Below are 111125 nucleotides of genomic sequence, written 5' to 3'. Positions count from 1 at the left end.
CGCCTGGTCGATCGGGCCGGTGTTCGAATTCGAGATCGACCCGCTGAACAGTGTCTGGTGCGCCGACCAGCTGTTCACGTTGGTGGGGTCGGTCGAGGTGCGGTACGAGAACGCCGGCCCACCCCACTGGTAGGCCAGCACCCACACGTCACGCGGGGCGAAGTAGAACAACGACGGCGCGACCGCCGAGAACGGCATCTGGTTCTGGCTGGCCGAACCCATCTGGTTCCAGTTCGAGAACAAGCCGAAGTTCATCGAACCCCACGACGTGCCCGTGTCGTGCGTGGTCGCGTACACCAGGTGCTGACCGTTGTACGGCGCATGCGTGAAGTCCTTCAACGACACCCACCCCGACCGCGGCTGCGCCAGCGCACCCGTCGACGACCACCGGTACGACGACGGCAGGTCACACGTACCCGACGGCGGCGGCGTGGTCGGCGGCGTAGTGGTCGGTGGCGTGGTCGGCGGCGTCGTGGGTGGAGTGGTCGGTGGGGTGGTGGGGGCGACGCCTCCGGTGCAGGTCACGCCGTTGAGGGCGAAGTTGGTGGGTGCGGGGTTGCTGCTGTTCGAGGAACCGTTGAAGCCGAACGAGGCGGTGCCGTTGGTGGAGATGCTGCCGTTGTAGCTGACGTTCCTGGCGGTGACGGCGGCGCCGTTCTGGGTCAGGGTGGTGTTCCATGACTGGGTGACGGTCTGCCCGGCACCGAACGACCACGTCAACGTCCAACTGGTCAGCGGGTCACCGAGGTTGGTGATGGTGACGTTGGCGCCGAAGCCGCCTGGCCACTGCGAGGACACCGCGTAGTTCACCGAACAGCCCGCCGCCGCCGCACTTGCCGGCATCGCCACGACGAGCGCCGTCGACGCCAGCAACGCCGCACCGAGTGACGCCATAGCTGCATTGACCGATCTAGATCTTGACATAAGCCACCCTCCGGGACGGGTCGACAGACACACATTGGCGTCTGTCCGTGTTAGGTGAACGTTAACAGCTGCGTCGCGTATATTACGGGAGCGCTCCCATACCCTCAAGCATCGATCGTTGGTCATCGATTATCTGATCGTCTCTGAGCTGCCAAGAACCGGCCACCCGACCACCAGACGCGTACGCAGGCAGGCAGCCCAAGCCGACCGATCAGGCAGGTGAACGTTCTCAGCCAATGACGGCGGACGACGTCACGACGACCTCGCCCAGACCATCAATGCTGAAAAGCACGTCAGCGACGAGACGTGGAGGGAGAAGACTCAGGGGCAGAGCCGCGCTGGTTCTCGGCCGGCGCAGTTCTCCTGGCGTCGGCCGCAGATCAGGTCAGCTCCGAAGCAGCCCACGATCGGCCAGGTAGGCACGCAGTGTCTCCGCGTCCTCGGCGGACATCAGGTGACGCGGGATCACGGTCGCCGGCATCCGCCCCACGTACACGATCCAGAACTCCGGGGTGGCCCGCACCTTTGTCACCCCGTCCCAAGCGATGCCGCCGGACTCCGAGCCGCTGCGCATCATGATGTTGTCCTCGGTGATGTCGTAGCCGCCCTCGACGGCATAGCCGCTGGAGCGACGCCGGGCCCGCCACCGCAGCCACGGCCAGTACAGCATCGCCAGCAGACCACCCAGGACCAGCGTCATCCACACCGACAGAGTCTGCTCGCCCCAGCCGAGCCCCCGTGAGACGACGAAACCGATCACACCGACCGCTGCCAGCACCGCCCCGATGAGACCGTACCTCCGTACCTGAGCACCGCTGAGGGCAGCTGCCACCCGGCCCGGGTAGGCGGGATCGGCGGGAACGTCGAAACGGATCTGCACGCCAGCACGATAGTGCCTCCGCGGGCGCGGCACCGCTTCACTGGTAGTTGAGGGTCTCCCGAACGGTGAGCCGGGCCGCTCGGTGTGCCGCGACCAGCGATGCGGCTGCCGCTGCGACCAGCGAGAGCAGCAGCCAGCCGACGAGTCCGCCCGGTGAGAGTCGCAGCGGCAACGGCAACCCGAAGGAGATCCGGCCGAGCAGTTCGCCCACCAGGACGGACAGCGGAACTCCGAGGATGATCGCCACGAGCGAGCCGAGCAGACCAGTGATGGTGCCTTCGAGGAGGACCATACGGCGGATGACGGCGGGACGGGCACCAATGGCCTGCATGACGCCGTATTCCCGGGTGCGTTGGGTGACGGTGATGCTCATCGTGGCGGCCAACCCGAGGATGCCGACGGCCGCCATCAGCGCGGCGAGTGCGAGCAGGGTGCCGATAAAGATGGCCACGTGCTCGTCGATCGCCGTGCGCAGGTCCTCGGTGAGCATCGACTCGCCGACCGTCAGCCCCGCGCTGACGAGCGCCCCTTCCACCGCGCCGCTGACCGCCGCGGTATCTCCGGCGGTGACGATGTGCAGCATGTTGGCGGTCCCCGGTTCGACGAACCGGGTGACGCTCTGCGGGCTCGTGTACGCGGTGGCGGGTCCGCCGGCCTCCGCGACGGTGCCGACGAGCCGCCACCGCCCGACCACTCCGTCGACGGCCAGGTGCACCTCGTCGCCGACACGCGGATCGCCGAGCCGCGATACGGCGCTCTGGTTCAGCACGACGCCGTCGGTGTCTGCTGCCTGTAGCCAGCGGCCGGCGGTGACCTCGAAGTCGACCATGCGGGTGGGCACGGGCAACGCGGCGAGCAGGAACCGGCCGTGTCCGTCGTCGGGGTAGGTGCGCTCCACCTCGATCTGCCCGTCCGCGCTAGCCGGCGTGGCCGGCAGTGACACGAACGGTTCGACCGCGATCACGCCGTCGACGGCGCTCGCGGCGCTGGTGATGGTGTCGACCGGCGCCGGCGTGGCGAGCCGCAGTTGCGCGTCGTAGGCACGGCGGGCCATGCCGTCGTCGACCCAGCTCCGCCAGGCGGCAGAGCTGTTGAGCCCGCTGGTGAACATCGCCCCGCCGGCGGCCAGCAGTCCCAGGGTCAACGCCAGCCGGCCCCGGTGGCGCAGCAGATTGCGCAGGGCGAGGGCGCTGAGCCGGCCACCGCGCAGCCGGATCAGCCACCGGTCGCTGCGCCGTGCGCCCACCCTCGTCCCGGCACCATACTCGTCGAGTGCGGACCGGACGGTGATCCGGGCCGCCCGGACCAGCGGTACGAGCGCGACCGCCAGCGGGATCGCGAGCCCGGCGGCGAGATAAGCCGCCGGCACCCACCACGGCGTCGCCAGGTTGGCGAGCTCGACGTTGAGCATCTCGGCGACCAGCCCGGTCAGCCCGTACCCGGCCAGCAGTGCCGGGCCGACGGCCAGCACGGTGGCGGTCGCGGCGATCGCGGCAACCGCCCCCAGGTAGCCCCGCAGCAGCTGGCCGGTGGTGGCGCCGACGGTTTTCATGATGCCGATCTGACGGGTCTGTGCCGCCAGCATCGCGCCCAGTGTCGCCGCCACCAGGACTCCGGCGAGAACCAGGGCCGCGACGGCGAAGGCCAGGAACATGCCGGTGATCGTCTCGGACTGGCTGTGGTGCGGATGCTGGTACGGAGGTGCCTGGATCAGATGCACCTCGCGGCCCTGGGCAGTCAACCATGCCGCGACAGCGGTCGCGGTCGCCGCCACAGTGGCCTCGTCCCGTTCGGTCGTGACGATGCGCAGCTCGTCGGCCGACGCGGTGAAGCCGAGGCGAGCCAGCCCGGCCGGGGTCAGGTAGCCGTAGCCGGTGCTCTCCTGCCCGGCCGGGGCCAATGCGGCGTCGTAGACGGTGCCGGAGATCCGCACCTGCGTCGTCGCGCCGGAGGGGCCGGCGACCGCCAGGCTGTCGCCGGTTGCCGCGTCCAGGACAGGTTTCGCGGTACGTTCGATGAGCAGTTCACCGTCGGCGGGTGGCCAGGCACCGGACTCCATCCGCAGTTTCGCCACCCGCATCGGATCGTCCGGCGCGACGACGAACAGCAACATGCGACGCCACTGATCACCGACCCGGACCCGAGTGAGGACGGTCTGACGAGCCGCGGCGTCCGTGACACCGGATCGGGTGCGAACCTCGGCGAGCAGGGCGGCATCGACGCCGCCTTCGACCTCCAGGGTCGCGCTCGCCGGGTTGGTGCCGGCATAGACCGCCTCGGCCTCCCGGACGATCACGGTACGGGCGATGAGCAGCGCACCGACACCGGACATCGCCACCGCGATCGCGAGGATCATGACCGCTACCCGGCCCCGGGCGGCCGAGAGGTCCCGCCACATCTTGACCGTCCGTGGCCGCATCACGCTGAGACCGCCACGTCCTCCGCCACCCGCCCGTCAACCAGCGTGACCAGGCGGTCGGCGTAGCCGGAGAGGTCGCGCTCGTGGGTGACCATCACGACGGCCTTGCCGGCCCGGGCCAGATCCCGGAACAGTCCGAGCACGGCCGCGGCGGTGGCGCTGTCGAGATTGCCGGTCGGTTCGTCGGCCAGGATGACAGGCGGGTCGTTGGCCAGCGCCCGCGCGATCGCGGCCCGCTGCTGCTGCCCGCCGGACAACCCGGCCGGCACCTTGTCGGCGTGGTCGGCGATGCCGACGCGGCCCAGCAACTCCAGCGCGAGCGGCCGGCGGCGGCGCGCCGGAACCGTGCCGCAGAAGTCCATCGGCAGCATCACGTTCTCCGCGACGGTCAGCGTCGGCAGCAACTGAAAGAACTGGAACACCAACCCGACCGCGCGCCCCCGCCAAGCCGCCAACCGGGCCTCGGGTACCTCGTGCACCGCGATCCCGGCGACCCTGATCTCCCCGGCGGTCGGCCGGTCGATCCCGGCGAGCAGGTTCAGCAGTGTCGTCTTGCCGCTGCCCGATCGACCTACCACCGCGGTGAACTCGCCGGCGTTCACCGAGATGTCCACCCCGCTCAGCGCGGGAAACTCGCCACCGGGCACCGGATACGTCTTCACCACGTCGCGCACGTGGATCACTCGTTCGTCCACCGGCCGATCGCTGGTCGAGCCGTTCGTCCCGTGACGGGTCAAGATCACGCCCACCCTTGTCAGGCCGAAAGTCAGCGTCCGCCACTCTGCCGGACGCTCCGGTGCGGTACCGGTTCGTGACAGAAATGTGAAAGATTTCCCCGGCCCCGAATGGCCTGCAGCCCGATGCAGCCCGACGGGCCCGCCGCTAGGCTGCTCGGTCGTGCTGAGAACGCGGCTCGACACCGCCCGGATCCGGGCTGCTCGCCGGATCATCGACCCGGTCTTCCTCGACACTCCGCTGTACCGATGTGAGCCGCTGGAGCCCGACCTCGGATGTGCCGTGAGCGTCAAGCTCGAAACCGCGAACCCGGTCCGCAGCTTCAAGGCCCGTGGCACCGAACTGGTCACGAGCCGGCTCGCCGACGAGGAACAACACGCGGTGGTGTGCGCCAGCGCGGGAAACCTCGGCCAGGCCCTCGCCTGGTCCGGTCGCAGGCAAGGGCTCGACGTCACCGTCGTGGCCACCCGCCATGCGACCGTCGCCAAACTCGATCGCATCCGGGCCCTGGGCGCCACGCTGGAGTTGGTCGACGGCGACCACGAGCTGGCCCGCGAGCGGGCGGCAGCCATCGCCCAGCAGCGCGGCATCCGGCTCCTCGAAGACAGCCTGGACATCGAGACCTGCGAAGGCGCGGGCACCATCGGCCTGGAACTGGTGGACACCGCGCCGCCCTTCGACGCGGTGCTGCTCGCCCTCGGCGGCGGCGCGCTGGCCACGGGTGTCGGACACGTCCTGAAGGAACAGGCACCCCAGGTCGAGGTGCTCTGCGTCCAGCCGCTGGGCGCACCGGCGATGACCCGCTCCTGGCGCCAGCGGGAGGTCGTCACCACCGAATCGACCAACACCATCGCCGACGGCGTCGCCGGCCGGTGCCCCATCCCGGCTGTCCTGGACGACCTGCTCCTGGTCGCCGACGACGCCATCCTCGTCCAGGAAACCTCGATCATCACCGCCATGCGGCTGCTCCTCGACCAGGCCGGCCTCGTCGCCGAACCGTCAGCCGCGCTCGGCGTCGCCGCCATCCTCGAAGATCCTGACCGCTTCGCCGGCCGACACGTCGCCACCATCGTCTGCGGCAGCAACGTCGACGTCGACGCCTATCACCGCTGGGTCCGCCCAACCCGTCGCGGGGGAAATGAAGCCGACGTGGGCCGCCGCCGGCAGATCCGCTGAGCGCCCTGCGAGGGCCCAGGCCGCACCAATCCAGGTGGTGTCGCGCATTCCGAGAATCCGACGACGCCGGCTGCCTATGGTGAAGACGCGACGGAAAAACACCTGTCAGCCGCCGAGAACGACGGACAGCAAGCACCATGACGCGGTTCCTGGAAGGGTCGCCTCCGTCACCCAGGACATCACCGTCCATCCCATGCCCCCGGGAGCTGTCCAGTCCGCCGCCCCCGGCCCCGGCCGCCCCTGAGCTTGCCGCCCCCCGCACCACCCTCAGCCGACCACCAGGACTTCTCCCACCACCGAGGTCTGTGTTCTGATGTCGCCACCCTCAACGGAAGGAGACGCGACATGGCCGTCGACCCGACCGGTCGGGATTTGAAGGAGTTCCTCGCCACCGACCCCGAGGCGCCTGTGGTGATGCTCAACCTGCTGCGCTTCGCCGACGGTGGACGGGAGTCGTACGAGCGGTACGCCGCCGCGCTGCGCGAGACCCTCCTGCCCCGCCACGGCGGAGAGGTGCTCTATGCCGGTGACGGTGGACCGGCCCTGGTCGCGGAGGAGGGCCAGGCGTGGGACGCGGTGCTGCTGGTGCGGTACCCGAGCCGGACGGCTTTCAGCCAGATGGTCGCCGACCCGGAGTACCAGCAGGTCACACGGTGGCGAACCGTCGCCCTGCAACAGGCGGTCCTGCAACCGACCACGCCGTGGCGCAGCAGCTGACCAGCGGGCAGGCCGGCGGTCGACACCCGCCGATCGGCCGCCGCCCTACCTCGTGAGCGATGACCGACAGTCGGACCGCCGCCGCCCGCCACCCCGACGGCGGCACCCGCTCCGCTGCTCAGGTGCGAGCGGACGCGCGGCCGAAGGCGCGCATCGCCAGCGCACCGACGAACGGGCCCGGGACGAGCAGCAGGAACGCCCAACGCCAGCCGACCGCGTCGGCCAGCACGGGAACGAGTTGGATGGTGACGACGGTCAGGGCGAACCCGATGGCCGTCTGCGCGGTGAGCGCGGTGCCGACGTACCGCTTGTCGGCGACCTCGCTCAGGGCGGTCGAGAAGACGCCGGAGTCCGCGATCACCGCGGCACCCCACACCACGGCCAGCAGCACGACGGCACCGGGCGGCGCGGTGAAGAACAGTGGCGAGGCCAGGCAGCAGGCGCCGCTGACCACCAGTGCGGTGAAGGCAGCCCGGGGTCGCCCGAATCGGTCCGCGGCCCACCCGCCGGCCAGGCATCCGGCGACTCCGGCGAGGCCGATGGACAGGAACGCGAGCAGGCTGACGTTCCCGTCGTCGTCACCGGTCCGGGCGGCCGTGCCAGCGATCAGGAAGCTGGGCAGCCAGGTCCACAGCGCGTACAGCTCCCACATGTGTCCGAAGTAGCCCAGGTTCACCAGCCGGGGGCCACGCTGCGCGAACATCGCCAGGGCGTACCGAGGGTACGGACGCGGTGGCGTGCCCAGGGCGAACTGCGGACCCTCCCGCACCAGGATCACGGCCACCACCGCGCCGAGCAGCGCGCAGCCGGCCGCGGTGCCCATCACACCACGCCACGGCAGGTTGCCCAGCCCCCCGATCAGGTGCGGCAGCGCCGAGCCGAGGGTCAGCGCGCCGATCAGGACGCCGAAGGCGAGCCCCCGGCGGGCCGGCGGTGCCCAGGACCCGGTCAGCTTCATGCCGGCCGGGTACACCCCGGCCAGGAAGACACCAGTGAGGAAACGCAACGGGACGGCCCCGGCCAGCCCGTCGACGGTGAGGGCGAAGACGCCGGTGCAGGCGGCGGCCAGCGCGGCGCAGCCGGCCATCAGCAGGTGCGGCCTGATCCGGTCGGCCAGGTTCAGCACGGTGGACGTGACGGCACCGGCGACGAAGCCGAGTTGGACGGACGCGGTCAGCCACACGGATGCGGCGGCGCTGATCTGCCACGACTCGCGTAGCGCCGGTACCACGGCGGAGGCCGAGAACCACACCGCCAGGCTGAGGACCTGGACGACAGCGATCAACGCCCGCTGCACCCCGGGTCGTGACATCATCCGCTCCTCGATTGCCACCGTAGATCATCTTGGTGCGCAGCGGGTCGAGCGATGCGTCACTGCTCGTTCGCAGCCGTCGCGGATGCCGGTTGCCCCTGCCCCTGCCCCTGCCCCTGCCCAACTTTGCGTAGCTGTCCGGGTCTGCGCTACCTGCCGTGATGCCACCCACAACCGCTCAGACATCCTAGGATCCTGGTGTCGTCGCCGTCGCCTAGCCGGCTGGTCCTCGACCGGTCGTCCCTGGGGCCGCACCTCGTCTCTGGAGCTGCACCGCCGACCGGCGTGACAGTCGACCTGCCCGTGGCCGCGATCAGTCGGCGGCGCGGCCGACCGAGGCGAACGGCACTATTCGATGAAGCGCTATGTCACCGAGACATAAATATGTCTGAGTGACATACCGCTCAGGGTGATGACTCCGCGTCGGTCGAGTGACTCAGACGCTCCGGCGGTGAGATATGCCGCGTACGGCTGACGGCGCCGGTCGGTCGGCGAGCCGGGATTGCGCAACCGCAGACCACCGGGGGCATCGCTGCCCAGGGATATGGGAGTGGCCGAAAACGAGCAGGTCGCAGTCGGGGAGCGAGCCGCGCGCTGCGCCGCTCCAGGTCGTCGAGCAAGGCGGCGCTGAGCCAATCGCCGGCATGGACGACAAGGTACGCAGCGTCGACGGCGGCCCACAGTCCGGGCGGGAGGTTCCGGGCACGTTTCGGCAGGTGGGTGCCGGCCATGATGGCTAACCGCACCCGGTCAGCGTAGCTGCGCCCCGAGCCCGCGATCCGGGTCAGCCACCGCCGGGTTGCACTCCGCCCCGGACCGAGACTGTCTACCGGGGTACGCCACGCCAAGTCTTGCGGACCGAGCCCACCCGGGGTGTCGCCGAGAACCAACTCCTCCGCGCCGCCCCAGATGGACTTACGCGGGAAGAGCTTCCATGCGACCAGGGTAGGCAACAGGGCTTCCGGATGGCATCGCGGAGAACTTCGGGCACCGCGACAGGCGACCATGCGGCAGCGAAGCCTTGCTCCTCACGCGGCGTGATGCCCGATAGTCGGTGCCATGGCGGAGCACCTGACCGTGGGACGGGTGGCGGAGCTGGCCGGCGTCAGCGTCCGCACCCTGCACCACTACGACGAGATCGGCCTGCTCGAACCGTCCACCCGAACCGCGGCCGGACACCGGGCCTACTCCCCCGACGATGTGGAGCGGCTCCGGGAGGTGCTCGCCTACCGGCGGCTCGGCTTCGGGCTGCGCGAGATCGCGGATCTGGTCGACGATCCGACCACGGACGCGGTCGCGCATCTGTGCCGGCTGCGGGGCCTGCTGATGGATCAGCGTGATCGCGCTGACGCCATGGTGACGGCCATCGACCGGGAGCTGGAGGCACGGGCGAGGGGAATCAGGACGACACCGGAGGAGCAGTTGAGAGTGTTCGGGGCGCAGTTGTACGACGCCATCGGAGCCGACTATCCCGCGACCCGACGCACCGAGCCACGGGTCGCCGAGCGCATCTGGGATGCGTTGGGTGACGCCCGGACGGTGCTGAACGTCGGAGCCGGCACCGGCTCGTACGAGCCACCCGACCGCGACGTCACGGCGGTGGAGCCGTCGGCGGTCATGCGGGCGCTGCGGCCCTCGGGCGCGGCGCCGTGCGTGGCCGCCGCTGCGCAGAGTCTGCCGTTCGAGGACCAGTCGTTCGATGCGGCGATGGCGGTCAGCACGGTGCACCACTGGCCGGATCCGGTCGCCGGCCTGCGCGAGATGCGACGGGTGGCCCGCCGCGTGGCGGTGTTCACGTACGACGCCGACGACACCGGCTGGCGTCAACGATTCTGGCTCACCCGCGATTATCTGCCGGAGTTCGCGGACCTCCTCGTCGGATGGCCGTCGCTGGCCGATCTGGCCGGCGCGATCGGCGGACGCGCCGAGCCGGTGCTCGTGCCGTGGGACTGCGTCGACGGGTTCTTCGAGGCGTACTGGCGTCGACCTGAGGCGTACCTGGACGAACACGTACGCCGCGCGGTCTCGGTGTGGGCCCGGGTCGGACCGCAGGCCGAGCAGCGGGCCGTCAGCAGACTCCGCGAGGACCTGGCCTCGGGCCGGTGGGCCGAGCGCAACCGCGACCTCGTCGCCCTCGACGCGGCGGAGCTGGGTCTCCGCCTGCTCGTGGCATGAGCCGCCCGGTTCAGATAGTGCTGGGTCGCCGCACCGAAGGCCAGCGGGAAACTGAAGTCGTATGGTGCGGGGTCGTCGATGCGCTGCCGAAGGATGCCGGCCAGTTGCTCGCGTCGGGGCAGGTAGTCGACCTCGGCGCGGGTCGCGGTCTGCTGGATCACGGTGTTGTACGTGCTGAGCTTCCGGTTGAGTTCGGAGTCCAGGTCCTCGCCGAGCGGTGGCAGGGACAGCAACGCGATCCGGGCGGTGGTACCGGACTCGACCCGGTCGATGATCGCAGTGGGGTTGTCCCGGTCCTGATCCAGCGGTACGCCGTCGCGCACGTCGTTGCCGCCGATCATGATCATGATCACGGCCGGATACCACGCGATGATGTCGGTGTCGACCCGCTGGCGTGGGTCGGCGCTGGTGTCGCCGTTGACAGCGGCGTTGACGAACTCGTATCCACGGTGTTCGGGCCGTTCACGAAGCGCACCCAAGGGCTGCCGCCGTCTTCGCCAACTACCTCCAGGCCGAGCAGGCCAACGACCGCATCCGCTCCGACGCGAACCCGAACGCTGTCGCGTCCGTCCTGGTCGGCGCAGGCTTCCACGCGTCGTTCCTGCGCTACCACTCCGAAGGATCAACCGCCACCGCCGCCCCGCGCACCACCGCCGAGGCCTTGACCCGGGCCGTTGTCCGTCCACTCCTGCCGTTGTCCGCGTCCCGAGGGGAGTGACCACCCGCCACGGAGGGTCGGTGGAGAAGCTCGCGCGGTGCCGGTCGCGTCACGGTGTGAGGCGGAGCCGGAACTGTCAGAATTGGACTCAAGGAGCCGGAGGCACTGGTCGAGGGGAAGACATGAGCGACTGGAACGACAAGGTGATCGCCGAGTTTCGCGCCAACGGCGGGCAGGTGGGCGGTCATATCGCTGGCGAGCCGCTGCTGCTGTTGCACACGGTCGGCGCCAAGAGCGGCCAGCCCCGCGTACACCCGATGATGTATCAGAAGGTGGACGGCGGCTATGCGGTGTTCGCGTCCAAAGCCGGCGCGCCCACCAGCCCCGACTGGTACCACAACCTGCTCGCCCATCCGCGCACTCAAGCGGAGATCGGGACGGACACGGTCGAGTTGGTCGCCCGAGTCGCCACCGGGGACGAGCGGGAACGGATCTGGAGCGCGCAGAAGGCCGCGTACCCAATCTTCGCCGACTACGAGCGGAGGACCACCCGCCAGATCCCCGTCGTCGTACTCGAACCCGCGCCGTAGCGAGCAACGATCGGAGAGGTCGACACGTCCCGGTCACGATGCCGAGGTCAGAGGCCGGCCAGCTTCTCGAAGAGTTCGTTCGTCGTGTCGTAGTACCTCGTCGTCCGGCCGAGGCGCGTCATGCCGAGCCGCCGGCAGACGGACTGGGAGGCATGGTTGTCCGGCTTCGTGACCGCGACGACCCTCGTCAAACCTCGTTCGAACGCGTCGTCCAGGACCGCCGCCGCTGCTTCGGTGGCGTAGCCGTGCCCCCAGACGTCCGGATGCAGGTGCCAGCCGAATCCCTCGGGTGCACCGGGCATCGCCGTATCGTCCCCGCCGGCCGCACCGCACACGACCGAATTACGCTGCCGGTCCGGGTCGGGCCGGGCAGGTCCGGGTCGGGCAGGTCGGTCGCAGCAGGCGAACGGCGGCGTACGGTCATGGCGACCGGTGCGTCGGCTCCCAGAGCAGGAGCTGGCGGTGATGGCTGAAGCCGTTGCGCAGGTAGAAGTCGACCGCGCGGCGGCCGGAGTGGACGGTCACGTGCAGCAGCCGCCGGGCGCGGGCCTCGGCCAGGATCGCGGCCATCAGTGCGCCGCCGACGCCGCGGTTGCGGTACTCCGCACGGACCTCGACCGACTGGATGTCGCCGTACCAGCGCTCAAGCGATCCGTTAGCCGGCACCCGTTGCGCGACATGGAGCCAGGCGGCACCCACCACCAGTCCGTCGATCTCGGCGACGAACGGCAGGTGCGTCTGCGCGTGGGCGGCTACCCAGTCGGCGTACGCCCGGAGCGTGTTCCCGTCGATGCCACGTAGTTCCGCGAGCGCCGCCACGTCCGCCACGTCTGCCCTGCGCACGATCACCCGACGAGTCTAAGGGCGATGCTGCCTCTGCTGAGTGACGGTCTGGGTGCTACGTCCATGCCTTCCTACCCACCCACCTTCGCCAACCAGGTCGTCGCACAGCCGGCCAAGGCCCAGCAGGCGCACCGCGAGGCCTGCGCGGCGTCACGCCAGGCGACGTCGTCCCTGGATCTGAAGGCCGGCTGAGCCGGACGGACACGGTTTCCGCCGCTCGGCCGGGGGTCAGGGCAGCTCGATCGGGAGGGTGATGCCGACCAGGCTGTGCGGACAGGGACAGTCCCGCTCGACCGGGAGCGCGGCGACCGCGTCGAGCAGCAGCCCCCGCAACCGCTCGGTGTTCTCCCCGAAGACCCGGAACACCTCCTGCTGGGTCACCCCGTGACCGCTCTCCACACCGGCGTCCAGATCGGTCACCAGGGCGATGGAGCTGTAGCAGATAGCCAACTCCCGAGCGAGAATCGCCTCCGGGTGGCCGGTCATGTTGATGACCGCGCCGCCGACCGTCGCGTACCACCGGGATTCGGCCCGGGTGGAGAAGCGCGGCCCCTCCACCACCACCATGGTCCCGCCGTCGTGGGCGGGCACCGAGCGGCCGTTGGCAGCCGCGAGCAGGGTACGCCGACCGACCGGGCAGTACGGGTCGGCGAAGGAGACGTGCACCGCGCCCTGCTCGTAGTACGTCTGCACCCGGCCGCTGGTCCGGTCCACGAGTTGATCGGGCACCACGAACGTACCCGGCCCGAGTTCCGACCGCAGGCCACCGACGGCGCACGGCGCGAGTATCTGGCGTACCCCGAGCGACCGCAGCGCCCACAGGTTGGCCCGGTAGGGGATCCGGTGCGCAGGGTGCCGGTGGTCGCGGCCGTGCCGGGGAAGGAACGCCACCGTACGGCCGCCGACGTCGGCGATCGTCACCGCGTCGGACGGGGCACCGTACGGCGTCTCGACGACGTGTTCGGTGGCGCCGTCGAGCAGCGCGTAGAGACCCGAGCCGCCGATGACGGCGAGTTCCGCGGATGGGGACACGTTCACCTCCAATGTCTACCGGCCGGGTCGCGGCCTACCAGGTGGTCAGGAGCAGATGGTTGATCGCGAGAGCCACCGCTGCCTGGGCGCCGAGCCAGGTACGGCGACCGGTGGCGGGAATCAGGGCGGCACCGGCCATGAGCCACCCGGTGAAGGGCAGCCAGATGCGTTCGACCTCGGCCTTGCTGTAGCCGGACAGGTCCGCGGCGACGATCGCCGCCGCCGCGGCAACGGGCAGCAGCCAGGCGGCGTACCGGGGGTTGTCATGGTGCGGCCGGAGCAGGTCGATCGGCCACCGTGACGAGACCGCCCCCCATCCGGCGACCGCCGCGCGGCGGAGGATGACGGCAGCCGCCGGGCCGGCGGCGACGGTGAGGATCGCCAGGTTGGCCCAGACCCAGTAGCCGTACGCGCGCCGGCTGGCGATGCCCTGGTAGTAGCGCTCGATGACCAGGTGGTAGCCGGTCAACCAGTCGAAGCCGGCAGCCGTGAACGAGCCCACCACGAGTGCCGCACCGCCGAGCGCCCACCAGGCGGTGGACCGGTGCCGGTGACCCAGGATCACCACGGCCACCGCGATCGGGGCCATCAGCACCAGCCCGTAGGAGAGGTAGCAGCCGAAACCGAGCAGCGTGCCGCCGCCGAGCGCGCCGAGCGCGCTGCCCCGGGTGACGCCGTACGCCAGCAGGACGGTGCCCGTGGCGGTGACCCCGGCGAACAGGCCGTCGGCGGAGACGCCGGACCAGACCGCTCCCGGGAACAACGCCGCGAACGGCAGCACCGCCCGCGCCGCGTCGTCGGTGCCGAGCAGCCGCACGGTGTGCGGCACGGCGACGGCGGTGAGCGCCGCCGTGCCGATGCAGACCGCCCCCGCCCATCCGCCACCGGCCAACCCGATCCGGTCCAGCCAGACGAACACCAGCAGCGCTCCGGGCGGGTGACCGGAGACGTGGGTGGTCCAGGAGTCCGGTTGGAAGTCGAGGATCCGGGAGGTGAAGGCGCCCAGCATGGCGGGGATGTCGGTGACGCCGGGCACCTCGTGCAGATACTCGTGGTGGGTGGTCAGCCGGTCGGCGACGCCGCGTTGCCAGCCGTCGATCAGCGCCAGTGACAGCGTCCAGGCCACCGCGGTGGCGTAGGACAGGACGAGCAGCCGCCGCCACGGCAGCCGGGCCGCCAGGGCGGCTCCGCGCCAGCAGACCAGGACCGCCAACCCCACCGCCAGCGGGGTGCCGGGGCCGACGTGCGGCCGCCACTGCGCGAACAGCGGCGCCGCGCTGGCGTGCACCGGACGTCCCAGCAGGTGGAGCAGACCGCCGACACCGGCGGCGGCGGCGAACAACCCGACGGCGACCCCGACGGCGATCAGGTCGGCGCGTGCGGTGGTGCGCCGCAGTCGGGCCAGGAGCGTCGTGCTCATCCGCGCAGTGGTGCGTGGGCGAACTGCCGGACTCCGTCGGCCAGGCGGACCGCCGCGCGGAATCCGAGTTCGGCCTGGGCACGGGCCGGTGAGGCGACCACGTGGCGCACGTCGCCGAGCCGGAACTCGCCGGTGACCACCGGCGTGGGACCGCCGGCGGCCCGGGCGAGTTCGGCGGCCATCTCCCCGATGCTGGCGGGGTGGCCGGAGGCGACGTTGTAGGCCCGCCAGCCGGTGCGGCTCCCGGTTGCCGTCACCGCGGCGAGGTTGGCCGCCGCCACGTCGTCCACGTGGACGAAGTCGCGTCGCTGGCGACCGTCCTCGAACACGCGCGGGGCCCGTCCCGCCGCCAACGCGGACCGGAAGATCGCCGCGACGCCGCTGTACGGCGTGTCGCGCGGCATGCCGGGCCCGTAGACGTTGTGGTACCGCAACGCCACCACGGTGCCACCGGTCTGCCGGCACCAGGCCGCCGTGAGGTGTTCCTGGGCGACCTTGGTGGCGGCGTACACGCTGCGCGGGTCCAGTGGCGCGTCCTCGTCGACGAGTCCCGGCTCCAGAGCGGTGCCGCAGTCGGAGCAGGCGGGCTCGAATCGCCGGGCGGCCAGGTCGGTGGCAGCGCGTGGAGCGGGGCGTACCGCACCGTGCCGGACGCAGGTGTAGGCGCCCTCGCCGTAGACGACCATCGAGCTGGCCAGCACGAGCCGGTGGATACCCGCGCGGGCCATCTCGGCCAGGAGCACGGCGGTGCCGAGATCGTTGCAGCCGACGTACTCGGGCAGGTCGTCGAGGTCCACGCCGAGCCCGACCATGGCCGCCTGGTGCACGACCACGTCGACGCCGGTCAGGGCGGCGGCGACGGCGGCCCGGTCACGCAGGTCGACCCGACGCAGCGGGGCGCCGGCCACGGTCTCCGGCAGTGGCGCCCGGTGCGCGCCCGGATGGCCGGCGTCCACGACGGACACCTGATGACCGGCCCGGTGCAGCGCGGTGACGACATGGGTCCCGATGAAGCCGGCTCCGCCGGTGACGAGTACGTGGGTCACGCGCCGACGCTAGAACCAGCCGGGCGCCGGCGGCGGCCGTGACGGGCAGCCGTCAGCGTCTCGTAAGACTTCATCATCGGCTGGTAATACCTGCCCCGCTCGATGCTGATTAGCGTCCGCGACATGACCGATGTGGTACTTCCCTGCCGGAACGAGGCACCGGCACTGCCCGGCCTGCTGGCCCGGATGCCGGCCGGCTACCGGCCGATCGTGGTGGACAACGGCTCGACCGACGGCTCGGCCCAGGTGGCTCGCGCCCACGGCGCGGAGGTGATCAGCGTCGCCGAGCCCGGCTACGGTGCCGCCGTACACGCCGGTGTCGAGGCGGCCGACCCCGCCGACGGGGTGGTGTGCGTGATGGACGCTGACGGCTCCTTCGACCCGACGCAACTGCCCCGGCTGGCCGCCCGCGTACGCACCGGTCAGGCGCAGCTGGCGACCGGCCGGCGCCGCCCGGTCGGCCGGGGCGTGTGGCCGCTGCACGCCCGCGCCGCCAACGCCGTCCTCGCCCATCGGCTGCGTCGCACCACCGGCCTGGACGTGCACGACATCGGCCCGATGCGGGCGGTACGCCGCGACGACCTGCTGGCGCTGGGGCTGCGCGACCGGCGGTTCGGCTACCCGTTGGAGTTGCTGATCTCGGCGGACCGGGCCGGTTGGCGGGTGGTCGAAATCGACGTCGACTACCACCGGAGGGCGGCCGGCACCCGCTCGAAGGTGACCGGCACCGTGCTCGGCACCGCCCGTGCCATCCGCGACATGAGCGCGGTGTTGGCCCGGTGAGCGCCACCCAGATCCTGGTGCTGGCCAAGGCACCGACACCCGGACGCGTCAAGACGCGGCTCTGCCCACCCTGCACCCCCGAGCAGGCGGCCCGGGTCGCCGCCGCAGCGCTGGCCGACACCCTCGACACCGTCACCACGGCGGCGGCCGGTTCCCGCGTTCTCGTCCTCGACGGCGCCCACCCCGCGCCGCCGGGTTGGGCGACGCTCCCCCAGCGCGGCGACTCACTCGGCGACCGCCTCGCCAACGCGTTCGCGGACGCCCGCGTACCCGGCACACCCGCCGTGCTGATCGGCATGGACACCCCACAACTCATCGTCGATCACCTCGATGCGGCCGGAGAGCTGCTGGCCGCAGCGGGCGGCCCGGACGCGGTGCTCGGCCCGGCCACCGACGGCGGCTGGTGGACACTGGGACTGCGCGATCCCGGCCACGCCACCGTGCTGCGTACCATCGCGACCTCCACGGCGACCACCGGCCGATCCACCTTGGCCGCGTTGCGTCGGCGTGGCCTGCGGGTACGCCTGCTGCCCTGGCTGTCCGACGTGGACACGGCGGCCGACGCCCGGGCCGTGGCCAGCTTGTGCCCGCCCGGCAGCCGGTTCGCCCGCGCCGTCGCCACCGAGGTGCCGCAGCCGGCACCGGTCGCCCGGTGAACGCCGTCGCGGTCTTCGACACCGCGATCGACCGGGCCGCCGCCGGCATCCCGGCCGCCTTCACCGCCCGACACGCCAGCGGCGGTGTCCACCGATTCGACCCGGCCGCCTGGTGCCGGGACGCGATCGCCGGAGATGATGCGCTGATCGGGTGCTGCACCGGCCACACCCTCGACGTCGGCTGCGGCCCCGGCCGGCTCACCAGCGCCCTCGTGCACGCCGGCCGGCCGGCCCTCGGCATCGATGTCAGCGCCAGCGCGGTTCGGCTGGCCCGCCGTCGTGGCGCGCCCGCCCTGCACCGCGACGTCTTCGGTCCGGTGCCCGGCGCCGGCCGCTGGCGGCACCTGCTGCTGGCCGACGGCAACATCGGCATCGGCGGTGACCCGTACCGGCTGCTTCGCCGTTGCCGTCAACTGCTGGCTGCCGACGGGCGCCTCCACGTGGAGCTGGCACCGCCCGGCACGCCGGCCTGGTCCGGGACCGCGACCGTGCAGACCCCGGACGGTGCCGACCGCGTGCTGCCCTGGGCCTGCGTACCCGTCGACGAGCTTCCCGAGCTTGCCGACGCCACCGCGATGCGGGTGCTGCACACCTGGACGGAGGCGGGTCGGTGGTTCGCCACCCTGGCCCCCCGGTGACCGGCCGCGCGGCTGTGCTGCGGCGCCTCGCCCGGTGGTGCCTGGCGCCGTTGCCGGCACCACCGGTGGCGCTGCGGCGCGGACCGCTGCGCCCCGGGGTGTTCCGGTCCCGGCTGCGGTCGACCCGGCTGACCAGTCAGCTCGGCGTCGCCCTCGGCGTGGCGTTCGGCATCTGCTTCGCCACCGGTCTGCTCAGCCACCTGATCCAGCACCCGCCGGGTTGGTTCTGGTGGCCGGCCCGCCCGGTCGGGCTCTACCGCTTCACGCAGGGTCTGCACGTGGCGACCGGGCTCGCCTCGATTCCGCTGCTCGGCGTCAAGCTGTGGTCGGTGTACCCGCGCCTGTTCAGCTGGCCGCCGGCCCGCTCGATCGCCCACGCGGCCGAACGCGTGGGCACCGGCCTGCTTGTCGCATCGGCACTGTTCCTGCTGGTCAGTGGGGTGCTCAACATCTCCCGCTGGTACGCCCCGATGCCGTTCTTCTTCACCGCCGGGCACTACTGGGTGGCCTGGCTGGCGGTCGGCGGGCTCCTGGTGCACATCGGCGTACACCTGCCCGCGGTTCGCGCCGCGCTCGCCCGCCCGCCGGTCGGCGAGCCACGGCAGGACGGGCTGAACCGGCGTGCCCTGCTCGGCGGCGTCGCCGCCGTGTCCGGGCTGATCACCCTGACCACCGTCGGGCAGACGCTCCGGCCGTTGACCGGTCTCGCGGTGCTCGCCCCACGCCACCCCGACGTGGGACCGCAGGGCCTTCCGGTGAACCGGACCGCGGCCGGCGCCGGAGTGCGGGGCGCCGCCCTCGACCCGGGGTACCGGCTGTGGGTTATCGGACCGGTACGCAGCGTCAGCCTGGACCTCGCCGCCCTTCACCGACTTCCGCAGTACACCGCGGAGCTGCCGATCGCCTGCGTGGAGGGCTGGAGTGCCACCGGAACGTGGACCGGCGTGCGGTTGGGCGACCTGGTCGCGCTCGTCGGTGCCGATCCTCGACGCTCGTCGGCCTGGGTCGAGTCGTTGCAGGTCGGCGGACGATACCGGGCCTGCACCGTGCCACCGGAACACGTCGGAGATCCACTGACCCTGGTCGCGCTGCGGCTGGGCGGCGAGCCCCTGCACCTCGACCACGGCTACCCGGCGCGGCTGATCGCACCGAACCGACCCGGCGTGCTGCAGACCAAGTGGCTCAGCCGGATCACCGTGGTGGGGCCACGATGAGGATCCGGACCGTGCTGGTGGTCGGTGGTTGCCTGCTCATGGCGTACGCCGTCGTCGGCGCCCTCACCGACAGCGACGTGGCGCCGGGCGGGGTGCTGCTCTTCCTGGCCGCGGTGCTGGTGGGCCACGACGTCGCCTGGATGGCGGCGGTGCTGGCCGTCGGTGTCGCGCTGACCCGCGTCCCGTCGCGGTACCGGCCGACGATCCGGACGGCCGTGCTCACCGCCGCCGCGGTCACCGTGGTGGGACTCCCCCTCGCCCTGGGGTTCGGACGCGCGGCCGACAACGCCTCGGTGCTGCCGCTGCCCTACGGCCGCAACCTGGCCGCCGTCCTGCTCGTCGTCGCCGCCACGACGCTGCTGGTGTGCGTGGTCCGGCGGCGGCAGGCCGTAAGGAATCCGAAAGGCCCTCCGAGCGGCGTACGGTGACCCCCGGTCGCTAGCGTGATGGGGATGGGACACCGGGTGTTAGTGGTCGACGACGACCCGACGGTCAGTGATGTTGTCCGCCGTTACCTGGAACAGGCCGGCTGCGAGGTGCAACTGGCCGCCGACGGCGCCGACGGCCTCGCCGCGATCGCCGCCCAACGACCCGACCTCGTCGTCCTCGACCTGATGATGCCCGGCATCGACGGCCTGGAGGTCTGCCGCCGGATCCGGCGGCAGCTACCCGACCTGCCGGTGGTCATGCTCACCGCGCTCGGCGAGGAGGCCGACCGGGTGCTCGGGCTCGAGGTCGGCGCCGACGACTACGTCACCAAGCCCTTCTCCCCCCGTGAACTGGTGCTGCGGATTCGCTCCGTGCTGCGCCGCACCGCCGCGCACCCCACTGCGCCCACCGTCTCGGCGAAGCTGACCGACGCGACGCTGACCGTGGACGCCGCCCGCCGCGTCGCCACCCTGGACGGTGCACCGCTGTCGTTGACCGCCCGGGAAATCGATCTGTTGATCTTCTTCATGCGCCATCCCGGGCGGGCGTGGTCGCGCACCGACCTGCTGGACAAGGTCTGGGGGTGGCAGTTCGGCGACCAGTCGACGGTCACCGTCCACGTCCGTCGGCTGCGCGAGAAGATCGAGCACGACCCGGCCGAGCCGCAGCGGATCCGCACCGTCTGGGGTGTCGGATACCGTTACGACCCACTCGATGAGGAAACCGGCAAGTGAGCGACACGCTGCTCATCGGGCTCTACGCCCTCGCCGCCGGCAGCGTCGTCGGCCTGGCCGGCGCCGCAGCGCTCCGACTGCTGCGCGGCCGATCGATTCTCGTGCACATCCTGGTGCTGCTCACGGTCACCGTCCTCGCCGTGGTCGCCGGAGTCGCCACGGTCGCGCAGGCGATGTTCCTGTCCGCGCACGACCTGTGGGTCGTACTCGTCACGGTCAGTGCCTCCGCGGTGATCAGTCTCGCCGTCGGCGCCGTCTTCGGCAGCCGGCTGGCCGCCGCGGCGGTCTGGGCCCGCGCTGCCCGGGAACGCGAACGGCGGCTGGAGGCCGGCCGCCGTGAACTCGTCGCCTGGGTGTCGCATGACCTGCGTACCCCGCTGGCCGGGCTGCGGGCCATGGCCGAAGCCCTTGAGGACGGCATCATCCACGACCCGGCCGTCGTCGACGACTACCACCGGCGGATCCGGGTGGAGACCGACCGGATGGCACAGCTCGTCGACGACCTGTTCGAGCTGTCCCGGATCAACGCCGGCGCGCTGCGGCTCATGCCCACCACCGTGCCGTTGCGTGACGTGGTGTCCGACGCGATCGCGGGCGTCGCGCCGCTGGCCGCCCGCCGCCGGATCCACCTGGTGGCCGCGGACAGCGGTTGGCCCAACGTCCGGGCCGGCGAACGCGAACTCGCCCGCATCGTCAGCAACCTGCTGATCAACTCCGTCCGTTACACGCCGGAGGACGGCAGCGTGCACATCGCCGCCGGCCACGAGACCGACAACGTGTGGCTGGCCGTCTCCGACACCTGCGGCGGCATCCCCGGCGAGGACCTGGACCGGGTCTTCGACGTCGCGTTCCGGGGTGAACGCGCCCGCACACCGGCCGCCGCCGACTCCGGCGGTGGCGGCGGACTCGGCCTGGCCATCGTGCGCGGCCTCGTGGAGGCGCACGGCGGCCGGGTGAACGTCCGCAACACCGACCGCGGTTGCCGGTTCGAGGTGCGCCTGCCCGCCACCTGAGGCGAGCCCGCGCCACGGTCCGACCGCCCGCCGATCGACGGACCCACCTACCACCGGGCCGGCTGCGGGATCCCGAACAGCGGCACCAGCCGGTCGACGTCGAGGTACGTGACGATATCGGTGATCAGGCCGTCGGCCACATCGAGCAGCACGAGCGCGAACGGCCGGTGGTCCCCGGCCGGGTCCGGGCGCGTCTGCCAGAACGCCGGTGATTCGTTCGCCTGCACCGGCCACAGCCGGGCGCCCGCGCAGGACGCCTGCGGGTCCAGCAACGCCAGATGGATATCGTCTCGGCCGCGCAGCCACCACGCGAAGGGCGGCATCGACATCGTGGCGTCCTTGTGCAGCAGCGACACCAGCGTGGCGACGTCATGGCGTTCGAACGCGGTGCAGTAGCGGTCGAGCAGATCCCGGTGGGCCGGGTCGGCGGGTCGCCACGGATCGCCGGGTTTGGGTCCGTTCTCCCGCAGCGTCGCCCGGGCCCGTTGCAGCGAGCTGTTCACCGCGGCCATGGTGGTCTCCAGCAGCTGTGCCACCTCCCCTACCGGCCAGCACAACACGTCGCGCAGGATCAGTACGGCGCGTTGCCGGGGCGGCAGGTGTTGGAGCACCGCGACGAACGCCAGCCGGATGGTCTCGCGCTGGACGGCCAGTTCCTCCGGGCTGTCGGTCGCCGGTAGGGCACGGCCGTCCGGAATCGGCTGGATCCACCGCTGATCCGCCACCGGCGGGCCTAGGGCGGCGCCGGCCTGGGCAGCGGGGCCCAGGTCGATGGCCAGAACCCGGCGCTGCGCGCTGCGGAGCATGTCGAGGCAGACGTTCGTGGCGATGCGGTACAGCCAGGTGCGCAGCGATGCTCGTCGCTCGTCGTAACGGTCGTAGGACCGCCACGCCCGCACCAGCGTCTCCTGCACCGCGTCCTCGGCCTCGAAACCGGAGCCGAGCATGCGGTAGCAGTAGCCGGTGAGTTCCGTGCGGAACCGCTCCAGCTCGGCACCCTCGTCGGTCGACGTCTCGAACATCCTCCCGACCCTACGCATCGGGAACGACAAGGACCGACCGATGAGATTCCCGCGCTCCGTCCGTATGTCATGCAGCACGTCCCTTTGCAGACGGACCGCGACGATGAAGGGCTGACAGTGACTGAAGAAGACATCCGAGCGGCGGTGACCGCAGAACGGAGCGAGCAGGTGGAGCTGCTCGCCACCCTTCGACCAGACCAGTGGGACGCGCCGACCCTGTGCGCCGGCTGGCGGGTACGCGAGGTCGTCGCCCACACGACGATGCCGTTCCGCACCTCACTCGGCCGGACGCTCGTGGAGCTGGTGAAGGCAGGCGGCCGTGTCAACCGGATGGCCGATCGGTGCGCACGGCGTGACGCGACCCGCATGACCAGCGCAGAACTCCTGGCGACGCTCCGCGACAACGTCGCCCATCCCTGGAAACCGCCGGGCGGTGGTGCGCTCGGAGCCCTGTCCCACGACGTCATCCACGGGCTCGACATCACCGTCAGCCTCGGGTTGGACCGGCGGATTCCGCCGGACCGGATGGCTATGGTCCTCGCTGGGCTGGCACCCAGGAACATCGCGTTCTTCGGCACCGACCTGACCGGGGTGGCGCTGCGGGCAACCGACCTAGACTGGTGCCACGGCAGCGGAACGCCGGTGCGCGGGCTGGCCCAGGATCTCCTGCTCGTGATCTGCGGACGCCGCCTCCCACCAGGCCATCTGGAAGGCGAGGCCGCCAACCGGTTCACCCGATGACCAGCCGGGCTGGGCCGAGCGTGGGTAGCTCGGCCCGGCCCGACCGGGTCACCGACTCCGCGCCGGTCGGGGTACCTCCGCCGCACCTGACCCCGACACCTGCCGCCAGGTCTCGGCGAGCAGGGCGTACGTGTAGCCGTCCACCCAGCCCAGCTCGGCGTGCCAGGAGTCACCGACACCGTGCTGCTCACGACGCATGCCGATCCTCTCGAGGATCCGCACGGAGGCGAGGTTGTCCGCGAAGCAGCCGGCGGTGATCCTTCGCACGCCCAGCCGCTCGAACGCGTACGCCACCATCGTGGTGACCGCCTCGGTCGCGTAACCCTGACCGCCGTACGCCGGGTCGAAAACGTAGCCGAGCTGGGCTTCGGTCCGCGCCGGCATGCCGGGTTGCCCCATGCCGTCGATCACGTCGAGCGAGACGGTCCCGATCACCACCCCGCCGAGCACCACCGCCCTGCTGTGGTCGTCAGGATCCTCCGCCGCGCGCTGCCACGCCGCCCGGAAGGACGCCGGGTCGACCTCGGTGCGCACGAGCCAGCGGGTGACCTCCGGCAGGTTGCGGTACTCCAGGATGCGATCGATGTCCTCGTCCCGTACGGAACGAAGCTCAAGACGCTCGGTGCGGAGGTTCGGGCTGCCCACGAGGTGGCACGCTAGCGTCGCACACCGCCGCGACGCCTTCGAATTATCGGGTCGCCGGTCGGCCGCCCGACAACCGCCGTAGATCACGGCTTGCGACGTAGTTCGCGCAGCACGCCGTGTCGGCGCAGGGCCCAGGCAAGACGCCGTACGCTCGAGTGCCGCACGAACAGCAGCGCCGCCCGCCGGATCAGTCCGAGCCGGTCGTGGCTGACCTGGTTGTCGACCGCCTGCCAGATCAGCTCGCGCACCCGGGCGCTGTCCAGCACCGCCCGCACCTCGCGTCGTACCGCAGGATCCTCGGCCGCCGAGGCGATGGCCGCAGCCTGACCCGGCCGGTCCAGCAGCGGCTCCACCGCGGCGACGAGCGGCCGGCGTACCTCGTCCCGCTCCAGCAGCAGCAACACCGCCTCACGCACCTCAACCGCCTCCAGACCGGACCGCAGCAGCAGCAACGCACTGCGCTCCACCTCGCGGTCAGGTTCTGGAACGGACAGCGTGGCCAGCAGCACCGACACCTCGTCGAGATCGATGAGGTGTCGCAACCCGCCGCGAAACTCCGGCAGATCCCACGCAACCTGCAGACCCTTCGCGAGATTGCGATTCATGCGCCCTCCGCTACCCGGATGCGACGGTCGGCGAAACCTACGGTCTGTCCGGTCCGGTGAGGTCGAGTGGTCAGTCGGTGCCGTCGGCCAGCAGGCGTTCCGGTAGCCCAAGCCGCGGGAACTGGTCGTCGTGGAACGTGATGATCTCGCTGATCGCCCCGCCGGTGACCCGTAGCACGTCGATCGTCAGCGGCAGGTACGTGCCCTCGCGCTCCCGCCAGTGGTAGAAGGCGACTGCGGGCTGCCGGTTCACCCGGGTCTCGACGGCACGCAGGCCCGTCATGCCCACGAAGCCGCTGTTGACCCAGTCGGTCACCACCGCCTCGCGGCCGACGTGCAGGCCCGGGGTGGGCGGCATCGAGCAGCGGACGTCGTCGCGCAGCAGCGCGGCGAGCCGGTCGATGTCCGTGGCCACGCTGGCGTCGGTGTAGCGGCGCACCAGCTCCCGTGTCCCGGCGTCCTCCTCTCCGCCGGTCCAGTCCTGCCGCTCGGCGGGCAGATGCTCCCGCATGCCCGCGCGGGCCCGCTGCAACGCGCTGTTCACGGAGTTGACCGAGTCGCCGAGCAGATCCGCGACGTCCTTCGCCGACCAACCGAGGACGTCCCGCAGGATCAGCACCGCCCGTGGGCGCGGCGCCAGGTGCTGGACCGCGACCAGGTACGCCAACTCGATCGTCTCCCGCGCGACGGCGACGACCTCCGGCTCGTCCGCGACGCCCGCGGCCAACTCGTCGAGCAGCCGGTCCGGGTAGGGCTGCAACCACCGCGCCTCCCCGCCGGTCGCCGGCTCCGGGCGGCACTTGGCCAGCAGGTCCAGGCAGGCGTTGGTGGCGATCCGATACAACCAGGCCCGGAACGACGAGCGCCCCGCGAAGGTCTCCCGCCGCCGCCAGGCACGCAGGAACGTCTCCTGGACGGTGTCCTCGGCATCCTCGAACGACCCGAGCATCCGGTAACAATGCACGTGCAGCTCGCGCCGGTGCCGCTGCGCCAGCCCCGTGAACGCCGACTCGTCGATCTCATCCAGCTCCTTCGGCCGCGTGTCCGCACCCATCACGTCATCCTTCCGTCTCGCGGTGTTCCGTCGTAGGTATGACGGATGCGGGCGCGACAACTCATCACCAGGGTCGGTCGGCGCCGCCGAGGCGGGTCAGCTTCCCAGCGTGCGTACCGCTGTCGAGGACAACCTGGTCAGCTCGGGTTGCGCAGGCAGAAACACCGTGGGGACACCGAGCGACTGGTTCATCGCGGCGAGTCGGTGCTCGGCCTGAAGGTCGCTGGTGTTCCGCACGCCGCGCACGATCACCGCCACGTCATGACTACGGCAGTATTCGGAGGTCAACCCGCTCCAGGCGACCACGGTGACGGAGGTCCACTCGACCGGCAGGGCAGCCCGGACGGCGGCGGCTCGCTCCTCCTCGCCGACGTCTGGACGCTTGTCGCTGTTGACGGCGACCAGCACGACCACTTCGTCGAAGAGGTCACGTGCACGCCGCACCACGTTCACATGCCCGCCGGTGAAGGGATGGAAGCTGCCGGGGTAGACGGCGCGTACGCGACCGGCGGCGGGTGCTGTCGTCCCGGGCCCGGCCGATGGCGCGGGTGTCACGACCGCGGCCGAGGGAACCGGAGGCGCGATCCTGGGTCGGTGCTCATGATCCGACTGTAGGCTGCCGGATCCGCCGGCCCCAGGGGTGGGACGGGCTTGACGCGCCAACCCCGGTGACGCATGGTCGATTGACCGTCTCGAATGCCTTTGCTACGGGGAGAACTGATGAAGGCCCTCGTCACCACCACACTCGCTGCGGCCCTGCTGCTTCTGACCCCCGGCAGCGCGCCCGCCGACCAGCCGGCAGCCGACCCAACCTGCACCGGCCAGATCCATCCCAACCCCGGGTTCGAGCGGGGCACCGATGGCTGGGAGGCCGGCCCACGCATCGTCGTGCTCGGCGACACGACCCGGCCCGCGCGCACCGGCCGGGCGTACGCCACCTTCGCCGGGTTGGACGTGACCCGCACCGACCTGCTGCGCACCACCGTCACGGTCCCGGCCAACTGCGACCTGACGGTCCGCTTCTGGGTCCGGACCACCACCACCGAAACCCGCCGTGGCGATTACCTGAACGTCGGGCTGGCAGTCACCGGCATCCCCCCGAAGACCCGGTTCTCCCTGGCCTTCGACGGAGGAGCAGAGTGGCGGCAGTACACCATGTCGTCCGGGACCGCGGCGACCGAACGCACCGCGACGGTCAGCTTCCTCGGCAGCGAGACGGCCGGCAACGGCGTCACGACCTTCGACGTCGACAACGTCGCCTTCAGGTTGAGCTGACGCGTCCACCCCGACCCGCACCACCGCTCTCGGTGTCGCCCAGTGCGGTGTCCAGAAACGTCGTGAACGTTGCTGGACACCGCACTACGTGCCGATCAGGAGCGCTTCGGCTCCCACCGGCCGGAAGCCAGCCGCCTGGAAAGCGCGGACGCTGCGTGCGTTGCCGGCGGCCTGCTGTGCCCAGACGGGCTGGCCGTCGGGCACCAGGTGCCGGGCGGCGGTCGCCAGTGCCCGCCCGAGGCCCCGGCTCCGCTGACCGTCGTCGACCTCGATCGCCGTCTCCCAGCGACCTGCCACACCGCGGCCGAGGATGACGATTCCGCCGTCGGCCGCCCAGACGCGCAGCTCATCACGGCGCTTACCGGCCCTGATCCGACGTGGATGATCCGCGTTGCCCACCTCTGTCAGGTCCAGCGGAGGCTCACCGGCCAGCGGGCTCGCCACGGTCAGGAGGTCGATCGTGTCCATGGCGCGCCGGGTGCGGTCGAGCAGCGCGCATAGAAAGGCCGGATTCATCGCGGCCGCCAGGGGGTCGCAGTCGAGACTCGCCAGGATGCGGCGCACCCACACCGGGTCCTCGTCGGTGAAGACCACCGAGTGGGCGGTGAAGGCGACCACTCCGGCGTCACGACTGCTCGGCTGTGGCACTACGGTGACGCCCCCGTCCGGCGCCGGGAAGTGCCCCTGGGCTGCCGCAGCCAGGATGTCCGCCAACTCGGTGCACATGATGGTCCCTTCCCGGCGCCCGGCGGTTCCCCCGATCAGTCCCGACACGTTCCAGAGCATGCCAGCTCGACAGTCACCGGGGTGTCCGCCAACTCCCCCACCGCGGCGCCGACTGGGGGCCGATGCTCACCGCCGCCGGATTCACTGTCGACTGCTCCTGACCATGGCGACTCCGTCCCCGCCGGTCAGCGCGCCTGACCGCCCCGCCCGCTGCGTGCACCAGGGGCGGCGACAACGGCAGGAGCCCTGCCATAGCGAGAGCGAGCGATGGCAGGGCTCCTCGGACGAGCACGCTGAGTTCGTTCCTAACCGGTGATCACCGGCCAGGCGTAGGCCAGCAGGGCGCACGCCGCGCCGAGCAGCGCGAGCGAGACGCCCCGGGTAGGCAGGGGCAACGCGGCGAGCACGAGCAGGATGACCGCGACGACATAGAGGAACGCCTGCACCGACATGACCGTCTCCTTCGGGGGTTGGCTGACGAGCGGACGCTCTCTACCCCCCTCGCCGCAGTCGCCAAACCCGCCTGCCTGGTATGACGACGGCAGGACGCAGCGCCCGAGAGTTGCCGCTCGGACCGGGAAGTCGCACCACGACAGCCCGGCCGTGCGTCGATCGGTTGACTCCTGTTCGTACCGCAGCGGGAGCCGGATCTCCCGCCTGAGCAGGATGTGGCCAGGAACAGACCCGGTGAGTATGTCTGTATGTCACGTACTCTTCGGACACTGAAGATCCTGGCGTCCAGCGTCGCGCTGGTGACCACCATCGCCGTCGTACCCGCAAGCGCCACCGCGCAGCCGGGTCCGCCGGCCGGGCCGTCCGCCGGCGGGCTGGACCGCGCCGAGCTGCGCGCCGCACTCGCTGCAGTGCCCGCAGCCGGCGTTCCGGGGGCCCTGGTCGCCGTGCGCGACGGACGGCACGACTGGCGTGGCGCCGCCGGCCAGGCGTTCCTGACCAGGCCGCGACCGATGCAGCCGCAGATGCGGCACCGGATCGGCAGCATCACCAAGACGTTCGTCGCCACCACAGTGCTCCAACTCGTCGACGAGGGCCGGTTGGACCTGGACGACCCGATCGGGCAGTGGCTGCCCGACGTCGTGCCGGGTGAGCTCGGCGCTCAGGTCACCGTCCGGATGCTGCTGAACCACACCAGCGGCATCGGCAACTACACCAACGCTCTGCTCGACTCGTACGCGGCGATCAACCAGATGCAGGTCACCACGTACGCTCCGGCGGACCTGGTCGCCATCGGCCTGGCCATGCCCCCGACAAACGCTCCCGGCGCCCGGTTCAGCTACTCGAACACCAACTACGTCCTGGCCGGCCTGCTGATCGAGACGATCACCGGCAAGGATGCGGCGGTCGAAGTGCAGCGGCGCATCCTGCGTCCCCTGCGGCTCACCGGGACATCCTTCCCCGGCGCCGACCCGAGGATCCGCGGCCCGCACAGTGGCGCCTACTTCGCCCCGTTCGGCGTACGCGACCTCAGCGAGTTCAACATGAGCTGGGGATGGACGGCCGGCGAGATGATCGCCACCGCAGCAGACCTGAACACCTTCTTCCGGGCGCTGCTCGGCGGTGACCTGCTCAGCCCGACCGCCCTCGACGAGATGCTCACCGGGGTGCCGATGCTGCCGGAGCAGCCCGAAGCCGGCCGCTACGGTCTCGGCATCTACTCGCTGCCCACCCCGTGCGGCGAGTTCTGGGGCCACGACGGCGCGGTCATCGGTCACCTGACGTACTCGATGCACAGCCGGGACGGCGCTCGCCAGGTGTCGTCCGGGATCAACCTCAGCCACTACCAGGTCGGCCTGCCCGATCCGCATCCGATCGACATCGCCTGGTACACGTTGCTGTACACCGCGATCTGCCCGACCGACGAGGCGAGCAGCCGTTCGGCAGCGACCGTTCCGCCGCTGCCGAGCGTGACCCGGCTGCCGGGCACCGACGATGCGGCGGTGGCGGTGCCCTGACGTATCTGTTCCTCGGTGATCCCCTGACGGCCTGGCGATCCGTCAGGGGATCACGTCATTTCAGCGCCGCCGACCAGTCGGATGGCGGCGGCAGGAAGTGAGGTGAGCCACGGCTAGGGGGCGCTGCCGGTGTCTTGGTGGTTGAACCCGTCCGCGAAGGGAGTCAGACATGGCAGGGAACACCAGGGTGGTAGTGGTCGGCGGCGGATTCGCCGGCGTGATGGCGGCCAATCGCCTGACGCAGCGCGACGACGTCACCGTGACCATGGTGAATCCGCGGCCGGACTTCGTCATCCGGCTCCGGCTGCACCACGTGGTCGCCGGTGTCCACGACGCGGTCGTGCCGTACCGGCAGGTGCTGGCCGAAGACGTGCGGCTGGTCCAGGACACCGTCACCGCGATCGACGCGGCTCAGCGCAGTGTGACTCTGCTGGGCGCCGGCACCCTCGGCTACGACTATCTGGTCTACGCGGTGGGCAGCGCGAGCGCCGCTTCACGCGTTCCCGGCGCCGCCGAGTTCGCCTACCCGATGGCCACCCTCGAGGCAGCGCAGCGGCTGCGCTCAATCCTCGACGACCAGGGCCCCGCGACCCCGGTGACGGTCGTCGGTGCCGGGCCGACCGGCATCGAAACCGCCGCCGAGCTGGCCGAGCGGGGGCACCGGGTCAGTCTGGCCTGCGGGGGTACGCTCGGCGCGTACCTGCACCCAGGGGCCCGACGCGCCGCCGGCAGGTCGCTCACCAGGATCGGCGTGGACGTCCTGGCCGGTCCCGGCACCGAGGTCACCGAGGTCACGCGGGACGCCGTGCGGCTCGGTGACGGTCGTACGCTGCCGAGCGCGATCACCATCTGGACCGCGGGCTTCGGGGTGCCGGATCTGGCCACGAGCAGCGGGTTGCGGACCGACGCCATCGGCCGCCTGATCACCGACGAGACGCTGACCAGCGTCGACGACGAGCGCATCATCGCGGCCGGGGACTCGGCGGCGCCGTCGGGCGTGCCGTACAGAATGAGCGCGTACACGGCGAGCTGCCTCGGCGCGCACGCCGCGGACACGGTACTGCGGCGCATCGCGGGTACGCCCCCCGAGCCGGCGAGTGTCTTCTTCGGCGCCATGTGTGTCGGCCTGGGCACACATGCCGGCATCTACCAACTGGCGGGCCGGGACGACACCGCGAACAGGATGTTCGTCGGAGGCCGCTTCGGCGCGCGACTCAAGGCTCTCACCTACCGGTTCGCCGTTGGTCACCTCACGAACGAGGCCCGCAAGCCCGGATCGCACCGGTGGCTCGGCAACAACAAGCGCCGGCAACTGCTGGAGGTGGAATCGGGCCCGGCACGGGCCGCCGCTGACCGCTCGGTGTAGCGCGACGAGGTCCGCCCGGTCGCTAACGGGGGCGGCCGGGCAGCGCGATCTCGAAGTGGACGGTCTAGTAGATGTCGTCGCCGCCGTCACGCGGGTCGTGGATCGGCGTGGCCAGGCTCCGCCAGAACGGTTCGGCACCCTCGATGCGCGGATCCGTGTGCAGGTAGAGCGCCCGGTAATGCGCTTGCTGAGTGACGAAATCGACGGCGAGGCCGACGAGTGCCCGGGCGAGGCCGTAGCGTCGGTGTTCCGGCCGGACGTAGACCCGGAACAGCTGCGCGGTGGTCTCGTCCGGGTAACGCTGGGCGAGGAAACGCGGGTGTGGTGGGCTCTTGGGCCCACCGGCCCGCACCGCGGTGGTGCCGACGACCTCGTCGCCCTTGGTCGCGACGAACAGGGCGTGATGCTGCGGCGTGAGGTAGGAGCCGTCGAGGTCGATGACGTCCCGGTGCCAGTCGGGCCGGTAGCCGTAGCCGAAGTCGCGGTAGAAGGTGTCGAGCATGACGCCGCGCGCTCCGTCGAGGTGCCGTTGGTCGGCCGGCTGGACGTCGTACGGGCCGACGTTGCGTCGGTACTGCTGCATGGTGCCTCCGGTCATGGGTTCGACGGTGCCGCGGCGGTCGCCGGGTCGGTGTGCAGAAGCGCGCGGGTCAGCGGGTGGTGTGCGTGGTTGAGCAGAGCGTCGGCCGGTCCGCTGTCGACGACGGTTCCGTCGTCGAGAACGACGACGTGGTCGGCGAGGTGAGCCACGACGTCGCGGTCGTGGCTGATCATGACCACGGTCAGTCCGAGAGTGCGTCGCAGCTCGTCGAGAAGCGTGAGGATGCCGTGCCGGGTGACGCTGTCGAGCCCGGCGGTCGTCTCGTCGCAGATGAGGACGCGGGGCTCGCTGGCGAGTGCGCGGGCGAGCGCCGCGCGGTGCAGTTCGCCGCCGGAGAGCCGGTCGGGACGTCGGGTCGCGGTGTGTTCGGCGAGACCCACCCGGTCGAGCAGGTGCAGGGCGGCGTGGCGGGCCTGTTCCGGCGCGGCGGCGCGCAGGCGTCGCGCGGGCCCGGCGACCTGGTCGAGGACCGGCCGGTAGGGGTTGAAGCTGGCCCGGGCGTCCTGGAACACGTACTGGATCGCCCCGAGTTCGTGGGGCTGGCGCTGGTCGAGGTGCGCGGCGAGGCGGTGCTCGGCGAGGATCACCTGGCCGGTGCTGGCGGGGTGCAGGCCGGCGACGCAGCGGGCGAGGGTGGTCTTGCCGCTTCCGGACCGGCCGACCACGGCCAGGCACTGGCCGGCGGGGACGGCCAGGCTGACATCGCGGAGCACGTCGCGGTGCCGACCGCCGTCGCGGTGGGCGGCGCCCAGGCCGGCGACGCGCAGCAGCGGCCGGTCCTCGCCGACCACTGCCGGTGACCCGGCCGGTGGCGTCGCGAGCAGTTGTTGGGTGTGCCGGTGCCGTGGCACGGCGAGCACTTCGGCGGCCGGGCCGGATTCGACGGCAGCGCCTCGGTGCAGCACGAGGATCTGGTCGGCTACGGTCCTGACGAGGTGCAGGTCGTGGCTGAGCAGGATGACAGCGATACCGTCGCGGGCGAGTTTCGTCAGTTCCCGGGCGACGGCGTTCCGGGTGATCGCGTCCTGGCCGGTGGTGGGTTCGTCGGCGATGAGCAGCACCGCGTGGGCCAGCAGGGCGTGGGCGATGACGAGGCGTTGTTGCTGACCGCCGGAGAGCTGGTGCGGGAAACGGCGCAGGAACCGGCGGTCGCTCGGCAGGCTTGCACGTTCGAGGGTCGCCGTCACCGCGCTCCGATGGGCGCTGCGGCTGTCGCCGGGTGCCTGGTGCCGGGCAATCTCATGGAGCACCGCGCCGATGCGGCGTACGGGATTGAGGGCGGCGCCGGGTTGCTGAGGCACGTAGCCGACGGTGCCGGGTTCGGGCGGGTTGGCCGTGGTGACGGACCGACCGGCCAGGGTGATGGTACCGGTGAGGGTGACGCCGGGGGCGACCTCGCCGAGCAGTGCCCGGGCGGTGGTGGTCTTGCCGCTGCCGGATGCGCCGATCACGGCGAGGATCTCGCCGGCTCGCAGGCTGAAGGAGACGCCATCGACCAACGTCCGGTCGGCGGTCGCGGCCGACAGCTCCCGCACCTGAAGGAGGGCGTCGTGCGCGTATGGACGGTCGCCGGTCGTGGCCGGTACGGACGGTGGTGCGGGGCTGGGGACGGCAGGGGTGGTCAGCAGCCGGTCGGTGACCAGGTTGAAACCGACGGCCAGGCAGATGATCAGCGCGGCCGGCACGGCGACGGCCCAGGGTTGGAGGAACAGGCCGGTGCGATTGCGGTCCACCATGACGGCCCAGTCCGCGGCGTCGGGCGCCACGCCGATGCCCAGGAAGCTGGCGGTGGCCACCAGGTAGATGGCACCGATGAACCGGACTCCGGCGTCGGCCAGCAGCACTCGTCGGATGCCGATGCCGACGTAGCCGGGACCGCGTCGCCACCAGGTCTCGCGGTACAGGCGCATCGCCTCCATGGCCGGCCCGTGGGCCAGCGGCAGCGCGGCGGCCCGGGTTATCCGGGTGATCTCCGGCAACCCGATCAGCGCGACGATCCCGACCAGGGTGAGCGGCCCGGGTGGCGCGGTGGCGGCCAGCAGGATCAGCAGCAACAGCGACGGCACGGCCAGCGCCAGGTCCAGCGGACGCATCAGCAGCTCGTCGACCCACCGGCGGCGGGTGGCGGCGGCCAGCAGGCCGGCCGGCACGCCGACCAGGTACGCCAGCAGCGTCGCGCTGACCGCGACCACGACGACGGACCGGCCACCGAGCAGCACCTGCTGCGCCACGTCGCGGCCGACGAAGTCCGTGCCCAACAGGCCGTCGTCGGCGAACGGGAAGGTACGGTCGCCCGGCTCGCCGGCCAGCAGCGGGCCGATCACGGCCAGCGCGAGCGGCAGCGCGAGCAGCACTGCTCCGGTCAGGGTGCGCAGTCGCCTCACCGGACAGCCCCGATCCGGGGTGCGAGGCGGAACGCCACCAGGTCGGCGGCCAGGTTCACCACCACGGTGGTGACGGCCACCAGGACGCACAGCGCCTGCACGGTGGGGATGTCGCGGGTCGCCACCGCGTCGACCAGGGCGGTGCCGAGGCCCGGGATCACGAACACCGCCTCGACGACGATGACGCCACCGAGCAGCCAGTCGGTGGTCCGGGCGAGTTGCTGCACCACCGGTGCCAACGCGCCGGGCAGGGCGTGGCGAAGCCATAGCCGGCTGCCGGTGATGCCGAGCCGTCGGGCGTGGCGCACGTGCTCGCCGCGCAGGGCGTCGAGCATGCCGGCACGGGTGAGCCGGCTGATGGTGCAGATCGGCCGGGCGAGCAGCACCAGCAGCGGCAACACGAGCACGGCCGGCCGGGCCAGCAGGTCGGCGCCGAACGCGGTGGGCGGCAGCCAGCCGAGTTGGACGCCGAAGACGGCGATGAGCAGGATCGCCAGGGCGAACTCGGGTACCGCGTACAGCGCGACCGACACCGCGGACAGCATCCGGTCCAGTCGTCCCCCTTCCCGGCGGGCCGCCAGCATGCCCAGCGCGACGGCGAGCGGTACCAGCACCAGCAGGGTCACCGCCGCCAACAGCAGCGTTGCCGCCGCGCTGTCGGCGAGGCGTTCGACGATCGGCCGCTGCGAGATCAGCGAGACGCCGAGGTCACCGCGGATCAGGTCGGTCAGCCAGTCGAGGTAGCGCTGCCAGGCCGGTTGGTCGAGGTCCAGTTGTGCCCGGATCGCGGCGATGCGGGCCGGGTCGGGGTGGTCGCCGGCGATCACCACGGCGGCGTCACCGGGCAACGCCTCGGTGAGCACGAACACGATTGTGGTGATCCCGGCGACCTGCCCGAGGCCGAGCAGCAGCCGACCGGCCGCGTAGCGGGGCAGACTCACCCCAGCCAGACCTTGTCGAAACGGGCCCAGTCGAGGGTGTTGGCCGGGGCGTCGGAGGAGACCCCTCCGACGCGAGGCGCGGTGGCGACGAGGAAGTCCGCGAAGCCCCAGATCAGGAATCCGCCCTCGGCGTGCAGGGTGCGCTGCATGTCGCCGTACGCCTGCCGGCGGGTCGCCTCGTCGGCGCTGGAGACGGCCTTGGCGTAGAGGGCGTCGAACTCGGGGCGGGCCCATCGGGTGGCGTTGGTGGTGGAGTTGGTCAGCAGCCGCTGCGAGATGTGCGTTTCGATGGGCATGGCACCGGAGCGGTACGAGGCCAGCACACCGGAGTTGAGGATGTCCTTCCAGTAGGTGTCCTTGTTGCCCAGTGCGGGTTCGATGACGAGCCCGACCTGCTCGGCCTGCTCGGCGAAGACGCTGGCGGCCTCGACGAAACCACTGGCCACCGACGCGGTGTCGAGCGGGATCCGCAGGCCCTTGGCGCCGGCCTTGTCGACGAGGAACCGGGCCCGGTCGAGGTCAGGGGTGCGCTGGGGGATGTCGTCGGCGTAGTACTGGTAGCCCTTGCCGAACAGGTCGTTACCGACCTGTCCGGAACCGGCGAGGACGGTGTCGACCAGCTGTTGGCGGTCGGTGAGCAGGAACATGGCCTCGCGCAGGTCGCGGTTGTCGAACGGTGGCCGGTCGACCTTCATGGCGAGCGACTGCATGGTGCTGTTCGGCATCCGGATGACGGCCATCCGGCCGCCGTCGGCGTGGGTACGGGCGGTGGTGGGGGTGATGTCGTGCGCGTACTCCACCTGGCCGGCGAGCAGGGCGTTGACCCGTGCCGACTCCTCGTTGCTGATCAGATACTCCAACTCGTCGAGGTGCGCGGCACCCTCCCAGTAGCCGTCGTACCGCTTCAGCAGCAGCGACCGGCCGGGCTGCCAGGAGTCGAAGGTGAACGGTCCGGAACCGACGGGCCGCTCGAAGCTGTCGGCGCCCTCGGGGACGATGTACGCGCCGAACGCGGCCAGGGCGTTGGGGAACTCGGCGAAGGGCTGCTTGAGGGCCAACTCCAGGGTGCGGTCGTCGACGGCGCGGCTGTTGGGCAGGTCGAGCAGGTCGAGGCTGGCCTTGGCGCGGAACGCCTTCTCCGGGTCGGTGATCCTGGAGTAGCTGTAGAGCACGTCGGCGGCGCGGACCGGCTTGCCGTCGTGGAACGTGGCCTGGCGCAGGGTGATCCGCCAACGGGTCAGGTCGCTGTTGGGCTCCCAGCGTTCGGCGAGGCGCGGCTGGATGGAGACGTCCGGGCCGTAATCGGCGAGCTTGTCGAACATCGCCTTGGCGCGCGATGCCTCGTTGAACAGGTTCGCCAGGTGGGGGTCCAACGTCTCGTTGACACCGCCGCCGGCGAATGCCGCCCGCAGCCGGCCGCCACGTCGGGGCTGCCCGGACGAGGTGGCGGCCGACTCGTCGCTCGGACCGCAGCCGGTCAGCAGGGCGGCGGAGACGGCGGCGGCGCCGCCGAGCAGGCCACGGCGAGTTACGCGCGGCGCGGTGACCGGAGCGTGAATCATGGGTTGTCCTTTCGGTACACGGATGCGAGTTACGCCGCCTCGTTGCGGCGACGGGCGACCAGGTGCAGGCGGTCGCCGGACAGGACGTCGGACAGCGCGGCTGCCGGATACCAGGGCGGGTCGGTCCGTGGCCCGGGGGTGTCGAACAGGGCCACCACGTCGAAGCCGACGGTGTCGAGCAGGTGCCGCAGTTCGGCGGGGAACAGCAGCCGCCACGCCGAGGTCTGCACCAGCGGTTGCGGGCAGTCCGGCCAGGTCCAGACACGTTCGCGGCGCAACAACTGCTCGCGGTGGTCGATCCACAGCCGCGTCGCGGAGGTGTACGTGACGTCGCGCCAGGTCACGCTGCGGGTGCGGGCACCGTCGAGCAGTTCGGTGTTACCGAGGAAGAAGGCGCCGTTGCGCATCTCCGCCAGCAGCAGCCCACCGGGGCGCAGGTGCCGGTGGCAGCGCTGCAGGAACGCGGTCAGGTCGGCGTTGTGGTGGCAGTACAGCAGCGCGCTGTCCAGACAGGTGACGACGTCGAAGTGGCCGGTCAGGTCGAAGGTGCGCATGTCGGCGTGCACGAACCGGACTCGGGGATGGCGGCGCTGCGCGTGGGCGAGCATCGGCACCGACCTGTCCAGCCCGGTGGCGGCGTAGCCGAGGGTGGCCAGGTGCCCGGCGTCGCGCCCGGTGCCGCAGCCGACGTCGAGCAGCCGGGGCGCGGCAATGGTGCGGTCGGCGAATCGACGTACGAGGTCATCGACGAACCGGGCGGCGACGTGACCCGGGTCAGGAAACTGTTGTTCGTACAGCTCCGGGTTGTCGGTGAGGAGATTCTCTCCGCTCATGACACGCCCGCCGGTGCCGACGCCGGTGCCGGCGCGAGCAGGCCGCCACCGCGCAGCAGCCACACCGCACCCGCCGATGCCAGCCCGACGCCAGCGGTCAGCAGCCACGCCGCTGCGGGCACGCCGGCACCCGCGGAGCCGCCCACCGCCGCGCCGACCGCCGCGGTGCACCCGGCGGCGAGAATCCCGGACACCAGGTAGAACAGGCCGAAGTAGGTGCCGGTCAGTCCCGGCCCGGCGAAGGCGGGGATCAGCTCCAGGACGAACGGCTGAGTGATCATCACCCCGACGGTGAGCAGGACGGCGGCGGCCAGTACCGGCAGCAGCCGCAGCACCGGTGGCGCCGATTCCACCCGCAGCAGCGGCAGCAGGAAACCGGCTCCCATCACGGCCATGCCGGCCGTGATGCTCGCGCCGCGGCTGACACGGCGATGCAGCCAGCCGGTCAGGGGCAGTTGCAGGGTGAGCGTCACGACGGTGGAGACGACGAACAGCACGGCCACCGCCACGGGCTGCCCGGTGACGTGTTCCGCCTGCACCGGCAGGATCAGGTACAGCTGGGTCTGCAACGCGAACATGCCGGCCAGCGCCACGCTGAAGGCCAGGAACCGGCGGTCGGCGATGCCGGTACGCCAGTCCTGCCAGACGGTGGCCTCGGTGGCGGTCACCGGTTGGGCGGGCAGCCAGATCACCTGCGCCACGGTGAGCGCGGCAAACACCGCCGCGGCGGTCAACGCGGCGACCCGGAAGTCGACAAGCAACAGTGCCGATCCCAGCAGTGGACCGAGCAGCGCGCCCGCGCTGGCGAACACGTTGAACAACGCGAACGCCTCGGCGCGCCGGTCGGCGGCGGCCTGCGCCACATAGGTGCGCACCGCCGGGTTGAACAGCGCCCCGGCCAGCCCGGACAGGATCGACGCGGCCAGCAGCAACGGCAATGAGGTGCTGAGGGCGAACAGTCCGAAGCCGACGGCGCGCAGGGCGCAGCCGGTGATGATGACGCTGCGGGCACCGAGCCGGTCGGCGGCCGAGCCGCCCAGCAGGAACAGGCCCTGCTGGCTGAGGTTCCGCACGCCGAGCACGATGCCGATCACGGCGGCGGACAGACCGACGTCGTCGGCCAGGTAGCCGGCGAGGTAGGGCAGCAGCAGGTAGAAGCCGATGTTGACGCCGAGCTGGTTGACCACCAGCAGCCGGATCGGCAGCGGGAAGCCGCGCAGTGTGGCCCAGGTGCTCATCCGGTGCCCCGCACGCCGAGACCGGGTTCGTCGGTCAGCCGCAGGACACCGTCGTGGCCGCCGATACCGGTCCACGGATCGTCGGCCAGCAGCAGGTGCCCGTCCAGGTCGATCCAGCGGGCGTCGCCGGTGAGGTGCACCGCTGGTGCGATGCCCAGCGAACTGGCCACCAGGCAACCCAGCATCACATCCATGCCGTACGCGCGGGCCGTGGCCGCGAGCTGCCGTGCGGCGTGGATGCCGCCACACTTCGCGAGCTTGATGTTGACGCCGGCGACCGTGCCCGCGAGGGCGTCGAGGTGCGCCACCGTGGCGGCGTCCTCGTCGGCGATGACCGGCACGTCCGTGCGCGCGCTGATCCAGGCGAGCAGCTGCGGTGTTCCGGGCGCGATGGGTTGTTCGACGGCGTCGATGCGGTACGGGCGCATCGTGTCGAGCAGCCGCACGGTCTGCTCGGCTGTCCAGGCGCCGTTGGGGTCGAGTAGGAGCCGGGCCTGCGGCGCGGCAGCGCGTACCGCGGCGATGCGGTCCGGGTCAGCGGCGTCGCCGCACTTGACCTTGACGAACTGGAAGCCGCGCCGCCCCAGCGCCCGAGCGGCGGTGGCCGCGTCCTCGGGGGCGACCAGTCCGATGGTGTGAGCCGTGGGCACCGGGGAGAAATCCGGCCGGCCGAGCCACCGATGCACCGGCATTCCGGCGCGGCGGCCCACCAGATCGTGGAGGGCGGCGTCCAGGGCCGCCAGCACTCCCGCGGGCAGCTCAGCGGCGAGCACGGGCAGGTCCGTCACCAGCGTCTCGGGTTCGCCGTAGCCGCGCACCCGGTCCCTGAGCCCGGCGAGCAGTTCGAGGATGGCGGCCAGGTCGAGGCCGTAGTAGACGCTCGTGACAACCTCGCCGTGGCCGGTGACGCCGTCGTGGGACAGCTCGACCTGGACGGCGTCGCGGCCCGGCATCGTCGAGCGGGAGATCCGCAGCGGCTCGCGGAGCCGCAGTGGGTAGCTGCGCCAGCCGAGCCTCATGCCGGCACCGCCAGGCGGCGCAGCGGGTCGAGGACGATCCGGCAGCGGCTCCACCGGGTGACCTCGACGGCATCCGGGTACGGAATCTCGATCGGGTGGCCCGGTGCGGGAGCGAACAGCCCGTGGGCGGCGCAGAACGCGTCGTCGAAGATCGAGTCGAGGTAACGGTGCGGACCGTCCGGAAAGATCGTGACCACCCGAGCGCCGGGCTGCATGCGGCTGATCCACGCGGCGACCCGGGCCACGGCGCCGGTGCTCCACCCGCCGGTCACGAACGCCGAACGTGCCAGCCGGCGGCAGGTGTCCACTGCCTCCACCGGACCGATCCAGTGCACCTCGTCGAAGGCGGTGTAGTCGACATTGCGGGGAAAGATGCTGCTGCCCAGACCGCGCATCAGCCGTGGCCGCGCGGGCTGACCGAAGATCGTCGAGCCGACGGTGTCGACGCCGACGAGCCGCATCCGGGGCCAGTGCCGCCGCAACGCCCGGGCCAGGCCGGCGCTGTGCCCACCGGTGCCGACGCTGCACACCAGCACGTCGACGGCCTCGACCTGCCCGGTCAGTTCGGCGGCGAGGGTGTGGTAGCCGGCGGCGTTGTCCGGGTTGTGGTACTGATCGGGCCAGTAGGCGTTCGGAGTACGCGCCAGGATCTCGCGCAGTCGGTCCAGGCGGGCCTGCTGCCAACCGCCGACCGGGTGCGGCTGCTCGGCCACCTCGACCACCGCCCCGTAGGCGGTCAGCAGCGCCCGCATCGGTCGTTCGATGTCGCGGTCCACCACCAGGATGACCGGGTGGCCCAGGGCCTGCCCGGCGAACGCCAGCCCGATCCCGAGGGTGCCGCTGGTGGACTCCGCCACGGTCGCTCCCGGCCGAAGGTCACCGCGCTGCCGGGCGGCCTGGAGCATGGCCACGGCGGCGCGGGCTTTCATGCCGCCGGGGTTCAGATACTCCACCTTGGCGTGGAAGCCGCCGTGCGGGTGCGGCAGCGGCGTGTCGACGTACGCCACCGGCGAGCGCCCCAGCAGGTCCAGCAGCTGCGGCGCGCACGTTCTCGGCGCGGCGCCGGTCAGCATGGCGACCCCGCGGCGGCACGGTAGCGGTAGACCGTCGTCGGTCCGCCGTCTAGCCAGAAGAACGGGTACGGTTCGGCGGACACTGCGCTGAGCCCGGCCCCGAGAAAGCACGGCAGCACGGCGCTGCCGGTCTGCGCGAAGGCCACCATCGGTTTGCCGGTGGCGCGGGCGTGCCGCAGCAGTGGCTCGAAGGTGCCGTTACCCAACGTCATGCCGGACACCAGCAGCGCGTCACAGCGTTCCAGCAGGGCGGCGGCGTCCGGCAGGCACGGCTCGTCCCACTCGGTGCTGCCGCCCGCCAGATCGCAGGGCAGGTAGCCGATGCCGCGGCGGCGCAGTTGGCCGAGCAGGGAGTTGACCACGCCGACGACCAGGACGTGCTGCCCCGGGACCACCGGCACCAGGTCCACCACTGCGGCGGCTCTGGCGGTCGACTTGGTCAACGAGGTGCCGGCGGGGATGCTGACCGTGTCGTCGGCAGCGTGCGCATGCGGACGGGCAGCGGCGAGGTAGGCGTCCAGGGCCGCGACGCGGACCGCCGGCGCCGGGTGGGTGAGCAGTTCCGCGACGCTGCGACCCACGCAGTCGTACGCGACGTCGTCGGTCAGTTCAGCCGGCTCCGTCGAACAGGAGCCGACGGTGGCGCCCACCCGCAGACTCAGCACGTGGTTGCGGTAGCTGCGGCCGCGTCCAGCGTGCCGGGCACCCTGCCGGGTGGTGAACGCGACGCTGACCTGCTCGGTGGCCGGATCGGGACCGATTCGGGCAGCGTTGACGGCTTCGATCAGGTCCGTCACCGACATGAACGGCTCATCCGTGTCCACCGGCATCGGGGGCGTCACGCCAGCGCTCCGGCCAGATCGTCGGCGTATCGCACACTCAGGCCGCCGACCAGTTCCTCGGCGCGGGCGCGGGCGCCGAGGCCGGTGGTGTCCACCGTCATGACATGGCCGAGGTAGGTGTTGTTGTTCACCGCGTCGCCAGTGCGGTGCCCGGCGGGCCTCACCGCCCAGTCGACCACGCCGGGTGCTGCGGCCAGCGTGGCCGCGCCGTCGATCCCGGCGACGGTTCCGGCCCGGGGCGGCAGCAGGAACGAGATGGCGGCGCTGCGCACGCCCGTGTCGGTCACTGTGATGTCCGGCTGTTCACCGAGGGCGAGCTGCGCGTACACCATGGGCAGATCCACCCCGGTCGACCGCCGCACCAACTCGGTGATCTGGTTGCCCGCCGGGCGCGGATTGATCTCCACCAACCGCGGCCCGGCGGCCGTCAGCCGCAGCTCGGTGTGCGCCACTCCCCGGTCGAACCCGACCACGGCGAGGGCGGCGAGGGCCGTGTCGCACACCGCGGTGACCGTCGCGGCGTCGAGCGCGGCGGGGAACATGTGCCCGGTCTCGACGAACCACGGCTCGCCGGCCAAACTCTTGTCCGTCACGCCGAGCACCGTCGTCGTGCCGTCGACGGTGACGGTCTCGACGCTGACCTCCGGCCCGACCAGCACCTCTTCCAGCAGCACCCGCGGTGAGCGCTGCTGGCCACGGGCGTTGACCGGAAACGCGTCGAGGGCGTCGAACGCCTCGCGCAGTTCGGTCCGGTCGGCCACCAGCCGGACGAACATTCCGGCGCACAGGTCGACCGGTTTGATGACCAGCGGGAAGCCCAGCGTACGCGCGGCGGCCTCGGCACCCGGCCAGTCCTCGGTGATGGCGAACGCCGGGCCGGGCAGGCCGGCCGCCTGCATCCGTTGCCGCGCCAGGTCCTTGCGGCAGGCGTACTCGACGGCTTGCGGCCGGGCACCCGGCAGACCCAGGTGTGCGGCCAGCCGGGCAACGGTGCCGAGGTAGTAGTCGCAGGAGGTGATGACACCGTCGAAGCCCAGTACCTCGTGCAACCGCTGGACCCGGGGCAGCAGCAGGTCCGGGTCGTTGGTCTCGGCGGTGATCACGTTGTCCGCGGTGAGCAGGGGGTGCACTCCGTCGCCGCCGCCCTGGCCCAGGTAGTGGTGCAGGTTCCTGGTCAGGAAGGTGAACCGATGTCCTGCTTCCCGGATCGCCCGGGGCAGCAGGGTGCTCATCGCACCGACCCAGCTCTCGACCACCAGCACATGCCCCACCGTGCACTCCCGATGTCAGGGGATCCCGGACCACCAGAGGATAACGGTTGTCATTAGCGATTACTAGCCGAGTCTCCTCGGTCACCACCGAGAACCCACCCGCCGCGACCGGCGACATCCGCGCCGCCCGAAACGCCCGATCGGTCACGACCGCCATGCACGAACTGGCCATCCGCGAGGCCCCTGCCCAACCTCTCCGCCGACGAGATCGACGTCATGCGCGCGGCCAACGCCCGCTTCGCCGAAGCGCCCCTGGGCAGCCCGAGCCAACCGCCTGACGTGAGACGTCCCCCCGCTCGGGCAGGTCAGGCCGAGACGTACGCTTGCGGGATGGCTGAGGAACCTCGGTGGTTGACCGACCACGAGCGCGACACCTGGCTCGCCCTGGCCAAACTCATGTTCAACCTGCCGAGCGCCCTCGACGCCCAACTCCTGCGCGACAACCACCTCACGCTGTTCGACTACTTCGTGCTCAGCGGCCTGTCCATGGCGCCCGGACGCACCCTGCGGCTCAGTGATCTGGCCAGCCAGATCAGCTGCTCGCTGTCCCGACTGTCGAACGTCGTCAAGCGGCTCGAACAACGGGGACTGCTGCATCGCGCGCCCGACCCGGAAAGCTCCCGCTACACCGTGGCCACGCTCACCGACGCCGGGTGGGATCTTGTGGTCGCCGCAGCGCCCGGACACGTCGCCGCCGTCCGTCACTACGTCATCGACGGCCTCACCGCGAGCCAGATCGACGTCCTGCGCGAGGTGGCCTGCCACGTGGCCCGACAGATTGCCGAGACCTCGGAGGCCACTGCGCGCCCCCGTTGACGCCGGCCGGCCAGCGTCCGTACCGCACCTCCCGGCCGCGTCGCCTGCCCCTCGCGGGTCAGGCGTCACCGGAGACCGATGCGAGCGTCGACACTGCCGGTTGCGGGCTCGTTCGGACGGGCAGCCGGACAGCGAACCGGGCGCCCCGACCGGGATGGCTGCGGGCGTCGATGGTACCCCCGTGCCCGGTGACCACCTCGCGGAGCAGCGCAAGCCCGAGCCCGGTGTGCCGCTTCTCCGGGCCCGCGCCGCTGTAGAACCGGTCGAAGATGCGGTCGGCCGGATCGAAGCCGTTGCCGGTGTCGGCCACGATCAACTCCGCCATGTCGGGAGCGGGCAGGCGCACCGTCACGTCGATCCGGCCGCCGGCCGGGGTGTGCGTGAGGGCGTTGGTCAGCAGTTCGCTGATCACCCGCCGCAGCGCCGATTCCACCCCGGAGACCGGGACCGGCGCGTCCGGGCGGCTGAGGGTGAGCGTCACCCCCTGTTCGCCGGCCCGGTCGTTCTCGGCGAGCACCGCGACCTCGGCGAGAGTGGCCAGGTCCACCGGGTCGGCGGCCGGCCGGCCACCCGGGGCGGCGGCCAACCGGACGGAGAGCAGCAGGTCGTTGACGACCTCGCCGAGCCGTCTGGTGGTGCCGGTCAGACGATTCAGCTCCGACTGGTACTCGACCGGCATGCCGGCTGCGCCGGCCCGCCGCGCCAGCAGTTGCGCCCGGGTGTGCACCTGTGCGATGGGCGTACGCAGTTCGTGGCTGACGTCGGCGATGAAACGGCGCTGCCGGGCGAGAGAGTCGGCCAGCGGAGCGACGGCGAGCCGGCCCACCACCGAGCCGCTGGCGACGGCGACGACCAGCCCGAGCAGTTCCGCGACGGCGAGCGAGACGAGCAGGTGACGCCGGTCGGCGAGTTGGTAACGGGCGTCGAAGATCGCCTGCACGACGTCCTCACCGCGGGTCTCGGTCAGGACGAAGTAGACCGTGCCGTTGCGCGTGATCGTCGCCTCCGCCGGGGCTCCGGTGCTGGCCGTGGCGGTCATCGCCGCCGCCAGCGGGAAACCGGGCGGCGGCGGCACCGTACCGCCGCTGAGCTCGCCGTCGCGGAGCAGGAACAGCCAGGTGCAACCCGGTGGACCGGACGGGTCGCCACGGCTGGCGGTGTACGCGAGTTCGCGTGTGATCTGGCGCTCCTGGCCCCGGACCAGCATGCCGTAGGCGAGCACGCCGACCGCCGTGACCAGGACGGTCACCGCGAGCCCGACCAGCACGCCGACCCGGCGACGGGCCCGGGTCACCACGATCCGCTCGGCCGCCATCCAGGAGAGGCCGGCCGGCGCCGGGCGCCACAGTCCCCACCACCGCGTCACAGCTCACCGAGCCGGTAGCCGAGGCCGTGCACGGTGCGGACCGCCGTCCGGCCGAGCTTGCGGCGCAGGTAGTACACGTAGGTGTCGACGATGGAGGTCGCTGCCGCCTCGTCGAAGACCCGGCGGCGCAGCTCGGAGCGGGTGTGCACCGCCCGAGGGCGTACGGCCAGCGCGCGGAGCAGTTCGAACTCCCGGGCGGAGAGCGCCACCCGGGTACCGTCCGCCAGCACCACGTCACGCAGGCCGAGGTCGAGCCGACCGCCGCCGATCGGCAGCGCCTCGGCGCCGTCCGAGGTACGTCTGCAGAGTGCCCGGATCCGGGCACTCAGTTCGTCCAGGTCGAACGGCTTGATCAGGTAGTCGTCGGCGCCCGCGTTCAGGCCGGCCACCCGGTCGTCGACGGTGCCGAGCGCGGTGAGCAGCAACGCGCGGGCGCTGATCGCGCGGGATCGCAGCCGGGTCAGCAGGTTGAGCCCGTCGAGCGCCGGCAGCAGGCGATCGATCACCATCACGTCGTAGGGTCGGGTGAGCCCGAGATGCAGCCCCCGCTGCCCGTCCCGAGCCACGTCGACCTGATATCCCTCGTCGGCCAGCACCTCGGTGAGCATGTCCGCGAGTTCCGCGTCGTCCTCGACCAGGAGCAGCCGGTGTACGTCTGGTGATGCACCGCCTACCTGTAACACATGTCGAGAATCCCACATCGATCCCTGACATCGATTGTGACCAATGTCTCTATGTCGTCTCGATCCGGGAACGCAGCCCTCCCCGATCGACCGTCCGTGGTCATCGCCGCGCCTCCTCGAAGTGTCTCGCGCAGAGGCGCTGACGCCGGGCGTCGAGGACCATCCAGGTGCCGAGCACCAGTTGGACCAGGCTGCGCCACACGTCGGACCAGCGGTCGCTCCAGCGCATCACCGACAGCCGGACCCGGCCAGGCGGTCGGGCACCGGTCGGGACGAGAAAGCAGGGTCCACGGTTCGGCAGCGACCGGGCGTGCCGCACGGTGGAGACCAGGGCGTACCGGCGCAGCACCTCCCGGGTCACCGCCCGCATCATCACCGGCGCGACACCACGGGCCGGGCAGGCCCGGTTGGCGGTGACACCGAACGGGACGAAGTGCGCGTCGCCGCGGTCCAGAGTCAGCCAGCGATCCGGCTCGAAGGTGTCGTCGGCCGCCGGTCCGCTGCGCTGGTAGGCCAGATAGTTGAAGAGCAGCACCGAGCCGGCCGGGATGGTGAGCCCCGCATCGACCTCGATCGGGCCGGACGTGATCCGGTGCGCCACCCCGAAGAGCGGATGCACCCGCAGCGTCTCGTCGATCACCCGGTCCAGGGCGGCTTCGCCGTCAGGGCCGTCGAGGGTGGCGACCAGGTCCCGCTGCACCGTCGAGTGTTGCGCCACGGCGAGCAGGAGGTGCGCCATCGCCTCCGACATCTGCACCACCGCGGTGTTGAAGAACGTGCCCTGGAGGTACCACGCGGTCTCCTCGGCGGTGAAGGGCTCCGGCAGCGTCACCGGCGCCGTACCGGCATCGACCCGGGCTCGCAGATAGCGGGTGAGCCGGTCGCGCCGGTCCAAATGCCGCAGCCCGCAGCACTTGAGCGCGGTGACCACGTCGTCGGCGTTGGCCACGATCAGCGCCCGGACGTCCGACGGGCACGCCGCGCCGAAGACGAGTTCGTAGTAGACCTCCGCCCAGATCGGCATCATCAGATCCCGCAGCCGGACATGGCAGGTCCGACCGGCCGGCAGTCCGGCGAGGATCCGTCGGGTTGCCGCGCCGGCCAGCTCGGTCGAGCGCCGGTGTGACACCGCGACCACCCGTCTGGTCGTCCGGGCGACCGTCCGGTAACGCTCCCCCGGTTCCAGGTGTTCCTGGTGCATCTGCGGGCCGGGCGCCAGCCAGTACCAGAACAGGTCCGAGATGCCGGCGCCCCGGCTGCGCCCGCTGGCCGCCGGATGGGAGTAGATCCGCGCGAAGTGCTCGGGCCCGATCCGGGGGCCGGGCACCGGAATCCCCTCGGCACCGTTCACCCGCCTGAAGATCCACTCGCGGAGCCGGATCACCGCCGGTGGCAACCGGCGCGGCAGCAGCCATCCGACAGCCAGCAGACCGGCCAGACAGCACAGCAGCACCAGCGGGTGGGTCATCCCGGCACCCGGTCGAGGATCATCTCGCGGGTGAGATCAACGGGACGGACCGCACCGGCGAGCGTCATGGCCCGGGCCAGCTCGGCGCGGAGCAGGTCGAGCAGCTGTCTGACGCCGTGCGCTCCCCGGGCCGCCAGCGCCCAGAGCACCGGGCGGCCGATCCCGACCGCGACCGCCCCGAGCGCCAGCGCGGTGAGGATGTCGGTCCCCCGACGGATCCCGCCGTCGAGCAGGACCGGGATGCGTCCCCCGACCGCCTCCACGACCGCCGGCAGGGCGTCGATGCTCGCCGGTACCCCGTCGAGTTGCCGCCCGCCGTGGTTGGAGACCAGCACGGCGTCCACGCCGTGCTGCACCGCGAGGCGGGCGTCGGCGGGGTGCAGGATCCCCTTCAGCACGATGGGCAGCCGGGTCGTTGCGCGCAGCCACTCGATCCGGGCCCAGTCGAGGGTGGCGTCCATGACGATGTCCCGGACCCGGCCGGTCTCCGGGTCGCGCATGTTCTCGCAGCAGTAGCCGGACGGCAGGTCGAGGAAGCCGTTGCGCAGGTCACGGTCGCGGCGGCCGAAGACCGGCGAGTCGACGGTGACCACCAGGGCGTGGCAGCCGGCCGCCTCGGCCCGCCTGATCACCGAGGCGGTGAAGCCGAGATCCGGCTGTGGGTAGAGCTGGAACCACAGCCGCGCCGGCCGGTCCGACGGCCCGCTCGCGTCGGCCACCGCCTCGATCGGCGTGGTGGCGGCCATGCTGACCACCAGTACGGTGCCGACCGCTCCCACCGCCCGGGCCGTCGCCACTTCCCCCTCCGGGTGCGCCAGCCGGTGGAAGGCGGTCGGCGAGACCAGCACCGGCATCGGCAGGGCCTCGCCGAGCAGCACGGTCCGCAGGTCGCGCTCGCCGCCGCCACGCAGCACCCGGGGTAGGATCCGGTACGCGTCGAAGGCCGTCTCGTTGGCCCGTAGCGTCCGCTCGTCCCCGGCGCCGCCGGCGAAGAAGTCCCGGTGCACCGGATCGAGCCGCCGCCGCGCCTCGGCTTCCAGATCGCCGAGCCGGTGCAGGGGGCCCGGCTCGGCGGTTGCGGCGTGGCGTTGGGCCGCCTGCGCAGGCAGCGAGGGCATGGCCTCAGCCCACCGTGGTCGTCAGGCAGCGGTTCAGGAAGGCGACCAGTGGCGCCCGGTGCACCTCCGGCTTGTTCCACTGGTTCTCCAGGTTCTCCGCCAGGTGGTGCACCGCCGCCACCTCGCCGCCCCGGTGGTGACGCACCACCGGATGCAGGTACGCCGCGTCGTGGGCCTGGCCGGGCACGTCCTGGGCGATCCGGCCCACCGAGATGTCGAACGGGTCGACCTGGTCGTGGTCGGGGCCGTACTCGAGGGTGACGACGAACGCGTGCTCGACCGGATGGTCGACGGTGGCCAGCCCGGCCTGCCCGATGTAGTCGACGGGCAGTTCCTCGTGGTAGCGGGCGCCCGGCCCGGCCACGGTGAGCACGTCGGCGAGCACCGCGAACTGCTGCCACAGACCGGAGGAGCGGTTGACCCGTTCGATGATCGCGTCGGCTGCCACCTCGGCGGTCGCGTCGAGCTTCTCCGCCGGCCACGGATTGTCGTGATAGCGGTGTTCCAGAATGCGGTGCAGGGCCCGGACGCCGTACCGGAAACCGTGGATGAAGCCGTTCGTCGACTTCTTGAAGTCGCGCTGCTGGGTCAGCGTGCCGGCGAAGAACAGACCCGGCACGTTCACCGACTCGAAGGCGGGGGTCTGGGCCGGGAAGCGATCGTTGATCACCAGCGTCGGTCGACAGTCGTCGGCGAAGATCGACACGTCGAAGCGGAATCCGGTGCAGGCCAGCACCCGGTCGTAGCGCAGTTCCTTGGTGACCTCGTTGGCTCGGGAGAAGCCGAAGGTCACCCGGTAGCCGTCGCCGTCCCGCTCGATGGCGCGCACCTGCCCGTCCAGGATCGCGTTCGCCGACTTGAGCTGGTAGGTGTCCAGGAAGTTGTTGTTCACCGCCCGCAGGTGCCCGACGTAGTGGGTCCGCCACGCCATCCGGACCGGACTCGGCCCTGCCACGTGGACCAGGGTGGTGGTCTCCATCAGGCTGTCCGCGGTCTCGAAAGCGGAGTTGCCCTTGCCGATGATCAGCACCCGCTGGTCGAGGAAGTCGCGCGGATCGACCGGCATCTCGTCGTACCGCTCCGCCAGCTCGATGCCGGGAATCGGCGCGACGTACGGCTGCGAGACACCGGTCGCCACGACGACCCGGCGCGCCCGGTGGGTCGTACCTTCCTGGTCGGTGACCGCGAAGCCACCGTCGTCGGACCGGGCGACCCGGACCACCCGGCTGCGGTAGCGGACCCGGACTCCGGTGGCCGCCGCGAAGTCGGCCAGGTAGCGGACCATCACCTCGGCGTCCGGGAAGTAACGCTCGGTGTAGCGGGTGAACCGCAGCGCCGGGTCGTCGCTGAGCAGCGAGTTCCAGTCCAGCCGCAGGTTCAGCTCCGGATCGTCGGACCCGGTGTGCGGCTTGTTGATCGAGATGAGTTGACGGTGTCGGGGAAATCGGGTGAAGAAGGCGCCGGGGACGTCGGCGGACTCCAGTACCAGGTAGTCCCGCCGGCCGTCCCGTTCGAGAAGCGCCCCGAGCTGGAGTCCGGCCGGCCCCGCCCCGATGATCAGATAGTCGAGCATCTCTGCGGTCACCAGACGACGGTACGAAGGCGAACTCAGAGAAAAATCAGCCGACGATCCGGGCTGTCGACGCCGTCGATGCCGATCAGCCCGGTGGCCCGGTCAGCAGGTCGAGCAGGTCGGCGGCGCGGCGGACATCGGCGTCGAGCGGCCGGTCCGGGTCGATCGCCGGCACGATCTCCGCGAGTCGCTCCAGCAGCGTGGCACAGGCCGGTGCGGTCGGGGTACGCGCACCGACGTGGACGGCCTGGCGCAGCCCGACCGCGAGCGTTCCGCAGATCAGCCGCAGCAACCGCGCCTGGTCCACGGCGCGCAGCGCGGCCTGGGTACCGAACGGCACGACGTCCTGGTTGTGCAGATTCGTCGGCAGGCTCTGCATCCCGGCCGGGGTGGCCTGCCGACGGATCTCCGCGACCATCGCGGTCGCGGCGAGCTGGGCGCCCTGTAGCCCGTGCTGCCGTCCCGGTCCGGCCGCGAGCATCGGCGGCAGCCCGCCGTTGCGGACCGGGTCGACCAGGAGGTCGAGCTGGCGCTCGACGAGGTTGCCGAGCTGGGCCGCCACCGTCGCCAGCATGTCCGCAGCGAAGGCCGCCGGCTGGCCGAAGAAGTTGCCGCCGTGCAGCACCAGATCGTCGTCGGGGAAGAACAACGGGTTGTCGCTGACGCTGCGCAGATCCGACTCCACCACGCCGTCGACGTACCGCAACGCGTCCTCGGCCGCGCCGAGCAACTGCGGGGTGCAGCGGATGCTGTACGCCTCCTGGAGCGGGCGCCCACCCGACGGCGTCGCGCCGGCGAGGCACTCCCGCATCCGGACGCCGACGTCGACCGCGCCGGGATGCCCGTACGCGGCCAGCAACCGGGGATGCAGGAACTGGCCGGGGTCGCAGCCGAGCACGTCGACGAGGAGGCAGCTCAGCAGTTGGGCGGCCCGGTGCGCGCGGCGGATGTCGTCCAGCGCGAGCGCGGTGGCGGCGGTGGTCAGCGAGGTGCCGTTCACCAGCGCGAGCGCGTCGCGTCCGTCGAGGAGCAGCGGCGTCAGCCCGGCCGTGGCGAGCGCCTCGGCGGCGGGCCTCCGGTCACCGTCCAGATAGGCCCAGCCCCGCCCCCGCAGCGACTGGGTGGCGTAGGCGAGCGGGATGAGGTCACCGCTGGCCCCGACCGATCCGAGGCGGGGTATCGCCGGCACGAACGTCGTACCGAACATCGCGGCGAGTCCCTCGACGACCCGCAGCGAGACGCCGGAGGTGCCCTGGCCCAGCGACCACACCCGGACCAGCATCGCCGCCCGGACCACCTCCGGATCGATGTCCGGGCCCTGGCCGGCGCCGAGGTGGGCGAGGGTGTTGTCGCACTGGTCCGCGTCGTCGTCCCGGCCGGCGAACCCGACGAGCGCGCCGAACCCGGTGGTGGCGCCGTAGACCTGACGGTCGTCGCCGAGGACCGCGCGCAGGTGGTCGCGGGAGCGCCGTACCCGGTCGCGTACCTCGGCGGTGACGTCGATGGTGACCTCGGTGGCGGCCCGGCGCAGGTCGGCCACCCGCAGCGGGCGGGCCAGGCCGATCGGGCTGACCGCGTCGGGCGCGGTGTGGGTCGTCATCGGGCCGACCGTAGCCGCGGATTCTCAGAGCGGTCTGAGTTATCTCTGATGACCCGTCGCTACCGTCCGGGCACATGACGCACGACTATCTGATCATCGGTGCGGGACCGGCGGGACTGCAACTCGGCGCGTTGCTCGAACGCGACGGTCATGACTACGTCGTCCTGGAAGCCGGTGCCGCGCCCGGCTCCTTCTTCCGCAGCTATCCGCGACACCGCAAGCTGATCTCCATCAACAAGGTCTACACCGGCTCCGACGATCCGGAGTTCAACCTGAGGATGGACTGGAACTCGCTGCTCAGCGACGATCCGGAGCTGCTGTTCAGCCGGTACAGCCAGCGGTACTTCCCGGCCGCCGACGACCTGCTGCGCTACCTCGCCGACTTCGCCACCGCGACCGGGGTGCGGGTCCGCTACCAGACCCGGGTGGTCCGCATCGGCCGCGACGGCGACGGCTTCCACGCCCTCGACACCGACGGCCACATCTGGCGGGGACGCCGGCTGGTCGTCGCAACCGGTGTCTCGCAGATGTACGTGCCGGCCATCGACGGGATCGAGGACGCCGAACGGTACGACACGGTCAGTGTCGACCCGGCCGACTTCGTCAACCAACGCGTCATGATCATCGGCAAGGGAAACTCCGGATTCGAGACCGCAGACGCGCTGATGGAGACCGCCGCCGTGGTGCACCTGGCCGGGCCCCGCTCGGTCCGGTTCGCCTGGCAGTCACACTACGTCGGGCACCTGCGGGCGGTGAACAACAACTTCCTCGACACCTACCAGTTGAAGTCGCAGAACGCCGTGCTGGACGGCACGGTGGAGGGCATCCACCGCCGGCCCGAGGGCGGCTACCTGGTCCGCTTCCGGTACGCCCGCACCGTCGAGGCGATCCGGGAGATCCGCTACGACCGGGTGATCGTGTGCACCGGATTTCGGTTCGACGCGAGCATCTTCGACGAGAGCTGCCGGCCCCGGCTGGTCATCGACGACCGCTTCCCGGAGCAGACCTCGGCGTACGAGTCGACCTCGGTCCCCGACCTCTACTTCGCCGGCACCCTGACCCAGCAGCGCGACTTCAAACGATCGACGAGCGGCTTCATCCACGGCTTCCGGTACGGGGTCCGGGCGCTGCACCGCATCCTCGCCGCCCGCTACCACGACACGCAGTGGCCGACCGCTCGACTGGCGGCGACCCCCGAGGCGATCACCGACGCGATCATCGCCCGGATCAACCGCTCCTCGGCACTCTGGCAGCAGTTCGGGGTGCTCGGCGACGTGGTGACGGTACGCGACGACACCGCGTACTACCACGAGGAGGTGCCGATGGCGTACCTCGCCGACGGCGGGCTGGGCGACGGCTGGGCGCTCGCCGTCACCCTTGAATACGGCCCGGACCACGACTCCGTCGATCCGTTCGACATCACGGTGCCCCGGGTGGCGGAGAACGACGCGTACGCCGCGCACCGGGCCACCTACCTGCACCCGGTCGTGCGGCACTACCGGGACGGGCAGGTCGTGGCCGTGCACCACCTGGCGGAGAACCTGGAGAACGAGTGGAACCTGCCCACCGTGCACCAGCAGCCACTGGCGGTCTTCGTCAAGGAGTCCCTGACCGGCGTCGCCCCTGCCGCCGGAGCAGCCGGGTGACGGCGGGAGCCGAACCGGGCTATCCGCAGGCGATCCTCGACCTGCTGGGCAGCGGACGGGCCCGGCCCGTCTTCGAACACGGCCCGCGCACTGTCGGTGCCGACGAGATGTCCGAGCTGATCGCCCGGATCGCCGCAGGTCTACAGGCGGCGGGAATCGGCCCGGGCGCTGGGGTGGCGGTGGCGCTCGGCGTGTCTCCGGAGGCGTTCGCCGCCATCATCGCAGCCCAGGTCGTCGGTGCCCGGATCGCCGGGGTACGCCCCGGACTACCTGCCGATCACCTCCGGCACCTGCTCGGCCACCGGATCTCGGCGGTGCTCGTCGACCGCACGACCGCCACCCCGCAGCTGCGGACGGCCGCCGCCGACCTTCCCCTGCTCGGCGTCGGCCCGGTCGACGGTACGCCTGACCTGGCCGCCACCCGCGCCGACGTCACACCGCCGGTCCCCGCCGGGCATCCGGACGACATCGCCCGGGTCGTCTACACCAGCGGCAGCACCGGCAACCCCAAGGGCTGCCCCCAGACGTACGGGTCCCTCGACGCCGCCTGGGCGGCGCACCCGGACCGGTGGCCGCCGCCGGTCCGCGACCTCGCCGGCCACCTCGACCGGTACCTGGTTTTCGGGTCGCTGAACAGTCAGGTGATGCTGGAGTACGGCGTGCTCACCCTGGCCGCCGGGGGCACCATGGTGATCGCCGAGCCACCTCGTGCCGGTGCGCCGTTCTTCCCCGACGCGCTGGTCCGGCACCGGGCCACGGCCAGCGTGATCACCGTGCCCCGGCTGGCGCAACTGGTCGCCGCCCAGCGCGCCGCGCCGGCCGACCTCGGCGCGCTACGCGCCCTGCTGGTCTCCGGCGCCCCCCTGCACCCGGCCCGGCTCGCCGAGGCGTTGCGCGTGCTCGGGCCGGTCGTCTACCACGGCTACGGACAGACCGAGACCGGCATGATCTCCATGCTGACCCCGGCGGAGATGCTCGCCGCACCGGCACTGCTCGCCTCGGTCGGCCGCCCGCCGGCTGCGGTCGAGGTGCAGGTCCGCGACACCGACGGCCGGCCGGTCGCGGCCGGGGTCGAGGGGGAGGTCTTCGTCCGCACCCCGTCCCAGGCCAGCGGTTACTGGAGCGACCCGGCAGAGACCGCCGAGGTCTTCACCGACGGTTGGGTACGCACCCGTGACCTCGGCCGGCTGGACCGCGACGGCTACCTGTACCTGCTGGGACGGGCCCGGGACGTCATCATCGTCAACGCCGACCTCCAGTACGCCGGCCCGATCGAACGGGTCCTGGCCAGCTGCGACGACGTCGCCGAGGCGTACGTGGTGGCCGCACCCGACGAGGAGACCGGCGAGGCGGCGCACGCCTTCGTGGTCCCCGCCCAGGGCCGGCAGCCGGATCCGGACGTGCTGCGCGAGCTGGTCCGGAAGCAGCTCGGCGAGCCCAGCACTCCCCGAAAGATCACCTTCATCGCCGAGGCACCGGTCACGGCCGCCGGCAAGCCCGACAAGCGCCGCCTGGCCAGCCTGGCCAGCCCGGCCGACGAGCACGATGCCAGCGAGTGACGGTTGTCCTCGAACCGGACGCCTCGACTTCATCTGGATCGAGTACGTGCCCTCCCCGGCGGCGACCCTGGGCAACTCCGGTGCGGTGTGGGCGGGTACCGGCGTCACCGCTCTGGATGTGTGCTTCGCCGGGGCGCGGCGAAGCACCTCAGGCCAGCGACAGGAAGAGCTTCTCCATCTGTTCGAGCTTGGCCCTGCGGTCCTCCCCGGCGGTGCCGCTGACGCACTGCTCCAGGCCGCTGGCGATGATCTTGAAGCCGGCCCGGTCCAGCGCGCGCGAGACCGCCGCGAGTTGGGTCACCACCTCGGCGCAGTCCCGGCCGTCCTCGAGCATGCCGATAACGCCGCGAATCTGACCCTCGGCACGGCGGAGTCGCTTGACCACGTCACCGACCGCGCCCTCGTCGACCTGCATCCCCGCCCCTTTCCACGTCGTCGACCACGATACACCGGGGGGTATCTCCCGACCGCTGATCGCGCGCTGTTCGCGGTTCTCCGATCCTCGGTCGACCTGCCGCTCGACCAGGTCGACGCGAGCAACGGGTGGGCAGCCGGCGACCGGGCCGACGGGAACGGCTCAGTCGTGCAGCTTGAGGGCCCGGAGCAGGTCGTCGTTCTCCTCGGGGGTGCCGATCGACAGCCGGACGCCACCGTCGATGACGCTGCTGCGGTCCCGCAGCCTGATGCCCTGCCCGGCCAGTGCGCCGCACAGCCGCTGCGGATCCTCCGTCCGCAGCAGCAGGAAGTTCGCGTCCGACGGGAACACCTCGATCACGGCCGGCAGCTGCGCCAGGGCAGCGCGCACCCGATCCCGCTCGGCGACGATGCGCTCGATGTTGCGTCGTCCGTAGTCGATGCCCGCAGGCGAGATCGCCGCGCCGATCGCGCGGATCGCCGTGACGGCGAGCGGGTACGGCGGCATGATGCGGCGCAGCACCCCGATGACCTCCGGGTGGGCGAGGGTGATGCCGCAGCGCTCACCGGCGAGGCTGTACTCCTTGGACAGCGAACGCACGACGACGAGATTGGGGTGGCCGGCGATGTCGCCCGCGAGTGACGGCTGCCCCGAGTAATCGAGGTAGAGCTCGTCGACCACCACCATCGCCCGGCCGCGCAGCCGTTCGGCGAGCCGCAGCACGGACGCCCGGTCCATCAGGTTGGCGGTCGGGTTGTTCGGCGAGCAGACGAAGACGAGCTTGATCCCGGGGTCGGCGGCGCAGGCCGCCAACATCGCGTCGGCGTCGAGCTGGTACGACCCGGGCACGAGGGGCACCCGGCACACCGAGGCGCCCTGGATGGCCGCGGCCGTCTCGTACATGACGAACGTCGGCGGTGTGATCAGGATGCCGTCCCGGCCGGCCGCACAGAACGCGCGGACCAGCAGGTCGATGGACTCGTCCGTGCCACGCGACAGGAAGAGCTGTTCCACCGGCAGGCCGTAGATCTCGGCGAAGCGGCCCAGCAGCGATGGCGGTTGCGGTTCGGGGTACCGGTTGAGGCCCTCCTGCTCGGGCCCGCCCGGGTACGGCGGGTAGGGGTTCTCGTTCGCGTCGAGCTGGATCCGGGCGGCCTGCTCGGCCTCGACACGCGCCGAACTGTAGGGCCGCAACGCGTAGATCTCGGGCCGGACCAGCGAAACGATGTCATCCACGAGCTGCGCGATCCTCTCCGGCCGGGCCGGGTCCGCCCCGGTAGGCGCAGGGTACCGCCCCGGCCGGTCGGTCTGCCCGTTGGTGGGCGCTGGCCGCCCCTGCGGTGCGGTACGGCCGCTCAACCTGTCGACGAACGTGACCGCCGCAGCGTGCACGTCCGACCCGCCGCGCCCTGCGGGCCGGCGAGCGGCACCAGGTACGTGTCCCCCGGGCATGGACCAGCGTCTACGGTCCGCCGATCTGTACCTGACCGACTGCTACGCCAGCTGCCACCGGTCAGCCGGCGGCTCTAGTCTGCTGCCATGGCGAGCACCGAACTGGATGAACTGATCGTGGCGGACGCCGACGCCCTGCGTGCCTGGTTGTCGGTCAACCACGCCACGTCGCCCGGCGTCTGGCTCGCCCTCACCAAGAAGGGCGGCTCGGTCACCACCGTGACCTGGCAGCAGGCGGTCGACGAGGCCCTGTGTTTCGGTTGGATCGACGGGCAGGCCCGGAAAGCGGATCACGAGACCTCCTGGATCCGGTACACCCCTCGCCGGCCCCGCAGCTCCTGGTCCCAGCGCAACGTGACCCACGTGGCCCGGCTGGAGGCGCAGGGGCGGATGCTGCCACCGGGCCGCGCCGCCGTGGAGGCCGCGAAGGCGGACGGCCGGTGGGCGGCCGCGTACGCCCCACCGTCGGAAGCCGAGGTGCCGGCCGACCTCCTGGCCGCCATCGCGGCCGACCCCGCCGCCCAGGCCATGTTCGACGTGCTCACCAAGACCAACCGGTTCGCTCTCATCCACCGCCTCAACGCCGTCAAGCGAGCCCAGACCCGGGAACGGAAGATCGGCGAGTTCGTCGCCATGCTGGCCCGCCACGAGACGTTCTATCCGCAGAAGGCCCGACCGCGGAGCGCGCCGGCGGACTGAACTTTCTCAAGAAATCTCGGCGTGCCTGTCGATCCGGGTGGGTCCTCTTCGTAGCTCTGGTGAGAGCCGGGCACGAGCCGGGCGACACGCCTCCTGGATGGCACCATGAGCACCGCAACGAACACCACCACCCGCGCCACCATGTCGGCCACCGGTGCGCTGATCGGGACCGGCGTCGTCGCCACGGCTGCTGCCAGTGTCGCCACGATGGCCGTCGCCGCCGCCGGCAAAACGCGGCCGGGGTCGACCTCGACATCGACCCAGCCCCGATCCCGGTCGCCGGTCTCGGTGTGCTGACCGCCGTCTTCTCCCTGATCGGCGTGGTCACCGCCGCGCTGCTGTCCATGAGTTACCGGAGGATCGTCATGAAGCAGTACCTGCTGTCCGTACATCTCGTCGAGGGCGCGCCGGAGCCGTCCGACGAGGAGATGCAGACCATGTTCAGGGAGACCGGCCGGGTCAACGACGAGATGCGGGCCGCCGGCGCCTGGGTCTTCAGCGGCGGGCTCCGGTCGCCCGACAGCGCCACCGTCGTGCGGATCGAGAACGGCGCCATCACCATGAGCGACGGGCCGTTCGCCGAGACAAAGGAACACATCGCCGGCTTCTGGATCATCAAGTGCGCCGACCTGGACGAGGCGCTCTCCTGGGCCGAGAAGTGCGCCGCGGCCTGCGGCCCGATCGAGGTGCGCCCCTTCGACGACCTGTCCCAGGCCTGAATCGGAGCCGGTCACCCGACATGGACCTGGCGAACGTCTACCGCGCGGAGTACGGCCGCTGCGTCGCCACCCTGGCCCGCCTCCTCGGCGACATCCACCTCGCCGAGGAGGCGGTGCAGGACGCCTTCACCACCGCGCTGCAGAAGTGGCAGACCCTGCCGCCGAACCCCGGCGCCTGGATCGTGACCACCGCCCGGAACCGGGCCGTCGACCGGCTCCGCCGGGAGACCACCCGCGAGGCCCGGCACGCCGAAGCCCTGCGACTGCACCAACCGGAGGAGCCCCAGGAGGTGGGACCGGTGCGGGACGACCAGCTGCGACTCATCTTCACCTGCTGCCACCCGGCGCTCGCCCCCGACGCGCGTACCGCCCTCACGCTCCGGCTCCTGGGTGGCCTCGACGTACCGGAGATCGCCCGGGCCTACCTGATCCAGGAGGCCACCGTCGCCCAGCGGATCGTGCGCGCCAAGAAGAAGATCCGCGACGCCGGCATCCCGTACCGGGTACCCGCCGAACACGAGCTGCCGGATCGGCTACCGCCCGTGCTCACCGTGCTCTACCTGATGTTCAACGAGGGCTACACGTCCACCGCGGGGCCGCTGATCAGGACGGACCTGTGCACCGAGGCGATCCGGCTCGCCCGCGAGCTCGCCACGTTGATGCCCGACGAGCCCGAGGTGCTCGGCCTGCTCGCCCTGCTGCTGCTGACCGAGGCACGCCGCCCGGCCCGACTCGGCCCGACCGGGGAACTGGTTCCGCTCGCCGAACAGGAGCGGTCGCTGTGGGACCGGGCCCTCATCGCCGAGGGCCACGACCTGGTCCGCCGCTGCCTGCGGCGCAACCGGCCCGGGCCGTACCAGATCCAGGCCGCGATCAGCGCGGTGCACACCGATGGCACCGCCACCGACTGGTCACAGGTCCTGGCACTGTACGACCAACTGCTCGCGCTGGCGCCGACCCCGATCGTCGCGCTCAACCGGGCGGTCGCGGTGGCCGAGGTACACGGGCCGGCGGTGGCCCTCGCCGCGCTGGAGGACATCGACCTCCCCGGCTACCACCGGCTGCCCGCCACCCGCGCCGAACTGCTGGCCCGGCTCGGCCGCGACACCGCGGCCCGGGCCGCCTACGACGAGGCCATGTCACTGGCCACGAACGAGACCGAACGCGCCTTCCTACAGCGGCGTCGCACCGCACTCACCCGTACGAGGAGAACCTCTTGACCGTCACCTACACCTTCGACGTCTTCGCCAGCCTCGACGGCTACGGCACCCACAGCGGCGACTGGGGCGGCTACTGGGGCAAGCAGGGCCCCGAGCTGCTCGCGCACCGACTCGCCGCGTACCGCACAGAGCAGCGCATGGTCTTCGGCGCCGACACGTACCGGGTGTTCGCGCGGCTGCTGGCCGAGAGCACCGAGGAGTCCGAGGTACGGGACGCCTGGGTCACCCGGATGCGGAACCTCCCGGCCACGGTGGTGTCGAACACCCTCCAAGCTCCCCTCGACTGGCCGGACGCGACCATCGCGCGCGACGACGCCGTCGACGTCGTGGCCCGGCTGAAGGAGGAGTCCGGCGTACCCTTGCGGTCGCACGGCAGCCTGTCGATGAACCGGGCGCTGATGGCCGCCGGTCTGGTCGACCGCGTCCAGGTGACGATCTTCCCGGTGGTCACGGGGCGGACCGGCACCGAACCGATCTTCCAGGGTGCGGCCGACTTCGACCTGGAGCTGATCGAGAGCCGTACCCTCGACGGCCGCACCCAGGAACTCACCTACCGCCCCACCCTGCACGTCTGACTCCGCCCGGCCCCTCGGCCCCGCCGCACGGGCTGCTCCACGGCTATCTGTCAGGGCTCTGTCAGGTATCCGTACGGCACCACGCCTTCCTGCTCGAATCAGGGACATCGCCTGGATCCGCGTGGGGGAAGGATTCACGTGTACCGCAGCGCAGATGTGGATGTGATCTCCGAGGAGCACAACGAGCAGGTCAGAAGGCTCGACCCGTTGCGGTTGGACGACGAGCTTCGGATGTTGCCCAGGCTGAACAGGACCGCCGACGTCGCCGCGTTGGTGCGGATGCTCGGCGCCGCGCTTCCCTCGACGGAGCGCATCGCGGCCTTCACCACCGCGGAATGTCTCGCCGCCATGCGTGATCTGGGCATGTTCGTCGGAAGCCTGCAACGGCACGGGGTGTCCGCCTTCGACGCCGTGCCGGGCGCGACCACGTCATTCCAGCTGCTGGGGCAGCTTACGGGGATGATTCCGCGGGACACGGTGTACCACTACACCTCCTGGAACCCGACGGGTGGGCGGGAACGGCTCTACACAGGCCACCCGATGGAGCGCGGCCTGATCAACGCGGTGCGCACCTGCGTGCCGAACCTCGCGCGGTCGGTCGAGATAGGACGGTCGCTGTTGTACGAGGACGCGACTGCGCCCGTCCACGCGGAGCGGATGGCCTCACTCGCCTCGCACGTCGCGGTGGCGGACACGGTCATGAGCGGTATCCGGACGAAGGTCACCCCCGAGTTCTTCGCGCGAATGCTCAGGCCGTTCTACGAGGATGTCCGCGTTGCCGGGCGTACGTACATGGGACCCGCGGCGGCCCACATTCCGATCTTTCTCATCGACCTGCTCCTGTGGGCCTCGGACCGGGGCAGCCCGGGTTATCTGCAGTTCTGCCGTGAGGTGTCAGCGCAGACCCTGCCGCAGTGGCAGGAGCGGTACGCGCAGTGGGCGAGCACACCATCCATCACGTCCCGGATCGTCGCGGCCCTCGGGACCTCCGGCTCACCTGCCGCGGACGAAGTCGTAGAGGCCAGTGCGAGAAGCCTGCGGCGAACCCTGCGGACACTCACGTCGTTCCGCGGAAAACACCTGGTGATGGCGCGACGCGCCTATCACGAGGAACTCCGGCTCTACGAACTGGGCAGTGGCGGCGGGAGTGTGGGGCTCCTCGAGGAGATTCTCGCCCTCACCAAACAGAATCGCGCCCTGCTCAACGCCACCGTTGCGCAGCGGGTGCAACTGCCGTGACGTAACCGGAAGGTAGGACGCCGACGATGGAGATCACCATAGTGGGGGCCGGAGTCGCGGGCCTGGCCACCGCGCTCAGCCTGCATGCCGCGGGCTTCGACCGGGTCACCGTCTTCGAGGCGGAGCCGCACCTGCGTCCGCACGGGCTCGGCCTCAACATCCTGCCCAACGCCGTTCGGGAACTCGCCGAACTCGGTCTGCTCGACGAGTTGCAGCAGCACGCGATCCGCACCCAGGAACTGGCGATGTACAACACCCGCGGGAACCTCGTGTGGCGCGAGGATCGCGGCATCCTGGCGGGTTACCGCTGGCCGCAGCTTTCGATCTCCCGAGCCCGGCTCGTGACGGTTCTGGCCGACGCGGTACGGCGGCGCCTGGGCGACAGGGCCATCGTCACCGACGCACGGCTCGTCGGCCTGCACAGCGAGCCGGGTCGGACGCACGGGACCTTCGCGGACCGGGACGGCACCGCGCGTACCGTCGACACCGGGCTCCTCATCGGCGCGGACGGCATTCACTCCGCTGTCCGGGCGGCGTTCTACCCGGCCGAGGGGCCGCCCCCGGCCAACGGCATGACGATGTACCGAGGGACCGCCTGGGGCGGGCACTTCCTGACGGGCAGCACGATGGCAGTGCTCGGCGACGCCCGGCGGCGACTGGTGCTGTATCCCATCGACAGGGACAGGGCCACGAACAAGTCCCTGATCAACTGGGTCGCCGCCTTCCCCGACGACGAGGCTGGCCCGTTGCCGCACGAGCGGACGACCGCCGACCGGCGCACGGCGGTACTGCGTCAGTTCGGCAGCTGGGCGCCTCCGGAGGTGGACCTGCCGCGCCTGCTCGACGACACGGCGGACGTCCAGCGATACCCGATGATCGACAGGGACCCGATCCCGCGCTGGAGTTTCAACGACGTGACCCTGGTGGGCGACGCCGCCCACGCCATGTATCCGGCCGGGTCCAACGGAGCCACCCAAGCCATCGTCGACGCCCGAGTGCTGTCGTGGCACCTGGCCACCCAGACCGATCTACGCAGCGCCCTGCGCGGCTACGAGGACGATCGCCTGCCGCAGATGACGCAACTGCAGCACGCGAACCGCTCCCTCGGCCCGGAGAAAGTGATCACTCTCGCCCACCAGCGGGCACCGCACGGGTTCACGGATGTGCGGGAGGTGTTCAGCGAGGCGGAACTCGCGGAGATCTCCCGCAGCTATGCCCGGACCGGCAGGTTCGATCAGGACTGGGTCAACTCACGACCGTCGCTGGGGGTAGCTCGGCATCCCGGCAGGGGCCCGGTTACCAGCACGGGCGCGACGGGCCTCACCGGGCGCGACGACGAGTCCAGGGCGGTCAGGGAGACCGGTTTCATCACCGCCGTCATCAGAGCCATGGAGCACGATCGTCCGGACGCCTACCTGGTCGACCGGCACGCGAAGCTGTTGAGCACGCCGGTGTCCCGGAAGATGACGGAGGAGGCGCTGGCCGCCGGCGGCACCGTCGGATCCGTGATCGTCCGAGCCCGGTTCGGTGACATCGCGCTGCGCGAGGCGACCGACGGTGGCATAGCCCAGGTGGTCTGTCTGGCCGCCGGCAGTGACACCCGGGCATGGCGCCTGGACCTCCCCTCGCGTACCAGGTTCTTCGAGGTCGACCTGCCGGGCCAGTTGGACGCCAAGGAGCGGATGTTGGAGCCGGTCCGCGACCGGCTCGTCTGCCGCCGGTTCTCCCTCGACGCGGATCTTCGGCTGGACACCTGGCCACAGCGGCTGCGGGCAGCCGGCTACGAACCAGACGAACCCACGGTCTGGATCATCGAGGGGCTGCTTCCCTACCTCGAGATCGAGAATTTCACCCGGCTGATCGGCACCGTCCGGAAGATGTCGACGCCCGGTTCGGTACTGCTTGTCGACGCGCCGCACACCGACTACTACACCGATCCGGCCAACGAGACGTTTCTGGCGTTCATGACGTCACGGGGATCCGCGTTTCAGCTCGGCTTCGACGACCTCGGCGACTTCCTGCGCCACCAGGGCTGGACGGCGGAGGCCTACACGCTGCGGCAGCTCCACGCGGGCGAGTGCTCGTGGCTGCCCGCACCGCCCGAGCGCCTCTGCCCGCCCCGTGACCATCACTGGGTGGCCCGCGCCCATCTCGGCTGAGCAGCCTCGTCCCGACCGAACTCAACGCCCCGGCGATGCCGGCACCCCCGTGGTCGCACCGAGCCTGTTGGAGGTGGCTCCATGACGACCCGCACCGCAGCGCCGCCCCGGGTGCGCCGCCCCGGGTGCGCCGCGCCCGATCAGGCTGGGCGCCACGAAAACGGCCGCCAGGATCCCCACGCTGGCCTGGAAAGCACCGTCCCGGTCGGCCTGTTCCCGGGCCAGCCGGAACTGCTGGCCCGAGGTGGCGTTTGGCGACGAGGTCAAAAGGGCCGGGTCAGCGCGAGGTGGTCGTTCGAGGCCCGTACCTTTCGGCCGCGCGCGCCTTGGCCTTGGCCGCCTCCACCTCGCGGTCACGGGGAGGCGCCTTCGTCACCAGGCTGTCGAGCAGGGTCCGGGTGGCCGCCGTGACAGCGCGGACCGCCTCGCCGAACGCCTCCTCGTTGGCCGCCGAGGGCCGCGTCGTCCCGCTGACCTTGCGCACGTACTGGAGGGCGGCGGCTTCGACCTCATCGGCGGTCACCGGCGGTTCGAAGTTGTGGAGCACGCGTATGTTCCTGCACATGCCTCCACCATGCCACGCAGCGCCACGAGGGCCGCTGCTACGCGGGCGACCTGCTGCGCGCCGCAGCTCCACTCTTCTCCCTCCTGGCCACCATGCAGCCCGAGTCGGACGCCGTACCTGGCGGCGAGCAACGCCGCACCCTGCTCACCGAGACCGGCTTCCGTCACGTGGCGGTGCTTCCCGGCGCCTGGCAGCTCGTCATCGCCTACACACCGAGCGAATGAGCCGCCCACCCCCCGTGTTCGGTCACGTCAGAACCACCGCCGGCCACAGTTGATGGTTCTCGACCGGAGGACCGCGACGCCCGCCGGGCGTACCAGCGGCGCCCCGGAGTGGCGGTGACGCCGTGCGCCACCGTGCTGACCACCACCACGAGGGTCCCGGCGGCCCACAGCCGGGGATCGCGGGCCCCCTCCTGCTCGCTGTGGGCGAGGTAGAACAGTGCCGACACGCCAATCGGTCCGAACCAGCCGAGAAACACCACGTCCCGCCAGGGCAACCGCAGGAGCGGCCGCAACGCCAGCACGACCGGCAGCCGCCGCAGCACGAGCACCGCGACCGCGAACGCGGCCAGGGGCCAGCCGAGATCGACCCAGTCACGCCACGGCACCTCGACCCCGAGAAGGAAGAACAACGGCAACACCAGGTAACGGGTCAGCGCGTCGTCGAGTCGCTGCTCCGACGCCCGCGACCGGTACCCGATCACCGCGTTGTAGGTCAGACCGGCGACGAACACCGCGAGGATCCCGTCCGTGCGCGCCACCCGGGCCACGCCTAGCGCGGCGATTCCGAGCACCAGCGTGAAAACCAGCAGCGAGCCCTCGTCCACATCCTCACGGGCCTCAGCCGCCGTGACGGCGCGGCCAGCGGTGAAGCCGACCGCCCCGCCGATCACCACGGCACCCACCACCGCCCACGCCGCCTCCGGAAGACGACCCGCGGTCGATCCGGTGGTCACCACGGACAGCGCGAGGACGACGAAGACGAAGGCGAGGCCGTCATTGGCGCCGGACTCGCCGCTGAGCACCTGCCGCAGCCGCGCCGGAAGCTGCCGCTCGGCCGGCCCCCCTGAGACGACGCTGGAGGCCAGGACCGGGTCCGTCGGTGTCACGCACGCGCCGAGCAGCACCGCCAGAGCCAGCGGAAAGCCGAGGACCAGCCAGGCCAGGCCGGCGCTGACCACCGCCATACCGGCCATCGCCACGGCGAGGAGCACACCGACCGGACGAATCACCGACCGGTAGTCCGACAGCGGAAAACGCAGCGCGACCGCCATCAGCGAGATGGCCAGCAGGACCCGGCTGGCCTCCAACGTCAACACCGACATCTGGTGGTGCGGCAGGTCGATCAGCCCGAGCACCGGACCAGCCAGTACGCCCAGTAACAGCGCCAGCAACGGCTCACTGACCGGGATCCGGCGGATGGAACTGGACCAGAAGGCCAGCAACACCCCCAAGACCCCCACCAGCGCGTAACCGAGATGCAGCCGGTCCATCTCCACCCACTACCCACGTGCCGCCCCCCACACACCCACCCACAGCCTGCTGCCCGACACCGTTCCAAGGACCGTGAACCAGCAGGCATGATTCGGCGGCGACGGGGGAAGCGGCGCGCACAGCCTGCCCCATCCGGTACGAAGGGAATGCCATGACCGCGTCCAGCGAGCCGGCCCGCATGACCGACACCTCGACCCGCGCAGGCCGGACCCGAACTGGTACGGCGGCCAAGACCAGCGCGGCCGCCGCGCTCGCGCTCGTGTTCGGCGTAGCCGGGCTGTTCAGCGTGCTCACCGCCATCCTCGCCTGGATCGGTGTGGTGCTCGCCATCGTCGGCATCGTCCTGGGCGTCGTAGGGCTCAAGATGGCCGCCCGACCGGGGGTGACCGGCCGAGGTGTGTCGATCGCCGGACTGGTACTCAGCGTGATCGCTCTGCTGCTCGGGCTGGCGCTCGGCGCGGGCATCACGACGTTCCTCAACAACGAGAGCGCGGTGGACCGGCTCCAGCAGCAGGTCGACGACCTCCGTGATCGAATTGGCCGCTAGCGTCCGGACCGCACGGTAGACCCCATCGAACCGAGAAGCCCCGCGCCGGGCCCATCCGCGGGCACGGAGGCCGGGTCAACGCGAAGTACGACGCGGCGGCCACCAGCAGCCCCCACACCCCACAACGTGTAGCCGCCCATCTCCAGCAGCAGAGGCAGGGCCGCGCCGCCGAACTTCGCGGTCCAGGTCAGGCCTTCCACGACGGCTCGCCTCGGACGGCCACCGCCCCGCGATCGTGTCGACAAGCCACACGCTCATCCGGGCCAGGGTCGTCGTGTCGATCGCGGCGGTCCTGCCCGGCGCGGCGTCGGCCGCGCCGTCGTGGAAGGGCCTGACCGGGCCGGCCGGAACCGGCTTGCAGGCGTGCGTGGCGCAGGCCAAGGCGCAGCGCCCGGCGGCCACGCTCTACAACCACATCCCCGAACGGCCCGAGTTCCGCGCTGCCAGCCGGAACCAGCCGGCCCGATCGCCCGACCAAAGGTACGGCTGGACGACGGCCGCGCCCCGGTGCCGGGGACGGGCCCGGCCGCTACGGATCGTGGCCGCCGTCCAACCACCACACCGGTGCGGGTGAACGAAGCTCCGAGGATCTTCCAGACATCAGCATCGGCACGACTCGACGGAACTGAATGGTTCGACTCGCCGACTGGTTAGGCAGAGGTCTCATTTTCGCCAAGCAGAGAGGCACCATCATGGATCGCCGAAGCGTCCTCCGGGCCACGATCGCGACCGGGGCCACAGCCACCACGGTAGGCGCGGTCGCCAGCACCTCGGCAGCCACCGCCAGTCCACCGAAGCGGCCCGTACGGGTGCACATCCTGATGTACCCGGGGGTGGAGGAGATGGACTTCGCCGGACCGGTCGAAGTGTTCGGCATGGCCCGCGGGCTCGGCGGTGACATCACCACCACCCTGGTCACGGTGGACGCCACAAGTCCGGTGACCGCCACCCACGGCACCCGGGTCGAAGCGGCCGGCCGCTGGTCACCCCGGGACACGAACCTGCTCGTGGTGCCCGGCGGCGGATACCGGCGGGCGGACACACCTGGCGTGGCGTACGAGATCCAGCGGGGCGTGCTGCCGGCGGCCATCCGCGCCGCGCGCCGTCGCGGCCTGACCATCGCCGGCGTCTGCACCGGAACCATGCTCCTGTCGGCGGCCGGACTCACCGCCGGCCGTCCCTGCATCACCCACCACCGGGCGGCGGACGATCTTCGGGCCCAGGGCGGCATCGTCACCGACGCCCGGGTGGTCGACGACGGCGACCTGGTCACCGCCGGCGGTGTCACCTCCGGCCTGGACCTCGCGCTCTGGCTGGTCGAGCGCCAGCTCGGCGCAGCCCTCGCCGTCGAGGTCGAGCAGGTGCTGGAGTACGAGCGACGCGGCACCGTCTGGCGCGCCTGAACCCGGTCGGCGCTCGGACCGGTCGGGTGGGGCACCCCGCTGACGCGGCTGTGCCGGGTCTACCGGCCGTCACGCGGCGGGGTCTCGGTCCGCTCCGACCGCACCGGTCCCGCTTCCCGGGCCTTCTCGGCCGGCGGCGAGACCAGACCGGTCAGGCACAAACTCACATCGATATCGCTCTCACCTGTGAACGGGCACCCGTTGCTCCGGGCAATCCTCAGCCAGGACGCCCGCCGGACCGTCCGGGCGCGCCCCGTGCGGCGTGGCCCTACTCCTTGCGCTTGTCAAGTCGGACGGCGCGCAGCACGACGTCGTCGACGTGGTGGGTGCTGATCGCCCCCGGGGGGCGCGGGCGGGTCTCGTGCACGTCGATGCGCCAGTCGCCCGAAGCCGCGATCTCGGCGGCGATGTCGTCGATGCCGACGTACGCCTGCGGGTCGTACATGCGGGTCTGCTCGGCGGGGTCCGACGGTTGCTGGAGCGGCGTCAGGTCGTGGCCGACGACGAGCAGCGTCCCGCCGACGGCCACGGCGTCGAGCAGGTTGCGCAGTCCGCGCTGCTCGGGGGTGCGCTGGAACGAACCGTACTGTAGGGAGACGAGGTCGTAGGTGGCGTCCGCGTATGCGGCGGGGTCGTTGGCGTCGCGGTGCAGCGTGCGCACGTCAAGCCCGCGACGTCCCGCTTCGGCTCGGATGCGGTCCAGTGCCCTGCTGGAGACGTCGGAGGCGGTCACCTGCCAGCCCCGTTCGGCCAGCCACAGCGCGTCGGCCCCCTCACCCGCGCCGACGTCGAGCGCCCGCCCGGGAGGTAGGTCCGTCGCCTCCGCCACGAGGGTGCCGTTCGGGTTGGCGCTCCACACGCGTTCCTGGTCCCCGTAGCGGCTGTCCCACTCGATCGCGACGCCAGAGGGACGGACACCCGCCGTGGCGTCCTCGGCGGCGAGGCTGAAGGCGATCTGGGCACCGACCCAGCTACCGTTCGCCGCGGACTGCAGGACCTGGGCGCTCGGGTCCGTCAGGTTCCCGGCGGCGAAGACGCCCGCCACGCTGGTACGTCCGGCGGGATCGACCGCGACGAGGTCACCGAGTCCGCTGGGGTGGGCCGTGGTGTCGATACCGAGCCCGGCGAGCATCTCGACCCGGGGACGGAACCGGCCCCCGGTGAGGATCGCGGCGGCGGGCAGGCTGCGGCCGTCGGCGAGCTCAACGACGAGCGACCCGTCCGGATCGGCGTCGGCCACCCGGCGCACCGCCCCCGCGACCACCGGAACCCCGGAGGCGACGAGGGCCTGCACCGCGGCCGGGTCGATCCCCGTCGCGTCATGCAGCACCACGGTCAACCGGTCGGTCAGGTGCCGCATCAGCGGGGTCGGATGCAGTCCCATCGGCGTCGTGACGATCTGCACGACCCGCAGGTCGCGGACCTCCCAGCCGTGGCAGAACGGACAGTTGAACACCTGAGCGCCCCAACGCTCGGCGAGGCCCTCGATGTCGGGAAGCTCGTCGACGATGCCGGTCGCGGCCAGTACCCGGCGGGCGACGAGGCCGTGCCCGCCCGAGAGGGCGAGGTGGAATCCGTCGTCCTCTTTCCGCACCGCCAGGACCCGGCCGGTGAGGACGTTGCCACCATAGCTACGGACCTCCGCGCGCCCGATGGCCCGCATCGCCCCGGGTGGGGTGCCCTCGCGTCCGAGGTAGCCGTGCATGTGCGCCGCTGGCGCGTTTCGCGGCGTGCCGTCGTCGACGACGATGACCGAGCGTCGCTGACGCGCGAGTTGCAGCGCGGCCGCCAGACCGGCGGCCGATCCGCCGATGACGGCGACGTCGCACCTGCGAACGATGCTCTGGTGCGGCGTGGGTTCGGAGGCTCCATGGGCATGATCTGTCATGAGCCCAGCGTAGAAACGCCTGCCGGTATCGGAAAGGCAGTTTGCGCAATTCGCAAGGGGCGATCATACTCGGAGAATGAAGGACCGCAGCGAGGTGGAGCGGCTGGCGCGCACCCGGCTGCGGAGCATCCGCACCACGCTCGGCTACTCCCTGGACGAACTCGCCGAGCGCACCAACCTCAGCCCGTCGACGATAAGTCGGGTCGAGACGGGCAAACGGACCCTCAGCCTCGATGTGCTCGTGCCCCTGGCCAACGCGCTACAGGTCAGCCTCGACGTCCTCTTCGAGGCGACCAGCGACGAGGACGTGGTGATCCGGCCCGTGCAGCACCGCTCGGGTGCGCGCACGACGTGGCCGCTGAGCCGCGTCGATGGGCGCACCATGGCGTTGAAGATCCGGTTGGAGCCCGAGGCGACGATGCCCGCCCAGCGGGTCCATCCGGGGTACGACTGGTTCCTGGTGCTCGAGGGCAGGGTGCTGCTGTGGCTCGGTGAGCGGCAGATCGAGGTGGAGAAGGGCGAAGCAGCCGAGTTCTCCACGATGACGCCGCACTCGATGACGGCGCTTGACCGGCCGGCCGAGCTGATCATGATCTTCGATCGCGAGGGGCAGCGCGCACATCTGCACCAGTGAGCGTAACCGGGGCAGGGTGCAGGCTGCCGGGAACACACCGATCACGCCACAGCTCTGACGGCAGGCACTCGTGCCGTGGACCAGTCGTACGGCGTGGTGAGGTGGGTGCAGCCGATCCGGGACGGCACGCCGGGCAGCAGGCTCAATCAACTCGCTCAACACACCCAGAAGTCAAGCTCGGGAAACAGCGGCGGCAGCAGCGCGAAATGCGCCGCGGGCACGGCGACCTCCAGGTCCCCGTGCGCCCGGGTCTGCTCGCCACGGAACAGATCCACCGCCCAGCCGGCCGCGACGTACCAAGGGATCTGCAGGTCGCGAAGGCGTTCGGCCATCTGGACCGGGTGCCAGGCCGCCCACGCATCGACACCAGGATGGTTCACGCCGCGAGCCTATGGCGCAGGAGAAATCCGAGCACACCAGAATCGCCGCCGTCCCTGGACTGACGGGCACGGCGGCGCGCGGTGGGCCGGATCGAGGCCCACGACCGTACGGCCACTCCCGCTGCGGTCGGTCATGGACTCGCGGGCACCCCGCTAGCGCCACCAAGGTGGCGGTGCAGGAAGGTCGCGGCCGCGTCGGCGGCCTGACTGACGTACGGCTCGACGTCGTAGAGGTCGATGTGCTGCCGGGCGTCGAGCCAGCGAATCTCCTTCGGTCCTGTCGCGTCGGTGTAGAGCGCCTCGGCGAGTTCTGGTGCGCAGTAGGCGTCGGTCCGGCCATGCACGACCAGCAGCGGGGTGGCGGCGAGCAACGGCGCCGCACCAAGCGCATCGAAGCTCATCAGAGCATGCAGCGAGCCGTAGGTGACCCGATTCTCCCAGTGCGCCGCCGTCGACCGCTGGGTGCCGTAGTAGGCGAACGGTTCGTCGCCGCCCATCGCCGCGAGTGCGCCGTCGGCCGCCACCGCCGGCAACTCATCGTCGTAGCGCTCCACGAACGAGCCAAGCGCCCGACGGTATGCGTCGGTGTCGCCCGCGCCGAAGCGGACGGGGCTGTTGTATCCGCCGGCGATGCCCACGACGGCCCGGATCCTCGGGTCGGTGGCGGCCGCGCGGACCGCGTAGCCGCCACCGAGGCAGATCCCGACGACGGCCACCCGAGCGGTGTCCACGGCCGGGTGCGCGGCGAGCAGGCTCACCGCTGCGCGCAGGTCGGCGAGCTTGCCCTGACTGTCCTCGTGGGCGCGGCGCCCGCCGCTCTCGCCGAAACCCCGGTGGTCGAAGGCGAGTGTGGTCAGACCGTGTTCGTGCAGCCGGGCTGCGTACGTACCGACGACTTGTTCCTTGACGCCGGTGAACGGCCCGGTCAGCACGACAGCAGGCGCGCCGTCGGCGGCCACGGCGAGGTTGCCGACCAGCGTGAGACCGTCGGCGGTGAATGTGACACGCTCGGTGTTCATGCCGCCACCGCCTCGGTCGGCGCCGTGCCGACGCCACCGGTCCCCTCGCCTGCCAGCTCCGCGGCGACCGCGTCTGCGCCGAGTCCGATCATCCAGCTCAACGGCGCGCCGGGCAGGAAGCGGGTCATCACGGCGGTCAACTGCTCGCGCTGTGCGTCGGTCAGCGTCGGTGCCCCGGCTGCGAGGCGGCGCACGGTCTCGCGGTACATCATGAGGTATCGCCGCTGGTCGGCCAGCATGCCAACGTCGCCCGGCGCGCCATGGCCTGGATACAGCGTGGCACCGTCGAGCACACCGGTGAGCGTGTCCAGCGCCGCGAGCCAGCTGCCGGTATGCCCGTCCGCGGTGTACGGATGGGTGCCGTGGAAGGCCAGATCGCCGATGAACACCCGGTCGTCGAGGGTGAGATAGGAGTCGGCGTGGCTCTCCGCAGCGCCGACGGCGTGCAGGGTGAAGCGCAGCCCACCCAGCTCCACCATCTCCCCGGTGGAGAGCCGCCGGTCCGGAACCCGGTGCTGGTCCGGCCACTCGTCGCCGTATATCGGCTGCCACTGCGCGCGTTTCGCGTCGGCGATCCGCGCGATCGTGTCGGCCACATCAGCAGCCGCGTACACCGGCACCTCGTCGCCGGCAAGCACCGGCAGGCCGTTGAAGTGGTCCGGGTGCGCGTGCGTGACGAACACGCCCAGCAGCGGCTTGTGCAGCGCCGCGATACGCGCGGCGAGGGCGCGAACGTCGGACAGCAGCAGGTTCGCGTCAACGAGCACGACCCCCTCGGTCGTCTCGATGAGGTAGCTGTTGACGAACAGACCCGCCTCAGCGGCGGTGTACGTGTGGATGCGGTACTCGGACGTGCGGTCGGGCATGGCGGCGACGTTCCCTTCGGCGTCTACTGTTGACTCGACGCTAGGTCGCGCCGTGCTCGTCGAACAGAAGGCACTTTGTGGTGCCCTTCGACCTCGGTGGCGCTGTCCGATACTCGGGGGTGCTCGTGTCGCTGGTGGTTCCGGATGTGCTCGACGAGGGCTGCACGACGCGGCAGGCGATCGAGCGGCTCGCCTCGAAATGGCGGATCCTGATCATTTACGCGCTGCTCGCCGGTCCCCAACGGCACGCCGAGCTGCGTCGGCGCGTCGCGGGGATCACGCAGAAGGTCCTGACCGAGACGCTGCGCGAGATGGAGCGCGACGGGCTGGTGCAGCGACGGGTGCTCAGGGGGACACCGCCGCAGCACGTCGAGTACGCGTTGACCGCCCTCGGAAAGACCCTGGAGGAACCACTCGCGGCCATCTGTGCCTGGGCGACGGAGAACAGCCCCGCCTGATCAGCCGCTATGCCGCCGGTCGACGCGGCGGTAGTGCATGGCCACCGCACCGTTGCGGAGCGGCTCCGCCGAGAGCAGCTCGAGCCGGCGCGTGCCGGGTAGCCCGCCCTGGTACAGCGTCGGACCGTGACCAGCGATCCTGGGATGGACGAGCAGCTTGTACTCGTCGATCAGGTCCAGCCGGTCGAGTTCGGTCGCGAGCTTGCCGCTCCCCAGCAGGACCCCGGCCGGCGTCGCGTCCTTGAGCCTCTGCACGCCCTCACGCAGATCACCGGCGATATGGTGGCTGTTGGCCCACGGGAAGTCCTGGCGCGTCGACGACGCCACGTACTTCGGTTTGGCCTCCAGCCTGACCGCCCACTCACGCATGGCCGGCGACGCCTCCACGTCGCCGCAGGCGACGGCAGGCCAGTAACTTTCCATCAGCTCGTAGGTGACCCGACCCCACAGCATCGCCCCACCCTCATCCATGAGACGGGTGAAGAAGGCGTGCGTCTCGTCATCGGCGATCCCCTCCTGATGGTCGACGCAACCATCCAGGGTGACGTTGATACTGAAGGTGAGAATTCCCATGGCTGGCGACTCTAACGCCGTCTTCGTTCCGAGCGCGTGCCGCCGCCTTCCCGGCGGGTCACCCCTCCGACGTGCGACGCGCGTCGGTGCGTAGATCCGATCGGTGCCACATCACCCTTGGCGCTCTGCCGCTGACAGGCGCGCGGCATCGGTGGTCGGCACCGGCTCCGACACGTGCCGAGCCTGATCAACGTCGGCGGCGGTGTCGGACCGGGCACGCAAACTGGCGGTCTTGAAGCGTAGCGCCGGTCGTTCGACCAGATGCCACGAGGGTACGGCGAGGAGGAACGAGCCGAGCAGGCTCAGTACGATGTATGCGGCCATTCCGAGCTGGGCGCCGCCGAGCAGGGCGATCACCTGCTGCACGGGAAAGCCGTAGATGTAGATGCCGTAGGTGTAGTCGTGTCGTCGGCTGATGCGGAACAGTTTCTTCGGCAGTGCCACCGCCGCGAACAGCAGCAGGTAGGCGAACGTCGGTAGACCGACGGCAAAGAAGCCGCCCCGCCACAGGCTGACGATCAGGACTGCGGCGGCGAGCCCGGCCAGCACACCGTTGACGGGAATCCGGTGTGCGTAGAGTCGGGCGGCGACGCCGAGCAGGAAGAGGAAGCCAAGCATCAGCGTCCAGTCGGCGGCGAAGGCTCCGATCAGCGGGAACGGGCCGACGGCACCGTGCTGCGGCGGACGCGAGGTGAGCGCGGGACCCAGGAAGAAGTCACGTAACACCAGTGCGTAGCAGATGCCGGTCAGCAGGAGCACCCAACGCGGTGACCGGCGCAGCACCGAGGTCATGAGGAGCATGCCGATGAGACCGTAGAAGGCCAGGTCGTATCGGAGCGTCCAGAGCGACCCGTCGAATGCGCTGGGCCCCCCGAACATCTGCCCATAGGGTGTGTCGGCGAGAAGACCGGAAATAGGAAACTGCTCCATCGAGGCGAACAGGTTCGTGGTGACGTAATCGAAGGGGCCTTCCGGATGCGCCCAGAAACCGCTGAGGTTGCCGTTTTCCTTGAGGGCAACCAGCGGTGCGATAACGAAGGCCGTCACGACGAGACAGACCCACAGGCCAGGGAACACCCGAAGCAGGCGGGCGCGGATGTATTGCGACAGCGATGAGCGCAGCGCGCTGTCCGTGACAAGGAATCCGGAGATCAGGAAGAAGCCGTAGACGCACATCGTGCCGATGTCGCTCTGCCCGGCAAAAAGGCTCGCGCCAAGGTTCGCCTCGCCGAATCCGATCGGCCCCGCGTGCGCGATCACCACCCCACAGGCCATTGCGAGGCGCAGCACACCGAAGGCGTTGTGTTGAGCCGAGTATCTGTCTCGCAACGTCTGGTTGCGCTGCTCGTCGACCCACGCCTGCACCTGCCGACCCCTCTTCAAGACCTTGACACCTGCGCAGGCCGAACAGTTCTGCCACCAGACCGATCGCTTCGCCACCAATGACGTGCTGCCGGTTCTGGCAGTTGCTCGACACGGCCAGTGCGTTATATGGGCACGAACCCGGTCACGTACCACGGAGAGCCTCCGGTGGCGACATGACTCCGGATTCTGTCCGGCATCTGCCGCCGTACGCCGCCAACCTCGGGTCTCGAGGAGGCAGTGCGGTAGAGCGTCATCCGATCCAGCGTTCGAGTGCACGAAGGATCGAACTTCCCCGCGACGTTCGAGTTGTCGCATGAATTAGTGTTGCAGAGATACCAGGCAATGCGGGCGGAACGCACACAGACCACCCGAAAGGTCTTTCAGGGGATGCGATCACACGCTACTTGGGGCAGTCAACGTGGTCGGGTCGACTGACACAAGGCGTCTCAGGGCAGGTGTCTACGCAACAGCTCATGGAACTCGGGTGCGAGCCTCCGAGCATAGGTGGCGGTCAAATGGTGAGCATCCCGGTACACGAGCATCCCGTCGATCACGGCAGGGCACAGCTCGAAGGGACAGATCTTGTCATTCAGGTCAGCGAGATGCACAGCCGGCAGGGCGGCGGCGGCACGCTGCTGAGGGACGCCCCAGGCGAGCGCGCTCTGCCGCGGCTGTGCGCAGGTGCTCAGCCGCTCGCGATTGGCCGAGACACACTCGGCCATATCAACTTTGAATGCTGGTGTATCTCGGATGACCATCAGCGGCAGCCCGACGTCGGTGAGATCCGACCAGGTTTCCAGCAGCGCTGCCGCCTGGGCGTCCGCCGTCGCCGGGCCCGGTGGCGGCGTGCCGCCATTCACCAGGGGAATCTGGGTAACGCTGGATACGATCAACAGTTGTGGTCGTCGTTCGCCGACCAGCGCCGTTCGAAGTCGCCGGTTCCACTCGGTGCAACTCTCATCGGTCTGCCCGCCGATGACGATCGGCGCCGTCAAGAAGGAACATGTGGTCTTGACGTAGGTGACCAGGCGCCAGCCGCGCTCGGCCGCAACGACCTGCAGCGCCGGCACCCAGTGCGCCGCGTGGGAATCACCGGCCAGGGCCACCTCGACCGCAGAGTCACGGTTGCCGTAGACGCAGCTGCGCAACTCCGCCTCCCGTGCCTGCGTGACACAGCCGTCCTGGTAGACGTCAGGCAGATCGTCGCGAGCTTCGAACGGATCAGGACGGATGGTGGCGAACCGGTCGACCAGCGGCAACGAGTCGCTGCTGCCGGGTAGCGCACCGCTCGCTGCGCCGGCCACCTGCTGCGGGGTCGTGAGCACCGATGCGACCGGTGGCCGGACAGCGAGCTGAAGCCCGACCCCGGCGAGGGCCGTCACGCTGGTCGCGACCAGGCCCAGGCGGAGGGTACGGGCCTTGGCAAACCGGCTGTGCCGACATGGGTTCTCCACGAGGTGATAGGTCAGCACTGCCGGCACCGCCGAACAGAGAACCATCGCGAGCCCAGCGCCGGTACCCAGCGGACCCCACCGGGTCTCCGCCACCACCAGCAACGGCCAGTGCCACAGATACCAGGAGTACGAGACGACCCCGGCCGCCCGAATCGGCCGTTGTTCGAGGAGCAGGGCAGGACCGAATCGGCCAGCGCTGGGGCCGGCCGCGATGATGGCAACGGCACCGAGCGTGGGTAGCAGCGCGACGTATCCCGGGTAGGCAGCCGTCTCCGGTCGGATCGACGCCGCGGCGAGGGCCACCGCAGCCATCCCGGTCCAGCCGAGGGCCAGGGCGACTCGACGCGACAGGCGATGTAGCTGTCCGCCCAGGATCGCCAGGGCACCACCCAGGGCCAGCTCCCACACACGAGTGGTGGTGACGAGGTATGCCCGGGCTGGATCGGCCTGACTCAGATGTATCGACCACATCAGTGACGGAACGCCGACCAGAGTGAAGGCGACCAGCAACGACACGGCCATCCGGTCACCAAGAAGCCGCCTGCGGTGACGGCCCGAAAGTCCGTGCCAGGCGGCCGCGTTTCGGGTTCTGACCCCGCGCGTACGGCACTGCCGGCTCAGCACGCCGACAGCGAGCAGAAGCAGCGGCCACAGTAGGTAGAACTGCTCCTCCACCGCGAGCGACCAAAAGTGCTGGAGAATGCTCGGTGCTTCCTCAGCACGTAGATGGTCGGTCGACTGCTCGACCAGCCGCCAGTTCATCACGTAGGCGGTGCTGGCCAACGCGTCCCGGGCCGTCTCGGACCAGCGAATTGGCGGCAGGAACAGGTAGGTGAGCAGGACGCTCGCCACGATGACGACGCTCGCGGCCGGCAACAGACGTTTGGCGCGTCGGACGTAGAAGCCGGCGATGGAGATCGTGCCGGATCGGCGTACCTCGTCGACGAGGAGTCCGGTGATCAGGAACCCGGAGATCACGAAGAAGACGTCGACGGCGACGAAGGCGCCGGGAAGCCCCGGCAGGCCGGCGTGCCCGACCAGCACCAGTAGCAGTGCGAGCCCTCGTAGCCCCTCGATGTCGCGGCGAAAGCGGCCTGCCAGGATGGTGCCGTCGCTGCCGGCTGCTTGACGCTCAGCACCGCCGGGCAGACGCGGTGTTCCACCCCGGGTGAGGGCCTGATCGTGGCTCATCTCGATGTCGTTCTTACTGACCGGGTGACTCGGTAAGGACAGACGCGGAGCCTGCGGTAATGACCTGCCGCGCCGCAGCGCGGTTGTTCGGTGTGGGCACGTGCTGCGTGGCCTGCCTGCCCAGCAAGGTGGCGATGGCTTGGACGCACCGCTGCGCTGCGTGACCGTCGCCGTAGACTTCACGGGCCCCGGTCGGGGCGGGCTGACCGAGGCGGCGACCGACGGCCTCGACGATGCGGTCGGGATCGGTGCCGACGAGATCCCCTAGCTGGTGCTCGATGATTTCCGGTCGCTCGGTCGCGGTCCGGGTGACCACGAGCGGAACACCGAGGCTGGCCGCCTCTTCCTGGAGTCCGCCCGAGTCGGTCACCACCACGTGTGACGCGCGAAGCAGTCCCAGCATGTCGGGATATGCCAGCGGAGCGAGCAGTCGGATGTTCGGCAGGTCGGGCAATTCGGTCCGGGCTTGCTCGGCGAGCCGGGGGTTCGGGTGAGCGATGACCGCCAGTTCAATGTCGGGACGGTCCTCGGCGACCCTGGCCAGTGCCTGCAGAACCTTGGCGATTCCCACGCCCCAACTCTCTCTGCGGTGCGTGGTGGCCACGATCAGACGGCGACGCGGGTCGATCCACGTGGGAACGCGGGTCAGCCCCTCTCGCAGCAGCGCTTGTACGGCGTCGACGACGGTGTTGCCGGTGATCACGATGCGTCCGGCGGGTATCCCCTCGGCGAGCAGATTGCGTCGGGCCGTGCTGGTCGGGGCAAGGTGCAGGGTGGCGATGCGAGCGAGCATCGCCCGGTTGGACTCCTCCGGGAACGGCTCCTGAGGTTGGTGACTACGCAACCCGGCTTCCAGATGTACGACCGGTATCCGGTTCCAGAACGCCACGAGCCCGCCGACCAGCGCGGTGGTGGTGTCTCCGTGAACCACCACCGCGTCTGGTCGGCGACCAGTCAGCAGTAGCTCCACCGCGCTGGTCAGCTCGGTGGCGAGCTCGGCAAGAGAGCCCGTCCTACGCCGGAGGGCCAGGGCGGTGTCGGCACGCAGCCCGAACGGGGCCAGTGCCTCATCGACACGGCCGGGTTGCTGACCGCTGTCGACGACGGTTGTGCTCAACTTCGGGTCGTGACAGAGGAGGCGCACCAGTGGCGCGATCTTGACGCCCTCAGGTCGAGTACCGGCCAGGATCAGCACCTCGGGTGGCCTCGCTCTGTCACGTCCCATCGATCAGCCCCGACCTGCGCGTCGACGGCGGCTCACGAGGAAGCCACCGGTGCCAGCGGCCAGGGCGCCAAGGCCTAGCGCAAGCGGTGCACCGGCAAGCGGAATGACCGGGATGGGCGGTGCGACGGCGTTTACTCCACAGCTGGACAGGCCGATGACCACCGAGGCGAGCGCGCCACCCAGAGCGGAAAGATCCAGTGCCGTTACGCTCAACTGGCCGACGCTGGAACTGGACTGCCCGTTCAGGGTGAGGTCCAGCAGTCCGGGGACGCTCAACCCCGTGTTCGGCGCGGGATTGGCGGGCAGGCTGAGCAGAGTCGTCGGCACGCCCAGCAGGGTCGAGACGATGCTGGCGTTGACGAGAGTTGCGGTGCCGGTCGCCGAAGGGCTGCTCGTCGCGGTGCATTCGGAATAGATGGCGTCCGCGACGAGGTCGATCGTGGCTAGCCCGTTCGTGCCGAGGGCCAGCGTCACCTGAGCACCGGGGGTTACCGTGCACGCGCCCCCGGGGCCGATGGTGATGGCACCGCCGCTGCCGAGCACGCCGGCGCAGGCGGCGGAGGTGCCGTCGTTGTAGGCGCGTACGTACTGCCCGAGGACTCCGGCGCTGATGACGGTCTGGCTGCCGAGCACAGCCAACGGCGGGTTCGTGTTGCCCGAGATGGATTCGGTCGTGCCGTCGTTGGTGGCGCTGGCGGTACCGGAGCTTGCCAGGCCACCTCCGACCAGGCTGATCTGAAGTGCCGATGCGCTGGACTGGGAGGTGTCGGCCATCGCGGGTGACGCGACGACCAGAACTAGTGCCAGACCGCCGGCGATGGTCGCCGCGGCCCGGGCGACACCGGACCCTACTTTGTGCATGCGAAATCTCTCTTTCTGTTTCTGACGGGACCATCGGGGCGGTGGGTGGGGGTGGGCTTTGCCGGGGGTTGCGTAACGGAGACCGTGCCGCGTGGGCGGCCACCGCGCTGCGCGACCGTGCCAGCCGAGAGCGGCGGGCTCGGGTCGCTGTCGGAGGCCCGGCTCGACGGCGTCAGATCGGCGCCACGCGCGGTCTTCTGCCACTCGGAGCGGGAGGTGAGCATTCGCGCGAACGCGATCCAGACAGCTACGGACTGCACGTAGCTGTAGAGCCAGTGACCGACGCCGAGCCCCAGGGCGGCGGCCACCGACAGGTGCGGTTCACATCTGTTGCGGTAGACCAGGCCCCAGACCGCGAACGGAAGGACCCCGAACAACGCAATCAGCGGGGGTACGCCCCAACCACCTCCTGCCCACCAGGCGGTGATACCGCCGGGCGTGTGGGCTACGTACCATCCGAGCACGACGAGACAGCCCAGATAGATCGGTGTGCCGAGGAGCTGGAACCAGGGCGCCGCGAGGAAGTGGGCGATCTCCAGCGTGGCGGAGTTGCTGATCCGTCGAGAGTGCAGGACGGCGGCCAGATAGCGACCACACTGCATCGATCCCTGCGCCCAGCGGGTTCGCTGGCGGATCAGTGGTCGGATCCGGGTCAACGCCTCCTGGGCGACCCAGGTCTCCGCGCAGTACTCGGTACGGCCGCCCTGCAGCAGGATGTGCAGGCCGAGTTCGAAGTCCTCCAGCAGCGCCCCGTGCCAGGGGGTGCCGTGCTCCGTCGCGAGCTGCCGCAACAGCGAGACCCGGGTGAACTGGCCGTTACCGCCCATCGCGACGCTCGCGGTGTAGCGGCGCAGTGACTGCATGGCCGCGATCGGCGCGCGGAACTCCATGTCCTGGAGCCGGACCAGCAGCCGGGCCCACCTGCCGGATTCTCCGGCCGGCCGAGCGCACTGGATCATTCGGACCTCGACCTGTACCGCGGCCACCTCGGCGGCGCCGAAGTACCGCGGGCCAACGAGCGCGGAGCGACACCGAGGATCCAGGTAGCTGTCGGCGTCGAGAACACCGACGATGGTCCGTTCGAGGACGGCGTCCGCGGGTAGGTGGCGCGCGATCGCCTCCCACGCGGCGTTCAGCGCCGCCCCTTTGCCCTGTGCGGCATCGGGCAGCCGGCGGGATACGACACGGACACGGGGGTCGGCGGTGAACGAGTGCAGCACCGCGTCCGTGCCGTCGTCCGACCCGTCATCGACGCACCACACGGTGACGTCGGGGAGGTCACGCAGCAGTCGGTGCAGGCTGCCCGCGATCACGCTGGCCTCATTGCGGCAGGGGATGACGATGTGCCAGTCGTAGCTGGTGTAGTCGCTGCCGCTTGCTCGACGTGTGCGTAGGTGGATGATGAGAATGCTCAGCACGTAGGCACAGAAATAGACGCAGAGCAGGAAGGCCGCCGTGTTCAGAATGGCAAGGGACTGGATCTCAACGGGCACCTGGTGACCTCCGTGTCCGGCTTCCCCGCCCTACCAGGAGAAAGAACACGATGGCCACGGCGATGAGCCCGACCGTGCTGATGGCCGATCCGATGAGCACATGGCTGCGCTGGTAACCGACCTCGAATCCCCACAGCTGCATCGACGCGACAACGGCCGCGAGGCGTATCTGGTTGACCACCACGAGCAGCCCGATCGCCAGGGCCACCGCGACCAGCGCACGGGTCAGCGTCACCCGCCGGAAGCCGACCAGCAGGGCGGCGAGGACGAATGGTGGAACCAGCAGCAGGGCGACCGAGCAACCGGTGGAGACCAGAAAGCCGACCCAGCGTTGTTCCAGCGGGAAGATGACGGCGGCCCCGATGGAGGTGGTTTCCGCGAGACCGATCGCGGAGACCAGTCGGGCGTTGAGCCATGCCTCGACCACTGCCACGTCGTGCCATCGCCGCAGCAACACAGTCCCTAACGCGATGCCGCAGACAGCACCGATCGAAGCCTGGAGCCAACTCTTCGCGGTGGATCGGTCGGTCGGCGGCCGTGTGCTCATCTAGGTCGACTCACGAACGTGGCGAGCCAGAGGGTGGTCCCCAGCAGGATCAGTCCGATCCCGACGAGCAGCCAGGAATGTATCGCCACGCCGGTCGTGGCCAGCCCTCCGCCGACCGCCGGCCCCTTCGTCGGAACCCCGTACATCAGCCTTCACTCCCTCCGGTATGAGGCGCAGCCCTTGCGCGACAAAAGGAACATATAGGACATGGCTGGCGATAGGTGACCTATCCCCAATCTGACTGATCTTCGCGATGGACCCGCCGCGGATTGCCCGGAAGCGGATCCGGCGGAGCGCGGACAACACCGAGCAGCCCCGAGCCACATGGGCAGAGGCTGGGCAGCATGGAATGCCCCGGTGATGGGCTCCGGGGGTGCAGCTGGTCAAGCGTCCAGGAACAGCGCGACCGGGGTCGCGTACACGGCCTTCATCGCACGTGTGGCGGTCGCACCCCGACCGGATCGTCGATGCTCGCTCGGTGGCTAGACCGATGAGGTGAAGGGGCAGGTCACTGCGAGGCTCCCACCGGCTGCCCCTGTCGTGGCCGGTAGGTGTGCTGTGCGCCCCCCGCGCGCCGCCGCCATGCTTCGCGGACGGTGAGCTGGACTCCCTCGGCGAGCCCGATCGTGGGCCGCCACCCGAGTTGAGTGAGCGCCTTACTGCTGTCCAGCGCCATCCGGCGCACCTCATCCGGGTTGGGATGCGGCGCGTAGTGCGCATCCGCCTCCACCGCCAGCACCGAGCGGACAAGCCCATAGAGGTCGTTGACGCTGGTCTCTATGCCGGTGCCGATGTTGACCAGTCCGGCGCCCGGGTAATGACAGGCTCGGGCCACCGCGTCGGCCACGTCCACGATGTGCACGAAGTCTCGGGTCTGCTCGCCGTCGCCGTGGATGGTGGGTGAGTGGCCGTTCAGCAGCGCCTCGGTGATCACGGCCACCACGCTGCTACTGCCCCCCGCGGGCCGCGGGCCGTAGACGTTGCCGAGCGCCAGAGCCGTGTACATCATGCCGCGCTCTCGCCGGTACCAATCCAGATAGCAGAGCGCCACAGCCTTGCTGATGCCGTACGGACTTGTGGCCGCCAGTGGTCGGTCCTCCCGGATCGGCAGCGCCCCCGACGGGAGATTACCGTAGATCGCACTGCTGGCGGCATGCACGAACAGCCGTACTCCAGCCTGCGCGCAGGCGTCCAGCACGTTGATCGTCCCGAAGATGTTCACATCGGCGTCGAACAGCGGGGACTCTCGGGCTGCCTGCAGGCTGCCCTGACCCGCGAGGTGTACCACCACTTCGGGTTGCCACTCATGAATGATGTCGACCGCCTCCGCGGTGCGGATGTCGCCTCTGAGGACGTCTGACTGCGAGAGTCCGCCGTACGCTGCGTCGGCGAGGTTCTCGACCCGGCCCGTCGAGAAGTCGTCGAGCACTTTGACGTGAATGCCCATCAGCATCAAGCGCGCGACGACGTGACTGCCGATGAATCCGGCCCCGCCCGTCACCAGAACGCGACTCGGAACCGAGTTGCCTTGCCCGACTGACTCGACCCCGTTCGGCGGAACTTCCATCGTGAACTCCTTGACGGCGGGTGAGGACTTTTCTCGGCATCGCCGTGCGACTGCCGTTACCTTTCGTTGAGCAGGATCATCCTGGCATAAAGGCACCAATCGGGCAGGAGTTTTCGTATACGAAGAAGCTTTTTTTTGTGGCAAATAGCCGGTTTATCCCGGTGAATCGTTCATAGTGCTGTCGGGAGCATCAACAAGCTCTTGGTCCGCTGGGAGGAGGTCAGCCGCGTGGACAAACCGTCAATCGCCACGCCAATTGAAGATTCTCCGCGAACGAAGCCTGGACACCCGCCTTGCCGGCACGGGGATACGTCTCTGCTCAGCGGCCGCCGGAGCGTCTCGGCGCGGCAGGCGGGCGGCGGACGCCTACGCGCACTGGTGATCGAGCCGGCCGACTCGCCCGTACGGTCCGACCGGCTCAACGAGGACTTCGACGTCGCGCTTCGCGTGCCGGCGCCCGGTCGCACCGAGCAACTCACGGCGGTCCTTCGACGGCTACGGCCAAGGGTGCTACTGCTCAAGAATTCGCTCGACAGCATCGACGAGCCCACGGTGGCCGCATGCCAGCAACTGGGCGTGGAGATCCTGGTGTTGGCACGGCCCGTCTACGGACTACTGCCCACCCGAGGCCTCCGGCGCTTCGGCGGGCTGCCCTGGATCCGACTGCGGTCGAGCCAGCGTCGTCGCGCCAGCGAACATGTCAAGCGGTACCTCGACCTTGGCATCATCGCGCTCAGCGCGACGCTGGTGCTTCCGCTGATCCTCGCCATCACCATCGTGCTCTCCTTCACCGGTCCGCCGTTCTACCGCCAGCAACGCGTCGGCACGGGGGGACGGCCGTTCTACATGATCAAGTTCCGGACCATGCGAACCGGGGCGGAGCGCGAGACCGGACCGGTGCTTGCCCAGCCGGAGGACACCCGGATCACCCGGGTCGGCCGCCATCTGCGCCGCACCCGGCTGGACGAACTCCCGCAACTGTGGAACGTCATCCGCGGCGAGATGAGTCTGGTCGGTCCCCGCCCCGAGCGGCCCGAGTTCATCGCGGAGTTCCGGCAACTGCCGCACTACGACCTGCGTCATCTGGTCCGACCGGGACTCACCGGGCTCGCGCAACTCACCGGTGGCTACGCCGCCACGGTGGAGGAGAAGCTCCGCTGCGACCTGTTCTACCTCAACTGTCGTTCGCTGCGGCTGGACCTGAGCCTACTGGCCCTGACCGTCCTGGACCTGTTCCGGGGATTCCCCCGTGGCTAGCCCGACCGGCACCGCTGGCGGGCGACTTGCCCGCAACACGTTGAGCATGCTGGGCGCCCGGGTGGTGATGGCACTGGCCGGGCTGGTCACACTGCCCATCGTCTACCAGCATCTCGGACCCAAGGCGTTCGGCATCTGGGTGCTGCTGACCGGTCTGCTCGCCATCGCCGCGCTGTTCGACCTCGGCCTCGGCTCCGCCCTGGTGCGGGAGGTGGCGAGCGTCAACGCCCAGAGCGAGCCGAGCGAGGTGATCAGGCGGCTGCTCGGGCTCGGCCTGGCCTGGGGACTCATCCTCGGCGGGCTCACCTTCTCCGCGCTCGCCGCCTGTTGGCCGTGGATCGCCCACCTGCTACGACTCGGTGAGCTGACCCGAGACGCGTGGCACGCGGCGCTATGGCTGCTGCTCGGTCTGGTGGCCAACGGGGTGGAACTCCCCTGGCGCGCGGTGCTGGAGGGTGTTCAGCGCTACGGAACGTTGGCACTGGTGAGCACCGCGATGGCCATCCTCGGGGCGGCACTGACGATCGCGGTGGTGCGGCTCGGCGGCGGTCTGGTCGCGCTCGCCGCCGCCACCGGGGGGACAAGTGCGATCCGGACCATTCTGCTCGCCGCCGCCGCAGAACACCGGCACCGAAACCTGACTCCCCGCTGGGGCCGCCTGAGCGGTCACGATGTCCGTCGTATCGGCGAGTACGGTCTGCGGGTTCAGGTGTCCAGCGGCGCCGCCGCCGTGAACGTGGAACTCGATCGGCTCGTCCTCGGCGGCTTCTTCGGCCCAGCGGTGGCCGGCAACGCCGACCTCGGCGTCCGTCTGCTCAATCTGTTGCGTCTACCGCCCGGCTTCGCGTTGCTCGTGTTGTTTCCCGCTGCGGTCCGGCGCACGGTCACCGGCGGACGGGCCTGGCTCGACACCTTCTACCTTGACGCGACACGTCACCTGGCCACGTTTCTCGCGCCGGCGGCGGCAGCCCTGATGGTCAGCGCCGATCCCCTGGTGCGGCTGTGGCTCGGGGAACCGGTGTCGTGGGCCGCGCCGACCATCGCGGTCCTCGCCCCCGCGTACGCGCTCAACCTGATCATGGGCGCGGCCACCATCGTCGCCCGGGTCGAGGGCCGTCCCGGCCTTGAGACGCGCTACGTGCTGCTGTCGGTCGTGTTGAACGTGGCGCTGACCGTACCGCTGCTGATCTTCGCTGGTCCGCTCGGAGTGCCAACCGGTACCGCGCTCGCGGTGGTGCTCGCCACGGCGTACTTCATGGCCCACTTCCACCAGGCGACGGCGCGCCCGATGCGGCCGATGCTGCGGACCCTGTGGACACCGACCGCCGCCGCGACGGTGGCGGGGGTCATCACGGCGGCCCTCGTCGGGTACCTGCCGGACGGTCCGGGACGATCCTGCGCAGCGCTTTCCGTGATCACCCGTGCGGGCCTGACGCTGACGCTCGCCGCCGGGCTGCTCATGCTCTGCGGATATCCGCGAGCCGACGAACGAGCCTGGCTGCGGTCGCTCGCCGGTCGGGTCCGAACCACGCTGGCCATTGGAGTTCACCGATGAGCCTTGACCTGCCCCCCGTTCAATGTCTGAACTGTGGAAACGGCCAGCCACACCGCGAAGCCCTCGGTGGCGCCGTACGCCGTTGCACCTGCTGCGGGCTTGGCTGGACGGTGCCCGATCCGACCGCCGGCCCGGCCCGGTACGACCTGGACTACTTCACCGGCGGCGGCTACGAGGACTACTTCCGCAGCACACCTCGACGGTTCGAGGCGGGGCGGCGGTTGCGGTGGCTGTCGACGGTGGTGCCTCCCTCGGTGTTGGTGGAGGCGGGCTGCGCGGGCGGCTACTTCCTGGAAGCAGCCCAACGTGCCGGTTTCACGGTGACCGGAGTGGAGGTGTCGCAGGTGGCGGCGAAGTTCGCCGTCGAACAGCTGCGGGTGCCGGTACGACAGGGCTACTTCGAGCAGGTCGCAGCAACGCTACAGGCCGACGTCGTCTGCGCGTTCCACGTGTTGGAGCACGTCGACGATCCACGAACGTTCCTGCACGCCGCACGGAACGTGCTGACGCCCGGCGGATGGCTGGCCCTCGAAGTACCGAACATCGCCTCCGCCGCCGCCACCCGTCTCGGACAGCAATGGCCCGCCCTGCAACCGGCGTACCACCGCTGGCACTTCACCCCGACCTCGCTGACCCGGCTGCTGGCCAACGAGGGATTCGAGGTCGTGCGGCAGGACACCACGGTCTTCCGGTTCTACATGCCGATCGGATACCGCATGCGACACGCCCGACGGTTGCTTCCGTCCGACTGGATCGATCTGCGCTCGCCATGCCTGACCCATCGGCGGCGGGGAGACCTCCTGCGGGTGATCGCCCGCAAACCGCGAGATGTATGGAGCGGCTGATGAAGCTCAGCAACGATGATCTGACCACCTGCCGCCTGTGCGGACGCGACGGCCGGCCCGACCCGGCGCTGGATGGAATGCTGCGCCGCTGCACCGAGTGCGGATTCCTCTGGACCGCGGACATCGCGGTACCACCGCACGAACTGTATGACGAAGCCTATTACCTGACCGACGGTTACCAGGATTACTTCGCTGCCAGCGGCCAGCGACGGTTCGAGGCGGGGCGGCGGTTGCGGTGGCTGTCGACGGTGGTGCCTCCCTCGGTGTTGGTGGAGGCGGGCTGCGCGGGCGGCTACTTCCTGGAAGCAGCCCAACGTGCCGGTTTCACGGTGACCGGAGTGGAGGTGTCGCAGGTGGCGGCGAAGTTCGCCGTCGAACAGCTGCGGGTGCCGGTACGACAGGGCTACTTCGAGCAGGTCGCAGCAACGCTACAGGCCGACGTCGTCTGCGCGTTCCACGTGTTGGAGCACGTCGACGATCCACGAACGTTCCTGCACGCCGCACGGAACGTGCTGACGCCCGGCGGATGGCTGGCCCTCGAAGTACCGAACATCGCCTCCGCCGCCGCCACCCGTCTCGGACAGCAGTGGCCGGCGGTGGCACCCCAATATCACCGATGGCACTTCACCCCCGACACGCTCAGCCGGCTGCTGTGCCAGACCGGCTTCAAGGTCGTCTCGCACGACACGGTCTTCTCCCGCTTCTACTGGCAGCCGATGTCACGTCTGCGCCGGGCCCGCGACCTTCTCGTCGCCGACGTCGCCGCCAGTCGGTCGCCCCGGATGCGCCATCCACTCCTCGGCGACCTGCTCCGCGTCTTCGCCCGCCGCGAGCTAACGGCGGTGAACCGATGAGCGCCAAGCCGCGGGGAGGCGCGCTCGGGCCGCCGTCCCTGTCCATCCTGCTGACGAGTTGGAACACCCGGGAGCAGACCCGGCAATGCCTGGAGACACTGGCGGCCACCGTGCCACCCGATCTCGACTACGAGGTGGTGGCCGTGGACAACGCCTCCCGCGACGGCTCGGCGGAACTGCTCGCCCGGTGGCCCCGGGTCCACCTCATCCGCAACACCCGCAACGTCGGCTTCGCGCCCGCCGTCAACCAGGCGTACCGGCAGGCTCGCGGCGAACTGATTCTGCTGCTCAACAGTGACGTGGCGTTTCATCCTGGCGCGCTCTCCACAATGCTGTCGTTCCTGAACGAGCACCCCGAAGCGGCCGGGGTGAGCCCGCTCTACCGCAACCCCGACGGCACCTTCCAACAGCACTACGTGCAGCAGCCGAGGTTCCTGGCGTCCCTGGCGCTGGTCACCGCGCTACGCCGAGTCCCAGGTTTCCGTCGGGCGCTGCACACCTTCGAGATGCGTGGCCAGGACTTCAGCCGCCCACGCCTGCTGGCCTCGGGTAGCTGCATGCTGCTGCGCCGCGCCGTGCTGGCGCCGGACCACATCTTCGACGAGCGGTTTCCGGTCTACTGGAACGACGCCATCCTGGCCCGGCAACTGGAGCGGGCCGGCCAGCAGTTGTGGATGATCCCGGATGCCGTGGTGACCCACGTTCGGGGCGCCTCCTGCCGGCTGCTTGGACCCTCCATCCGCTTTCGTCACCTCCTCGGCAGCCTGGTGACCTACCTGAGGATGACCCAGCCTCGGCACCGGGTCGCGCTGTTCCGGCTGGTCGTCCTGGCCGACCATGCGGCGAAGCGCAGCTGCGGGCGTACCGCCCAGCTCACCCTCGCCGACCTGCGAGCCGCTCTTAGAGGTGATGTCGGCCCACTGCCGGACGGTGACATCCGGGACTGGCTGATCGTGTTCACCCGGACACCGTCCTCCCCCGAGGCCGATCGAGCGGTGATCGCCGAAACGCTGCTCGGCGACCCGGAACAACGCCTGCTGCTCGTGGACCCGCCAACGCCACGTCCACGTTGGCGCAGCCGGGTAACCCGCATCGACGACAGAGCATGGCACCTCGCCCCGCCAGCCCCGCTGCCCTTCGGCGCTCACCTACGGACCATCGACACGGCAAACCGTCGGTTCGCCGCCGCCGCCGTACGCCGCTGGCTCGACCGTCAGGCCGGAGCCCGGCTGCTCCGGCTCGACGACGCCGGCGCCCGGACCGTGCTCGGCCGGATCGGTGAGGACGAGGTGCTCGCGACGACGCGCCCGGTGCCGGTCAGACAGCGGGTCGGCCATGACTGACCTGAGCGACCGGGAATCCCCGACGCGGGCTTCCCGCACCGTAAGCGGCAGCGCCACCTGGGTGATCTTCTTCAGCGCCACCCCCTGGCACGGCGGCGCGCACCGCCAGCACGCAATGGCACGGCAGCTCGCCACCACCTACCGGGTGGTCTTCGTCGATCCGCCTGGGCTCCGAATCCGGACGGGCAGCTCCGTCCGCCGAGTCGAACACAACATCTGGCACGCCGAGCTACCCACCGCGGTTCCCCTCGGCCGGCACCTGCCGGCGGCCAACGCGATCAACCGACGAGTGACCGTGGCCGTGTTACGGCGCTGGCTACGCCGTGACCCGGCGAGCGTGAGCCTGGTCTGGCTGGACGAGGACCTGGCCGCCGCCTGCGCCAGCCGGATCGACACCGCCGCGGTCGTCTACGACGCGACCGACCTCGACTGGACCTTCACCCGCCGCTGGAACCGGCGCCACCTGCGTCGGAACCTCGGTCGGGCGGTGGCCGCCGCCGACCTGGTGCTGGCGTCGTCGGCCGCACTGCCGGCGCGGATGCCGGCCAGCCGACAGACACCTGTGGTGCTGCCCAACGCCTGCGACCCGGCACACTTCACCCCGCAAGGCCCGACCGTTCCCCGACCGGTCGAGCCGGGTCGGCCGCTGATCGGCTACTCCGGCACCATCGACACCCGGGCCTTCGACGGCGAGTTGGTCGCCGCGGTGGCACGCAACCGGCCCGACTGGACGTTCCTGCTGATCGGACCGAGCACGCGCGCCGGCCGGAAGCCCCTCGCGGGCCTCACCAACGTGCTGGTCACGGGTCCCGTCCCCTACGCCGAACTACCCGCGACACTGCGCGTCTGCGATGTGACCATGATCCCGTACCGCCTCGGCGGTCTGGTGGACTACGTGCACCCGAAGAAGTGCTACGAGTACCTGGCGCTCGGCAAACCGGTGGTCGCGACGCCGTTGCCGGCGCTGACCGGGTTGACCGGCGTGCTCCGTCTCGCGGCTCGTGCCGAGGACTTCGCCGCCGCGATCGCCGCGACGCTGACCGAGACGACCGACCCGGAGCAGGTCGCCCTCCGCAGGGCTGTGGCGACGGCGAACAGTTGGACCGTCCGGGGCGAGCAACTGCATCAACTGCTCGCGGGACTGCTCCGATGACCCGGCTCGCGGTCGGCATCGGCGTGGCGGCGGTGAGTGCCACGCTCGGAGCCGCCGTGTCGCTGGCCACCATGCTGCCGGGGGTGCTGGCGCTGGCGGGCACGGGTGCGCTGGTGGGCCTCGCCGTCTTCCTGCTCTGGCCGTGGGCCGTGCTCCCGGTCGGCATCGTCGGTGGTGCGGTGGCCGGCGGTCTGGTCGGCGGAGGCGACGTCCGCACCTATGTGGCCGCGCACCTGCTGTTGCTGGCCGTCGGCGGGGTCGCGCTGCTGATCCGGTACGCCCTCGGCATCTCGGCCGGACGGCGGCGGACCTCGGCCGACACCGGAATGACGCTGCTGGTCGGGCTGACCCTCGCCGCCGCCTGTTACGGCCTCGCGGTCGGGAACCTACCCACCGAGGTCGTCGTCGCCGCATACCAGATCGCCATCCTCCCGCTGTACTTCTTCCTCGCCACGCACACACTCACCACCGACCGCCGGCTGGCCGCCGCCGGGCTGCTCTACGTCGGCGTGGTGGCCGCGCTGGCCGCCATCTCAATGACCGTCCCTGGCCGTCACGGCGGCCTACTCACACTGCTCGCGGTCCCGATGCTGATCTGGTTCGCCGGTCACCACCAGGGCTGGCGCCGGCTCGCCGCGGTGCTGCTCGCCGGGCTCTTCGCCATCGACGTGGTGCTCGCCTCGTACCGGGGCATCTGGCTCGCAGCCGGGGTCACTCTGCTGACCATGCTGATCTTCGGCAGGCGGGCGGTGCGGACCGGACTGGCTGCCACCGCCACCGTCGGACTGGTCGTCGCCGCCCTGCTCGCGCTCCAGCCCGGCGTACGGGAACGCGCGCAGGAAATCGCGATCGGGCTTCGACAGTCCGCCGGCTATCGCGCGTCGGAGTCGTCGGTCGGTCTGGACGTCTTCGCCGACCGACCGGTCCTGGGAGCGGGACTCGGGCAGTCGACCACCGATGTCTACCTGGCCGACTTCGCCCTCACCGACGTCGGGCCGGTCTACCACGCCTTCTACGTGACGCTGCTGGCGAACGTCGGACTGGTGGGCCTCGCCCTGGTGCTCTGGCCGGTACTGCGTGGGATCCGGGCCGGGCTTGCCGACCCGGCCGGGCCGGCCCTCCCGTTCGCGGCTCTGTGCTGCGGGTTCCTCGGTGCCGCGGTGTTCGCGGCCCCGAGCGACGGACACTGGGAACTCGGATTGCTGCCCGCGCTGGCGTTGTTGACCGCCCGTCCTCCCGGACAGGTGCGACAGCCTCCACCCGTCCGACCACGGCTGCCCGTGCGCGTTCCGGAGGCGGTGCGCTGATGGTCGAACCCGACGCGACCGCGATCGTCGTCACCTACAACTCTCGGGGACACATCCTCGCCGCGCTCACCGCGCTACGGCAGGCCCGCCTGCCGGTACGACTGGTCGACAACGGCTCGACCGACGGCACCGTGGAGATGGTGCGGGCTCACTTTCCTGAGGTGACCGTGCTGGTCGGGCAGGGCAACGTCGGTTTCGCCGCCGCCGTCAACCGGGGCGCGCGTGGGGTAGGTAGCAACGTCCTGCTGATGGTCAATCCCGACTGCGTGGTTCCGCCCGAGACCACCCGGGCACTCGTCGAGACTGTGCTCGACCGACCGGAGATCGGCATCGCCGGGCCACGACTGCTTGACGCCGACGGCCGGGTGGCGGTCAGCGCCCACCCCTTCGAAACACTGACCACGGTGGTGGCCAGCCGGTTCGGGGGGGTACTGGTGCCGGTGCCGGTACGTCGCTGGCTGGCTGGACGGCACCGCCGACAGGCGTACGACGTGTGCCTGCGCGGTGCTCTCCCGGCCCCGGTCGACTGGGTCTCCGGCGCGTGCCTCGCCGTCCGCACCAGTCTGTTCACCGCCGTCGGCGGGCTGGACGAGGCGTACTTCATGTACTACGAGGACGAGGAGTTGTGTCTTCAGGCCCGCTGTCACGGCGCCGACGTGGTGTATCTCCCGCAGGTGACGGCGGTCCACAGCGGCGGAGCGAGCAGTAGTGACCCGGCCTGGGTCTGGCCCCACCTCTACCGCAGCATGTTCGTCTTCTTCGGCCGCCACCGGCCCCGGTCCCGACGGGCGGTCCGGGTCGTCGTCCTGCTCCGGGCGGTGCTGGGGGTCGCTCTGGCCACCGTACGACTGTCGCTGCAACCGCGTGCCGGCATCGCGCGGATGCGTGCCTGGACCCGAGTGGGTCGCATCGCGATCACCCGAATCCACGTTTGAGGAATCACTCATGCATGTCTTGATCACGGCGGTGGGGGCTCGTACCGAGCACTGGACCGACCTGCTCAACTCGCTCTGCGAACGACCCGACGTCCGACTCACCGTGCTCGCCTCCGACGTGTCGCCAGCCACGCGTCGCGAGTTCGACCGGCTCGGGCAGCGGCATACCAACTTCCACTCGCGGGTGCTACCGCACCGCCTGGGTGAGGCCAGAACAGGCCACATGGCCTCCGTGATGGTGCGGTTCGCCGAACGAGGTGGCCCGCCGCTGTCGCCTCCACCGGACGTGGTGCACATCATCGGTGAGGCCGCGTACCTGTCGACCTGGCAGGTGCTGCGGACGCGTCGTCGGCACTGGCCGGCAGTGCCGACGACGCTGTACGCGGCGCAGAACGTGGTGACCCGCTTCCCCATGCCGTTTCCCCTGCTTGAGAGATACGCGTACCGCGAGGTCGACATGATCCTGCCGATCACGCCAGCGGCACGGCAGGTGCTGCGGGTCAAGGGCTACCGGGGCGCGACGACAAACATTCCCCTCGGCGTCGACACCACGACCTTCCGACCGCGAGCCGAGGCCGCCGATGTTCGGCCCTTCACCGTCGGTTTCGTGGGCCGCTTCGAGCCGCACAAGGGCGTGCTCGACCTGCTGCGCGCGGCTGAACTCGCCGACTGCGACGTGCTGCTGGTGGGCGACGGCAGCCTGACCGCCGACATCGAACGGGCCGCCCGGCGTCGCCCCGGACGCATCCGGCGGCACCACTGGACGGGCCACGCCGAGCTACCCGAACTGCTCACGCAGATGAGTGTGCTGGCGCTGCCCGCACTGGAAATCGTGCAGCGAAACGTGTTGCCGTGGGTCGGCATCCCGCTGCGCGAGCAGTTCGGCCGGGTGCTGATCGAGGCCATGGCCTGCGGCGTTCCGGTGGTCGGCAGTGATGTCGGTGAGATCCCGTACGTCATCGGGAACGCCGGGCTGGTCTTTCCCGCCGGCGACCCGGCCGCGCTCGCCGAACGGCTCAGCATGCTGCGCGCCTACCCGGAAACCACCCGCGACCTTGCCGCCGCCGGGCTGCACCGGGCGACGAACGAGTTCGCCTGGGATCGGATCGCCGGCCGGCTCGTTCAGATCTGGCGACAGCTGCACGAGACGAGCATGTCAGTACCCATCCCGGCACGAGCCGGTCAGCAGGTCCGCGACAACGCGGGTCGGAAGGTGGTCGCATGATGCGTACCGTCGACTTCTTCGAGCTGGTAGACACAGCCTGGCGCAGGATCGGACTTCCGCTGTTCGGTCTACTCGCCGGGCTGGCCGCCGCCCAAGCGGTGACACCGATGCTGCCGCAACGGTACGAAGCACACGCCTCGGTCCTGGTCGTGGCCAGCCCGCCCGAGGGTGACCGGCCCGCAGAGATGAGCCTCGCTCTCGCGCAGAACCTCGCGCCCACCGTCGCCAAGTTGATCGGCTCGCGGGAGGTGTCCGTCGCGGCGGCACGGGACCTGGGACTGCCCGAGCAGGCGGTCATCGGCAGCGTCAGCGGGACCTTCGAGCCCGGTTTGCAGATCGTCACGGTCAGGGCCGAGGCGACCGCCGCCGGCCGGGCCGCCGCGATGGCGAACGCCGTGAGCCAGAACCTCGGCGGCCAGTTGGAGCGCTTGGAACTGGGCGGCGACGCGGTAGTCACCACCCGAGTGGTCGACAGAGCCAGTCCACCGTCTCGACCCGCCTCTCCCAAACCGCTGATGAACAGCGCACTCGGAGCGCTCGTCGGACTGCTCGCCGGCTGGGGCGCGTCGGTACTCCGTGACCGGTTCGACCGTCGGCTGCGGGACGTCGGCCAGATGGAACTGCGTCTGGGTCTGCCGGTCCTCGGTGTCCTTCCGCAACTGCCGAGGCGTTTCGCCCGCCACCACGCCGCCGCGCTGCTGGCCCGCCGCGACGTCACAGTGTCCACCAGGGCCACCGTCTCCTCGCTGAGTGTGCTCACCAATTCGGCGAAGCGACGCCTGCTGGTCACAAGTGCCAACGACGACGACGGCTCGGCTCTGGTAACCGCTCTTCTGGGCCTTTCGATGGCAGCCGATCAACGTCGGGTCACGATAGTCGAGGGCGCGGTGCGGGACCCCGTGCTCGCCGGACACTTCCCGGACGCCTCGTTCACCTGGCAGCAGGTCCAGGCAGGCCAGCAGTCCCCCGCTCGCCTGCCCGACCTTCCCACGCTGTCGGTACTACCGAGCGAGCCACGCGACGGCCTGACCACCGAGCACGTGCGGGATCTCAGCGAGGTGCTCGACATGCTGGCCGACACCGAGGACTGTGTCATCGTGCACGCGCCGCCGGTGCTGGCCGGCTGGGACACCGCCGCACTGGCCGGGCATGTGGATGGGGTACTGCTCGTGGTGGCGGCGGGAGACACGCGGTTGACCGAGGCCACGCGGGCGGCACGTTTGTTGCGACGGTTGGACCTCCCACTGGTCGGCATCGTCGCCCTTGGGGCGATCGATCGGGCCACTGAACCCGCTGCCGACAACATGAGCGCACTGCACACCACTCCGGGCGCGACGACCCCGTACAGACAGCGGCGGTCTGCGGATCGCGAGCCACGCTCCCACCAGCGCCGAGAGGCCGCGCCAGGCGGACAGCACCGGACGATCGACTCGACGGCGGCGGCGGCGGCGGACAACCGCACCGCGACAGCAGCCGCAGGCCCTGCCCCGACTCCCGCGCCGAGCGGCGACACGACAGTCCCGGTCGACCACCTTCCGCCGCTGCCGCCACGGCAGCCGCACCACCGGGAGAACGCCTCGGCGCGATGGCGTGTCGCGGGAACGGTTTCCCCGATCGACGACGGGGTCGCTTGGTCCACCCCGCTGATCGCCGGTGGCCGAGAGGCGGCCGGATCGGCGCTGGGCCGCCCCCTGGCGGCCCGAACCGAGAGGTCCGGTCGCACCTACCGGACAGGTGCCGGACCGCAGCCAGTTGAGCCCGTGCCGGACCAGCACACCCGAAACGGCAGCGTCACCCCACACATCTCCAACGAGGCCCTCACCGACCTCGACGACCACCACGCGTCGACCGGCCGCTACCGCTGGCCAATCAACTGAACCGACATACCACGTCAAAGGAGTAGCCGATGAGCGAGACACTCACTCCCCTGCCGCCCACCCTCAGTGATCCCCGTGCCATGTACTGCGACCTGCTGAAGAAGGCACTCACCCGATACGTCTTCCAGGAGACGTGGATGCCCTACCAGCCGCGACCAGCCTCCCTGCACGGCCGGTTGTACAACCGGTACAAGCATGTGCTGCAACACCGTGGGCTGGAACTCGTCCTGAAGTTCCCGTTCGACCCGGACGCGCGCGCGAACGGCCGGGACTGGCCCCCGGAGGCGGACACGATGATTGGTCTGCGTCGTCTCGACAACCTGGAGCTATGCCTTCGCGACGTGCTCAGACGAGACGTACCGGGCGACCTGATCGAGACCGGGGTCTGGCGGGGCGGCGCGGTGATCTTCATGCGGGGCATGCTGCAGGCCTACGGCGAGCCGAACCGGTCGGTCTGGGTGGCGGACTCGTTCCGCGGCCTGCCCAAGCCCGAACCGCATCGGACCGAGGACGTCGAGGATGCGCTCTGGGCCCAACCCTTTCTCGCCGTCTCGCTCGACCAGGTCAAGAACAACTTCCGCCGGTACGGGCTTCTGGACGACCGGGTCCACTTCCTGCCCGGGTGGTTCGACGACACACTGCCCACCGCACCGGTCGATCGGCTGTCCCTCATCCGACTCGACGGCGACCTCTACGACTCGACCATGGTGGCGCTGCGCAGCCTCTATCCGAAGTTGTCCGTGGGCGGTTATGTGATCGTGGATGACTACCATGCGGTGCGCGGCTGCAAACAGGCGGTCGACGATTTCCGCGCCGAGTTCGGGATCACCGACGAGCTTCACCAGGTCGACTGGACCTGCCGGTACTGGCAGCGGACAACCTGAATCCTCACTCCGGTATCGACGCGGCCGGGCGCTGGGGCGAACTCACGGCAGCAGGATGATGTGCAGGGTGCGAGGGCCGTGGACGCCTTCGACGCGGTTGAGTTCGATGTCGCTGGTGGCGGACGGGCCGCTGATCCAGGTCAGGGGTCGGTGCGGGGTGAGCCGGGTGAGGGCCTGGGGCACGCCGGCGACCACCTGTGCGGTGCGGATCACGCAGATGTGCAGGTCCGGCAGCAGGCTCAGCACACGGCGTCCCTGGTCGGGCGAGCCGTCGAGGATGACGGTGCCGGTGTCGGCGATGGCGACGGCGGCGGCGGTGATCACGCCGTCGGCGGCGGCGATCGCGGCGTTGTCGAGGTTGTCGTCGGCCTCGGCGGTCACGGTCGCCGGTAGCCAGGCCGGCGGCAGCCCCGGAGGCACGACGACGCTCGCGGCGGTCGGCAGGATGCCGGCGATGGTGTCGGCGACGGCCGGTTCGGCGACCTGGTGCACGTGGGCGCGGTAGTCGGTGAGCCGGTCGACCAGCCGGTCGAGGTCGACCGGGCCGTCGCGTCGGTAGTCGCGTGCCACCTCGACCGGTGCCGGAGCGGGGTCGAGGGCGGCGCGGAGCCGGGCGAGGATGGTCTCCCGGGCGGTCACCGCTGCGCCCACCACTGCCGGAAGGTCTGCGCCGGCACCTCGGGCAGGTCACGGCTGGCGGTCCAGCCGGACAGCGACGGTGGCAGGCCCCGCCCACGCCGGCCGGTCAGCCGGCTCAGCCGGGTCGCGCGCTGCGCCGCCGCGAACAGTGCCGGGTGGTCCATGGCGTACGCGGCGGCGGCCATCACGGTCGACTCACCACGCGAATGCGGCGCCTGGTCGCGCAGGTGCACCAACAACTCCGGAATGTTGATCTTCACGGGGCAGGCGTCGTAACAGGCCCCGCAGAGCGATGACGCGTACGGCAGCGACGCGTTATCGGCCACCCCCGTCAACTGCGGCGACAGCACCGCACCGATCGGACCCGGATACACCGACCCGTACGCGTGTCCACCCGTGCGCTCGTACACCGGGCACACGTTCAGACACGCCGAGCAGCGGATACAGTGCAACGCCTGCCGGCCCACCTCGTCGGCGAGCACCGCGCTGCGACCGTTGTCCAGCAGCACCAGATGAAACGCCTGCGGCCCGTCGCCCGGGGTGACACCGGTCCACATCGACGTGTACGGGTTCATCCGCTCCCCGGTCGAGGCCCGGGGCAGCAGTTGCAGAAACACCTCCAGGTCCCGCCAGGTCGGCACCACCTTCTCCACACCCATCACCGTGATCAGGGTGCGCGGCAGGGTCAGACACATCCGTCCGTTGCCCTCGGACTCCACCACCGCCAGGGTGCCGGTCTCCGCCACCGCGAAGTTCGCCCCGGACACCGCCACCGGCGTGGACAGGAACGTCTGCCGCAGAAACCGACGCGCCGCCGCCGCGAGGACCGCCGGCTCGTCGGTCAACCCCGGATCCACCCCCGGCATCGCCCGCAGGAAGATGTCCCGGATCTCGGCCCGGTTACGGTGGATCGCCGGCACCAGAATGTGACTCGGCCGATCCTCACCCAACTGCACGATCAGCTCGGCCAGGTCAGTCTCCACCGGCGCGATCCCGGCCGCTTCAAGCGCCTCGTTGAGACCGATCTCCTGCGTCACCATCGACTTGACCTTGATCACCCGGTCACTGCCGGTGCCCCGTACCAGGTCGACGATGATGCGATTGGCGTCGTTGGCGTCGGCGGCCCAGTGCACCACTCCCCCGGCCGCGCTCACCCGATCCTCCAACTGCTCCAGCAGCTCCGGCAGCCGGGCCAGCACATCGGCCTTGATCGCGCTACCGGCCGCGCGCAACTGCTCCCAGTCCGGCACCTCGGCGATCACACCAGCTGACTTCGCCCGGATCGTCGCCGTGGCATGCCCGAGATTGCGGCGCAACTGCGCATCGCTCAGCGCCCGTCGGGCAGCGTCCGGAAAGGCTTCCGCGCCACGCAGCTGCCCCACGCCCGGCGGAGCGGTCACCGGCATGCCGAGAAACGTCCGCCTCACGACCCCACCACCAAACCGCCCCGCTCGTCCGCGACGACGTCGGACTCGGTCGAGGCCAGGATCTCGGCCAGATGCACCGTCCGCACCCCGGCCTCCAACCGGGACAACCCACCGCCGATGTGCATCAGGCACGACGCGTCCCCTGCCGTGCAGACCTCCGCACCCGTGGACACCACATGCCGCACCTTGTCCACCAACATCGCATTCGATGTGTCCGCGTTCTTCACCGCGAACGTCCCCCCGAAGCCGCAACACTGCTCCGCCGCCGGCAGCTCCACCAGATCAAGCCCCCGCACCGCACGCAACAGCCGCACCGGCCGATCGGCCACCCGCAGCATCCGCAACGAGTGACAGGTCGGGTGATACGTGACCCGGTGCGGAAAGAACGCCCCCACATCGGTCACCCCCAACACATCCACCAGCAGCTCGGACAACTCGTACGTCCTTACCGCCACCGACTCGGCTCGCGACGCCAACCGTTCGTCACCGGCCCGCCGCGCCACCATCGCGTGCTGATGCCGCACCGACCCGACACACGACCCCGACGGCGCCACGATCACGTCATACGGATCGAAGGTCCGCACATGCCTACGCACCAACGGCACCGCCTGTGCCTGGTAGCCGGTGTTGACGTGCATCTGCCCACAACACGTCTGCCCCGACGGAAACACCACCTCATGACCCAACCGCTCCAGCAGTCGCACCGTCGCCTTCGCCGCCTCCGGAAACAGGGTGTCCGCCAGACACGTCACGAACAAAGCGATCCGCACACCACACCTCCACCCGCCGCTCGGCTGCCCGCACCGCCACGGACCCCACCCCCCGGGTCGTAGCGCACGATCCACTGAGTCTGCCGCACCGGCCGCCGCAACGCAGCATGGTCACCACCGACCACACCGGTGGTCCGGGCATGCACCAGCGGTGTCTGGTCGCGAATACCGCCGAGGCGAGGCGCTCCGGATCGCGGGCCAGCCCGAACGCGTTCTCGGTGACTGCTGCCCGCTGCTCATCACCGAAGTCGTCGAGCACCTGGTCTGCGCCGGGTTTCCCATCCTCAGGCCGGGCCGTGCCGGGCTCTTCGTCGGCGTAGTCGTCCTCGTACTCCGGCAACCAATGCTGGACCTGCCCAACGCCGCAACGGCACCGCCGGATGGCGCGGGCCGGATCGAGCGGTTCCGGGTACACCTCTGGCCCGGCTGGAGGCGGCGAAGGCCGAGCCGGGTGCTCAGCCCCCGCTCGGCTTCACTCCGGTGTTACACCAGCAGACTCTCCCGCATCCGCGCGCCCAGGTTGATGCCGCCGACCACCTGAGGGCCCGTTGGATCGTGGACGTCGAGGGTGTTGTTGCGGCGCATCGCCTCGCGGACCGGAGGCGGCAGCCGGGGCGGATCGTCGATGGCGGCGAGAACCTGCCCGGCGGTCGAGATCAGTCGATCGGCCAGGGCTGCGCCATCGCTGTCCACCCGCACCTGGCCGTACTCCCAGCCGATGACGGTGAGATCGAGCACCTCGAACACGCGGGCCAGGAGAAGGACCGGGTCGGTCACTTGGCCGAGCCGGGGCGCACGGCTGCCGACCACTGCGACGGCGGCGCTCACCTGCACGTACGGATGAAGCCCGCCCGGCAGCGCGAACAGTGGCCACCGCAGCGCCGGCCCAGCCTCCCGCCACAGCGGCCGGTAGCTCCGGCGGTCCACCAAGAGCCGCCGGCCCGTGCGTCGGTGCACGTCGTGGGCTTGGGCCTGCAGGTCCGCGTGGGCCTCGTCGGCGAACGCGGTCACCATCCAGGCCGCCGCCACCAGGCCGTCGTCGTCGTCCAGCATCCGGGTGATCGCTTCGACCTGCTCCGAAAACCGGACCGGCGAGCCGACACCGTATCGGTGCCAGACATCCCGCAGCAGTGCCTGCTGCCGCGCTGGATCCAGCTGAACCCGCTTGCCACCCAGCAACTGCCGGAGCCAACGCATCTTGCCTCGTTTCAGCCGCTGGACCCCAGCAATGCTAGTGCGTCGGAGGTCCCTCGTACCGCGGGGGTGCTGAGGAGTCCCTGAACTTGCGAGCGATGGACAGACCTGCGGTCGGCACGAACAGGCAACCCCGTCAGCCGGCGCCCCGGGCGACCTCCCTGCCGACCCGACCCCGCGCACCTGCTGCCAGGCGGCGTCATCGACGTCACCCGGCTCGGCGCGTCCGCCCTGCCCGCCGCCGGCCCTGCCGAGCGACCCCGGACGGGCAAGTTCCACTACATACGCCGCCCGTAAGGAGCTCGTAAGGCCGCCCGAGCCGGTGGCCGGGCTAGCATCCGATCATGCCCGGCATCCGTACCGCCCCCGCCGTCGCCGCCCTCACCGCGGCCGTCCTCGCCCTGACCGCCTGCGGTGGCACAGAGCCACCCACCGACTCGACGAGCACGACTGCCGGGCCGAGCGCGGCGGCCCAGCCGACACCGTCCGGTCCCGCCGCGCCGACGGCGAGCAGCGGGGCGGAAGCGACGGTCCCGCAGGCGCTCTCGTTCAGTGCCCGGACGATCGACGGTGAGAACTTCGCGGGTAGCAGCCTCGTCGGCAAGCCGGCGGTGTTGTGGTTCTGGGCGGCCTGGTGTAGCCGGTGCCGCGGCGTGGCCGACGAGGTCGCCGCGGTACAGCGGGACAACGCAGGCCGGGTCAACGTGATCGGCGTGGCCGGGCTCGGCAGCGGCGACGAGGCGATGAGACGGTTCGCGAAGCAGACCGGAATCGAGCGCTTCCCGAACCTGGCCGACGACGACGGTCAGGTGTGGCGCCGCTTCGAGGTGACCAGCCAGGAGCAGTATGTGCTGCTCGACTCCGCCGGCACTGTCGTGCACTCGGGACCACTGTCGCAGCAGGACCTGCGCAAGCGGGTCACCGGTCTGAGCTGACCATGACAGACACTCCGTACGGCCTCGCCGTCGGCGCCGGGCTGTTGGCCGCGGTCAACCCCTGTGGCTTCGCGCTGCTACCGGCGTACCTGTCGATGCTGGTGCTGGGTGACGAGCCCTCAGCCGAACGGGACGTGCTTGCGTCCGTCGCTCGGGCGGTCGCGTTGACCGGTGCCATGACGCTCGGTTTCGTCGCGGTGTTCGGCGCGTTCGGGCTGCTCGCCGCCCCTGCGGCGGACGCGGTCGCCCGTCACCTGCCCTGGGTGTCGATCCTCATCGGGCTCGCCCTGGTGGCTGCCGGCGGCTGGCTACTGGCGGGGCGCCAGTTGCCCACCTTCACGCCGAAACTGGCCACCGGGCCGGAGGTCCGCCGGCGCTTCGGCTCGATGGTGCTGTTCGGTGCGGCCTACGCGATCGCGTCGCTCGGATGCACCATCGGCCCGTTCCTCGCCGTCGTGGTCGCCGCTTTCCGCGCCGGATCCGCCCCGTCCGGCGTCGCCCTGTTCGTGGCGTACGCCTTCGGTATGGGGCTTGCGGTGGGGGCAGCCGCGCTGGCCGTCGCGCTGGCCCGTGAGTCGCTGGTGCGCCGCGCCCGCCGGGCCTACTCGCTGCTCGGGCGGATCGCCGGGCTGCTGCTGGTGGTCACCGGCGGGTACGTGGCCTGGTACGGCTGGTACGAGGTGCGGACCTTCTCCGGTCGCGGTGCTGTGGACGACCCGATCATCGAAGCGGCGGGCACCGTCCAGACAGCGGTCAGCACTTGGCTGGCAGAGCTGGGTCCGTGGACGGTCGCGGTGGCGGTGCTGGCGCTGCTCGCCCTGGCCGCAGGAGTCACCCTGCGGCACCGGCATCGGCTACCTGCCCGCCGGGCCGTCGCACGCCCGGCGGGGCCTGACCGTTCGTCGGACGAGCGGGCATGAGTACGAGTCTGCTGCACCCGCAGGCACCGTGACGTCACGCGCGGCCTGACCGGTCGGTGGGGTCATGGATGCGGTGGGCTTCCCCCTGAGATGTGGACACCCTGCAGGTCAAGGAGTACGGCACCAGCAAGATGGCCGAGGGCGGCTCCGTCTGGAAGCGTCACTGGCGGCACCGCCGATGGCTCGGCTGGGAGGTGTTGCGTTCTGGATCACATCGGCCGATCGGGTGGCCGGCGGCGATGATCGGCTATTCCCATGGGCGACGGACACCCTACGACGTCTAGGAAGGAGGCATGACCAACGAGCGGACCGTTCCCCTGCTGCCATGCGCATCCGTTGACGACATCGAAACCTTCTACGGAGTCCTCGGTTTCCGCACCACGTACAAGCAACACAAGCCGAACCCGTGTGTGGGGGTGCAGCGGGAAGACCTGCACCTACAGTTCTTCGAAATCGCCGGGTTCGACCCGGAGCAGTCCTACGGCTCCTGTCTCGTCCTCACCGCGGACATCGAAGGAATGCACTCAGCGTTTGCCGCAGGCATGCGTGCCGCGTACGGCAAGGTCCTGGTGTCCGGTACGCCGCGGATGACCCGGCCTCGGGCGCGGAAGAACGCCGACGGGTTGGGCGGGTTCAGCGTCATCGACCCGGGCGGCAACTGGATCCGCGTCTTCCGGGACGCCCCCACCGCGCCCATGCCGGCCACCACTCCTGCCGGGCGGCTGGCCAAGGCCCTGGCCAATGCTGTCGTGCAGGCCGATTCCAGAGGAAACGCCGGACAGGCCGTCCGGATTCTCGACAGCGCATTGGCCCGCCCACAAGCCGACGACGACCCCGTCGAGCAGGTAGAGGTCCTGGTCTACCGCGCCGAACTCGCGATGGTGCTGCACGATGCCAAGACCGCGGCCGACATGCTGGCCCGCGCCCAGTCCGTCACGCTCACGGAAGACGAATCCGAAAGAGCGGCACCCGCGTTCGACAACGCCGCCGACCTCGCGGCAGCACTACGGTGACTCACCAGACGAACGCCCTCCCTCGCCTCGGCTACGACAGGACGCCAGCTTGATCCAATGCTTCACGGGTCGCGCGTGGGCGACTCAGGGCTCGCTCATCCGGCCCGAAGGCGGCGCGGGAGCCGGCGTCGAAGCGGATCTCGCCGTCGACCTCCGCCCGCAGGTCGGCGGCGAGCGCCGCCAGGTCGACATCGTGGGCCGGTTCGGGTGGCCGCAGGACCGGTGCGGGCAACGCCTCGGTCATGGTCGCAACTCGTTGATCTTGTCCCGGGCCACGGTGGCCAGCGTCGCCATCTTTTTCGGCTGGCCGCGCAGGAACGCCTCGGTGAAATATTTCGCCTGGTCGTACTTGACCTTGCCCGGCATCGGTGGCTCGTTCGGGTTGACGTCGCAGTCCACCAGTGCCGGACCGGGATACGCCAATGCCTCCCGGACGGCCCCCGGCACGGACTTCGCGTCGGTCACCTTGATGCCGAACGCGCCGCAGCCACGCGCCCAGGCGGAGAAGTCCGCCTCCGGCTGCCGGTGCCGCACCGCGTACTCCGGATAGCCGAGGATGATCTGCTCCCAGAGTATCTGCCCGTACGAGTTGTTGTTGTTGATCACCACCTTGATCGGCAACTCGTGCCGGACCGCGGTGAGGAACTCGGCCATCAACATGGCGAACCCGCCGTCACCGACGTAGGCGATCACCTGCCGGCCGGGATAGGCGTGCTGCATGGCGATGGCGTAGGGCAGCCCCGGGGCCATCGTCGCCAGGTTGCCGGACAGGTAGAACTCGCGGCCGCCGCGGATCGTCCAATGGCGGGCCGACCAGGTGGCGATGGTTCCGGAGTCGCAGGTGAGGATGGCGTCGTCGGCGGCGGCGGAGTCGACGCAGCCGATCAGGTACTGCGGCGCGATCGGCGACCGGTGCGGGTCCACCAGGCTGGTCATGTCGGAACGCCAGGCGGCCATCTCGCGCTGGCGCTTCTCCAGGAACGAGCGGTCCGGACGATGGTCGAGCATCGGCAGCAGATCCCGCAGCGCCAACCGGGCATCCGCGCAGACCGGCGCCTCGACCGGCAACCGCATCCCGAGCAGGCTCGGATCGACGTCGATCTGCACCACCTTCGCCTGCCCCGGGGAGGGCAGGTACTTCCCGTACGGGAAGGAGGTGCCCACCATCAGCAGCGTGTCGCACTCCTCCATGAGCTTCTCGCTCGGCGCGGTACCGAGCAGGCCGAGCCCGCCCGTGGTCAGCGGATGGTCGTCGGGCACCACCGACTTGCCCGGCAGCGTCTTCACGATCGGGCTGGCCAGGGCCTCGGCCACCGCGAGCACCTCGTCACGGGCACCGCGGGCGCCGACCCCGACCAGCATGGCCACCTTCCGGCCGGCCCTGAGCACCTCGGCCGCCTTGGCCAACTCCCGCGGATCCGGTGGCAACTGCGGCCGGCACACCACCGCGGCGCTCATCGGCGGCTTGCCGGGGCTGACATGCCGGTACGGGTCCTGGACGGCGGGCGCGACCTGCACGTCGTTGGGGAAGGTCAGGTGCGCCACCGTCCGCCTGCTCAACGCGGTGCGGATCGCCAGGTCCACCACCGCCGGCATCTGCTGCGGGTTGGTGACCATCAGGTTGTACGTGGCCACGTCCTGGTACAGCTGGGTGGTGTGCACTTCCTGCTGGTAGTGCGAGCCCAGCACCGAGGTCTCCTGCATGCCGGTGATCGCCAGCACCGGCACGTGGTCGAGCTTGGCGTCGTAGAGCCCGTTGAGCAGGTGAATCGCTCCCGGCCCCGAGGTGGCCGCGCACACGCCGAGCCGGCCGGTGGCCTTGGCGTAACCGGTGGCCATGAAGGCTGCTGCCTCCTCGTGGTGCACCAGCACGAACCGCAGCTTCTCCCGCTGCCGGCGGAACCCTTCCATCAGACCGTTGATGCCGTCGCCGGGCAGGCCGAACACGGTGTCGACCCCCCACTCCACCAGCCGTCGGGCCAGGCTCTCGCCCACGATCTCCTGCATGTCGTCCTCCTCGTTCCGGGCCGCCCAGCCTCGTCCGGCGCCGCGCACCCGCGGGCCTACACACCACTTCGGGCATAACGGACGAATACGGACGGGGCCGCGTCTACCCTGCCATCGGGCCGGCAAACCGAAGCGGCCGGGTGAACTCGGGCCGCCGTCATCCGTGCTCTCTTCGGGGCAGCACCGAAAGCTGGCCCTGGCTTTCCAGCACGGCCAGGTGCGCCGCGCCGGACAAGTAGCTCGCGTCCGGGGCGCTGGGCAACCGTCCCACGATCGCCGATCAGCGCACTGACGCCGTTCATCCCGGCCGTGGCCCATCCCCGCTGGTGTCGCGGTGCCGCTGCCGGCGCCGACACCGGGCGGCCAGGCCGACGCCCGTGCGGATCGGGTGGTCACGGGGCTTGTCGAGCAGCAGGTGGGAACGACGCGTCGGCGACGAGCAGGCCGCCAGGCGGGTCCGTGCCTGAACGGTCTCAACCACCGCGCCTGGACCTGGCCCACAGGTAGCCCAGAAGCAGCCCGGCGGCCAGCGTGACCACGACGCGCGGGGTGATCGCCGAACGTAGCTTGCCGACCCCCGCCTTCGGATCCACCACGCTGCCGGCAACGTCGCCTGCCGTGCCCACCACCACGTCACCAAGCTTGCCGAGATTCACCTGCCACCACCTTCCGAACGCCGCCGGCTACCCGAACCGCCAGCCACGAAACGCCTCAGCGGTCCGGACCGGTAGGGATCGATCACGGCCGGCCTGCTCCCGCCGGCCACCGGCGGGTGGCCGCCGGGCGCAGCCAGGTCAGGTCAGTCCACGCGTCGGCCGCTGGCGGCGTACCAGCGCCGGCCGGGCATCGCCGTGACGCCGTGCACCAGAACGCTCAGGGCCACGACGAAGCTGCCGGCGACCCAGAGCAGCGGGTCCTCGGCGCCCTCATCCACGCTGAAGGTCAGGTAGAACAGCGCCGAGACGCCGATCGGGCCGAACCAGCCGAGGAAAACCAGTTCCCGCCAGCGCAACCCGAGCGGCGCCTTGAGCGCGAGCACCACCGGCAGCCGCCGCAGAAGCAGCACCGCGACGGCGAAGAGCGGCAACCGCCAGCCCAGGTCGATCCAGTCGCGCCAGGGTAGTTCGGCACCGAGCAGGAAGAACAGCGGCAGCACCAGGTAGCGGGTCAACGAGTCGTCGAGCGTCTGTTCGGCGATGCGCGGCTGATTGCCGATGATCCGGTTGTAGGCCAGCCCGGTGACGAAGGCGGCCAGGATGCCGTCAGTTTCGAATACCCGCGCGACCCCGAGTGCGGCGATGCCGAGCAGGACGGCGAAAATCACCAGCGAACCTCTGTCGAGAGTCTCCCGGCGGCTGGCCGCGCGTACGGCCCGACCGGCCAGCAACCCGAACAGGACGCCCACCACCACCGCCCCGACCACGCCCCACAACGCCGACGTCACCTGGTCAGTCCACGGCTTCGCCCCCACACCGGCCAGAGCGAGGACGACCAGGGGGAAGGCGAGACCGTCGTTTCCGCCGGACTCGCCGCTGATCACCTGTCGGAGCCGGTCGGGCAGCTGCCGCTCGGCCGGCCCCCCAGAGACGATGCCGGAGGCCAGGACCGGGTCGGTGGGAGTCAGGCAGCTGCCGAGCAGCGCCGCGAGGCTGAGCGGTAGGCCGAGCATCAGCCAGGACAGTCCGGTGCTGAGCAGCGCCATCCCGACCATGCCGGCGGAGAGCAGCACGAGCACCGGCCGCAGGACGGCCCGGTAGTCGGAAAGCGGGAAACGCAGGGCGACCGCCATCAGCGACACCGCCAGCAACGCCCGGCTCACCTCACGGATCAGCTCGGCGTCCAACTGATCGGCGACGTCGACAAGACCGAGCACCGGGCCCGCCAGCACCCCCAGGCACAGCGCCAGCAGCGGCTCGGACAGCACGGTCCGCCGGATGGCACTCGACCAGAAGGCGAGCAGGACACCGAGCCCCCCGACGAGGGCATAGGCGAGCAGGAGGGGCCTCATACCGACCTCGCGCGTACCCGAACCGACCGGCCACACACCGGCAGGCAGCTGATTCGCCGCCACGCCGAGCGCCGGACCGCGCGCCTGCGGCGGCTGACCCCGCACATCTGCCATGCGGCCGGCGTCGTCACCGGCTCCCGCCAGACTCCTACCTCAGACGCCGAAGGCCGTGGGAGCCTCCGCCCCACGCGGCTCGGCATCCGGGCTCGGCTTGCGTCCGATCGTCAGCCCGACGTTCTCGAAATGCGCCTCCACCGGCTCGGCGTACCGGCGGCCGTTGACCGGATCGTGGCGCATGAAGCCCGCCGGGGCGATCCGTACGCTAACCCGGTACGGCCCCTCATCGGGCACCGCCGCGTTCGTGCCGTATTGATGTAGGAACGGATGCCACAGAAACGGCAGCTCTGTGGCGAGAAGCGCCCGAGCGTGCGGGGTGGCGTAGGCCAGGAACACCCCAGCCGCGTCCAGTTGCCGAGCCAGACCAAACCCGTTCGGGCCGTCCTCATACGCCACCGCCACTGGCGCCGGCAACTGCCGCAGCCGGGGCCTCCCGCAATTGTCGGCACTACCGACGAGGCCCACCCTCGCCGGCAATCCACGTCAACTTGCGAGTGAGGCCCCGGCCCGGTCAACCGGCCTGCTCATCCCGCCTAGGCGAGGTCGAAGGACTCCCACGGGCCGACCGCCGCGCGGTTCGCGATCAGCGCCCCGACGCCGGCGTCCTCGGCGCAGACGTACATGCCGTTCGCATTGCTGCGGAAACTGACACTGCCGTCCGGGTTCGCCACCCGCGTGAACGTCTCCCAACCGCCGATCACGTCGCGGTCGGCCACCAGCGCCGCCGCGCCGGCCTGCTCCGCACAGACGTACTTACCGGTCTGGCTGGATCGGAGGGCCACGAGACCGCCACCGGCGTCGACGACGGTGAACTTCTCCGACGCCGACGTCAGCGAGGCGACCAACGGCGAGCCTCCGACGAAACGGCCGTTGGCCCGGGACCTGAGGCCGACGGCGGCGGGCGGGGTCGGAGCGACGCCGACCACCGGTGCCGTCGGTCGTGCGGCGGTCAACGCGATCGCGCCCTTGAGCATCCGACCACCGTCACCGCTGAGCCGCAGGTAGTAGTCCGCCGAGCACCTGGTGCCGTCCTCGTCCAACGGCAGGAACTTCGAGCCGACCGGGACGAAGTCCATGCTCTCGGCCGTCTTGGCGATCTGGTTGCCCTCGTTGTACTCGTCGAACATCGAGATGTAGATCGCCGGTGCGCCGGCCCTGATCACGTTGTAGAACTGCCGCCACATGAAGTCGCCGTGGGCGCGCTGGCGCTCCTGGAGATCACCGGGCAGCACACACGGCTGGTAGTCGATGCCGTGCGCCACGCAGTCCTGCACGTCGGCCACCGTGACGTTCGTGTAGAACCAGTCCGACGCGGCCGCGTCGCCGATCCGGCCCACCATCCACGGCGAGATCATGTCGTACGCGTGGTAGACGTCGGAGAAACCGGGCCGCGAGTCGCTGTCGCCCTTGCGCCAGTGCGTCGGCGTACCACCCATGACGTACACGCCCTGCGCCTTGAACCAGTTGATGACGTCCAGGCAGACCGGAGCGCTCCACGGGTGGTTGGTGTCGTTGAAGCCGAACCCCCAGATGCCGACGACGGGCTTGCCGTTCTGCTTCGCGTACGCCGGGGAGGCCGTGTACGCCTTCATCTTGCTCGTCCAGTCGTCCTTGATCTGCTGCTGCATGTCCGTCCAGCCGCTGACGTCGTACATGATGTAGAACTTGCGCCCGAACTCTTCGGCCGCGTTGCGGACCTTGATCGTGACGGCGTCGCGGATCGGGCCTTCCCCGCCGACCGGGTTGAAGCGCTGCAGCGCGGCGGTGTCCAGCCCGTTCTCCTGCATCCAGCGGAAGTGGGTGTCCACGGTCTGCTGATCGTAGGACGAGAACAAAGACGCGGGTTGCCCGTTACCCAGGTTCTGGTAGCCGGTCTTGTACACCCGGTCGTAGTCGCGCACGTCCGGCCACGACTTGAGCGCCTCGTTGACCGGCGAGGGGATTTTCTGCCAGTCCTGGCCGTAGTGCCACCAGCCCGACAGCGGGCTCCCGTCGCCAGCGCCGGTGAACCAGCCCTGGTAGCCGACGGTGACTTTGCCGACAACATCTCCCGGCGGGCTGACAGCAGCAGCGGCGGGACCGGCCGCGAGGGCGTCGAAGGAGACCCCTGCGACGGTGGCCGTAGCGCCAGCCATCGCGGAGCCGAGCAGGGTGCGGCGGGACAGTTTCATCAAGGTGGCAACTTTCCTCAGGGGCTGTTCGCCCGGATCGCAGAGATGGGGATGATCCGGACTGGATGAGGTTAGTAAGCCGGTTTGTCATCATCAAGCTGAGCGGTCGAACTTCAAGGAAGCTTAAGAATGCGAGCCGCACCGGCGTGGAGGTCCGGCGGGATCCACTTGTGCGACCCGTCGCTGTACTCGGCGCGTAGCTCGCGCTGCCGCGTGCGGCAGGGCCAGGGCGCATCACAGCCCGCATCCGCCGCAGCTCCAGATCGGCAGCACCGGACCGTGCGTGGTCATGCGCGGCCTCCGAGCAGCGCCCCCCGCGCCCCCGCCCCCGCGGGGCCGTCGACTCGCTGCACGAAGCGCTGCCAAACAGTCGACGGGTGAGCCTCGCCGGCTGCGGCCACCTGCCGTGGGTCGAGAACCCGCACGACTTCCGACAGGCGGTAACCACCTTCCTGACGCAACAGGCACACGCCATTGCGTGTTCGACGGACAACCGCTTGAGCTGGGGCTGTCGGGGTGATTGGCCTCTGTGGAGGAGCACAGGGCGGGTAGCCCAGTCTCGTCTTTTCTCATCGATGCGCTTGCCGACATCGGGACCACCGGACGGGGTCACGACAACGACGGCTGATCGGCGACTTCGGATCGGTAACACATCGACGAACGTCTGTCTGTTTGTCGACAGCGGCGATCCAACGGTGTCCAACCTGGTCCAGGATGGCCGCACAACCAGTCGTCCAAGGACCGAAATTGACCGGGGCAATCCCCGGCATCTCACACAACCCGGGAAGAGGGATGGTCGATGAGAGCAAGAACAGTCGGTGGTCGGCGCCTAACGTACCCCATCCTGGCCCTGGCCCTGGCCCTGCCGCTGCTGACCGTCGGCCAGCCGGCGCAGGCGGCTCCGCAGGCCGACGGTGACAGCATCCGTCAGGTGGGCACGGCCGTCAGCGCCGAGGCGTGGGCGGCCGGCAGGCAGCGGCACGGCGCGCAGGTGACTGCCGACGCGGCGATCGAGGCGTACTGGACGCCCGAGCGGATGCGCAACGCCAGGCCCGTCGAGGAGTCTCCCTCGTACAAGGCGGCGGCACGGCGTTTCACCCAGAGTGGAGGGACCTCGTCTGCCGCACCGACCAGCCGGTCCAGGCCGGTGGATGTGCCTCCGGTGGCGGGCCTGATGGGCACATCGGGCATGTCCACACAGGCCATCAACCCGAACCTAGGCTCCAACCACCCGACCGCCCGGTCCAACGGCAAGGTCTTCTTCAACATGGACGGCGGATCGTGGGTCTGCTCCGGCGCGGTCATCAACTCGGTCGGCTTCAACACCGTGTGGACGGCTGGCCACTGCATCCACGGCGGCCCCGGCAGCAGTCTCGCCACCAACTGGTCGTTCGTCCCGGCGTACGACGACGACCTGGCCAACCCTCGGCCGCACGGCACCTGGACGGCCCGCGAGCTGTGGACCTGGAGCAGTTGGATCGACAACTCCAACTGGGAGGCCGACATGGCCGTGGCCATCATGAACACCCGCAACGGCGTCCACATCGTGAACCAGTTCGGGGGCCACGGCTTCCGTACGCACCAGGGCTTCACGGTCGGCATCAACAACTTCGGCTACCCGAGCGGCGCGCCGTTCGATGGCGGAAACCTGATGAGGTGCAGCGGCAACTCGACCCAGTCCGGGGCGCGGATCCGCATCAACTGCGACCTGACCGCAGGCGCCAGCGGCGGGCCATGGTTGATCAACTGGGATGGGAACTGGGGCTACCTCAACGGGGTCAACAGCACGCTCAACTCGTACGCGGCACCGACCTTGTGGTGGTCACCCTATTTCGACGACACCGCGTCGGAGTTGTACAACTTCACCGCCACTCACTGACCGATGTCCGGTGGAAGACATGTCGGGGATCGCATTGATCTCCGTGTTTGACCTGGGTGTGGTCCGTTAAACCGGACGTTGATCCTGTCCGCAAAGGACCACGTCACGGCAGACAAGGAAAACGTTTCTCCACTTCCGCAGCCGTCGGTTGCGGAAGTGGAGTTCGCGCAGCAGTTGGTGCAGCGGGCCACGGATGCAAGCCCTCCTGGCCGGTGGCGCGTGCCCCACCTACAAACCCGCCTCCCCACCAGACGAAAACCCCGCGCCAACCACGATCACGACAAAGCACTACTAGTTCCAACGCCGTTCAGTTAGGGCGGCGGCTGGTTGGTCAAGGGTCGCTGGTGATGACGTCGATGCTGGTGGTGGCTTTGTAGGTGCGGCGATCGATGTTGGGTCCGCGGGCCTG

The 111125-nt window shown here is 70.5% G+C and carries 105 protein-coding genes and 3 pseudogenes; 47 read left to right on the top strand and 61 right to left on the bottom strand.

The features are described 5' to 3' along the window. From AC2CHE_RS06465 to AC2CHE_RS06450, 4 genes are all read right to left on the bottom strand, one after another. The coding region (locus tag AC2CHE_RS06465) for a non-reducing end alpha-L-arabinofuranosidase family hydrolase (protein ID WP_484503973.1) at nt 1-924 on the bottom strand (924 nt) is incomplete at its 3' end. A 385-nt stretch (nt 925-1309) separates the two neighbouring features. Then, nucleotides 1310-1804, bottom strand: coding sequence for a YcxB family protein (locus AC2CHE_RS06460; protein ID WP_484503972.1), 495 nt, complete (start codon nt 1802-1804; stop codon nt 1310-1312). A gap of 37 nt (nt 1805-1841) precedes the next feature. Further along, entirely contained in the window at nt 1842-4160 is a 2319-nt protein-coding gene (locus AC2CHE_RS06455; protein ID WP_484503971.1) for an ABC transporter permease, read from the bottom strand. Nucleotides 4161-4222: 62 nt separating this feature from the next. Next, nucleotides 4223-4966 (bottom strand): ABC transporter ATP-binding protein, encoded by a 744-nt coding sequence (locus tag AC2CHE_RS06450; RefSeq protein WP_484503969.1) that lies wholly within the window; start codon nt 4964-4966, stop codon nt 4223-4225. Nucleotides 4967-5120: 154 nt separating this feature from the next. Here AC2CHE_RS06450 and AC2CHE_RS06445 point away from each other — a divergent pair, with 154 nt between their 5' ends. Beyond that, complete coding sequence (locus AC2CHE_RS06445; protein ID WP_484503968.1) at nt 5121-6134, top strand: threonine ammonia-lyase; 1014 nt, start codon at nt 5121-5123, stop codon at nt 6132-6134. A gap of 345 nt (nt 6135-6479) precedes the next feature. Continuing rightward, on the top strand, nt 6480-6851 hold the full coding sequence (locus AC2CHE_RS06440; RefSeq protein ID WP_484503967.1) for a DUF1330 domain-containing protein: 372 nt from the start codon (nt 6480-6482) through the stop codon (nt 6849-6851). Nucleotides 6852-6969: 118 nt separating this feature from the next. Here the strand turns inward: AC2CHE_RS06440 and AC2CHE_RS06435 are convergent, their stop codons facing one another. Then, the gene (locus AC2CHE_RS06435; RefSeq protein WP_484503966.1) at nt 6970-8184 is read right to left on the bottom strand and encodes an MFS transporter; all 1215 of its coding nucleotides are present in this window, start codon (nt 8182-8184) and stop codon (nt 6970-6972) included. A 342-nt stretch (nt 8185-8526) separates the two neighbouring features. Continuing rightward, nucleotides 8527-8909: pseudogene (locus AC2CHE_RS06430) on the bottom strand (hypothetical protein). A gap of 313 nt (nt 8910-9222) precedes the next feature. Here AC2CHE_RS06430 and AC2CHE_RS06425 point away from each other — a divergent pair. Next, the gene (locus AC2CHE_RS06425; protein WP_484503965.1) at nt 9223-10338 is read left to right on the top strand and encodes a MerR family transcriptional regulator; all 1116 of its coding nucleotides are present in this window, start codon (nt 9223-9225) and stop codon (nt 10336-10338) included. A gap of 89 nt (nt 10339-10427) precedes the next feature. Here the strand turns inward: AC2CHE_RS06425 and AC2CHE_RS06420 are convergent. Next, nucleotides 10428-11024 (bottom strand): annotated as a pseudogene (locus AC2CHE_RS06420) (SGNH/GDSL hydrolase family protein); the annotation flags it as partial. A 154-nt stretch (nt 11025-11178) separates the two neighbouring features. Here AC2CHE_RS06420 and AC2CHE_RS06415 point away from each other — a divergent pair. Then, a complete protein-coding gene (locus AC2CHE_RS06415) occupies nt 11179-11586 on the top strand; it encodes a nitroreductase family deazaflavin-dependent oxidoreductase (protein WP_484503964.1) in 408 nt (135 codons plus the stop codon). Between the two features lie 47 nt (nt 11587-11633). On the opposite strand, the pseudogene AC2CHE_RS06410 reads toward AC2CHE_RS06415, so the two are convergent. Beyond that, nucleotides 11634-11882: pseudogene (locus AC2CHE_RS06410) on the bottom strand (GNAT family N-acetyltransferase); the annotation flags it as partial. Nucleotides 11883-12006: 124 nt separating this feature from the next. Next, entirely contained in the window at nt 12007-12435 is a 429-nt protein-coding gene (locus AC2CHE_RS06405) for a GNAT family N-acetyltransferase (RefSeq protein ID WP_484503963.1), read from the bottom strand. Nucleotides 12436-12492: 57 nt separating this feature from the next. On the opposite strand from AC2CHE_RS06405, the gene AC2CHE_RS06400 reads away from it, so the two are divergent. After that, a complete protein-coding gene (locus tag AC2CHE_RS06400) occupies nt 12493-12621 on the top strand; it encodes a hypothetical protein (protein ID WP_484503962.1) in 129 nt (42 codons plus the stop codon). 36 nt (nt 12622-12657) lie between these two features. On the opposite strand, the gene AC2CHE_RS06395 is transcribed toward AC2CHE_RS06400, so the two are convergent. From AC2CHE_RS06395 to AC2CHE_RS06385, 3 genes are read right to left on the bottom strand one after another with little or no spacing between them, the layout of a single operon-like run. Beyond that, nucleotides 12658-13461, bottom strand: a complete 804-nt coding sequence (locus AC2CHE_RS06395) for an S-methyl-5'-thioadenosine phosphorylase (RefSeq protein ID WP_484503977.1) — start codon at nt 13459-13461, stop codon at nt 12658-12660. Nucleotides 13462-13495: 34 nt separating this feature from the next. Continuing rightward, entirely contained in the window at nt 13496-14881 is a 1386-nt protein-coding gene (locus AC2CHE_RS06390; RefSeq protein ID WP_484503961.1) for a hypothetical protein, read from the bottom strand. Beyond that, nucleotides 14878-15927 carry an NAD-dependent epimerase/dehydratase family protein gene (locus tag AC2CHE_RS06385; protein WP_484503960.1) on the bottom strand — a complete coding sequence of 350 codons (1050 nt, stop codon included), beginning with the start codon at nt 15925-15927 and terminating at the stop codon, nt 14878-14880. Before AC2CHE_RS06385 ends, AC2CHE_RS06390 begins: the two co-directional genes overlap by 4 nt. A gap of 123 nt (nt 15928-16050) precedes the next feature. Between AC2CHE_RS06385 and AC2CHE_RS06380 the strand changes: the two genes are divergently transcribed. The 7 genes from AC2CHE_RS06380 to AC2CHE_RS06350 are packed head-to-tail and all read left to right on the top strand — an operon-like array spanning nt 16051 to nt 21394. Then, nucleotides 16051-16710, top strand: coding sequence for a glycosyltransferase family 2 protein (locus AC2CHE_RS06380; protein WP_484503959.1), 660 nt, complete (start codon nt 16051-16053; stop codon nt 16708-16710). Then, nucleotides 16707-17366, top strand: coding sequence for a TIGR04282 family arsenosugar biosynthesis glycosyltransferase (locus AC2CHE_RS06375; RefSeq protein WP_484503958.1), 660 nt, complete (start codon nt 16707-16709; stop codon nt 17364-17366). Before AC2CHE_RS06380 ends, AC2CHE_RS06375 begins: the two co-directional genes overlap by 4 nt. After that, complete coding sequence (locus tag AC2CHE_RS06370; protein WP_484503957.1) at nt 17363-18004, top strand: methyltransferase domain-containing protein; 642 nt, start codon at nt 17363-17365, stop codon at nt 18002-18004. Before AC2CHE_RS06375 ends, AC2CHE_RS06370 begins: the two co-directional genes overlap by 4 nt. After that, nucleotides 18001-19218 carry a molybdopterin-dependent oxidoreductase gene (locus AC2CHE_RS06365; protein WP_484503956.1) on the top strand — a complete coding sequence of 406 codons (1218 nt, stop codon included), beginning with the start codon at nt 18001-18003 and terminating at the stop codon, nt 19216-19218. Before AC2CHE_RS06370 ends, AC2CHE_RS06365 begins: the two co-directional genes overlap by 4 nt. Beyond that, entirely contained in the window at nt 19215-19646 is a 432-nt protein-coding gene (locus AC2CHE_RS06360; RefSeq protein ID WP_484503955.1) for a hypothetical protein, read from the top strand. The genes AC2CHE_RS06365 and AC2CHE_RS06360 overlap by 4 nt, the downstream gene beginning before the upstream one ends. Nucleotides 19647-19670: 24 nt before the next feature. Beyond that, nucleotides 19671-20381: a response regulator transcription factor gene (locus tag AC2CHE_RS06355; protein WP_484503954.1), complete on the top strand. Its 711-nt coding sequence runs from the start codon at nt 19671-19673 to the stop codon at nt 20379-20381. Next, nucleotides 20378-21394 carry a sensor histidine kinase gene (locus AC2CHE_RS06350; RefSeq protein ID WP_484503953.1) on the top strand — a complete coding sequence of 339 codons (1017 nt, stop codon included), beginning with the start codon at nt 20378-20380 and terminating at the stop codon, nt 21392-21394. Before AC2CHE_RS06355 ends, AC2CHE_RS06350 begins: the two co-directional genes overlap by 4 nt. Nucleotides 21395-21441: 47 nt before the next feature. Here the strand turns inward: AC2CHE_RS06350 and AC2CHE_RS06345 are convergent, their stop codons facing one another. Further along, nucleotides 21442-22416: a sigma-70 family RNA polymerase sigma factor gene (locus tag AC2CHE_RS06345; RefSeq protein WP_484503952.1), complete on the bottom strand. Its 975-nt coding sequence runs from the start codon at nt 22414-22416 to the stop codon at nt 21442-21444. 144 nt (nt 22417-22560) lie between these two features. On the opposite strand from AC2CHE_RS06345, the gene AC2CHE_RS06340 reads away from it, so the two are divergent. Next, nucleotides 22561-23157: a maleylpyruvate isomerase family mycothiol-dependent enzyme gene (locus AC2CHE_RS06340; RefSeq protein ID WP_307870836.1), complete on the top strand. Its 597-nt coding sequence runs from the start codon at nt 22561-22563 to the stop codon at nt 23155-23157. Between the two features lie 48 nt (nt 23158-23205). Here the strand turns inward: AC2CHE_RS06340 and AC2CHE_RS06335 are convergent, their stop codons facing one another. From AC2CHE_RS06335 to coaD, 4 genes are all read right to left on the bottom strand, one after another. After that, nucleotides 23206-23802, bottom strand: a complete 597-nt coding sequence (locus tag AC2CHE_RS06335; protein WP_484503951.1) for a GNAT family N-acetyltransferase — start codon at nt 23800-23802, stop codon at nt 23206-23208. Between the two features lie 83 nt (nt 23803-23885). Continuing rightward, on the bottom strand, nt 23886-24407 hold the full coding sequence (locus AC2CHE_RS06330) for a hypothetical protein (RefSeq protein WP_484503950.1): 522 nt from the start codon (nt 24405-24407) through the stop codon (nt 23886-23888). Between the two features lie 70 nt (nt 24408-24477). Beyond that, the gene (locus AC2CHE_RS06325) at nt 24478-25461 is read right to left on the bottom strand and encodes an RNA polymerase subunit sigma-70 (protein WP_484503949.1); all 984 of its coding nucleotides are present in this window, start codon (nt 25459-25461) and stop codon (nt 24478-24480) included. Nucleotides 25462-25557: 96 nt separating this feature from the next. Further along, complete coding sequence (gene coaD, locus AC2CHE_RS06320) at nt 25558-26016, bottom strand: pantetheine-phosphate adenylyltransferase (RefSeq protein WP_484503948.1); 459 nt, start codon at nt 26014-26016, stop codon at nt 25558-25560. Nucleotides 26017-26181: 165 nt separating this feature from the next. Here coaD and AC2CHE_RS06315 point away from each other — a divergent pair, with 165 nt between their 5' ends. Then, nucleotides 26182-26736, top strand: a complete 555-nt coding sequence (locus AC2CHE_RS06315; protein ID WP_210934775.1) for a hypothetical protein — start codon at nt 26182-26184, stop codon at nt 26734-26736. An 84-nt stretch (nt 26737-26820) separates the two neighbouring features. Here the strand turns inward: AC2CHE_RS06315 and AC2CHE_RS06310 are convergent, their stop codons facing one another. After that, nucleotides 26821-27462: a GNAT family N-acetyltransferase gene (locus tag AC2CHE_RS06310; protein WP_484503976.1), complete on the bottom strand. Its 642-nt coding sequence runs from the start codon at nt 27460-27462 to the stop codon at nt 26821-26823. A gap of 305 nt (nt 27463-27767) precedes the next feature. Then, nucleotides 27768-27914, bottom strand: coding sequence for a hypothetical protein (locus tag AC2CHE_RS06305; protein WP_210934774.1), 147 nt, complete (start codon nt 27912-27914; stop codon nt 27768-27770). A gap of 279 nt (nt 27915-28193) precedes the next feature. Here AC2CHE_RS06305 and AC2CHE_RS06300 point away from each other — a divergent pair, with 279 nt between their 5' ends. Beyond that, nucleotides 28194-29432 carry a serine hydrolase domain-containing protein gene (locus AC2CHE_RS06300; RefSeq protein WP_484503975.1) on the top strand — a complete coding sequence of 413 codons (1239 nt, stop codon included), beginning with the start codon at nt 28194-28196 and terminating at the stop codon, nt 29430-29432. Nucleotides 29433-29601: 169 nt separating this feature from the next. After that, the gene (locus AC2CHE_RS06295) at nt 29602-30798 is read left to right on the top strand and encodes an NAD(P)/FAD-dependent oxidoreductase (protein WP_484503947.1); all 1197 of its coding nucleotides are present in this window, start codon (nt 29602-29604) and stop codon (nt 30796-30798) included. A gap of 64 nt (nt 30799-30862) precedes the next feature. Here the strand turns inward: AC2CHE_RS06295 and AC2CHE_RS06290 are convergent, their stop codons facing one another. Genes AC2CHE_RS06290 through AC2CHE_RS06245 form a run of 10 tightly spaced genes read right to left on the bottom strand, consistent with a single transcriptional unit; the run spans nt 30863 to nt 42562 of the window. Further along, nucleotides 30863-31396 (bottom strand): GNAT family N-acetyltransferase, encoded by a 534-nt coding sequence (locus tag AC2CHE_RS06290; RefSeq protein WP_484503946.1) that lies wholly within the window; start codon nt 31394-31396, stop codon nt 30863-30865. Further along, nucleotides 31393-33783 carry an ABC transporter ATP-binding protein/permease gene (locus AC2CHE_RS06285; protein WP_484503945.1) on the bottom strand — a complete coding sequence of 797 codons (2391 nt, stop codon included), beginning with the start codon at nt 33781-33783 and terminating at the stop codon, nt 31393-31395. Before AC2CHE_RS06285 ends, AC2CHE_RS06290 begins: the two co-directional genes overlap by 4 nt. Beyond that, entirely contained in the window at nt 33780-34724 is a 945-nt protein-coding gene (locus AC2CHE_RS06280) for an ABC transporter permease (RefSeq protein WP_484503944.1), read from the bottom strand. Before AC2CHE_RS06280 ends, AC2CHE_RS06285 begins: the two co-directional genes overlap by 4 nt. Then, entirely contained in the window at nt 34721-36286 is a 1566-nt protein-coding gene (locus tag AC2CHE_RS06275; protein ID WP_484503943.1) for an ABC transporter substrate-binding protein, read from the bottom strand. Before AC2CHE_RS06275 ends, AC2CHE_RS06280 begins: the two co-directional genes overlap by 4 nt. Before the next feature lie 29 nt (nt 36287-36315). Beyond that, a complete protein-coding gene (locus AC2CHE_RS06270; RefSeq protein ID WP_484503942.1) occupies nt 36316-37119 on the bottom strand; it encodes a class I SAM-dependent methyltransferase in 804 nt (267 codons plus the stop codon). Continuing rightward, nucleotides 37116-38357: an MFS transporter gene (locus AC2CHE_RS06265; RefSeq protein ID WP_484503941.1), complete on the bottom strand. Its 1242-nt coding sequence runs from the start codon at nt 38355-38357 to the stop codon at nt 37116-37118. The genes AC2CHE_RS06270 and AC2CHE_RS06265 overlap by 4 nt, the downstream gene beginning before the upstream one ends. Further along, a complete protein-coding gene (locus AC2CHE_RS06260; RefSeq protein ID WP_484503940.1) occupies nt 38354-39376 on the bottom strand; it encodes a dipeptide epimerase in 1023 nt (340 codons plus the stop codon). The genes AC2CHE_RS06265 and AC2CHE_RS06260 overlap by 4 nt, the downstream gene beginning before the upstream one ends. Beyond that, a complete protein-coding gene (locus tag AC2CHE_RS06255) occupies nt 39373-40449 on the bottom strand; it encodes a PLP-dependent cysteine synthase family protein (protein ID WP_484503939.1) in 1077 nt (358 codons plus the stop codon). The genes AC2CHE_RS06260 and AC2CHE_RS06255 overlap by 4 nt, the downstream gene beginning before the upstream one ends. Further along, a complete protein-coding gene (locus AC2CHE_RS06250; RefSeq protein ID WP_484503938.1) occupies nt 40443-41291 on the bottom strand; it encodes a Rossmann-like domain-containing protein in 849 nt (282 codons plus the stop codon). The genes AC2CHE_RS06255 and AC2CHE_RS06250 overlap by 7 nt, the downstream gene beginning before the upstream one ends. Further along, nucleotides 41288-42562 carry an ATP-grasp domain-containing protein gene (locus tag AC2CHE_RS06245; RefSeq protein WP_484503937.1) on the bottom strand — a complete coding sequence of 425 codons (1275 nt, stop codon included), beginning with the start codon at nt 42560-42562 and terminating at the stop codon, nt 41288-41290. Before AC2CHE_RS06245 ends, AC2CHE_RS06250 begins: the two co-directional genes overlap by 4 nt. 330 nt (nt 42563-42892) lie before the next feature. Between AC2CHE_RS06245 and AC2CHE_RS06240 the strand changes: the two genes are divergently transcribed. After that, nucleotides 42893-43378 carry a MarR family winged helix-turn-helix transcriptional regulator gene (locus tag AC2CHE_RS06240; RefSeq protein ID WP_484503936.1) on the top strand — a complete coding sequence of 162 codons (486 nt, stop codon included), beginning with the start codon at nt 42893-42895 and terminating at the stop codon, nt 43376-43378. 58 nt (nt 43379-43436) lie between these two features. On the opposite strand, the gene AC2CHE_RS06235 is transcribed toward AC2CHE_RS06240, so the two are convergent. From AC2CHE_RS06235 to AC2CHE_RS06210, 6 genes are all read right to left on the bottom strand, one after another. After that, complete coding sequence (locus tag AC2CHE_RS06235) at nt 43437-44693, bottom strand: sensor histidine kinase (RefSeq protein WP_484503935.1); 1257 nt, start codon at nt 44691-44693, stop codon at nt 43437-43439. A 47-nt stretch (nt 44694-44740) separates the two neighbouring features. Further along, nucleotides 44741-45427: a response regulator transcription factor gene (locus tag AC2CHE_RS06230; RefSeq protein ID WP_484503934.1), complete on the bottom strand. Its 687-nt coding sequence runs from the start codon at nt 45425-45427 to the stop codon at nt 44741-44743. Nucleotides 45428-45527: 100 nt separating this feature from the next. After that, the gene (locus AC2CHE_RS06225) at nt 45528-46895 is read right to left on the bottom strand and encodes a cytochrome P450 (RefSeq protein WP_484503933.1); all 1368 of its coding nucleotides are present in this window, start codon (nt 46893-46895) and stop codon (nt 45528-45530) included. After that, the gene (locus AC2CHE_RS06220) at nt 46892-48013 is read right to left on the bottom strand and encodes an alpha-hydroxy acid oxidase (RefSeq protein WP_484503932.1); all 1122 of its coding nucleotides are present in this window, start codon (nt 48011-48013) and stop codon (nt 46892-46894) included. Before AC2CHE_RS06220 ends, AC2CHE_RS06225 begins: the two co-directional genes overlap by 4 nt. 4 nt (nt 48014-48017) lie before the next feature. After that, entirely contained in the window at nt 48018-49598 is a 1581-nt protein-coding gene (locus AC2CHE_RS06215; RefSeq protein WP_484503931.1) for an FAD-dependent oxidoreductase, read from the bottom strand. Between the two features lie 73 nt (nt 49599-49671). Next, a complete protein-coding gene (locus tag AC2CHE_RS06210; protein WP_484503930.1) occupies nt 49672-51186 on the bottom strand; it encodes an aromatic amino acid ammonia-lyase in 1515 nt (504 codons plus the stop codon). A gap of 74 nt (nt 51187-51260) precedes the next feature. On the opposite strand from AC2CHE_RS06210, the gene AC2CHE_RS06205 reads away from it, so the two are divergent. Then, a complete protein-coding gene (locus tag AC2CHE_RS06205; RefSeq protein WP_484503929.1) occupies nt 51261-52832 on the top strand; it encodes an NAD(P)-binding domain-containing protein in 1572 nt (523 codons plus the stop codon). Further along, complete coding sequence (locus tag AC2CHE_RS06200; protein WP_484503928.1) at nt 52829-54391, top strand: class I adenylate-forming enzyme family protein; 1563 nt, start codon at nt 52829-52831, stop codon at nt 54389-54391. Before AC2CHE_RS06205 ends, AC2CHE_RS06200 begins: the two co-directional genes overlap by 4 nt. A gap of 148 nt (nt 54392-54539) precedes the next feature. On the opposite strand, the gene AC2CHE_RS06195 is transcribed toward AC2CHE_RS06200, so the two are convergent. After that, the gene (locus AC2CHE_RS06195; RefSeq protein WP_484503927.1) at nt 54540-54806 is read right to left on the bottom strand and encodes a metal-sensitive transcriptional regulator; all 267 of its coding nucleotides are present in this window, start codon (nt 54804-54806) and stop codon (nt 54540-54542) included. Between the two features lie 162 nt (nt 54807-54968). Continuing rightward, nucleotides 54969-56042: a histidinol-phosphate transaminase gene (hisC, locus tag AC2CHE_RS06190; RefSeq protein WP_484503926.1), complete on the bottom strand. Its 1074-nt coding sequence runs from the start codon at nt 56040-56042 to the stop codon at nt 54969-54971. 303 nt (nt 56043-56345) lie between these two features. On the opposite strand from hisC, the gene AC2CHE_RS06185 reads away from it, so the two are divergent. From AC2CHE_RS06185 to AC2CHE_RS06155, 7 genes are all read left to right on the top strand, one after another. Next, nucleotides 56346-56957, top strand: a complete 612-nt coding sequence (locus AC2CHE_RS06185) for a YdeI/OmpD-associated family protein (protein ID WP_484503925.1) — start codon at nt 56346-56348, stop codon at nt 56955-56957. A gap of 105 nt (nt 56958-57062) precedes the next feature. Beyond that, nucleotides 57063-57254 (top strand): hypothetical protein, encoded by a 192-nt coding sequence (locus AC2CHE_RS06180; protein ID WP_484503924.1) that lies wholly within the window; start codon nt 57063-57065, stop codon nt 57252-57254. Further along, nucleotides 57248-57676: a YciI family protein gene (locus AC2CHE_RS06175; RefSeq protein ID WP_484503923.1), complete on the top strand. Its 429-nt coding sequence runs from the start codon at nt 57248-57250 to the stop codon at nt 57674-57676. The genes AC2CHE_RS06180 and AC2CHE_RS06175 overlap by 7 nt, the downstream gene beginning before the upstream one ends. 20 nt (nt 57677-57696) lie before the next feature. Then, on the top strand, nt 57697-58896 hold the full coding sequence (locus AC2CHE_RS06170) for an RNA polymerase sigma factor (RefSeq protein ID WP_484503922.1): 1200 nt from the start codon (nt 57697-57699) through the stop codon (nt 58894-58896). Further along, a complete protein-coding gene (locus tag AC2CHE_RS06165; RefSeq protein WP_484503921.1) occupies nt 58893-59471 on the top strand; it encodes a dihydrofolate reductase family protein in 579 nt (192 codons plus the stop codon). The genes AC2CHE_RS06170 and AC2CHE_RS06165 overlap by 4 nt, the downstream gene beginning before the upstream one ends. A gap of 213 nt (nt 59472-59684) precedes the next feature. Next, a complete protein-coding gene (locus AC2CHE_RS06160; RefSeq protein ID WP_484503920.1) occupies nt 59685-60710 on the top strand; it encodes a monodechloroaminopyrrolnitrin synthase PrnB family protein in 1026 nt (341 codons plus the stop codon). A 26-nt stretch (nt 60711-60736) separates the two neighbouring features. Continuing rightward, nucleotides 60737-62869, top strand: coding sequence for an SAM-dependent methyltransferase (locus AC2CHE_RS06155; RefSeq protein WP_484503919.1), 2133 nt, complete (start codon nt 60737-60739; stop codon nt 62867-62869). Nucleotides 62870-63146: 277 nt separating this feature from the next. Here the strand turns inward: AC2CHE_RS06155 and AC2CHE_RS06150 are convergent, their stop codons facing one another. Continuing rightward, nucleotides 63147-63434 carry a DUF2277 domain-containing protein gene (locus tag AC2CHE_RS06150; protein WP_484503918.1) on the bottom strand — a complete coding sequence of 96 codons (288 nt, stop codon included), beginning with the start codon at nt 63432-63434 and terminating at the stop codon, nt 63147-63149. Nucleotides 63435-63526: 92 nt separating this feature from the next. Here AC2CHE_RS06150 and AC2CHE_RS06145 point away from each other — a divergent pair, with 92 nt between their 5' ends. Beyond that, nucleotides 63527-63658, top strand: a complete 132-nt coding sequence (locus tag AC2CHE_RS06145) for a hypothetical protein (protein WP_484503917.1) — start codon at nt 63527-63529, stop codon at nt 63656-63658. On the opposite strand, the gene AC2CHE_RS06140 is transcribed toward AC2CHE_RS06145, so the two are convergent. Further along, a complete protein-coding gene (locus AC2CHE_RS06140; RefSeq protein WP_484503916.1) occupies nt 63640-64929 on the bottom strand; it encodes a cation:proton antiporter in 1290 nt (429 codons plus the stop codon). The genes AC2CHE_RS06145 and AC2CHE_RS06140 overlap by 19 nt on opposite strands. 152 nt (nt 64930-65081) lie before the next feature. Here AC2CHE_RS06140 and AC2CHE_RS06135 point away from each other — a divergent pair, with 152 nt between their 5' ends. The 3 genes from AC2CHE_RS06135 (at nt 65082) to AC2CHE_RS06125 (ending at nt 66880) form a co-directional block, all read left to right on the top strand. After that, on the top strand, nt 65082-65477 hold the full coding sequence (locus tag AC2CHE_RS06135) for a DUF4190 domain-containing protein (RefSeq protein ID WP_484503915.1): 396 nt from the start codon (nt 65082-65084) through the stop codon (nt 65475-65477). Nucleotides 65478-65712: 235 nt separating this feature from the next. Beyond that, nucleotides 65713-66051 (top strand): hypothetical protein, encoded by a 339-nt coding sequence (locus tag AC2CHE_RS06130; RefSeq protein WP_484503914.1) that lies wholly within the window; start codon nt 65713-65715, stop codon nt 66049-66051. Between the two features lie 118 nt (nt 66052-66169). Next, nucleotides 66170-66880, top strand: coding sequence for a DJ-1/PfpI family protein (locus tag AC2CHE_RS06125; protein WP_484503913.1), 711 nt, complete (start codon nt 66170-66172; stop codon nt 66878-66880). A gap of 268 nt (nt 66881-67148) precedes the next feature. Here the strand turns inward: AC2CHE_RS06125 and AC2CHE_RS06120 are convergent, their stop codons facing one another. Next, a complete protein-coding gene (locus AC2CHE_RS06120) occupies nt 67149-68768 on the bottom strand; it encodes an FAD-dependent oxidoreductase (RefSeq protein ID WP_484503912.1) in 1620 nt (539 codons plus the stop codon). A 76-nt stretch (nt 68769-68844) separates the two neighbouring features. Between AC2CHE_RS06120 and AC2CHE_RS06115 the strand changes: the two genes are divergently transcribed. After that, nucleotides 68845-69402 carry a helix-turn-helix domain-containing protein gene (locus tag AC2CHE_RS06115; RefSeq protein ID WP_484503911.1) on the top strand — a complete coding sequence of 186 codons (558 nt, stop codon included), beginning with the start codon at nt 68845-68847 and terminating at the stop codon, nt 69400-69402. 155 nt (nt 69403-69557) lie between these two features. Here the strand turns inward: AC2CHE_RS06115 and AC2CHE_RS06110 are convergent, their stop codons facing one another. The 3 genes from AC2CHE_RS06110 to AC2CHE_RS06100 form a co-directional block, all read right to left on the bottom strand. After that, nucleotides 69558-69782, bottom strand: a complete 225-nt coding sequence (locus AC2CHE_RS06110; protein ID WP_484503910.1) for a nucleotidyltransferase domain-containing protein — start codon at nt 69780-69782, stop codon at nt 69558-69560. Nucleotides 69783-69913: 131 nt separating this feature from the next. Continuing rightward, nucleotides 69914-70801: an alpha/beta hydrolase gene (locus AC2CHE_RS06105; protein ID WP_484503909.1), complete on the bottom strand. Its 888-nt coding sequence runs from the start codon at nt 70799-70801 to the stop codon at nt 69914-69916. Then, nucleotides 70798-71667 (bottom strand): MBL fold metallo-hydrolase, encoded by an 870-nt coding sequence (locus tag AC2CHE_RS06100; protein WP_484503908.1) that lies wholly within the window; start codon nt 71665-71667, stop codon nt 70798-70800. The genes AC2CHE_RS06105 and AC2CHE_RS06100 overlap by 4 nt, the downstream gene beginning before the upstream one ends. Nucleotides 71668-71744: 77 nt before the next feature. On the opposite strand from AC2CHE_RS06100, the gene AC2CHE_RS06095 reads away from it, so the two are divergent. Further along, complete coding sequence (locus AC2CHE_RS06095; protein ID WP_484503907.1) at nt 71745-72125, top strand: winged helix-turn-helix transcriptional regulator; 381 nt, start codon at nt 71745-71747, stop codon at nt 72123-72125. On the opposite strand, the gene AC2CHE_RS06090 is transcribed toward AC2CHE_RS06095, so the two are convergent. The 8 genes from AC2CHE_RS06090 to AC2CHE_RS06055 form a co-directional block, all read right to left on the bottom strand. Next, complete coding sequence (locus AC2CHE_RS06090; protein WP_484503906.1) at nt 72126-72698, bottom strand: dihydrofolate reductase family protein; 573 nt, start codon at nt 72696-72698, stop codon at nt 72126-72128. It abuts the gene before it with no gap. A gap of 111 nt (nt 72699-72809) precedes the next feature. Further along, nucleotides 72810-74138 (bottom strand): acyltransferase family protein, encoded by a 1329-nt coding sequence (locus tag AC2CHE_RS06085; protein ID WP_484503905.1) that lies wholly within the window; start codon nt 74136-74138, stop codon nt 72810-72812. Between the two features lie 371 nt (nt 74139-74509). Further along, a complete protein-coding gene (locus AC2CHE_RS06080) occupies nt 74510-76708 on the bottom strand; it encodes an acyltransferase family protein (protein ID WP_484503904.1) in 2199 nt (732 codons plus the stop codon). Nucleotides 76709-76721: 13 nt separating this feature from the next. Next, nucleotides 76722-77933 (bottom strand): non-hydrolyzing UDP-N-acetylglucosamine 2-epimerase, encoded by a 1212-nt coding sequence (gene wecB, locus AC2CHE_RS06075; protein WP_484503903.1) that lies wholly within the window; start codon nt 77931-77933, stop codon nt 76722-76724. A 3-nt stretch (nt 77934-77936) separates the two neighbouring features. Beyond that, complete coding sequence (locus AC2CHE_RS06070; protein WP_484503902.1) at nt 77937-78794, bottom strand: choice-of-anchor P family protein; 858 nt, start codon at nt 78792-78794, stop codon at nt 77937-77939. Next, nucleotides 78782-80287, bottom strand: coding sequence for a glycosyltransferase (locus AC2CHE_RS06065; protein ID WP_484503901.1), 1506 nt, complete (start codon nt 80285-80287; stop codon nt 78782-78784). Before AC2CHE_RS06065 ends, AC2CHE_RS06070 begins: the two co-directional genes overlap by 13 nt. Next, nucleotides 80277-80744, bottom strand: coding sequence for a hypothetical protein (locus tag AC2CHE_RS06060; RefSeq protein ID WP_484503900.1), 468 nt, complete (start codon nt 80742-80744; stop codon nt 80277-80279). Before AC2CHE_RS06060 ends, AC2CHE_RS06065 begins: the two co-directional genes overlap by 11 nt. 598 nt (nt 80745-81342) lie before the next feature. After that, nucleotides 81343-82401, bottom strand: a complete 1059-nt coding sequence (locus AC2CHE_RS06055; RefSeq protein WP_484503899.1) for a GDP-mannose 4,6-dehydratase — start codon at nt 82399-82401, stop codon at nt 81343-81345. A 378-nt stretch (nt 82402-82779) separates the two neighbouring features. On the opposite strand from AC2CHE_RS06055, the gene AC2CHE_RS06050 reads away from it, so the two are divergent. The 11 genes from AC2CHE_RS06050 to AC2CHE_RS06000 all read left to right on the top strand — a co-directional run bounded on the left by AC2CHE_RS06050 (nt 82780) and on the right by AC2CHE_RS06000 (nt 95636). Next, the gene (locus AC2CHE_RS06050) at nt 82780-83658 is read left to right on the top strand and encodes a sugar transferase (RefSeq protein WP_484503898.1); all 879 of its coding nucleotides are present in this window, start codon (nt 82780-82782) and stop codon (nt 83656-83658) included. Continuing rightward, nucleotides 83651-85213, top strand: coding sequence for a lipopolysaccharide biosynthesis protein (locus AC2CHE_RS06045; RefSeq protein WP_484503897.1), 1563 nt, complete (start codon nt 83651-83653; stop codon nt 85211-85213). Before AC2CHE_RS06050 ends, AC2CHE_RS06045 begins: the two co-directional genes overlap by 8 nt. A gap of 110 nt (nt 85214-85323) precedes the next feature. Then, the gene (locus tag AC2CHE_RS06040; protein WP_484503896.1) at nt 85324-86058 is read left to right on the top strand and encodes a class I SAM-dependent methyltransferase; all 735 of its coding nucleotides are present in this window, start codon (nt 85324-85326) and stop codon (nt 86056-86058) included. Then, entirely contained in the window at nt 86058-86912 is an 855-nt protein-coding gene (locus tag AC2CHE_RS06035; RefSeq protein WP_484503895.1) for a class I SAM-dependent methyltransferase, read from the top strand. The genes AC2CHE_RS06040 and AC2CHE_RS06035 overlap by 1 nt, the downstream gene beginning before the upstream one ends. Beyond that, the gene (locus tag AC2CHE_RS06030) at nt 86909-88255 is read left to right on the top strand and encodes a glycosyltransferase family 2 protein (RefSeq protein ID WP_484503894.1); all 1347 of its coding nucleotides are present in this window, start codon (nt 86909-86911) and stop codon (nt 88253-88255) included. The genes AC2CHE_RS06035 and AC2CHE_RS06030 overlap by 4 nt, the downstream gene beginning before the upstream one ends. Beyond that, nucleotides 88248-89408 (top strand): glycosyltransferase, encoded by a 1161-nt coding sequence (locus AC2CHE_RS06025; protein ID WP_484503893.1) that lies wholly within the window; start codon nt 88248-88250, stop codon nt 89406-89408. Before AC2CHE_RS06030 ends, AC2CHE_RS06025 begins: the two co-directional genes overlap by 8 nt. Beyond that, entirely contained in the window at nt 89405-90715 is a 1311-nt protein-coding gene (locus tag AC2CHE_RS06020) for an O-antigen ligase family protein (protein WP_484503892.1), read from the top strand. The genes AC2CHE_RS06025 and AC2CHE_RS06020 overlap by 4 nt, the downstream gene beginning before the upstream one ends. Beyond that, nucleotides 90715-91650 carry a glycosyltransferase family 2 protein gene (locus tag AC2CHE_RS06015; protein WP_484503891.1) on the top strand — a complete coding sequence of 312 codons (936 nt, stop codon included), beginning with the start codon at nt 90715-90717 and terminating at the stop codon, nt 91648-91650. The genes AC2CHE_RS06020 and AC2CHE_RS06015 overlap by 1 nt, the downstream gene beginning before the upstream one ends. 10 nt (nt 91651-91660) lie before the next feature. Beyond that, nucleotides 91661-92875 (top strand): glycosyltransferase family 4 protein, encoded by a 1215-nt coding sequence (locus AC2CHE_RS06010; protein ID WP_484503890.1) that lies wholly within the window; start codon nt 91661-91663, stop codon nt 92873-92875. Further along, a complete protein-coding gene (locus tag AC2CHE_RS06005; RefSeq protein ID WP_484503889.1) occupies nt 92872-94752 on the top strand; it encodes a hypothetical protein in 1881 nt (626 codons plus the stop codon). The genes AC2CHE_RS06010 and AC2CHE_RS06005 overlap by 4 nt, the downstream gene beginning before the upstream one ends. A 29-nt stretch (nt 94753-94781) precedes the next feature. After that, nucleotides 94782-95636 (top strand): TylF/MycF/NovP-related O-methyltransferase, encoded by an 855-nt coding sequence (locus AC2CHE_RS06000; protein ID WP_484503888.1) that lies wholly within the window; start codon nt 94782-94784, stop codon nt 95634-95636. 42 nt (nt 95637-95678) lie between these two features. Here AC2CHE_RS06000 and AC2CHE_RS05995 read toward each other — a convergent pair whose 3' ends face one another. The 4 genes from AC2CHE_RS05995 to AC2CHE_RS05980 all read right to left on the bottom strand — a co-directional run bounded on the left by AC2CHE_RS05995 (nt 95679) and on the right by AC2CHE_RS05980 (nt 99669). Continuing rightward, nucleotides 95679-96275 carry a LutC/YkgG family protein gene (locus tag AC2CHE_RS05995; RefSeq protein ID WP_484503887.1) on the bottom strand — a complete coding sequence of 199 codons (597 nt, stop codon included), beginning with the start codon at nt 96273-96275 and terminating at the stop codon, nt 95679-95681. Then, nucleotides 96272-97681, bottom strand: coding sequence for a lactate utilization protein B (locus AC2CHE_RS05990; protein WP_484503974.1), 1410 nt, complete (start codon nt 97679-97681; stop codon nt 96272-96274). Before AC2CHE_RS05990 ends, AC2CHE_RS05995 begins: the two co-directional genes overlap by 4 nt. Before the next feature lie 17 nt (nt 97682-97698). Beyond that, complete coding sequence (locus AC2CHE_RS05985) at nt 97699-98472, bottom strand: (Fe-S)-binding protein (RefSeq protein ID WP_484503886.1); 774 nt, start codon at nt 98470-98472, stop codon at nt 97699-97701. A gap of 483 nt (nt 98473-98955) precedes the next feature. Further along, nucleotides 98956-99669 carry a hypothetical protein gene (locus tag AC2CHE_RS05980; protein ID WP_484503885.1) on the bottom strand — a complete coding sequence of 238 codons (714 nt, stop codon included), beginning with the start codon at nt 99667-99669 and terminating at the stop codon, nt 98956-98958. Nucleotides 99670-100010: 341 nt separating this feature from the next. On the opposite strand from AC2CHE_RS05980, the gene AC2CHE_RS05975 reads away from it, so the two are divergent. The 3 genes from AC2CHE_RS05975 to AC2CHE_RS05965 all read left to right on the top strand — a co-directional run bounded on the left by AC2CHE_RS05975 (nt 100011) and on the right by AC2CHE_RS05965 (nt 102534). Continuing rightward, on the top strand, nt 100011-100601 hold the full coding sequence (locus tag AC2CHE_RS05975; RefSeq protein WP_484503884.1) for a redoxin domain-containing protein: 591 nt from the start codon (nt 100011-100013) through the stop codon (nt 100599-100601). A 2-nt stretch (nt 100602-100603) separates the two neighbouring features. After that, a complete protein-coding gene (locus tag AC2CHE_RS05970) occupies nt 100604-101521 on the top strand; it encodes a cytochrome c biogenesis CcdA family protein (protein ID WP_484503883.1) in 918 nt (305 codons plus the stop codon). A 293-nt stretch (nt 101522-101814) separates the two neighbouring features. Next, complete coding sequence (locus AC2CHE_RS05965; protein ID WP_484503882.1) at nt 101815-102534, top strand: VOC family protein; 720 nt, start codon at nt 101815-101817, stop codon at nt 102532-102534. Nucleotides 102535-102565: 31 nt separating this feature from the next. Here AC2CHE_RS05965 and AC2CHE_RS05960 read toward each other — a convergent pair whose 3' ends face one another. The 6 genes from AC2CHE_RS05960 to AC2CHE_RS05935 form a co-directional block, all read right to left on the bottom strand. Beyond that, entirely contained in the window at nt 102566-102778 is a 213-nt protein-coding gene (locus AC2CHE_RS05960; protein WP_484503978.1) for a hypothetical protein, read from the bottom strand. After that, on the bottom strand, nt 102775-104541 hold the full coding sequence (locus AC2CHE_RS05955; protein WP_484503881.1) for a thiamine pyrophosphate-dependent enzyme: 1767 nt from the start codon (nt 104539-104541) through the stop codon (nt 102775-102777). The genes AC2CHE_RS05960 and AC2CHE_RS05955 overlap by 4 nt, the downstream gene beginning before the upstream one ends. Before the next feature lie 473 nt (nt 104542-105014). Then, nucleotides 105015-105197 (bottom strand): hypothetical protein, encoded by a 183-nt coding sequence (locus AC2CHE_RS05950; RefSeq protein ID WP_484503880.1) that lies wholly within the window; start codon nt 105195-105197, stop codon nt 105015-105017. Nucleotides 105198-105340: 143 nt separating this feature from the next. After that, complete coding sequence (locus AC2CHE_RS05945; protein ID WP_484503879.1) at nt 105341-106549, bottom strand: cation:proton antiporter; 1209 nt, start codon at nt 106547-106549, stop codon at nt 105341-105343. Nucleotides 106550-106702: 153 nt separating this feature from the next. Next, nucleotides 106703-107062 carry a hypothetical protein gene (locus AC2CHE_RS05940; protein ID WP_484503878.1) on the bottom strand — a complete coding sequence of 120 codons (360 nt, stop codon included), beginning with the start codon at nt 107060-107062 and terminating at the stop codon, nt 106703-106705. Nucleotides 107063-107199: 137 nt separating this feature from the next. Beyond that, on the bottom strand, nt 107200-108837 hold the full coding sequence (locus AC2CHE_RS05935) for a lectin (RefSeq protein ID WP_484503877.1): 1638 nt from the start codon (nt 108835-108837) through the stop codon (nt 107200-107202). Nucleotides 108838-109636: 799 nt separating this feature from the next. Between AC2CHE_RS05935 and AC2CHE_RS05930 the strand changes: the two genes are divergently transcribed. Then, on the top strand, nt 109637-110716 hold the full coding sequence (locus AC2CHE_RS05930) for a trypsin-like serine peptidase (RefSeq protein ID WP_484503876.1): 1080 nt from the start codon (nt 109637-109639) through the stop codon (nt 110714-110716). Nucleotides 110717-111125 lie beyond the last annotated feature (409 nt).

This window comes from Micromonospora sp. ATLC16 (genome assembly GCF_057196645.1).
This window is presented reverse-complemented; position numbering and strand designations above follow the sequence as displayed.

Excerpts from the sequence above, each read along its gene's own strand:
- AC2CHE_RS06455 (WP_484503971.1), bottom strand. The coding sequence starts at position 4,160 with ATGATCCTCGCGATCGCGGTGGCGATGTCCGGTGTCGGTGCGCTGCTC.
- AC2CHE_RS06440 (WP_484503967.1), top strand. The coding sequence starts at position 6,480 with ATGGCCGTCGACCCGACCGGTCGGGATTTGAAGGAGTTCCTCGCCACC.
- AC2CHE_RS06425 (WP_484503965.1), top strand. The coding sequence starts at position 9,223 with ATGGCGGAGCACCTGACCGTGGGACGGGTGGCGGAGCTGGCCGGCGTC.
- AC2CHE_RS06415 (WP_484503964.1), top strand. The coding sequence starts at position 11,179 with ATGAGCGACTGGAACGACAAGGTGATCGCCGAGTTTCGCGCCAACGGC.
- AC2CHE_RS06400 (WP_484503962.1), top strand. The coding sequence starts at position 12,493 with ATGCCTTCCTACCCACCCACCTTCGCCAACCAGGTCGTCGCACAGCCG.
- AC2CHE_RS06390 (WP_484503961.1), bottom strand. The coding sequence starts at position 14,881 with ATGAGCACGACGCTCCTGGCCCGACTGCGGCGCACCACCGCACGCGCC.
- AC2CHE_RS06380 (WP_484503959.1), top strand. The coding sequence starts at position 16,051 with ATGACCGATGTGGTACTTCCCTGCCGGAACGAGGCACCGGCACTGCCC.
- AC2CHE_RS06360 (WP_484503955.1), top strand. The coding sequence starts at position 19,215 with ATGAGGATCCGGACCGTGCTGGTGGTCGGTGGTTGCCTGCTCATGGCG.
- AC2CHE_RS06355 (WP_484503954.1), top strand. The coding sequence starts at position 19,671 with ATGGGACACCGGGTGTTAGTGGTCGACGACGACCCGACGGTCAGTGAT.
- AC2CHE_RS06345 (WP_484503952.1), bottom strand. The coding sequence starts at position 22,416 with ATGTTCGAGACGTCGACCGACGAGGGTGCCGAGCTGGAGCGGTTCCGC.
- AC2CHE_RS06330 (WP_484503950.1), bottom strand. The coding sequence starts at position 24,407 with ATGAATCGCAATCTCGCGAAGGGTCTGCAGGTTGCGTGGGATCTGCCG.
- AC2CHE_RS06325 (WP_484503949.1), bottom strand. The coding sequence starts at position 25,461 with ATGGGTGCGGACACGCGGCCGAAGGAGCTGGATGAGATCGACGAGTCG.
- AC2CHE_RS06315 (WP_210934775.1), top strand. The coding sequence starts at position 26,182 with ATGAAGGCCCTCGTCACCACCACACTCGCTGCGGCCCTGCTGCTTCTG.
- AC2CHE_RS06310 (WP_484503976.1), bottom strand. The coding sequence starts at position 27,462 with ATGTGCACCGAGTTGGCGGACATCCTGGCTGCGGCAGCCCAGGGGCAC.
- AC2CHE_RS06305 (WP_210934774.1), bottom strand. The coding sequence starts at position 27,914 with ATGTCGGTGCAGGCGTTCCTCTATGTCGTCGCGGTCATCCTGCTCGTG.
- AC2CHE_RS06295 (WP_484503947.1), top strand. The coding sequence starts at position 29,602 with ATGGCAGGGAACACCAGGGTGGTAGTGGTCGGCGGCGGATTCGCCGGC.
- AC2CHE_RS06290 (WP_484503946.1), bottom strand. The coding sequence starts at position 31,396 with ATGACCGGAGGCACCATGCAGCAGTACCGACGCAACGTCGGCCCGTAC.
- AC2CHE_RS06275 (WP_484503943.1), bottom strand. The coding sequence starts at position 36,286 with ATGATTCACGCTCCGGTCACCGCGCCGCGCGTAACTCGCCGTGGCCTG.
- AC2CHE_RS06270 (WP_484503942.1), bottom strand. The coding sequence starts at position 37,119 with ATGAGCGGAGAGAATCTCCTCACCGACAACCCGGAGCTGTACGAACAA.
- AC2CHE_RS06265 (WP_484503941.1), bottom strand. The coding sequence starts at position 38,357 with ATGAGCACCTGGGCCACACTGCGCGGCTTCCCGCTGCCGATCCGGCTG.
- AC2CHE_RS06260 (WP_484503940.1), bottom strand. The coding sequence starts at position 39,376 with ATGAGGCTCGGCTGGCGCAGCTACCCACTGCGGCTCCGCGAGCCGCTG.
- AC2CHE_RS06255 (WP_484503939.1), bottom strand. The coding sequence starts at position 40,449 with ATGCTGACCGGCGCCGCGCCGAGAACGTGCGCGCCGCAGCTGCTGGAC.
- AC2CHE_RS06240 (WP_484503936.1), top strand. The coding sequence starts at position 42,893 with ATGGCTGAGGAACCTCGGTGGTTGACCGACCACGAGCGCGACACCTGG.
- AC2CHE_RS06235 (WP_484503935.1), bottom strand. The coding sequence starts at position 44,693 with ATGGCGGCCGAGCGGATCGTGGTGACCCGGGCCCGTCGCCGGGTCGGC.
- AC2CHE_RS06225 (WP_484503933.1), bottom strand. The coding sequence starts at position 46,895 with ATGACCCACCCGCTGGTGCTGCTGTGCTGTCTGGCCGGTCTGCTGGCT.
- AC2CHE_RS06220 (WP_484503932.1), bottom strand. The coding sequence starts at position 48,013 with ATGCCCTCGCTGCCTGCGCAGGCGGCCCAACGCCACGCCGCAACCGCC.
- AC2CHE_RS06210 (WP_484503930.1), bottom strand. The coding sequence starts at position 51,186 with ATGACGACCCACACCGCGCCCGACGCGGTCAGCCCGATCGGCCTGGCC.
- AC2CHE_RS06205 (WP_484503929.1), top strand. The coding sequence starts at position 51,261 with ATGACGCACGACTATCTGATCATCGGTGCGGGACCGGCGGGACTGCAA.
- AC2CHE_RS06195 (WP_484503927.1), bottom strand. The coding sequence starts at position 54,806 with ATGCAGGTCGACGAGGGCGCGGTCGGTGACGTGGTCAAGCGACTCCGC.
- AC2CHE_RS06185 (WP_484503925.1), top strand. The coding sequence starts at position 56,346 with ATGGCGAGCACCGAACTGGATGAACTGATCGTGGCGGACGCCGACGCC.
- AC2CHE_RS06180 (WP_484503924.1), top strand. The coding sequence starts at position 57,063 with ATGAGCACCGCAACGAACACCACCACCCGCGCCACCATGTCGGCCACC.
- AC2CHE_RS06170 (WP_484503922.1), top strand. The coding sequence starts at position 57,697 with ATGGACCTGGCGAACGTCTACCGCGCGGAGTACGGCCGCTGCGTCGCC.
- AC2CHE_RS06155 (WP_484503919.1), top strand. The coding sequence starts at position 60,737 with ATGGAGATCACCATAGTGGGGGCCGGAGTCGCGGGCCTGGCCACCGCG.
- AC2CHE_RS06150 (WP_484503918.1), bottom strand. The coding sequence starts at position 63,434 with ATGTGCAGGAACATACGCGTGCTCCACAACTTCGAACCGCCGGTGACC.
- AC2CHE_RS06145 (WP_484503917.1), top strand. The coding sequence starts at position 63,527 with ATGCAGCCCGAGTCGGACGCCGTACCTGGCGGCGAGCAACGCCGCACC.
- AC2CHE_RS06140 (WP_484503916.1), bottom strand. The coding sequence starts at position 64,929 with ATGGACCGGCTGCATCTCGGTTACGCGCTGGTGGGGGTCTTGGGGGTG.
- AC2CHE_RS06135 (WP_484503915.1), top strand. The coding sequence starts at position 65,082 with ATGACCGCGTCCAGCGAGCCGGCCCGCATGACCGACACCTCGACCCGC.
- AC2CHE_RS06125 (WP_484503913.1), top strand. The coding sequence starts at position 66,170 with ATGGATCGCCGAAGCGTCCTCCGGGCCACGATCGCGACCGGGGCCACA.
- AC2CHE_RS06120 (WP_484503912.1), bottom strand. The coding sequence starts at position 68,768 with ATGACAGATCATGCCCATGGAGCCTCCGAACCCACGCCGCACCAGAGC.
- AC2CHE_RS06115 (WP_484503911.1), top strand. The coding sequence starts at position 68,845 with ATGAAGGACCGCAGCGAGGTGGAGCGGCTGGCGCGCACCCGGCTGCGG.
- AC2CHE_RS06105 (WP_484503909.1), bottom strand. The coding sequence starts at position 70,801 with ATGAACACCGAGCGTGTCACATTCACCGCCGACGGTCTCACGCTGGTC.
- AC2CHE_RS06100 (WP_484503908.1), bottom strand. The coding sequence starts at position 71,667 with ATGCCCGACCGCACGTCCGAGTACCGCATCCACACGTACACCGCCGCT.
- AC2CHE_RS06090 (WP_484503906.1), bottom strand. The coding sequence starts at position 72,698 with ATGGGAATTCTCACCTTCAGTATCAACGTCACCCTGGATGGTTGCGTC.
- AC2CHE_RS06080 (WP_484503904.1), bottom strand. The coding sequence starts at position 76,708 with ATGAGCCACGATCAGGCCCTCACCCGGGGTGGAACACCGCGTCTGCCC.
- wecB (WP_484503903.1), bottom strand. The coding sequence starts at position 77,933 with ATGGGACGTGACAGAGCGAGGCCACCCGAGGTGCTGATCCTGGCCGGT.
- AC2CHE_RS06070 (WP_484503902.1), bottom strand. The coding sequence starts at position 78,794 with ATGCACAAAGTAGGGTCCGGTGTCGCCCGGGCCGCGGCGACCATCGCC.
- AC2CHE_RS06055 (WP_484503899.1), bottom strand. The coding sequence starts at position 82,401 with ATGGAAGTTCCGCCGAACGGGGTCGAGTCAGTCGGGCAAGGCAACTCG.
- AC2CHE_RS06035 (WP_484503895.1), top strand. The coding sequence starts at position 86,058 with ATGAAGCTCAGCAACGATGATCTGACCACCTGCCGCCTGTGCGGACGC.
- AC2CHE_RS06030 (WP_484503894.1), top strand. The coding sequence starts at position 86,909 with ATGAGCGCCAAGCCGCGGGGAGGCGCGCTCGGGCCGCCGTCCCTGTCC.
- AC2CHE_RS06025 (WP_484503893.1), top strand. The coding sequence starts at position 88,248 with ATGACTGACCTGAGCGACCGGGAATCCCCGACGCGGGCTTCCCGCACC.
- AC2CHE_RS06020 (WP_484503892.1), top strand. The coding sequence starts at position 89,405 with ATGACCCGGCTCGCGGTCGGCATCGGCGTGGCGGCGGTGAGTGCCACG.
- AC2CHE_RS06015 (WP_484503891.1), top strand. The coding sequence starts at position 90,715 with ATGGTCGAACCCGACGCGACCGCGATCGTCGTCACCTACAACTCTCGG.
- AC2CHE_RS06010 (WP_484503890.1), top strand. The coding sequence starts at position 91,661 with ATGCATGTCTTGATCACGGCGGTGGGGGCTCGTACCGAGCACTGGACC.
- AC2CHE_RS06005 (WP_484503889.1), top strand. The coding sequence starts at position 92,872 with ATGATGCGTACCGTCGACTTCTTCGAGCTGGTAGACACAGCCTGGCGC.
- AC2CHE_RS06000 (WP_484503888.1), top strand. The coding sequence starts at position 94,782 with ATGAGCGAGACACTCACTCCCCTGCCGCCCACCCTCAGTGATCCCCGT.
- AC2CHE_RS05990 (WP_484503974.1), bottom strand. The coding sequence starts at position 97,681 with ATGCCGGTGACCGCTCCGCCGGGCGTGGGGCAGCTGCGTGGCGCGGAA.
- AC2CHE_RS05980 (WP_484503885.1), bottom strand. The coding sequence starts at position 99,669 with ATGCGTTGGCTCCGGCAGTTGCTGGGTGGCAAGCGGGTTCAGCTGGAT.
- AC2CHE_RS05975 (WP_484503884.1), top strand. The coding sequence starts at position 100,011 with ATGCCCGGCATCCGTACCGCCCCCGCCGTCGCCGCCCTCACCGCGGCC.
- AC2CHE_RS05970 (WP_484503883.1), top strand. The coding sequence starts at position 100,604 with ATGACAGACACTCCGTACGGCCTCGCCGTCGGCGCCGGGCTGTTGGCC.
- AC2CHE_RS05965 (WP_484503882.1), top strand. The coding sequence starts at position 101,815 with ATGACCAACGAGCGGACCGTTCCCCTGCTGCCATGCGCATCCGTTGAC.
- AC2CHE_RS05960 (WP_484503978.1), bottom strand. The coding sequence starts at position 102,778 with ATGACCGAGGCGTTGCCCGCACCGGTCCTGCGGCCACCCGAACCGGCC.
- AC2CHE_RS05955 (WP_484503881.1), bottom strand. The coding sequence starts at position 104,541 with ATGCAGGAGATCGTGGGCGAGAGCCTGGCCCGACGGCTGGTGGAGTGG.
- AC2CHE_RS05945 (WP_484503879.1), bottom strand. The coding sequence starts at position 106,549 with ATGAGGCCCCTCCTGCTCGCCTATGCCCTCGTCGGGGGGCTCGGTGTC.
- AC2CHE_RS05935 (WP_484503877.1), bottom strand. The coding sequence starts at position 108,837 with ATGAAACTGTCCCGCCGCACCCTGCTCGGCTCCGCGATGGCTGGCGCT.
- AC2CHE_RS05930 (WP_484503876.1), top strand. The coding sequence starts at position 109,637 with ATGAGAGCAAGAACAGTCGGTGGTCGGCGCCTAACGTACCCCATCCTG.